Source organism: Methylomonas sp. Kb3 (genome assembly GCF_002834115.1).
In the GTDB taxonomy this organism is placed as follows: Bacteria; Pseudomonadota; Gammaproteobacteria; order Methylococcales; family Methylomonadaceae; genus Methylomonas; species Methylomonas defluvii.
Genome location: NZ_PIZT01000007.1, coordinates 1 through 115,343, shown reverse-complemented (window position 1 = coordinate 115,343; position 115,343 = coordinate 1). Strand labels below are relative to the sequence as shown.

Genomic DNA, 115,343 nt, shown 5'->3' with positions numbered 1-115,343 from the left:
ATGTTGGACATGTTCATGGCCTCGGTGGCACTGGCTGTCGGCGCCATCCCGGAAGGTCTGCCCGCGGCGCTGACGATTACGCTGGCTATCGGCGTCTCGCGTATGGCCAAACGCAACGCCATCATCCGCAAACTGCCGGCGGTGGAAACCCTGGGCAGCACCACGGTGATTTGCTCCGACAAGACCGGCACCTTGACGCAAAACCAAATGACCGTGCAATTCGTGCAGGCAGGCAGTGAAATATTCGAGGTCAGCGGCAGCGGCTACACGCCGGACGGTGAATTTACAAACCATAACCAAGCGGTCGACCCGTCCCTTAAACCAGCACTATTGGAATGTTTAAAAGCCGGCCTGCTGTGCAACGACGCCCGATTAATCGCCGACACCGACAACTGGCGTATCGAAGGCGACCCTACCGAGGCCGCCTTGCTGGTAGCCGCCCACAAAGCCGGTCTGCATCAAGCCAGCGTCAGCGGCGACCATCCGCGCCTGGACGCCATTCCGTTCGAATCCGCGTACCAATTCATGGCCACTCTGCATCACAACCTGGCCGAAGACGCCCGGCATATTTATTTAAAAGGCTCGCTGGAAAGCCTGTTACAGCGCTGCGACAAGGCCTTTTCCGCCGATATGCGATTGGTTCCGCTGGATAAAAACGGGCTTAACCAACAAGCCGAAGCCTTTGGCCGCACAAGGCTTGAGAGTCCTGGCTTTTGCGCGCGCTGAGCATGATGACGATGCGGTTGAACATCGCGAAGTGGGTGGCGGCCTGACCTTTTTGGGCTTGCAAGCCATGATCGATCCACCCCGCCCCGAAGCTGCCCGAGCCATTGCCGCCTGTTATAAGGCCGGCATCTCGGTGAAGATGATCACTGGCGACCATCCCGTCACCGCGCTGGCCATCGCTAAGCAGCTCAACATGCGCCATACCGAACGTGTGATCAGCGGCGCCGACTTGCAACACTACAGCGAAGCTGACTATCGCAAACACGTCAAAGACTGCGATGTCTTTGCCCGCATCGCGCCGGAGCAAAAGTTGCAATTGGTGCAAGCCTTGCAGGCCAACGGTCACGTGGTAGCCATGACCGGCGACGGCGTCAACGATGCCCCGGCACTACGGCAAGCCAACATCGGCGTGGCGATGGGCATGGGCGGCACCGAAGTCGCCAAAGAAGCGGCGGCCATGGTGCTGACTGACGATCATTTCGCCACCATCGAAGCCGCCGTCGAAGAAGGCCGCGGCGTGTTCGACAATCTGGTCAAATTCATCGCCTGGACCTTACCGACCAATCTCGGTGAGGGCCTGGTGATTACCGCCGCGGTGTTCGCCAATGTGGCGTTGCCGATTACCCCCCTGCAAATTCTCTGGATCAATATGACCACCGCAGTACTGCTGGGTTTAATGTTGGCTTTCGAACCCAAGGAACCGGGTCTGATGCTCCATAAGCCACGCAATCCCAAGCAAGCTATCCTGACCAAACGCCTAATGTTTCGTATCTGTCTGGTCGGCCTGTTGTTGCTGGCCGGCGCGTTCGGCTTGTTTGAATGGGAACTATCGCAAAACGCAACCCTAGCTAAGGCCCGCACAGTCGCCGTCAATGTGTTTGTGTTTGGCGAATTGTTTTACCTATTCAACTGTCGCTCGCTAAATTACTCGATGTTCCGAGTCGGCGTTTTTTCCAATTTATGGCTGATTTTTGGTGTCGTCAGCATGATTTTGCTGCAACTGCTGTTTACCTATTGGCCAACGATGCAGGCCTTATTCGGCAGCGAGGCAATCGGTCGGGAGGAGTGGCTGTTGATTTTGGGGGTTAGCTCAGTTATTTACGTAGCGATAGGCCTGGAAAAACTAGTCGTCCGGCGCTTTAACCGCCGGCGTTGATTGCGCGAAGGCATTCAGTGCAACTAATAGCGTCTCCAAGCTTTTCAGGGACTGCTTTTCCGCGACCTCTGGCGCTTCCAGCTGCGCTTTAACAATCGCGCCGTCTATCGCCACCGCAGCCGCATTCGCCAGCTGCTGCCGGTTTGGGCCATCCGGCAACAGTTCGGCAATTACCCGCACCATATCTTGTTTATGCTGGTAGCAAATTTCCAGCACATCGGGCAACACGCCGCCCAATTCGGCGACGGTATTGATAAACGCGCAGCCGCGATAAATAGGCTTGCGAAACCATTCTGCCATAGTCGCCACCAGCGGCATCAATCCCGCACCCGCTTGCCCGCCGTGACGCTGTAAGGCATCGTTAAACCAGGCCATCCACAGGTCGTGCCGGTAAGCCAAAAACGCCCGAATCAAATCATTCTTGCTGGGGAAATACCGGTAAAACGTCACCTTCGTCACGCCGGACTCGGCAATTACTTTGTCGATGCCGGTGGCGCGGATGCCGTCGCGATAAAACAAATCATGCGCGGCCAGTAATATCCGCTCGCGAGGCGGGCGGTCCGACAGAATGGTGGTGGAATCAGAGATCATGTTTCGATTGTAGACAAGTCTGTCTACAATTGCTACCATCGCCACAAGTAGACAAACCTGTCTACTTACTTTCTCACCCTAGTCAGGAGCTTAACGATGGACAGCAAACCGCCTTTACCGCCCTTTACCGCCGACACTGCCACGCAAAAAGTCCGCATGGCAGAAGATGCCTGGAATAGCCGCGATCCGGATCGCGTCGTGCAGGTGTATACCGAAGACAGCCGCTGGCGCAATCGCGCCGAGTTTCCGGTAGGTCGCGGGCAAATTCGTGAGTTTTTACAGCGCAAATGGGCCAAGGAATTGGATTATCGACTAATCAAAGAATTATGGGCTTTTGCCGACAACCGTATCGCGGTGCGCTTCGCTTACGAGTGGCATGACGATGCCGGCAACTGGTTTCGCAGCTACGGCAACGAAAATTGGGAGTTTAACGAATACGGATTAATGCAGCGTCGCTTTGCCAGCATCAACGATTTGCTGATTAAGGCCGATGATCGTTTATTCCATTGGCCGCTGGGCCGGCGACCCGACGAGCATCCGGGACTGAGCGAATTGGGACTGTAAAACCAGTAAATTCAGACGCCCATAAAGCAAAAGGGGCGGATAAATCCGCCCCTGTCGGTCTAGCCTTCGCTCGTTAACGCTTAGTGGCTAACTTCGACTTTGCCACCTTTTTTCTGGCCGATGGCCGCCAGCGTTTCGGTGAACCAGTCGGTATCGATATTGAACGGCTTGCCGCCTTTGATGCGTGGAAACTCGATAGCGCGCAATATGTTGCCGTTATCTTCGTCGTGCCCCATCACGCCGGATTCGCGGCGGAACGCGCATTCCACGGCCAGGTCAGCGCAAGATTTGATCAGACGCATATCATCAACATTGGCTGCTGCGGCGCGGGCGAAATAACCGGATTTCTGCACCAGGGTTTTTTCCGCACCGATCATTTGCGCGAATTGCTCGCCAAACCATTTGCCCGGATTGACTGCATCCAGCTTGATGTGGCCGAACGCATCACGCGGCACTTCTTGGCCTTTAGCTTGCAGTTCGGCCACGATAGCTTCCACACCGGCGCCTTCGGACACGAAGATATTCACGCAATCGACTTTGTCCATCACCGCGCGTAAACGCGCCGCTTCGGCTTCCAGATCGATAGCCATTTCCGGAACGAATACCGCATGCACTTCATACGATTCACGAGACAAGCCCAGCTCAGGCAGCCACTCGGCGCGATCCAGCAATTTGCGATATTCCTGCGCGGTCGCGGCGGTCAGCCAGCCACAGTTACGGCCCATCACTTCGTGGACGATCAGCATGCGTGGATTGGAATTGTTCTCGGCCACCACGTTCATGAAGTAACGTGCGCCTTGTTCGGCGGCAGTCCAGGCACCCAGGGATTGTTTGATCGGGAATACGTCGTTATCAACGGTTTTTGGCAAACCGATCACGGTCAGACCGTAGTTGTTTTTCGCCAGAAATGCCGCCAAATCGGCCGCCGCAGTATTGGTATCGTCACCGCCGATAGTGTGCAGAATATCGACGCCGTCTTTAATTAACTGGTCGGCAGCGACTTTTTGCGGATCTTCGCCTTCTTTGACCAAGCCGCGTTTCACGCAGTCTTTAATATTGGTTAGCTTGACGCGACTGTTGCCGATCACTGAACCGCCGAAACGTTGCAGTAAGCCGGCTTTTTTGCGGACTTCATCGGTCACGACATAGGAGTCACCCAGCAGCAGGCCTTTGTAGCCGCCGCGGTAGCAAATAATTTCGATGCTGGGATCAATTTCTGTGTAGCGTTCAATCAGGCTGCCGATAGCGGAGTTCAGGCAAGGCGCCAAACCGCCGGCCGTGAGGATTGCAACTTTTTTGGGTTTGTTCATGAGCGTTTCGAATAAAAAGTTAAGAAAAAAGTGATGGCTCGGCGTACCAACCATCAGCTATCGCCGCGTCTCAGCGCCGGCGTTGCGATCCTTTTTGCCGCAACACTCGCCAAAACGGTGCAAGCCGCGCGATTCTAACACAAGCTTTTCTTTTATCAGGCAACGTTCGATGATCGCTCAGCTCACCCAGCTTAACCGGCTGCGCCACAAACACTACCGCAGCAAAATCCAGTGGCGCGGAGGCCCGAATAAAAGCGGAGTAGGTTAGCGGCTCGACATCGGTCGTAGTGATACTAACTTTGGTTAATTCACCGCAATCGCTTAGCGAAAGCGACAAATAATCGCTGAGCCCGTGTTCAGCCTGTGTGAGCAACAAATCCTCAAGCGGCACCGCAAGTTTGCCTCGTTTGATACCTTGAATGTGTTGATATGAATTATCTGTCATCTGTTACCGCTCCGCACTGAACTAGCTAAATTGCGGTAGTAAGCTTATCGTCCTTGCGATTTATCGCCAGTGTACCAAGGTTCTAAACCAGCCTAGATCAAGCACTTAAGCGCTAAGCGGCCAGCAACCAATCCTCCACCAAGCGACAAAACGCATCCGGCGCCTCAACGTATAACCAATGGCCGGTATCTGGAATTTTCGCGATCTTTGCTTGCGGAAACACTGCATAAATCGCTTCTTCATCCAGATATTTGGAATTACCGCCACCGATGAATAACACCGACCGGACGAACCGGCGTTCGCCGACTTCCGGAAAGCCGACTATGTGATGGGCATTTTTTTGAATAATATCCAGATTGATCCGCCAGTAGTAATTGCCGTCTTTCAGTAGCAGATTTTGCAGCAAAAACTGTCGGTAGGCCAGATCCGGAACCGCTTCGGCTAGCGCCTCTTCGGCCTGCTTTCGGTTGCCGATGCTATTGACTGGCAAACGGCTCAGAGCGTCTACAAGATCGTCGAAGCTATGCTGATAACTGACCGGCGCGATGTCCGCAACGATTAAACCAGCCACCCGCTGCGGATGATGCAAGGCAAACCACATCACCGCCTTGCCACCCATGCTGTGCCCGAGCAGATGCGCGCTGTGAATACCGTGGCTATCCATAAAAGCCAACAAGTCGGCGGCCATGCTGGGGTAATCCAACACCTCGGCATGCGGCGAACTGCCGTGGTTGCGCATATCCAACACATAAACATGCCGCTGCTCCGCTAGGCGTTTGGCCACCGAACGCCAGTTACGCGAGGCGGCCAGAAAACCATGCACAATCAGTAATGGCGTGTCGCCGGGTTCGCCGAAACTATCGTAAGCCAGTTCGATGGTCGTCATCGTCACTGCGCTCAAGCAAAACCGAAGATTGCGCCCAATATCCCACCGAATACGCCGCCCCACACCACCAGCCAACCCAAATGTTGCTTGATGATGGATTGCACCATTTCCTTGACCAATTGCGGCGTTAATTCGCTCAAACGCCTGTCGATCACCATTTCGATTTTGCCGGTCAAATCCTCGCCAATCTTGTGCGCATTCAATCCTTGCTGTAAAGCGTGTTTAAACCGTTCGGACTCCACCATTTCCGAGAGGGTGTGCTGCATTTTCTCGGTGAAGGGTTGTTTTAGCGGCAATAGCGCCTCTTCGCCGCCCATCATCAACAACATGCCACCAAACGAAGAAGCCATAATGGACGATACCAAGCCTTCGTAAACCTTGTCGTAATCGACAGCGTTTAACAAGGGCTGCAAATTCAACACCTTACCGCCCTGCTGCTCCTCTCGTTCGATGAACTGTTCGATATTTTCCACCGTGAAAAATTGCTGCATCATCAAGGCCTTGATCGATGCTTTAAACTCTTCGAAACGCGCCGGGATAATCCCCGAGCCATACAAAAACGGCACCTTTTCGAACAGCATATGAATAGCCAACCAATTGGTAATTGCCCCGGAAAATGCAAAAAAACCAATTGCTTTCAGCGTTTCCGGATAAAACGAGCTGACATAGCCGGCAGCGATAATCAGCAGGGAGATAAAGTTAGTTAAAAAGCTTTGATTCAGTAATTTTTTCATTATTTTGTTAAGTAACATGCGAACAGCAAATTTTGCCAAACACTGTTGCCGTAGGCCAGCATAAATATGGGACTAAATATGAACAATACTATTTCTCCGAACCATAACGGTGAACCCGGCAACCAAATTCTATTTGCAACCGGGATGTGTCCGTTGGGCTGGCTGCTAGTGGCGGTTAAACCAACCGGCGTTTGCGCAATCGCCTTGGGCGATGCTCCGGACAATTTAACAAAAGCCTTCCAGGATAAATATCCTGAAGCGGAGTTTACAGACGGCTCCCCCGAATTCGAACGCATTTTCGCCGCATTGCGACAATTTATCGACATACCGGAGCAAGGACTGGCGCTGACATTGGATACAGGCGGAACGCCGTTCCAACAGCGCGTTTGGCAGGCATTACGGGAAATCCCTGTTGGTGCCACCGCTAGTTACAGCGAGATTGCCCGGCGCATAGGTTCGCCGAATTCGGCGCGTGCGGTGGCAAGCGCTTGCGCCGCCAATCCTTTGGCCATAGCCATACCATGCCACCGGGTATTAAGGATTGACGGAAAATTATCGGGTTATCGCTGGGGTTTGGAACGCAAAGCTGCGTTATTACGCCGGGAGTTGCTTTACAAAAAGCAACTAATCGAAATCGGATGATAAAACCATAATCCGCAAATTGGCAGCCCGCGCCGATGAAAACCCATTTATTCAAGGCCCGCTAAATGGCTTGGCAACGTTCCGCAATCATTCTGCCGATGGGAAGTGCTGAAGTCGCAGCCGGCGAAGGTGCATTGCAGACGTGCAGCATGCGCTCGGTCTGCTTAAACAGAAAATCGTGGACGGCCTGGCCTTCATTGGTAACAACCTGAGCACGGATACCCGCCCGGAACGGCAATAAATCTTCAACGCTTAACGACGGGCAATATTTGCGGCATTTCCGAAGGTAAGCCCGTTTGCTCAACGACGTCACCAACTCTTGCCGCGCGTGGTGGCGGTAGCGATAAATCAATTTCCAGAACCCAGGAAATCCTAAAAAATCTGCGCAATCTCGCCGGGAAAACGATAACTTGGGATAGCCTTCGCGGGCGAAACCAATCACCGCGTTTGGCCCCACAGTCACGCTCCCGTCTATCATACGGGTCAAGTGAATACCCAGGAACGGCAGCGCCGGGTCGGGCGCCGGATAAATGAGGTGGTTGACGACCGCGTTTTTGGCTTGAGGCAATTGAAAATATTCGCCGCGAAAGGGCACGATACGAAAATCAACATCCAGGCCTGCCAAGCGAGCCAACCGGTCGGCTTGCAAACCGCCGCAGACGATCAATTGGCCTGCGCGAAAGAGCTCTCCGCCGCCCCCGACCTCAACGTAGTGGGTACTCTCCTCAATGCGATCCACCTGCAAACCGTAACGCACCACCGCACCGCCTTGCGACACTTGTTCGGCCATTTTACGGCATACCAAGCCGTAATCGACAATAGCCGTTTCCCGGCTATACAAGGCAGCAATCCCACGAATATTTGGCTCACTGCGGGCAAGCTCAGCTCCGTCGAGGCGTTCCAATTGCAATCCGTTAGCAATCGCGCGGTCGTACAGTGTATTGATCCGTTCGTGCTCCACGCTGTCAGTCGCCACGATCAGCTTGCCGCATTCGTCGTAGGGAATCCCATGCGCGCGGCAAAAATCCTTGGTCGCCACCAACCCCTCCCTACACAGACGCGCCTTCAGGCTCCCCGGCTCATAATAAATACCTGCATGTATGACGCCGCTGTTGTGACCGGTCTGATGTCGACCGGGCATCTCCTCTTTTTCCAACAACACAATGCGAGCGTCTGGATGGCGTTCCTGCAGCGTCAGTGCAGTTGCGAAACCGACGATACCCCCGCCGATAATGCAAAAATCAGAAAACGTCGTCATGTTGCCCCTTCAAATAATGCTGATCGAGAACTGAGCAAGCCTCGGCAAGCGAATATATCGCCACAGTCGGTCGGGCGTCGTTGGCATCCTCTCCCAGCAACAGCGTCACGCCAACTCCCGCCGCTTTTGCGGCAACGATATCGGAATGTTTGTCGCCCAAAAGCAGGGAACGGGACAGATCCAAACCAAGTTCGTCGCGAGCCCGCAACATCATCCCCGGATTGGGTTTGCGTTCGAAAGACTCACGTTTGTAGTCGCCAACACCGTGCTCGGGATGAAACGGACAAAAATACACCGCTGCCAACGGCGCACCTTCCGCCGCGAAGCGCTCACTCATCCAGGCCGTAAGCGCGTGAAATTGCGCTTCCGTATAAAAGCCCCGTCCGATGCCGGCCTGATTGGTCACCACCACCAACACCAAGCCCAAGCGGGTTGCCAGACGGCATAGGTCGAAAATGCCGTCAACAAATTCAAAATCTTCGATACGGTGGACGTAATTCTTTTCGACGTTGATAACGCCGTCGCGATCCAGGAACAATGCAGGTTTTGCGTAAGTTTTCGTCATAGAACGGCTAACACGTCAAACAAACGGTTTCAGCAAACCGTGAGCGGCCAGTTGCCTGCCCAAAAACCATATCCATAACGATAAGCGCCAGCGCAACGGCAAACCTTTATCCAAAAAAATAAAACGTGTGATATAGCTTGCGACACCCAGCATTCCATGAGGCACTGAACTCGGAACACAATCATCCAAAGCGGCCGGCACCGTTTCCTTCTGACTCACTTCAGATAATGCCCTGGCACCATTTGCCCGCATGGTGATTAGCGACAAGAAATCGCCATCATCTGCAAACCTTCCTCGCTGCCGGTAGGTATCATCCATGGGCGCCTTTCCTGCCCGATAATGCATATGCTCGAATATAAGCTCAGGTAAATAGCGAATACGTTTAAGGCCCAGTTTCTCCAAACGCTTAAAAATGTCCATAAGGTGATAATCGATGAAGGCACCTTTATAAATCATTGGAAAAGGCTCTCTTAAAATCTCGCAAGTTTTTCGGGAAAGGATTGGGAATGTGCAAAGATTTCCTTTCTTAAATAAATCGTTTCCATAGGCCAGATAGATACGATCCGGAATACTGTCATGTAATTGGCGTATTATGCTGTCCCAACCACGAGTGCGAATAATCATATCGTCGTTGGCAAGAACGATAATATCTCCACGCGCCATTTCATAACAGGCGGTATTGTATGCGCCCATGGTTGCCCGAGGTCCTATAATACGTTTAATGGTCAATCCTGGGCATTCCATCGAGTGGCTAGCAAAATCATCCTCGTCCAGGTAAACAATAACTTCCACATATTCCGGATACTCGCTATTCTCGAGAACGCTTTTTAAAAAATCGTTGGCGCGTTGCAAGCGGCCGCGGCTAGGTAATAGGAGGGAAATCAGCGCATTTTTCATAACGCCTCGATACCATCTAAACTTACAAGAAATCCAGCCGATCTTGAATAAGCCATTAAACAAAATTTAAAGTTGACGATCAGATATTCCTCGCTCTCGAATTAGAGATTTGATATTCCGTTTTTCCATAAACTAAGGTAGTTTTAGCACGCAACAATATTGGCACCAAAAAAATTTGCCCTTCGGCAACATAAACTGAATCATAACAGCCTTAGTTAGACAACACGAGTTGGAATTTCGAATTGTAACTGGATCCTGTACACGACCAGACTTGAAGACAGATCGCACTTTTTATAGCCAATACTCAATAAAAACAACCAGATCGATCCCCAACGTCAAATATGGACAAATCAAAAACCGAGAGATTGTAAAAACTCTACCTGCCTTTGCGAAGCCGTTGATGGAACGCAACCTGTTGGATTGCAATCGGTTTCGACAGTTTCGATACTCTTATTGCGAAGGCTTTTTCGAGGCACCCTCGGGATTGTGGCTACGGACTGAATCAGGCCGCAAGAAAAGCGAGGATATCCTTGACAACATATACCTTCCGTAGACGCCTACAATCGTCAAGAGTAGAACAATCGTTAAAAGATAATTGATCCAAATCGTCGCAGCGGTCCATCGGGAGCCTCCGGTAAAGCGGAATGTCACCTCATGGTACCCGGGAGTCAATTCTAAGGCCTTAAAGGCAATATTGGCCGGAAGAATTGGCGCGGGATGACCATCGATCTGGGCGTGCCAGCCTGGATGCAGGCTGTCCAAATAAATCAGGAATCTGTTTGAACCAGCAGGTATCTCAATATTGGCTATCAGTTGGTTGGCACTGAAACGGCGAATTGTAATTACGTCCGTAGAAATGGCCGATGATGAAGTTGGCATCGCGTCGGACCAACCTGGATGACTAGTCTGGACGACCGGCGTTTCGTACAGAGTCGCCGCAGTATTGATGATATGTCTCACCTGGGCGTCGTTATCTGTGAGAACCGGCGTACGAGCTAAATAGAGTTTTGGCGTTTCACAGCCAATTGCAGCCATTAGCGCAGTATCGTTAACGACGCTTCCAAGTGTGAAATATTCCTGCGGAGACTGCCCGTCCGTTACGGCAAGACGTGTCCGAATAAGCGAATCAAATGGCGTACTTATCATATCCACACGGTGAACCGGAAAACACAGATCGAGCGACAAGCTTCCGTATCCCAAGCTGTTGCGAGCCCCCCATACCTCCATCGGAGATAACTGGTGAATGATGTCCTGCTCGATTTCTCTTCGGCGCATCGAGCTATAAAGCAAGGGACGCACATCGTAGGCGTGACGGAGAGACTGCCAATGCCTGAACCAATTTGGCGTCATGGCCGGGGCTCGCCACTCCAGCATGAACTTATAACTCATCATTTCCAGCAAAACGCAAACCAGAAGACCGGGACCCAGTATGTCGCGCGTAACGAGCTTAGTCCCAAGCCCAAATGCTACCAGGACAAATAATACAACGATAGCCCACTGCCAATAATGAAAGACGAAAGGTATATCCAGGCTGGAATCGCTCGCGTAGGCATACTGCCATCCATGCTCAGCATCGACCATGACAAAAACCGCACCCAATGCAATAGTGAGCGAGGTAAGGAACAATGTGTTACGGCCACGTGCGGACCTATTTTCCAGATAATGATCAATACCAAATCCCGAAGCAACGATAAGCAGAATCTTCGCGACCGGCGTGACAAATCCGATGTGGCGAAATTTATCCATCGTGGGGAAAAACCTATAGGCAATTTCCGCCACCCCCCCAGAAGCTCCCAGAGAAAATAGCAGCACCAACCCCACTAAAAGCACGAACACCCCAAAGGCCTTTGTCCTTGCGTGTATCAGGGCAAACGTCACGAACAGTATGGTGAAGAGACCGCAGTAGGCAACAAAAGCAAAACGAACCGGTGCCGCATAGATGAACTCCATAAATTTCACGGGTGATACATATCCCCCATAAGTCAAGAAGATATCCAGCCCGACAGACCCGTTGGCCTGCCGCAGGGAAGTGAAGCTTTGCATGCCGTCGATTACATGCCGGGCAAATTGAACGTTCATAAAAGCGATGAACAGCGCTACGCAGACGATTACCTGCCCTCCTGGATTCGGAATCGCGAAGCGTAGAAGTGACGGCATTTGAGGCCGGAATAGAAGCAGCCAGATACAGACGAATGCGCCCAGCGTGGCCGCAATGAATATCTGCGTATAAAAAAGCCCGCCTAGAGTCATCACAATCAGCGCGAACGCTAAATGTTCCAAGCCTTCACCACGTAGATACCGGGCAGTGTGATACAACAACAATGGATACAGATAAATCAGGTGGAAGTTCCAATGAATCTGCGTCCCCCAAGAAACTGACAGCACACCAGTGATGCCAATGATGATAGGGCTGATGCGGTGCCTATGGAAAAGTGAGGACAGCTGGTAGAGGCCATAGATCAGCAAAGTTTCTTCGAGATAAAGTCCGAACCGAAACAGTAATAGCGTGTCAGTGACGGAAAAGAGTTTTCCCAAAAAAACGGCAGCATAAAAAGCCGGCGTGAACGTGAATGCATAGGCAAAATCCGCCGTGACACCCTGACTGGTAAATGGTAACCAAAGTGGAAACTCATCCGAGAGTAAAAATTCGCGATAGACCGTACCAAACATCTGGAAGTTAATCATCGTGTCGTGGGCCAATGGCAGATTGGCTGCTGCAAGAGTCCAGAATAGACAGGCATGCAGACTCAGAATGATGACTAGGTCAGAAGGAAAGTAGTTGCCTGTAAAATGTTTAGGAGCAGTTTCAGTCATGCCTTACTACCGTTTCCACCTGACCATTGAAAAAATAGCTGTAGCAATAATTTCATTTGCGCGTTCGGTCGTATGGGCGAAATCCAGAAACACCTCGCCTTGTTTATTATCAAGAACACTTCTCAAATCTACCGATATAATTCCGTCGGCATTCAATGCGTCACTCTGGTTAGCAAACTTGTCAATGCTGTGCGTATACACAAACTCCATTCCTGGAGGGGTCAACAAGAAGTTATCAATAAGAAATTGCTCGTGTTTAGTGCGAGATTTAAGAGAAAAGATGGACGGTTGAAGAAAATGATAAAAATCAGCGCCCGAGGCTTTGCTGTATTGATGCGCTAAGCGAATATTATTGGCAAAATTCTCGCTCGCCTTAATCGCCCTTGCGTTTACCTCTTCGGCATTGCGCGTATGTAGAGGGGGCGACTGCTGTTTGATATATTTGAGAAGTTCGGCAAAGTATATTAATTTTAATTTCTCTAAAACCGGCAATATTCGTGATTCAAGGACACCCGGTTTTTCTGAATTCCGTAGAGTGTTTATATTGAGACCATATTCATAATCGTTGTATACTTTATATATAATATCGCAGCCACCATCGAAAAATATTACAATATCACCTTCTTTTAGCGTCGTTTCGTGTAAGAAAAAAAGTTGCTGCTCGGAGTTCATGGATGAGACACCGTAATTCACGACTTTATATTGAGTCGTAATTTCGTTGATCTTGCGCTGCACTATGCTCGGGATAGTGTATTCGTCCGGTACTTCCTGCGAATATATTGTGGACGCACCATAAATGTATACAGTATTTTTCGCGTCTTCCGGGACAAACGCCGTCCGGCGGTGCCCGTCAATCACATTGATATACTTACCTTCAAAATTTACTAATCTACGGACTTTATCATCAAATTTTCCTTTTTCTCCGTTAGAGGATTCATGCATGAATTCCGCGCTAAAGTAAGGCGAATCAGAATATGCCGGTGGTTTTTTTGCCCTGAAAACCCACCGGGAATCATATGCCGGTAGTTTTTTTATGATGAGCTGACTACATATTTCTATTAAATAACTCGTAACTATAAGAGTCACAAGGACAATGATCAAATTGGATATTCTGTCGAATTTCACCGCCATCAACACGTCCTCTTGTAAGGTTTGTTATTGTTCTTTAAAGGGCTTGACTCCAATCATGCCTATAAGCAGCATCCTCAAACTTATCGGTTGATTCGGAGTTTCCAGTCTCTGTGCTTAACACCCGGTTTTGGGTCGTAGGCGGCTTATGGGTAAGCCTTGTTTCGTGCAATTCGTCAGAAATCGAAATAGATAAAAGCCGCTGTATTTCCTTGACTTATTGTGATCGCCACAAGCCAACAGAAAGCCAGCGCAATCCATATAAATTCAGGCTGAGCGTAATGAACCGCAATTTTGATCCGCCTGATGTCGTCAAACCGGTGTAGCGCGAAGAACACTAAGATCAACAACAACGGAAAAACATTATTATTGGCGAACGAATCAATCCCGCCCCAACCACCGATAAAGGGGGCCGCCCAGATGTCTAGCGCTTTTGCAATAGTCGGGCTACGAAAGAAGACCGCTGCAAAAGCGAAAAAATGAAATGTCAGCAACACCCCAATCCAATCGGGCATTTTGCCGGATGGCAATCTGCGTAAGGCGGGCCGCAACAAATAATTAACCGATATACCGATGCCGTGCAGCAAGCCCCAGATCAAAAAGGTCCAATTCGCACCATGCCATAAACCGCTTAATAGCATGGTGATCAATATATTACGGACGGCCTTGAACCGTCCGCGCCGGTAGCCGCCGAGCGGCTGGAAAAGATAGTCACGAAACCAAAATGACAGCGTAATATGCCACCGGCCCCATAAGTCGCTGAGTGAACGCGCGGCGTAAGGCCGACGGAAGTTATTAGGTAGACGGATCCCGATGGCGAGCGCAAGTCCAATCGCCATGTCGGTATATCCGCTGAAGTCGCAATATAATTGAACCGAGAATCCGTAAATCGCCAGCAGCGCGTCCAGAGCCCCAAGCGTTCCATTTTGGTTATAAACATCATTAACCGCAAAACCGACCTGATCGGCAAACACCAGCTTTTTGACCAAGCCAAGCGAAAAAATCGCCAGCGGCACGGCGAACCGGCGTAGTGTCGCCATGCGCTGCCGTTCGAGTTGCGGCAGCAATTCAGCAGGGCGCAGAATCGGCCCGGCGATTAGATGCGGAAAGAATAAGACATAGGCGAGCACTGCCGATGCGGATGACGTTGCCGGAAACTTGCCTTTGTAGATATCGATGACATAGGCCGTGAGGGTAAACGTGACGAAAGACAAACCAAGCGGCAGCGGCAGATTGAGCAAATTGTCTTGCATACCAACGAACGGTCCGATCAGCTCCCTAAAGAAAAAATCCGTGTACTTGTAGAAAACCAGCGGCAAAAATAAACCGATGACGCACGCAACCGCCCGGCGTTTGCGTGCGACTGGATTGACCGCGCCATTCATCCAAATGACGCCGAGGTAGGCGATTGCCGTCAAAAAGTAAGGCAGCCATATGTATTCGATTCGCCACCATCCATAAAAAATCGTACTGCCAAGAATGATCAGGTAAATTCTAAATTGCTTGGGGATGATAAAGTGGAGCAGGAAGTAAACGGAAAAAAATACAAAAAATATCGGCGAACTAAATAGCATTCCTTGTCCTGTTTAATTATTGACAGAGGCGTTACCTGATTGGGAAAGCATGGGCAGGATCGCCTCGGCCATTAATCGGTGGCCGAGTGCGTTAGGGTGCGGATCGGTAGGCATCGCCCAGATGTCTTTCGGAGGCACACCTTTCATTGTGGGCAGCTGGTCGCAATAAGTGTATCCATACTCAGCCGATACTTGCTTCATGATGTTATGGACAAACCCGAATTTGTAGTCAACTAAGTTGTATGTGATGGGCGTCATGGCCAGATATATCCGAATATTATTCGCTTTGGCATACTCCGAAAGTTGCCTGAGCTTTTCTTTCATTTTGAGCATGCCGGGCGCCTCTGGCTGATAGACGTCGCGATAGTACTGTACCATTGATTGTTCTCCGTTCTTATCGAAGAACCGGTGATAGACGCCCCATAAGATCACCGCCAGTTGACTGTGACGTAACAACAAATTATCTCCGCCAGCAGGCAGGTCTTCAGCGTCGCGCAGACAATAATGCACGACGATATCGGTCGGATGCAGGCCGGTAAGCTCATCAAAAAAACGGGAAACGTAGCGCTCTGTGTTGTAGTTGCCGACGCCGGCGTTAAGCACCTGTACGGGCTGTTTGTCGATAGCGCTTAACGCCGTCTCAAGTCTGGCTTCAAGGGTGTCCTGTTCAGAAACTCCCCAGCCAAATGTGATGGAGGCACCGAGAAAGAGAATTCTTCGTCCGCCTGGCGGCAAAGCAGAAAGCGGGGCACCGCGCAACCCATGCTCGTTGAGGCGAATTTCGACATTCTGCAATATCGCCGATTTTGACCTGACATGATCGAAGTCAAGCATAGGCTCAGGGCGGCGGGTTTTTAGTTCCTTGCCGTAGCGCCACATCTCGATATCGTAGTTGGTCATTGAACTGTTTTTTATGCGCAGGAGGCCTTCTGCGAGACCGAGAGCAATTGCCGACGACAGGCAGAGCAAAATTATCGATAGGAATTTTTTATTAGTTTGTGGCATGGCAACCTTAGCGAAAGTTTGATCTATGAAATTCCAATCACTTGACTTTGGAGTGCCGTCGTTATTTTTGGCGGCTGGCCAACTGGTGTGTATTGGGAAAATCTATTTCTCAAACAAGACAAGGAGGAGAGACTTGTTTTCATTGGCAGTTTTTAATTCAAAAATCAGTTGCTATTCAAGTAATGCGTTGGTTTTCTAATAATCAAGCCGTGGTTAATCCGGCTCAAGAGTGGTGCTGTAATTTGTTTTCAGACGGTTATCCTGTTTTTCTTTGTAGAGAATGTAGTTCTCAATGACCAGTAATTCGATCTCGGAGCCCATGAAACAACGAAACGCATCCTTCGGGCTGCAAACGATGGGTTCCCCTCGAATGTTGAAGCTGGTGTTAATGAGTACAGGGCATCCAGTGCGGGCTTTGAATGCGGAGAGGAGTTCATGAAACCTCGGATTGGTTTCGCGATCTACGGATTGGATTCTTGCGGAATAGTCTACATGGGTCACTGCGGGTATTTCGGAGCGCGGTATATTTAGTTTATCGATCCCGAACAGCGCCGATTCCTGTTCCGTTACTTCCGTTCGCTTGTCTTTGGCTACATTGGCGACGAAAAGCATATATGGGCTGTCGCAATCGAGTTCAAACCACTCAGCCATATCCTCACGCAATATTGCCGGCGCAAAAGGACGAAAGCTTTCGCGATACTTTACTTTTAGGTTTAATGTTTTCTGCATCGCCGGATTACGCGGATCGCCAAGGATGGAGCGAGCCCCCAGCGCTCGAGGGCCAAATTCCATGCGCCCCTGAAACCATCCAACGGCTTTTCCCGCTACCAAAGCATCTACGGTGGCCGTAATCAAATCGGCGTCGCTTAGCCTTTCGAAGCGCGCGCCGGCGCTGGAGAGCTGTTGTTCAATCTCCCCATTATTGTAACTCGGCCCCAGATAAGTGCCGGACATTGCATCTTTTCCATTTGTCCGGCGCGGTTTGTCGCAATGCGTGTAATAAGCAGCCAACGCGGCGCCAACCGCACCTCCGGCGTCACCCGCGGCCGGTTGAATCCAAATGTTTTCGAATTTACCATCGCGCAAGATTCTGCCGTTAGCCACACAATTAAGTGCGACGCCGCCGGCAAGGCAAAGATTTTTACGGCCGGTTTCATTGAATAGGGCTCGCGTCAAGCGAAGCACTATTTCTTCCGTAACCCATTGAATAGATGCGGCAATATCCATGTGCTTCTGGGTCAAAGGCTGCTCGGGCTTTCGCGGCGGATCGCCAAAAAGCGCGTCGAACTTTTTGTTGGTCATCTTGAGGCCAGTGCAATAATCAAAATATTGCATATCCAGCCGAAAACTCCCGTCGGCTTTTAGATCAAGGAGTTTACTCAGGATAACGTCGACATATTTTGTTTCGCCGTAGGGCGCCAGTCCCATTACCTTGTATTCGCCAGAGTTGACTTTAAAGCCAAGATAATAGGTAAATGCCGAATATAAAAGGCCAATCGAATGAGGGAAATGAATTTCCTTCACTGCCTCTAAACGGTTGCCGCATCCGATTGCTACTGAAGTCGTTGTCCATTCGCCGACGCCATCCATAGTTAATACAACGGCTTCCTCGTATGGTGAGGCAAAAAAAGCGGAGGCGGCGTGGCTTTGGTGATGTTCGGCGAATAGCAAACGACTTTCTATATTCGAATCCGCACCCAGGTTTTTCAACTCATCCCGCAGTAATAGCTTTTGAAACAGCTTTTCTTTGAGCCAAATCGGCATTGCCGTTAAAAATGATTGAAAACCACGTGGAGCAAAAGCAATATAGGTTTCAAGAAGTCGTTCGAATTTTAAAAAAGGCTTGTCGTAAAATACAACATACTCAATTTGATCCAGATTTTTACCGGCCGCGTTCAGGCAATATTCAATTGCATTTTTAGGAAAAGCTGCATCATGTTTTTTGCGGGTAAACCGCTCTTCTTGCGCCGCGGCGATTATCTGACCGTCTACAATCACACAGGCCGCGCTATCGTGATAAAACGCCGAGATACCTAATATATTCACGCTTTCTTCGGCAAACTTCAAAATATGGCGTAGATAAATGGCGCGATCGCGGAGCCTTGGCTTAAAACGACCAGACCGCCGACCAAGGCTAGTACGAATATGATCGGTAATAGCCAATATTTCTTTCGCATGGAGAGGAAGACCCAAAGTTCTCGTAAGATATTCAGCATTACTAATTCCACATTAGAATTGATTGTTCATATTTTGTTGTTTAACCACAATAAGCGGTCGATTTTGCCAATATGTTGGCGCTTTGCGATCAAATCTCAGCTTGAGTAAATCTCTTTTGAGGAGGCGCATTAATAGCCCAACAGGCAGAATAGTCAATAAGAAAACGGCTCCCATTATGACGGGATTAATTAAATAAGATAAAATGAGACCCAGACGGTACCAAAGATTATTAAGAGGACGTAGTGGCGCCATCCAAAAATAAGCCAGGAACAGAAAAATGGCGGCAAGGGATAGCCCCGTCAGCCACCAATAATCATAAAAGTCACGGACTCGATATAGCCTTACAAAGGCTATCATTAAAAATACGATAGAAAAAGTTATTCCAAATCCGCGTTCAGTTGGTTTTTCTGCATTCTCTTCTTGGCGCGAGTTTTCAAGCACGTAGCCTGATCGTTTATAAGTGGATTTTCTCATAGATTTTAACTACTAGCGGCACTGGCCGATACGGCGTTTAAACATTGGTAAAAATGGCCGATAAACTGGCGAACAACGCTATCACATTGCTCAACGCCTCACCCAAATGCCACGAATCGATACTGATCAACACCCCAATCCCGCGGCATGACGACAACCGAAGCGATGATCGTCAAACTTTTTCCTGTTTATTATTTGATTTCCCTGATAGGCAATATAAAAAAGTACGCCAGAAACAAGAAAATTGAATACGACACTCAAATCATGGATGAACTAAAGAGCAGCCAATGCAAAACCGGATGAATTTTACTCGTTAGCCTGTTGCATTAGGGAACCTCTGATTAATTCGTTAACATGAATTTCTGCGCCAATTAAATCTAATGGCTTGCACATTGATTTTTCTTGAAAAACTGAATTAATCAGAAGCTCCTTAGAATAATACAACCTGTTTCTTTACGGTATGTTTTGTTATCTATTCAGACTAGGATGATAAAACAATGCATCTCGCAATATGGATTTTAATAAAACAAGAGCGCTCTTATATTTTCCTAGCACCCCGGGATGGGCTCGACTTCCTTGCACGCCTATTCTAGGGGGCTCAGAAGAAGAAATTTCCGTTATCTTCAAACCGTACCTAGCACCACGGGTTAATAACATTATTTCCGAAAAATCACTCTTGAATTTATCTATTTCCAATGTATATAGATGAGCCTTTTTGAATGCTTTGTACATCACGAGCCCATCTGTGTATTTTGTTGAGAAAAGTATATTAATAAGACTGGTAAAAAACTTATTAGCAATTCCCGATACGAAATCATCATCTTCCGAAATTGCATCACCTTTGTATCTCGATGCTACAACTATATCATAACCGGCGTTTATCTTTTCAATCAGCCTTGGAATATCTTCTGGAATCGAGTTACCGTCCGGCGAAAACGGAATAATGACATCACCTCTAGCCAATTCAAACGCTTCCCAAAAAGCCGCTTTAACTCCTTTTGATTTTTGGTGAACCACATTATATCCTTTAGAAACAAGGTATTCTTTTGAGCCATCATCAGAACTACCATCAAGAATCAATATCTCGTCGCACCAACTTTTGTCTATCCGCGGCATTATAACTTTCAATGCATCTATTTCATTTTTTACAGGAATAAAAAGCGTTGTTATAAATTTTAATTTCGAATTATCCATTTTATTTTTCAAATAAACAGCCGCATTATAAATGCAGCTTGATGCTCTATTCTTTTCTTAGCCTTTAATAAAAATCCAGCAAGAACACGCCGTCAAATTATTTTTAAATCTATAACTCAATATAATATCGACTTACATCATAAAAGCCCAGCAATAACTAACCGGTATATTAATAGCCACTCTAGGAAACCTCTGATTAATGCAGTTTATCAAGAAAAATCGATGCGTAAGCCATTGATTAATATACAGTGAATCAATGTTACGAATTAAATAGCCCTCCTTGAAAAAGCCAAAATTTTTCACGGAGGGCCGTCCTCACACGAACGATAAAAATTGCTCTGATGAAAATGCGCCCCATAGCCGAAACAGCGACTGCCCAAAATGACGCCAAAAAATCCTCAACCGCCTGAGGATCAAACGGATGTTGTGGCCTGCACCGCACAGGATGGCATGCAACGCATCGCCCATTTCGCCTTTCAGGTAGTTGCGCCCCAATAGTCCGTCGTTCTGTAGGTGGCCGATGATCGGTTCGATGGCGTTGCGGCGTTTCAGGGCACGTTTGAGTCGTCGGGTATCCACGCCGCGTTTTTGCCGGGCTTTGTAAATCGTGACCCCGGGTACCTCGACGCCCGGATAACCCAAGTCCACACCCGCTTCTTTGGCGCTAGCAGGCATAGCAATCAAGTAGCGGCAGAAATGAATAATGACACTAGCAAGCAAGGCAAAACCGCTACGCGGAGCGCCTAAAACTAGCGGCTTAAATGAATTCATACTCAATTCATTACCATATGAGTGTTCTATTACAGTCAAACTCAAAACACATTCAAATTTTGGTATTTTGCACGAATGATCCCTCCAAGCTTTTTAAAGATTTTAGTTGACGCAGCTGGCGTTAAATGATTATTGTCAGCTGTAATCAAGCTATTTCCGATAATAAAGCTGCAAGTAGATAAATCATCGACGACATCACATAACTGTTCTTGAATATCGAAGTAGTCAACATTTTCTTCATTTGCAATTTTTTGAATTGCCCGGCGCAAATCGACAGTATTAGAAAGTAATCCGTCTCGCGCAATAGACTGAATCTCATACTCGGTGGACTTCTCATTTGCCTCTCGAGCAACTATATCAATTAGCTTCTCTTTAAATATAAATGGCTGCCCAACTACTAAAACTGGCTTACCAATTGCCTTCATGTATCTAATAGTTTCCCGGAAATTATTATAATCCGGGCCAAGCGACGCAAATATCGTCAAATCGATAGCGTTTTTTTCAATAAAGTCAAACATAAATTGATTAGATTGAAGGCAGTAATCCATCCCCCAATTAACACCAGGCCTACAATTTGACGGTGTTGCTTGAAGAAGATTAAATCGCTCTCTAGGCAAATTCTCATTCAACCCCATCCAACTATAACTTGCTACAGAATCTCCCATCAGCAATATATTGATCTTACCATTAACAGGCCTAATACATTCTGCTTGATCAAAGTTTTTAAAATTTGTGAACGAGCAACCTGGCGCCCGAGGTTTCAAGGTACTTAACGAATCTTTTGTTCCTGATAATAAGTACGAGACATTTTTAGGGAAACGCCATCGCCAACCATCATGAGAGTAAACATGCAATGCTGGAGCTCCAACAATTACTAAAGACAATGAAACAGCAGACCAGAATTTACGTCGCCCGGAGGAAGTGCTTTGAAAATCGATCCTTCTAAAAGGCGTTTCAATAAATTTGTATAGTAAAGCGGCGATAGCTATCGATAAAATCAATACAGCGATCTTATCAAGAAAGCTCCATGACTCCGGTTTTATATATTTATAAAATACAATTGTCGGCCAGTGAATAAGGTATACTGAATAACTGATTAGACCCAAGCCAGAAACTAACGGATGCCTCAAAAGCGCACCGAAAAGTCTAGATGTTTTTGCGCCATATATTATTAATGCGGTTCCAAAACACGGGAGTAGCGCAAAAGTGCAAGTATAAGCATGCTCATCTTTATGCTGCGTAACCGCATACATAATTATTAAAAATCCAATAAATACAGCAGCCTCTTTTACCCAATCAGAACGATTTTGACTGTATTCAACACCTAATAAAGCAGCTCCTAGTGAAAATTCAAATATACGAAATGGCATAAGAAAAAATGCCGAGGATTCAACGTTGGAAAACGATACGGACAAATATAATCCGAGTTTATTTTGAATTTCAAAAAGATTATTGACATAAGCGATATTTAACAAAACACTGAAAGCGGAAATCAAAAAAAATGCTTGAGTTAAATGCGCTCTTGGGACTCTGCGAAACAAAAATAAAACAATTATCGGCCAAATCAAGTAAAACTGTAGCTCGACGCTAAGAGACCAAGTATGCAACGCGGGCTTTAGATAAGCCGCTTTGTCGAAATAGCCAGATTGACTCCAAAATAATATATTTGACAATCCGACCAAAGCATAAAAAATAGAACCGCCAAGATGTTCAAAATCGTCCGGTCTAAACGATATCTCCGCTATAAAAAATGATAAAAAAAGAGTAAACGCCAACGCCGGAAATATGCGTTTAGTTCGTCTAATCAAAAACAACCCATAGTCAATATTTTTTACACGGGACTGATACAACTCATCCAACAACAATCCGGTTATTAGGTAGCCACTTATTACAAAAAATATATCAACACCGACAAAACCGCCCTTAAAGCCAGCGATATCAAGATGAAATAAAACAACTAATATGACTGCGATGGCACGGATACCATCAATTTCTTTGTAATAAGTACTATTTTGCGCGCCCGCAGTGTGCAAAAGCGAACTATTCAAATTTAAGCCCTCGCAAAGTCAAAAAACCAACATTGCCGCAATTAGAAATAATTTCTAACTTTAAATACCGAACCAATGTTGGCGTTTTAATTTTTTAACGCTCCACACTTCTGCATTTTCGTTATGGAACCTCTGAATAATAGCTGTTTTGAAATACATCAGTTTTAATAGCCGGTCAAAACTCAAAAACTGACTGATGATTAATCTAAAACAGTCCGATTTGTGCTAGCAATGCGCCTTATTTGGCAATTGACGCAATCAGGCTACGACGTTAGTAGGCATCCCCACGCGGACATTGGCAATCGCTACCAGAAAGGCCAACGGGCCTGATAACCCGCATCGCCGTGGACAAACTGTTCCTCGCCGTGCAACAACGAGGCTGCTTCCGCGATGTCGCTGACGTTGCCCGAGGTGACTTTGAAGGTATGCACCAAGCCGGTTTCGCTATCGACAACAATGTGGAATTTAACCATTGAATGCCTTTCTTGCAGGCATGCATTTCTGGATCGTGCGCTTTGTCCTGATTTCTAGTCGAGGTCGGTGCCGGAACTGCAAAATCATGCTTTCATCCAGCACGGCTTCCAGACGGATACCGCAAAAACGCCGCAGCGATTCAATCTCATACAGCGCCTCTTCCACTTGTTCCCCATGGGTATGCCGGATCGGAGTAGTTATAGAGAATCTGTGCGACGTGAACATGCAACATGGTATTCAACGGAAACGGTTTGCGCCCACGTCCTTTACCTGAAGCGTAATGCGGTTCGATCTTCGCTAGCATGACGGCCCACGGCAATAAAGCTTCGAGCTAACCGAGAAACTTCTCGTGCCGGGTGACTTTGCCTTTGTTAGCGTATTCGGCATCGGCAAAACTGAGTTGTCGGTAAGGGTCCATGCGCGTCGCCGCGAAAACCAGGTGAATGCCAAATTATATCCCTGGTGTGCAATTAATCAGAGGTTCCTTAACGGAATAAATAGCGCCACGAGACTTTAGTTGTTTCAGAACTCTCTTGAAACCTCTGCCGGCAAGAAAAATATCATTTTTTAGGAAGCTGATACGCCATCTTATAATCCATCAATATTTATCTTTTGTATAAATAGTTCATGCCTATTAATCAGGTGTCCAAGCGCTCCAATAAACTCCAATACTCTATCAAATCATGTGGAAACCGATGCTTCGCGAGAAAAGATTGCCGCATGCCTTCATATTGCGTCAAACAATCTTGATAGGCCTGGGGCCAATTATTCACCACCCGCCTTAATTCATCTTCCCAGCCAGTTTCATGCAATTGAATACAGCATTCAGCAATGCAGGATCGGTCTTGCGTTCCAATCGAAACCGTTGCTCGGCCGCAACGCAACGCGGCAATGATACGCATCAGTGAAAGCCAACGCCAATTGGGTCGCTGGGGAATATTCAACACGATGCGCGCGGATTCATTAAGTCGGTCACGCCCCTTTCTCGGTAAAAAGTTCGAGGTTTGCGCTAACACAAAACGTTCGGCAATCGCCCGTAGCGTTTGATCCCGAAACGCAGTAAGTGCGCCGGAAAAAACGACTTCATGCGTCGGGTTTTGACCCGTCAAATCAACACGCACTAATTCGGGAAACGGAAGCGTTCTGACTGTAAGACCGGGAAACATTCTCTCAGACCCTACTAACTCAGGCAGGTCCCCCAACACAAAAATAGCCCGAAAATAAGGTACGCAATCCATGAGATTCTTGATTCTCGCCACCTGAGTTGCAGGATGCATGTAGTCATTATTGCTCCATAATCGGTCGCCATGGATAAACAATTCGTTTCCAACCAGATCAAGGTGCTCGGTCATAATAACCGCCACTCGCTTGCCAGTGCGTTCGCAATAATCAATGAGTGTCCTGCTGGTCATTTCCGAAAAATTCTCGATGACTACATTTAGCGCACTATCCTTTGGGGTGCGCCCCATAGTCACGGAATAACCATGTTGCTGCATTATCAGAAAAAAGAACTCGATCTGATCAGTTACGCCTTGTAAAGGATGGTTATATAACCAAAGGTGAATCGACCGACTCTTGGAATGCCCGGTCATGACAAACTGCGCTCTACAGCCATTCTTACATCCTCAAGCGAGTCGCCGGTATAGAGCTGGCTATAGCCGTTTGTATTTACACGATTCATATCAAATGCCCCTTCGGCTTGCATGATTGCAAAAAAAGAATTTCCAACACGGATCAAATTGAAGCCGCAAACCCCTTCTTCAACCAACTCAATGCTTTCTTGCGATACAGTCGATAACTCTTCAACTTTACGCAGAATGTCCTTAAGACTTGTTCCTTTAATGCAAACTTCGTAATCTCCAGCATCTGCGCGCTGCTTGTTGAATTCTCCTCCATTCTTGGAGATGGCATAAAACTGATGATTGCAACGTATAATATTCAGCCCATTCATATCTTGTGCAACAAGTTCAATATTGGCTTCCGGCTGGGCTATTTTTTGCTCCGTAACTATTTCGCCAAAGAATTGCCTCCATGCTCGATATAAACGCCTTAACAACTTAAGAAATTTGGATGAGAGCGCGTAAACAAGGGGAAACGGCATTAATTTGTTGGCTACGACTTCAATAAACCGTTTTGTATTGCGGCGCTCGGCCTCCGTAACTGGGACTCTGAGATAACATCCGCCTAGCCCTTTTATTTCCGTTGAAAACGCTAGAGGGATGGGCAATGACTGCTCGACATACTCAGTGATTGGAGACCAGTCATGCAACCCCACCGCTTGATCGCCAGGAGAGGCAATAAAACACCCTCCCATTTCGGTGACGCATCCTTGACCGGTATGCAATCTCGCTACCGGTTGCGGCGGACTCGTGAAAACCCTGCCCCAATCGTTGTCGTCAATTAAAAGATGATGCTTCGCTGGCGATAAATCTGTTGCCCCATTCGACACAAGATTATCTTTAAGAAAATCCTGATATAAACCATATACGTCAGACCAAAAGGCTTCGCTGAATAGGCGCCCTGAAAACTCCATACGAGCTTTTCTGCACACGTTGGCAGACAATTCTGCGTATTTTTTTGGATTTTGGAACAGTTCTGTTATGCGCCTTAAGAGTTGTTCAACAAGGGCGTCTTCCAAATCTGGATTTCGAGCATATTGATCAATCATTACTCCGCATTCAGGATCCCGTCGCCAATTATTGTCAAATACCCCAGATAAAACTATTCCATCCTTCCCATCCACGACATAGCGGCTGGTCCCAATGGTATCGGAGACAACCGGCACAGCGCCCGCCCCCATAGCCTGCATGATCGAAACCGAATGCAAGGAAGCGCTCGGAAGCAGCAGAAAATGCGCGGCGCACATTAGTTTCTCCAGTTCATGCGCTGTCAGATAATCCTCAATCCATATAATGCTATGACCTTCGTGACAGCCCAACCAATCTAAATCAACACCATATTGTCGCAACATCGCATCCGAGGGGCGTCCGCAACGCATAAACAATCGCTTATTCTCCGGATCGCGACAAAAGGCTTGCCAAAAACGCAAGACAATATGCCCGCCGCGCAAGAAAAAATTTGCGGGATTCTGATTGGCCGAATTGACAAACAGGAATCTGGTTGACGATAGAGGGCCTTTGGATAATTGATTATTTTCTTCCGCCCCCTCCATTAAACCAATGCGCGACAAATGAAGCTTGGCATCGATGATAGGCGACGCAAAAAAACGGCTCAAATCCGTGATCGTCTCAGGTAAATGGGAAAAAACTCCAAGACACAGCGGATTTTCAAATATTCGCTTGTAATGCGCTCGTACCTGTTCTTGCGATTCCATGCTACCGGTTCCTTGATGCGCGAATGGAAAAAAAACCGGCGCGAACGATTCGCAGTGAAATACAAAAGGGCGACACAGACTCGGAAACGGTGCAGTGTGATGAACTTCAATCTCACCGGGCAATAATCGGGTTAATGCCTGATTGGCGGACCAATAGTGCGCAAAGTAATCCTTCTCGATAGGCGATAAGGAAACGTTTTCCAACTTGACAGCCTCTTTCGCAACTTCGGCGAGTAAGGATTCTCTGAACGCCTCGTCGCCGCGCAAAGATTGCGATAACTCGATGTTATCCCATGCCGCGATATTCAACCAGTCGGGCTTCTCTTCGAACAACGCCCGGTAGAGGGGATGAAAGCCATTCAGCGGAATATAGTGTGTCAGGCTCCAGGGAATTGCGACATTCAGTATCTGTTCGCTCATCAAGGTTTTCTCCGAAACAGACGCGATAGGAAACTCGCATTACGAATGTTGAGCTTATTATTCAAGTCCATAATTCGTTCTTCTTGTTTGTGTAGTTCACCTTGCAAGCCTGCGTGCTGTTGAATAATGCTAGTTAACGTATTCTGCAAACTTTTGACCACGGAGTCCTCAATTTGCAGGCTCAATCCCTGTAGAGAACCTTCGATTTTTTCTCCGTATAAACGGGACATATCATAAACATGCTGTTGAATGATGCTAGTTAGCGTATGTTGCAAACCTTTGACCACGGAGTCTTCAATCTGCAGACTCAAAGCCTGTAGAGAACCTTCGATTTTTTCCCCGTATAAACGGGCCATATCATAAACATTCTGCAACTGTAACTGTTCCGATTGCGTTTGGATTGAACGCGCACAGTCGTCGAGCTGAGCTTGCAAACCGGCGATATTTCCGTTGACATTATTCGTCAGGCGAACCGCCGTCGAGATACCATCTATATCATCCATCAGAGTGTCGACATCCCTTGCCATTAGAATAGCGTCCGGCGTGTAAAGGGTCAGCAAGGTCTGTAAATTTTGCGCTAAATTGATCGTGCCAACAGACTGACGCAAAGCGAAATAACGTCCCTTCCAGGCCACCAAATTGAAGCCTTTGTAAGCATCAAAGAGACAAGGCTCTTCGGATTCCATCCAGTAGGCCAGGGAAACGTTGTGCGCCGTGTTGGAATGCAACTCAAGCCCCGTATGGTTAAGCTGCGCCAATTGCCGATCATAAGCCTTACGGCCAATCAACAATACGGACTTTAATTCGGCAAGCGTCGTTGCCGAAGGCAAGCGCGCAAGCTGCTGGGGCGCGCATTCATCCAGAGCAATAACACCCGCCGAAAGGGGGACGGCATAAAAACGGCGGGCATAGCGGACAAGATTGCAGCCCATGAAGTCTTGTTCCACGGTCAAAGGCATCTCGTTGAAGTCTTTGGACGAATACCGCAACGGACGCGACTGAAATTCAGCCACCCGGCTAGGAATCAACGAATCACCCCTTACCGTGTAGCCGAAGCCGGAAAGAACATCAGCGCATCGATCAGCCAATTCGTCGATCAGATTTGAAGGCAATTGCGAAAGATAGCCACCTATACGACCTTCACGAAAGGTCGCCGAATTCTGATTGAAGACCTGAGCAGCAATGTCTTTGGTAATACCGTCCGCCTGAAGTTTTAACTGTATGGCCCAAATCGATTTAAGTTGAGCGCGCGCCGAACCGCCGCCGGCTCCCCCCACCAGTTCCTCGAAAGCGACCGGGATGACATTCGGAAAATTCAGCCATGGCAAAAAACCTCCCACACGCTGCCGTAAGGAACCCAACAACCATTCGTCGTCTACCAATTGGCGCACCCGATGTTCAAAATCCTCACCGGAAAAATAGCCTGCGAAAACCGTTTTACCTTCGCGATGGTAGTAATGCGCCTCAGAGACCAGAATATCCAACGGGTGCCGGTAAACAAAGAGCACAGGGGATTGAGTAACCGGATGGTGCCGATTGCCAAATGGCGCTCGGCGCACCGAGTCGATAAAGAAATCGCGAGCAACCGTATGTGAGTTACTGTATTCGATACAATACCAAGTGCCTGGCTTGGGAAAATCAGGTATTTGAATACCAGCGGCATATCCCAACGCTCGAGCAAACTCGTAGGCCAAATGCGTTCCGGCCTTGGGGATAGAAACTATAAACAAGGGTTTGCGACTCATGTGCCAATCACTTTTCGGCGCAAAAATCCGTACCTGTTGCAGATCCAAACATGCCAACAACAGATCCCCAAGTTGCTCGCCGCGAGTTTCCGTAAACAACAACACGCGAGCTTGTTTTAGAACTTCCATTGGCGGAATATCCGCGTGCGCAATAACCGATACGCCTTCGTTAGCAGCATCCCGCACGATGGTATCCGCAAGCTCGCCGTGACCCACAAGATAAACAGGCCCGTTTAATGGCGGATTGTCGCGCAAGGCTTCTGCAAAGGCTCGCGCAGTCGGCTCGAGAAATCTAAGTTCGCTGCTGTTTCCTTTCATTTATTCACCATCAAAATGAGTTCGGAAAAAGAATCTGCAATTCCCGTAAAAGCAATGCCGGAGAGGTTCGGCAGGCTAAAATCGACAGGCCCCAACGCCTGTGGAACCGCATAATACTTGCCTTGAAAAAGTACGATATTTGTCGTTCCCACGCTATCCAGCAACAGAGGCTCAGAGTATTTCTCCTTCTTACCGGCGTAGGAGCACTGGCCAGCATTGACCGCAGCGGTCATAGCGGATACAAACGAGGCCAGCTCCGCATCATTATCGTAAAGTCTTGATACGACTGGCGTTATCGAATCTATCATGGCCGAATCTAAATCGTCATTATGCACCGCGTCGATCCAGATTGAGGCTGCTTCATTGAAAATGCCGCACGCCTCCTCCGCCACATCCGACACTTCCATGACCAAGCTTTCGTCGCGGCACGAGGACCGCTCAATGGCCGTATGGGTTCGCCAAGGATATTGGCGAAAACCAAAACGAGAAAAATCGATGTTGGACTTGTTGAAAGCAAATCCAAACAAATCTTCGTCACCGTAATCACGAAATACCTCGCCCCGTCGAATATAGTCTTCGAGCATTTGCTGAAATGGCGTATACGCACTTTCGTCTAAAGGCGACATGGGGCCGTAACCGTAGCGAACCGCATACGTTTCGATCCCGTGGTCGCGCAAAATATCGAGATGGGTATTGGTTATCCAGTCCTTCCAGCCCTCAACGATGCCATGCCCCCGACGTAGATTGTGCTTGTGGGCGCCGGTTAGATTCACGTGGTCGAGTTTTGCCCATAAGGCTTGCGCCTGAGGTACGCTTGTGCCGCAACCCAATTCATCCGCAATACCGAGAATGGTCTTGACCGGACTATCAATCAAGTCTTCCCAGCGCATCAAATAGTAGTGGTGATCTTGCTGAGTGAATTCTTCAAGGTAAGCCTTAAAAGGCGGCAGTAGCGCTTCGAAAAAGTTAAGATCGCTAAGCTTGTAAAGAGCAAGGCGTTGTCTTAGAAAGTCGTTATCCTCCTGACAGGGAACAAAACGTTGGATATATTCACTGGCCAGCGCATTGATCGAAAAACAGGCAGATGTTAGCGTTCCCGCGGGATGACGCATTGATGCAAAACGCAAGCCCTTCGGGACATCAAGCGCGCTCAACCAAGCCGCCGGCCCAACATGCGAATGGACAACCTCGTAATAATTGAGAATCTCTCGGGGATGAGAAGTAATTAATGTGAAATCCCCGCCACCACGCAGGCCGATATATTTTCGAAATCGAGCATCGCGAAACTCGGAACCGGCCAACCATTTAGGTCCTCCGGCCAATTGTCGAAAGTTGTAATTGTAAATGAGATCGTGCGACAGACCGCGGCGCATGAACACATCTTCTATTCGCCGGGAAATCTGGAATCCGGCAGTGTCGCACAGCGCTTTGATGCTAAGCGTACGTCTATCCCGTGCCGGACCGACAAGTTCAGCAATCACGCTGATGAGTAAAGAGAAACCGCTACGGGGATAACCTACCACCAACGGTCGTGGAGCTATCATTAAACTACCTGCTCATCCGGAATCTCTACAGCCACTAATTCAGGTACGACCTGAAGGTCAACAAAACCGACCGACTGCGGTGTATCCGAAAATTTCAATCGTGCCACCGAGCGTCGCACATCGACAAAACTATCTTGCCCATCGACAAATTCGTTACAACCGAGATTGAGAAAATATTCGCCCCCGGTAAGATGCGCTTGCCAATGGAATCTTAACACCACATAGCCGTCAGCTTCGATTTGAGCGGGAGGATGTCCCATCATTGCCAGGTTAGTGCCAAAAACATAAGTGCCTTCTAGCGAGACGATGGCAAAACCAACCGAGAGTTGCACGAACTCGTTGCCGACTAATTTGACAATCAACTCGCAATTGGCATGCGAGGCAATCTCGGGAGGATTCAATTCACCATCGACCACCAGATCGAAATCGACAATCCGGGCCTTACCCGAGCCCATTCGGGTTTCGTGGCGGTTATAGGTAGGTTTTAAAGGGATTTTATCGGTTTTGTCCGCCCTTTCCTTTTTGGGCATCTCCGACATTCCCTTGACCATTTCCTTCTTTCGTTTACCGTTGTTCTTCGATATGTTTTGAGCCTCTCCGAACAACAACTTTTGGTAGTGATTGACAGCACCAGCGATCGGGCCGATGTGTACCAACTCTCCCCGATCCAAAACGACGCCACGGTTGCAAATCCTTAACAGGGTGTCCGTACTGTGCGAGACAACCAAAATAGTCTTGCCTTGCTCCATGAAGTTTCGGATGCGTTGGAAACAACGGTGTTGGAATTTGGAATCACCAACGCTCAGCGCCTCGTCGACGACAAGGATTTCGGGGTCTATATGAATCGCGGCCGCAAATGCAACCCGGACAAACATTCCAGAAGAATAAAGCTTAACCGGCTGATCAAAGAATTCGCCGATGTCGGCAAATGCTTCGATATCGTCGATACGCTCTTGCATTTCCTGTTTCGAAAAACCTTGAATGGCACCATTTAAAATGACATTTTCACGCCCGGTGAATTCGGGATTGAAACCAGCTCCCAACTCCAGTAATGCGGAAATTCTGCCGCTCGACTTAACCTCTCCTCCGGTAGCCTGCATCACTGCGCAGATGATTTGCAATAACGTCGACTTGCCTGAACCGTTACGCCCCAAAATACCGAAGATTTCCCCGCGATGCACATCGAAACTAATATTCCTCAGCGCCCAAAATTCTTTGTGGTACTGCTTACGGAATGGATGAATAGCCTCAATTAACCGTTGCTTCGGAGAAGAAAACAATCTGAATTTCTTACTAACGTTGCAAACTGATATTGCGGGCAACGACTCCATTAAGCCCCCTCCATTTCAGTTAAATAACGCTTATTAATCACATTATGCTCCATTATATTCAAAGCATATCGGCAAACTCAGGCTTAAGCCGCCGAAAAATATAAGCACCGCAAAATAGAATCGAAATTGTCACAATCCAAAAAAAAGCAGTATCAGCTAAATTTGGTAATTTCGGCTCCGGAAATATAAGTAAGCCACGATACCCTTCAACAATATAGTAAATTGGATTATAAGATAATAGATGGCGATAATTTTCCGGCAACAGTTCCATTGACCACACAATCGGCGTTAACCAAAACAGAACATTCAATATCACGGATAGGGCTTGCGCTATGTCCCGGTAAAACACTTGTAGCGCGGAAAACAACCAACCCAGACCGAGTAGCAATGTGGCGTTGCACAGCATGAAATAGACCACCAACAAACGCACCGGCGAAAATGCAATGTCATACCAAACTTGCATTCCTATCACAAAGATCATGAAGATCATATGCGGCACAATACCTGCCGTGATGAATACGAAGGGGAGTATTTCGGTCGGAAAAACGGTTTTCTTAATCAGATGAGCGTTACCGGTCACCGATCCGGTAATGGTGATCAAAGTTTCATTGAAATAAAACCAAACCATCAGTCCGGTGATAAACCACATAATGAAAGGCGAACCGGCGGGCGCGGCCGCTTTAAAACCTACCGAGAACACAAAATAAAACACCGCCACCGTAGAGGCTGGCTGGATGATAGACCATAATGCCCCACCCATAGTCCCAACGTATCTGCTTTGCAAATCACGCAAGGCAAGTGCGCCAATTAGTGAACGATACTTCATAATATTACTGACAATATCCAACATGGAATCAAGGCGGAGATTAGATTACCGGGCAAATTAGTTTGGGCGGCGAATTGAACTCAATCTAGCTGATAGCACATTTAAAAAGCCGTAGCGGAGCAACAAATCAAAAATGTCTTCAAACATTGAAATCATGCGTCATCAACCATTTGTAAACCAGCACCAACGAACTGGCGTCTTCGATTTCACCCTCGGCAATCATTTGTAATACCTTGGATCGGTCGAAAAATTGAAGCTCGCCGTGGCCGAACTCCGGTTCGACCTTGGCGGTTGCACCGGCATCGACCGAAGCGGCAAACAGCCGAGAGCGAGCCTGGATAACGCCTGCTTCCGGCGACAACGCTCCCATATCCCTCAAACCACCGTCGAATAGAGCCAACCCCGTCTCTTCCATCAGCTCGCGTTCCGCTGAGGCGGCGGGGCTTTCGCCGGGCTCCCCATGCCCCTTGACCACTTCCCAAGACCAGCGCTGCAAGGGATGTCTTAACACTCGGATCAAGCCAATACAGTGCCTTGCAACCGGAAGTACAGCAACACCAGCGACAGAGCCCTCGACTAAGCAGCGAGGTACGACGCTCAGATAGCGCGGCACTTCGTTGCCGTGAGAATCAACGACGTGATCGGCATAAACCCGAAATAACGCATTTTCGAATACCTCTTGCCGCCCCAAAAGTTCGATCCGAAAGTTTTCGTCCTTTACGTTATTTTCGTGTTGCATGCCGGCGCTGATGTTTAGTTTGGTGTTAGATCAAACGTTGCCGTACATCGAGTTCTTGATCATCGTGAAACCTTTGATCAATTCAGCAATACCAGCATCAAGGCTGACAGAAGTTTTATAGCCGGTTGCCTCAATTTTTGCATTGGAGACGATGTAGTTGCGCTGATCGGGATCTTTACCGACCGGTGCGTCGATAAACACGAAGTCGGGTATCTGTTTTTTGATTGTTTCGCACAATTCCTTTTTAGACACATTGGCTTCGGAGAGCCCCACATTGTAAATCTGGCCCTTCATCGCGTCATAATTGGCAATCGCATGCTGGAAAGCCCTTGAAACGTCACGCACATGTACGTAATTGCGTTTGAAATAACCTTCGAACAGCACGACAAAACGGTCGTTGACAGCGCGATAGGTAAAGTCGTTAACCAGCAAATCAACGCGCATCCTTGGCGACATGCCAAATACGGTCGCCAAACGGAAGCTGATTGCGTTTTCGCGCTGCATCAATTCCTGTTCGATTTTGACCTTTTCGATTGCATATTGCGAAATCGGACGCAGCGGCGACTCCTCGGTACAAAAGTTGTTTTCATCGCCGGTGCCGTAAGCGCTGTTCGTGGTCGGCATCAACACGATTTGATCCTTGGCCAACAACTTCAGCATCAGCGTGATCGCGTCGTGGTTGGTAGTGGTTGCGCCGATTGGATCCAGATTGCACAGTGGCGCCCCCACCAGCGCAGCCAACGGAATCACAATATCGGCATTTTTGAGCAATGGTGCGACATTTTTTTCCAAGCGGATGTCACCCTTTACGACCGAGAAATTCGGGTGGTGGCAGACGTGGTTCAAACTACTTTGCTTGAACATGAAGTTGTCGAGCACCGTAACTTTATGTCCCGCCGCCAGCAAGTCGGGTACCATGGTAGAACCCAGATAGCCGGCACCGCCGGTCACTAAAATGTTGTAACTCATAACTCTCCTTTCGGTTCGAAAAAATTCATTCGCCAAAGATTGCCGCTTCGACGCACTCGCACAGCGTATGCGCCAGAACTATGTGCAATTCCTGAATAGTGCTGGTCGCAGTTCCCGGAACGACTACTGCATACATTGCAAGTTCGCGCGCCTTGCCGCCATCGCGGCCGCAAAATACAATGCTGGGTATCGACATAGCGCGGCATTGCGCCAGCGCTTGCAAGATGTTCGGCGACTGGCCCGACGTGCTGATACCTAAAAAGACGTCGTTGCCGCAGGCTTTACCGGCCAGCTGCCTGGAAAATACGTGTTCAAATCCGTAGTCGTTGCCGATTGCGGTCAGGATGGAACTATCGACAGTCAGGGCTTCTGCGGGCAAGGCGTCACGTTCCCGCGCCAGTTTACTGACAAACTCCGCCGCCAAATGCTGAGCATCGGCCGCCGAGCCGCCGTTACCGGCGATATAAATGCGGCCACCGTTGCGATAACAGGCAATGACGGCTTCCACCGCTGCGCCGAATTCGGTTAAAGCCTCGGTATCCGCCAATAGACTGATCTTGGCATCAATCGAGGCTTGAACATTGATCCTGATGCGCGAAACTATATCCACGCCGCCTCCTGGTTCAACACTTGCGCGGCGCGTGCGTAATCGTCTGGAATGCCAATGTCGATGAAAGTGCCCGGAAACTCGATACCGGTTAAACGCCGACCGGCCGTCAAAGCCGCCGGAAAAATATCGTCTTCGAGAGACCATTTGGCGTTTGGCGTAAATTGTTCTTCCAACAATGCGCTACGGCGCAGGCAGTACACGCCGCCGTTGGCCAAACTGCCGATACCGCCCTTACCTGACTGCAAGGACTCGATGCGCCCGTCGTCCGCTACTTCCAGCGCCATATAGCGGCCTTCTTCGTTGGAACGAAACAACGAAAAACAGCAATCTGCGTCGTTACGTTGTGCGAAACACTTTAACTGCTCCAAATCCACAGCGAAGAAAGTATCGCCGTTGAGCAACAGAAAACGTTCGCCGGCCGAGATGTTGCGTGCGGCTAACAGCCCCCCCCCACCGGTACCCAGAGGAGTTTGTTCGAGCACGTATTCGATCATCGCACCACGATAATTCTCACCGAAGTAATCAATGATGGCATCGCACCGGTAGCCAACCGATAGAATGAAACGCTCCACACCCTGGGTACGCCAATACTCGAATAAAAATTCGAGAAACGGCCGACCATTAATTGGGGCCATCGGTTTCGGCAAATCGGGTACCGCGTCACGCAAACGAGTGCCCAAGCCGCCTGCCAGAACAATTGCCGTGGTCACGATGTCGCCGTCAAACCGCGTTGAGCAACGCGCACAGTTCGTCGACTTCGGCAGAGTTCAAGTCGGGGAAATTGCCGATGTAAAAACCGTAAAAATGAACGTGTTCGGTATTCGGATATTCCAGATGATGGCCTTCCGGCACGATGCCGCGCAAATACGGCTGACGGATCTGGTTGCCGCCGCCGGCGCTACCTCGGCGGAATTCGATGCCGGATTCGCGCATTTTTTTCATCACTCGTTGAACCAAATTATCGTCGGCCTCTTTGAGGATCAGATTAAAAGCGTAATTGCTCGACCCCTCAAGTTTGAAATCGGTGCGGTATTTGGACGCATCAATTTTATCGAGAAAGCGCAGCAAATTTTCGGTACGCCGTTGTACGATCATATCGAGGCGTTTGAGTTGGCTACGGCCCATTATGCCGCCGATTTCGGTATTACGGGTGTTATAGGCCGGATAGGCAAAAATAAAATCCGGGTTGAGCTGCGGATTGTCGTCGATGTAGCGTGCCTTCAAATCATTGTCGGTCGCCTCGCGCACCATGCCGTGCGAACGCAACATGCGCACTTGCTGGTAGACCTCGGGGTCGTTGGTGCAAACCATGCCGCCCTCAATGGTGCTCATGTGGTGGGCGTAGTAATAGGAAAAATTGGAAATCCAGCCGATACTACCCAGCAATTTACCGTTATGGCGGGCGCCGTGCGATTCGCAGACATCTTCGATCAACGGAATGTGGCGGCGTTCGAGTTCCGCGACCAGTTCGTCGGTCAGGCCATCGAAACCTTGGACGTGAGTCAGAAATACGGCGCGAGTTTTGTCGGTAATCTTACTCAGAATTTGTTGCGTATCCATCGCCAGCGTCGCCGGATTGATGTCGGCAAATATCGGGGTAAAGCCGTTCTGCAACACCGATGCGACATCGGATACCCAGGCCAGCGGCGGCACGATGACTTCGCCGCCTTCGGGGTGGCGTATTTTCAACACCGCCATGGTCAGCAGGTTAGCCGAAGCACCGGAATTCAGGAAAACACTGTATTTCACGCCCAGCCACTCCGACCACTCGGCCTCGAACGCGCGCACGTTCGCACCATGAGTCAAAATCGGATCGTCTTGTTTGAGATGTTCGATCACTGCGTCGAGATCTTCGCGCAGAATGTTGTTGCGCATCAGGGGGAATTTCATGTTGTCGAATACCCGGTTAATGAGAAAGTGATTGAATAAAGGCCGCAACGCGCCGTTGCACGGCTTCCGGCCCTATGCCGACTTGTTCGTGCAATTCGGCCCGTGTACCCAGTTCAAAACGGTAGCCGCCATTGACCCCCAGATTGAGCAGCGTCAAAGGCAGGTTCCGTCGAGCCAGAAAATCGAATAGCATGGCATCAACCCCACCGCGGCCACTGAAGCCTTCTTCCAAACTGACCAAGCCTTGATAGCCAGCGAGTTCGACAGCTAAGCTATCCTCATCGAAACGCGCAATGTCCACCAAATCGATGACACCGACATCGTGCTCGGGGTCTTGCTGAGCCGCCACCTTCAGCGCGGTATGCAACATGTAGCCGGTCGCCAGCAAACATATGCGCCGCCCTCGACGGTGAACGTGAAAACCCAATCGCAAATCCGGTGCCGTTTGTTCGTAGATTACCGGCAATACCTGAGCGTCAAAGCGCAAATATTTGGGGCCGGTAGCCGATACGCAGCGCTCGAACAATGCTCCAGCGGTTACATGGTCTGCGGGGGAAAACACCTGAAAATTCGGCATCGCGCGCATAAGGGTCAAGTCTTCGTAGCACTGGTGCGTCGGCCCGGAAACCACGTAACTATACCCGGCGCCGACACCGATCAAATTAACGTTAATCGGCCGCACCTCCGACAACAATGCCAAGCTGACACGAATCTGTTCGTAACAGCGCATGGTTATGAACGGCGCGATCGCGTAAGCAAACACGGTAAACCCTTCGAGCGCGAGACCAGCAGACACGTTGATCAAATTTTGCTCGGCGATGCCGACGTTGACAAACCGGGAGGGGAAATCGGCGCGTATTTTATCCAGTATCGGCGAACCAAAATCCGCACTGACGAAAAATATTTTTGCATCCTGCTCCATCGCTTGCCAAATCCGATCAAGCAGAACGTCGCGCATCGGTAGCGGCTTGGTCGTCATGGCAATTGCTCCAGTAGACTGTCAATTAATTCCGGCTTGGGATTAAGAATGTGGGACAAAGGCGCATTCTCCAAACCCGGCACACCGCGACCTTTCAAGGTTTTGGCGATCAGTGCTTTCGGTTTACCAGCCGTCGTCGCCTTCATCTCCAACAAACCAGCCTGCACAGCCAACACATCGTGACCATCGACTCGGCGGCAATCCCAGCCAAACGCGGTTAAGCGCTCGCTTAGCGAATGGTGGCTGACGATGTCATCGGTATAGCCGAGCATGCTGATACCGTTGTCGTCGATGACGAGATTCAGATTGTCGAGCCTGTGCTGAGAGGCAAACATCGCTGCCTCCCAATTGGCGCCTTCGTGCAATTCGCCGTCGCCCGACACAACGAACACTTGTCGATCACTGTCGAGCCGCTTCAAGCCCAGAGCCATACCGGTGGCTACGCCCAGACCATGACCGAGCGAACCGTTGACGGTCTCATAACCGGGAATCACCGGATCGGGAATACCGCCCAAAAAACCGCCGCTATGGCAAACTCGCAACAATTCATCTTTGGAAAAAAAACCGAGATCGGCCAAAATCGGATACATGCAAATTGAACCGTGGCCCTTACTGATCACGCAACGGTCACGATGCGCCGCCAATGGCTGAGAGGCATCGAAACGCAAGACGCCTCCGTAATACAAGGCGACGAAAATTTCAACGGCTGATAGCGACGAAGCCAACCGAGTCTCGGGCGCGCGACGGTGGATCGCTAGCGTCTCTCTCCAGACCCAATGGGCCTTGGCGCGTAAATCAAGGGGTTGGGAATTCAAAGCAGCGCCTCCGTTTCGGCGTTGGTTCTAGAACGGGGCGAACCGTTGGCCACCCCGGCATAAAGGCCAAGACATAAAAACTGGTGCATCACAATTAAAGTCCGTTGGGTTGGTAGAGAACCACTCGGCTGCCGGAGTCTTCGAAATTGAACGGCACGTGAATCAAATTGTTGAGCCGTTCGCGAATCACGGCCTGTTTCTCCGGTTTAGCAAACAACAATAAGAAACCACCACCACCCGCTCCCAAAATTTTGCCGCCGATGGCGCCGGCGTCCATGGCCGCATTGTATATTTCGTCGATCTCTGGGGTGGACACCCGTTCGGACAAGCTACGTTTGTAATGCCAACTGGCATCCAACAGCTTACCAAAGGATTCGATGGGTTCGCGGCCGTCCTGCAACAATGCAATAGCCTCGTCAACCATTGCCCGCATCAACTTCAGCTCTTTTTCACGATTTTTCAAATTGTCGATTTTCGACTTCGCGACCTCGGAGGCGATACGCGAGAAGCCGGTAAAGCACAGCATCAAATGTTGACGGAGCTCTTGTTGGCGCTGTTGCGGCAGAATCAACGGTGCAACGTCGAAGGTATCATTGGTATGAAACTCAATCCGGTTGAAGCCACCGAAGGCCGCGGACACTTGATCCTGGGAGCCGACATTCTCACCAATCAAGTTTTGTTCGATGTGAATCGCATCGCTAGCCAATTCATCCTTGTTGGTCATTCGCCCTTGCAAGGCTTGCAAGGCGTTCAATAAGCCCACGGTAAACGACGAACTGGAACCCAAGCCGGAACGAGCAGGCAGGTCGCCATCGTGATGAATTTCCAGGCCTTCTGCAACATTTGCCCAGTTAAGCACCGCGCGCACCGCGGGATGTTGAATTTCGTCGTTATGTTTGACGTTTTCGATCAAGGAATAGACGATGCGGTGCTTATGGTCGAAAAACGGCGGCAAGCGACGGCAACTGATGTAGCAATATTTATCGATGGAGGTCGACAGCACGGCGCCGCCATGCTCGCGATACCAACCCGGGTAATCGGTGCCCCCCCCAAAAAACGAAGTCCTGAACGGGGTTCTGGTGATAATCAAGTGCTCAATCTCCCAACAATTTTCGCTTAAGGCGGATGCTAGCCATGTCCTCGATATTCTTGCGCTCCTGCACACCAAAACGGCGCTCGGCAAGCCCGAGATAAGCGGGATTTGAAAAGTAGGTTTGCCATGCCTGATCACGGAAACGCAACACATCCTCCGAACGCAAATACTTAGTCGGCAACGGTTCGCATTCATACGACAGGAAGGCAAAGCCTTCGTAAGTCTCGGGCAGTTTCCAGCCGTTGCGTTTGGCAATATGGTACATAGGACTGCCCGGCAAGGCCTGACAAGGATACATGTTGGCCATCTCGGTATTGAGCTCGATGGCAAGATCGAGCGTTTGCTGCATCGTTTCCAGCGTATCATCCGGGAAGCCGAAGATATAGTTGCTGATAATGCTGATGCCGGCATCGCCAATCGTGTCGCACACGTCACGGATATTGACTTCCTTGAACGACCCCTTGGAAACTTCTTGGCGCACCATTTGATTACCCGCCTCGATGCCCAACGCCAGCCAATTTACGCCGGCGCGTTTAAATAAATCGAGCGCATCACGCCTGACGGTATCGACGCGGGAATAAGTCCACATGTTAAAGTCGAAACCTCTATCGACCACGTTTTGCAGTATCGGCTCGTAATACTTACGATTGAGGAAGAACATTTCGTCGCTGATGCGTAGTGTGCGAACGCCAAGCGTCGCCAGTTTCTCCATTTCGCGAATTACCCAGGCTGGCGACCAGAAACGCATGCCGCGGGAGTGCGAGGCATCAATGCCGGCGCCGTTATCGGACCGATTGACAATGTTGATCATGCAGAAATCGCAACCGAAATTGCAACCTAGCGAGGTGTAAATAGCCGCGAACGGTGTGCGTTTGTCGTGGCTGAACTCGGCATGCCAGAAATGCGCCCGATAAAGATCGAGTGGTTTTTCGCGGTAAGGCAGCAAATCCCAGGCATAACCCGGCAGGTCTTCGTCCATTCGTTCCTGCGGCACCACGGACTGAGGCGGGTTGAGCACGGGCAAAGCCGAAGAGCTTTGTTTATAGCCGATGCCCTTGACATGCGCCAAGTCGCTCTTGAGATTGCCTTTCAACAGGTTGTGCAATGCGTAAACACCTTCGTTGAGCAACACAATATCGACGCACTCATGAGCCAAAACGTCCAGAGGCAAAGCGCTCGTATGCGACCCAACAAAGGCAATCGGCGTTTGGTTACCAGCAGCATCCTTAAACGCGCTAGCCAAGGCCAATGCGCCGATCATACTGGTTGTTCCGGAATTGGGGTTTTGCCCGTAAACAACAAACACTACCAAACGGGGGTTGAGCTCATCAATGCGCTGAACCGATTGTTCAAGCGTCAAACGCTCAGCGTCGCAATCCATTAAGGCTACATCAAATCCCTTGCTTCGGCATGACTCCGCCAGTAAAAGTGCCCATGTAGGGGGCTCGATAGCTGAATAGGTTTTAGCGAGATCCTGATAAGCCTTAGTAGACGAATCGGGGTTTATGAACAATACATCCATCTAGTATTTAATTATTATGTGAGACTAAGGTCTGTTGCGACTCATTTAGGTAACCGAAAAAACATAATCTAAAGCAATTCTGCTTATGTAATTGCGCTTCAATTTCTACGGCATCAATTGTTAAACGTTGTAAAAAAGCCTTTTCAGGGAAGACCGACTTGTACACGATAAAACACCTTTCCACTACCTGCCGAAGCGGTCGTAACGTTATGTATTACGGTGCATCCACCCGCTTCTCTTTAAAGTTGATAACTCAATCTATTTAATTATTCGGTTCGACATCAAGTCAATAATAGCATCATTGACTAACTTCTGACACCAGTTGATTTAAGGGCCCGTTAAAAACACAATTCAGTCAGAAAATCACCCTCAAAACACAGCCTAATCATTAAAGTTTACTCATCGACAACAAAAAATCAATAACTTGTCGACAATGTTTTGTAGTAACCATACTTATGGATACTCAACGTCGAAAATAATTTCAACCGCCTGCTGAAAAGGCGATTATCATGAAGATAAAAGTTACGTATTTGACCAGAAAATCCCCATGAGCCAAGCCTAATAAATACAAAATACTTTATCTCTTAATATTTTATTTATTCCACACATTATTAAGAGCTTAAAATGTTTTTTGTAAAAAAGCAATCTACGTTGCCAACCAATTTAATAAGAGCCATGACTTACTTCACTAGATACAACCATGATCGATCAGCCTTGAATCGTCAAAATTAACCAAGCATATTTGTACAACGAGCCTAGACTACATGAACTCAATCTCGCCCGCTTCCACCTACACCCCGGCAAGAGACAGTTTTAAGTTCGAAGGCTTCTGGCGATTAAAACAGAAAAAATGACCGTATTAAAATCCATTCTAACCGAATTGTTCGAGGCCTTACTCAGGCTATCAATAACCTGAGGATCTCACTAGTGAAAACAGCCTGCTGATGCAACACCCCCAAAGCCAAACGCCATCGTGCTCGCGAGATCGAGCATAGTACGCAAATCGTGCCTAGCTTCAGAATGACGTAAGCGATTGGCGCAGCGTACCATCATGCCCGACAATGGCATCGAACAATCAAGCCCCCAACCAGGACAACTGGCATTTTCTCGCCTATCCACGAGAGTTTTTACGTTCGATCCGCCGACAATCCGGCACATTGTATTGCTCAGCATTATGTCGGCAGACTCGGAATTGCAAGCTGCGATGCCACCACTCCCCTTATCGGGCGTGTTTGACGCGGAAGGCATTTTACAGCGACTCACAACCTCCTTTCCAGCCTGACGCCAAACTGGGATTTCGAAACCGCTATAGTGTTTTTTGTTGGCCGATCGCGGTGCAGACCCATGCCGTTCCGAGACCGGGAAAGTCACTCGCTGCAATTACACTTCGCCGATCATTTGCTGGTAATGATTGCCGTATACCCCCTAAGCTACCCGACTTTTCCGAAATCGCCGACGCTCGACAGCAATTGCCACACATGCTTCCAGCGTTTTCGGCCCGGCACAACCTATTGGCGATGCATGGCAAACCTAGACTTTCCGCCTCCCCGCGACGAGCCTGCACAGCCACAAGACCTGATTATCCTACTTTCAGTCATCCCCAGTCGCACTTCGCGTTGACGGCCAAGCACTTGGCAATACCTGCCAAATAGACCACAACCATCACCTGCGTTTCCGGCACCAGCAAAACCACCCGGATCAACTCACTCATCAGGCTGAAGCACCGAATAGCAGCACCATTTGGATTGACTAGGCGCACTGGCTGCACTTCCGGGGTGGCGAAAAAGCATTGCTTATATTCCAAAGGAAATACTGATTCAGGCCAGCACCTTCCGCGACAATCTGCTCTAGAGCAACACTGCACCGACCGACGATGAAATCTGGAGCATGCTCGAGCGATCCGCCTTGTCCTGACTTATCGAAAAGCTATCGCTTGGCCTGAATACCTCCATTGGCGAACGAGGCATCAAGCCTTCCGACGGGGAGCCGCAGCGCCTGGCGCTGACTCGCGCCCCGCACAGGCGCATGGCAATACTGATAGCCAGCCACCAACATGAAGAGCTGGGCCGGTTTGATCGACGGCACGGCAAATATGGCGGACGGCAAGATCGAAGCCTAGCGCCCAGCTCCGTGCCATAGCTTAAACACGACACTGTAGGCCCGCTCCGCCCCACCTCTGCGCAACGACTGACGTCGGCTTACATCGTCTGGGTATAGCTGAGCATATCGGTGTTATTGGCGGGGCGGGAGGCGCCGAAAGTCTTCGGCGACTATTTCTATTCGGAACGCTGGACTTTCCACCTTGCTGCTGTGCGCCAAAACCTCCACGAACCCGGCATTGACGCAGAGCCACTTGCTGACCGTTTCGTTGGCAATCGTGCTCGACACAGCCCTTGCACTACCACTTACTGAGGCCGCCCCCCCCTATCCCTACAGATATTCGCGCGCCTTAAGAACGCCGGGGATTTTTACAGAGAGGTCCACCTGTAGATATACTGCAAAACCTTCAGCACCGCACCGGTCACCAGCACCGCACTAAACACCGCCCCCAGCGCAAACAGCGTATTTTTTTCCTGAGGCGGAATGATGGTATGCCGGGCAATGTTGCTCAGCGACTGTCAACGGGGCGCGTAGTACCCTTGGGAGTTTTCGACCACAGAACAAGCCTCGGCTTTGTCTAGCTCGAACTGGCCGCCCGCCAATTCAAAACCCGGAAAAAGAAGGCTAATTTCAAACTAAGAACCAGACGACTTCAATGGGAAATTTTCATCGCTTGACTTTTGCAGCAAAACAGCAGCCAAGGAAAATCCGGTCATACCACGCCTGACGGCCTCAAATTCCAGACGCGCATAATAAGCGCATGAAATAGCCGTTCTCATTTGTTGTCTTTTTTCATTAGTCGCCGAAGCACGCGACGCAGGAATAGAGAGCAATCATTGTAAATGATGACTTTCTTTTGACACTTTATCACTCACAGCAACTGCCTTTGAATGATAAGTTATTGAATTTATTGGGGTGAACGATGGGGCTCGAACCCACGACAACCGGAATCACAATCCGGGACTCTACCAACTGAGCTACGCTCACCATAATGATGATTTTTTGCGATGGCACGCTTGGCAGGACTCGAACCTGCGACCCTCGGCTTAGAAGGCCGATGCTCTATCCAGCTGAGCTACAAGCGCAAATCTTGGTCGGGGTAGAGAGATTCGAACTCCCGACATTCTGCTCCCAAAGCAGACGCGCTACCAGACTGCGCTATACCCCGAATTGACCTTCTTATTATCCCGAAGAGCAGAAGCGCTCCAGAAAGATGACTATGATAAAGACATTGATTGCTTACGTCAACAGATTTTTTCACACTGATCTGATAAACCGATTTTGAGCCTCAAATAGTTGGTACAAAAAATCCCAAAAAAGCTTTTAAACTCCCAATAATATGTGCGGCACCGGCAGAGTATTAAGCAACAACACACTCCAACCCATCCACTTTTTGGAAACCACGCGGCAATGCTGTGCCACGATTCGCACGATTGCCAGTGTATTGAGCAATATCCATGGCTTTCAGGGTGACATGCCGCTTGCCTGAGACGATTTTCAACTCGCTGCTCGCCGACAACGCCGTTACCGCGACCACAGCATCCTTACCGGAAACCAAGTCTCCGCCAGGAATCTGAATTAGTTTATTACCCTTGCCTTTCGCCAACTCGGGCAGATCCAACGCTGGAAATATCAACAATCTACCCTGCAAGGTCGCAACCGCCAGCAAGTCGTGACCAGTTGGAATCGGCGCCGGCGTTAAAACTTTGGCGCCAGTTGGCAAGCTCAACAACGCCTTCCCAGCTTTATTTTTACTTTGCAGCTCTTTTAGCTGCACTCGAAAACCGTAACCGGCATTACTGGCAATCAATAGCCAATCGTCGGCTTGCCCAGTAAATACATCGGTAAACAAACTACCTGGCGGCGGATTAAGCCGACCGGTCAGCGGCTCACCCTGACTTCGCGCAGAGGGCAAATCATGAGTCGTAATGGTATAGACTCGGCCCGTGGAGTCCAATACATACGCCGATTGCGTGGTCCGGCCTTTCGCTGACGATAAATACGCATCGCCGGCGCGATAGCTCAAACTTTCGACTTCTATGTCATAGCCTTTGGCCGCCCTGATCCAGCCTTTTTGCGACAAGATAATCGTCACCGGTTCATTCGCGATAAGCTCAGTGGTATCCAGGGCCTGAGCCGCATCCCGCGCAACGATGGGTGAACGCCGATCATCGCCGTATTTTTCCGCATCGCGTTCGATTTCCTTGCGGATCAGTCGATTCAACAAGCGTTCAGAGCCCAAGGTTTTTTCCAAAGCCTGGCGTTCCTGCTCCAATTCGTCCTGTTCGCCCCGAATCTTCATTTCCTCGAGCTTGGCCAAGTGCCGCAATTTCAGCTCAAGGATCGCTTCCGCTTGCAGATCGCTGAGGCCAAACCGCGTCATCAGAACCGGCTTAGGATGGTCTTCGCTTCTAATAATCGCAATCACTTCGTCGATATTCAAATAGGCAATTAGCAAACCTTCCAGAATATGCAAACGTGCCAGCACTTTATCCAAACGATATTGCAGACGACGACGCACAGTTTCGGTTCTAAAGCTGATCCATTCAGTCAAAATCATCCGTAGATTTTTGACCTGCGGCTTACCGTTCAAGCCGATCATATTCATATTGACCCGATAATTCTTTTCCAGGTCAGTGGTGGCGAATAAATGCGACATTACCGCATCGACATCGATGCGCTTGGTCTTGGGAATCACTAATAGGCGCGTGGGATTTTCGTGATCGGATTCGTCGCGCAAATCCTCGATCATCGGCAACTTTTTCGCCAGCATTTGCGCGGCAATTTGCTCCAGCAACTTGGCACCGGACACCTGGTGCGGCAAAGCCGTGATGACGATATTGCCATCTTCCAGCTCGTATTTGGCACGCATCTTTACCGAGCCGTTGCCGGTCGCATACATTTTTTGAATATCGACACTAGCCGTCACTATCTCGGCATCCGTTGGATAATCCGGTCCTTTGATATGCGTCAGCAAATTTTCGAGTGGCGTTTCCGGATCGTCCAGTAATTGCAGACAGGCATTGGCGACTTCGCGCAGATTATGCGGCGGAATATCGGTTGCCATCCCCACGGCGATACCCATAGTGCCGTTCAGCAGCACATTCGGCAAGCGGGCCGGCATGAGGCTGGGCTCTTTTAAGGTGCCGTCGAAATTGTCGGTCCAGTCCACCGTGCCCTGCCCCAATTCGCTAAGCAAGGTTTGCGCGTAAGCGGTCAGCCGTGACTCGGTGTACCGCATGGCGGCAAAAGATTTTGGATCATCCGGCGAACCCCAGTTGCCCTGGCCATCAATCAAGGGATAACGGTAAGAAAAGTCCTGAGCCATCAACACCATGGCTTCGTAACAAGCCGAATCGCCATGCGGATGGTATTTACCCAGCACGTCACCGACGGTACGGGCCGATTTTTTGTATTTGGCCAACGCCGTTAGTCCCAACTCGGACATCGCGTACACGATACGGCGCTGTACTGGCTTTAGGCCGTCACCGATGTGCGGTAAAGCCCGATCCAAAATTACATACATGGAATAATCCAGATAAGCTTTTTCGGTGAATTCTTTTAGCGGGAGTTGTTCGAAGTTTTCCTGTACACCCATGGTTTTGCGAGTAATCCTGTGTTGAAAGCCGCCGAACCGCGACGAAATAGAGGGCGGCTAAAATACCACAGTCGTAGCATGATGGGGTGCTGGACATTGGCCTTCTCTGGGTGGATTCGATGAATCAACCCAGAGAAGGCCAAATTCGTTGCGTGCTGATCAAGAATTCTAGCCACTCCAAGCCGGCATCACGTGACACCGACAAACTTGCCAGCTATCCAAATCATATACGCTTTGCCATGCGTAGTTAACCTTTCGGGGAAGAGGTTATGCCCGGGCACGGCACGCTAGGCCAACTAATGACTACCACCATCCGTCGGAACAAGCTCGCCGCTAACGTACAATAATTAAAGTACAACTCGTTCCGGCACTTGTTCGCCTAACACCAAGGCGATGCTCCGCAAGCCATGGAGCTTGCAGAACATAATGATAATCATCGACTAGCGCTAACGATGACGCCCTAGGTGACTCCACTCCAATCCGCAACATTCTCCAGCCTGCGTGCCATCCCCGTGCACCGAGGCATCACGGGCCGCAACTCCGGTGTCGGCAAAGTCGGTAAACAAGCCATCCACACCCAAATCAAAGTAATAGGTCATTTCCTGCTGCGGATCAGCAAAGCCGTAGCCACTGGCGTCATTGCGGAACGTCCAGGTGTGCACCAGCAAGCCTTTGTCGTGGGCCATTTCCACTACGCCGGTACTGCCTTCGACAATCCTGTCGTTAATGTTTATTTTGCCGTCGCCATTGCGGTCAAAATCGACGGCTACGGTTTTTACCAAATACGGCTTCCAAGGACCAATCGCATCCGCGTAGGATTTAACAAAATCCAGACCGTCGCTGCTGAGCAAATCGGCAAATGTACGTTGATCGCCTTTTACTACAAAGTCATAAGGCTGCTTGTAAGGTGCAACCAGAGATACTGAGCCGTCCGCGTTGACGTCGTCCGCATCGATCAGTTGTACCAATTTGATGTCGGTCTTACGGCTTAAATATTGCAGATTGCTGACTTCGAAAGACTGGATAAACACCGGTGCGCAAGCACTGTTGCCGTATTCCTTATGCAGTTTTTTCAACAATTTGTCTTCGAAGAAATGCTTGCCAAACAGCGGCTTACCCTTAGCATTCTGCAGTTCGGCGTGATAAGTCGAATGTTTGATTTCAGGGTAGATACCAATGCGGCGGCCGGTCTTTTCGCTTTGCTGCTTGGCCAGCGCGATCACTTCGTTTAAGGTCGGGATTTCAAACTCGCCGTCATATGAATTATCCCTTCCTCGGGTTTGGATGGCGCGCAGGGTTTTGATTTCTTTCAAGCTAAAGTCGCTGGCAAACCAATCGGTCACTGCAAAGCCATCGACCATACGGGTGGTTTTGCGATCAGCAAACTCCGGATGATTGGCCACATCGGTGGTGCCGCCTATCATCGGTTCGTGGCGGGCAATCATTTGGCCGTCCTTGGTCAGCACCAGGTCGGGTTCGATAAAATCCGCACCCAATTCAATCGCCAGTGCATAGCCTGCCAGCGTATGTTCGGGACGATAGCCGGACGCGCCGCGATGGCCGATGACCAGCGGGCCGGCACTGGCGTGTTCGTGATGTTCACTGTGCGGCTGCGCCTGAGCACTGTTTTGGATACCGATAGCAGCCAGCATGGCTATAGTCAATAACGTGGGTTTCAACATGAATAGAGTCCTTATTTTGCTTGAAGTTAAATGGCTTAACCAGAGAAATTGCCGGGCGGCAAATACCGTCCCGGCCACTTGGCTTTAGTCGTGATCGCGATCGTGATGATCGTGCTCGCGTTCACGTTCGGCTTCCGCCGCCAGGGTTTTGCTGAAGACCACAGCGCCGTCGATGTCCTTAAAATCCACCGTCATAGCGCGGCTTTTTTTGTCGATATTCACTTCGCCAAAAAATTGCAGGCCGGCGTAAGGCGACAGATTGGCTTGGCCGGCTGGCGGCGCTTTCGAGAAAACCACTTGCGGACCGAATGTGCCGTCGGTGCTGTTGGGCCCGAAGGAACCAGCATTTAACGGACCGGCGACGAACTCCCAGAACGGCGCGAAGTCTTTGGATGCCGCTTTGGCAGGATCGTAATAATGCGCGGCGGCATAATGAACATCGGCAGTCAGCCAAACCAGGTTGTTGATTTGCTCATGCTTGATAAAACTCAACAAACGAGCGATTTCCAGTTCCCGCCCGGCCGCCGGCCCATCATTGCCGTTTGCTACAGCTTCCCAACGCGCTTGGCCTTGAGCCGTGTTACCGTCGCCGATATTCAAACCAATCGGCATGTCGGCGGAGATGACTTTCCAGGTAGCTTTAGAGTGTTTCAACTCGTCCTGCAACCAAGCCATTTGCTCGGCACCGAGAAAGGCGGTTTCGGCATTTTCTTGAGTTTGCAGATTGGCGGTGTTAGGGCCGCGATAGCTGCGCATATCCAGTACGAACACGTCCAATAGTTTGCCGTAGGAAATTTTGCGATAAATCCGCTCGGATTCTTCCGCGTCGTGCGGGCGCAACGGCGCATACTCCAAGAAGGCTTTGGTGGCGTGGGCAATCAACGTCGGTACATTCTTTTCGGTGTAGCGCGGATCGACGCTTAGGTCTTTGGAATCCGACCAGTTATTCACCACTTCATGATCGTCCCACTGCCAGATTTGCGGCACTTCGGCATTGAAACGGCGGACGTTTTCGTCTAGCAGATTGTATTTGTAGCGGCCACGGAACTCGTCCAAGGTTTCCGCAACTTTGCTCACTTCCGGCGTGACCAAGTTAGTCCAAATCTGGCCGTTCTCGGCCAGTTTGCTCTCCGGAATAGGCCCGTCCGAATACACGTTGTCGCCGCTTTGAATGAAAAACTGCGGCTGGACTTGGCGCATCGCTTCGTAAATCTTCATACCGCCAAAGCTCTCGTTGATACCCCAGCCTTGACCAGCGGTGTCGCCGCCCCAAACAAAACGAATATCGTCGCGCTTACCGATAGTATGGAAATGGCCAACCTCCGCTGCGCTTTTGCCGCGAGCGTTGGTTAAATCTTCAAACCAGACTTTCACATACACGCCTTTGCCATCCGCTAATCCAGTCAAGTCCTGGCGGGCGGTAAAGTCGGTTTCTGCCGATGCATACGGGCCACGGACACTAATCGCGTCCTTGAACTGCGGGTTATAAGCATATTGCAGCATCATCCGCGCCGGCCGATCCGCGCGGCTCCAAACGATGGCCCGACCCGGAGCTAAATCCCCGATCTGGATGCCTTGCTCCATTTGCGGCACATCAACGGTTTCCGCAAATACCGGCGCGTTCAGCGCTGACAAGCCGGCTATTGCCAATGCCAGTTTGGCGGGTTTTAAGAATGGCGGCCTGGGTTTTAGTAATTGCATTGCGACTGCTCCTAAGCGTTGTGAAGAGGCCGGGATTATAGGCAGCAGCAAATGACAATCTGATTAAGGTCCGCAGAGAAAGAATCGGAAGATTTGCAGCCGACTCCGGCGACAGAGAAGCTTTCCGTTTGCTAGGCACCACGCGGGCGCAACCCACCGCGTTTTGTGACGTGCTTCGCATTTAGGCACGGTTGTTGCTAAGCAACATTTTGTCTTTCGCTTTTTATTTCAATTAGTTACGATTGGTCTATTATTGATACTCCGTTAAAGCTCGGCGCTTGGTTCACGGGTGGATTAACAATTGCTTAGCTGCCAATAACGGCACACGTAAGCAGCCCGGCAAGTTGTTTTACCTAGCGCGCATACCAACATGCCATTCAAGCCGACATGACTAAACAGTCATCGGTGTATGCCAGCTATAGCATTAATAACTATAACAATAGCAAGCAAGAGGAAGGAATCATGATCAAACCCGGCAGTACGCGGCGTGGAGCCAAGTCCAAACAACTGAATCGTTTATTGACGATTCCAGTATCCCATATCAGCGAATTAGTACGTTGGATGCTCGACTACGGCGGGGTGCCGTACCGGGAAGAAGGTAGCGTGCCGATGCTGCATTTACCCGCCTTCTTGTTGGCGGGAGCCGATGCTAAGGCCATGCCGGTGCTGATCACCAGCGAAGCAACCTTATGTACCATGCACGAATCGCTGCAATACATCGACGCCCGTTTGCCCGCCGAACTGCGGCTGTATCCGCGCGACGAGAAAGGCAAGGCGGAAACCGAACGCTTGCTGGCCTTGCTGGTGGACAAATTAGGCTTGGCGACACGCAATTACGGCTATGCGATGTTGCTGCCACACAAAGAAACCGTGCTGTCGTTCTGGCAGCAGCGGGTGCCTGCCTGGCAAAAATGGTTAGCCGAGCGCGCTTATCCAATATTGGCTCAAGCCATGGAAAAATCCCTACCTGCCGATCCCGGACAAATCGCCCCCTGCAAACAACAAATCGAAGCGATCTTTGCGGAGCTGGACACTCTGCTGGCCGATGGCAGAAGCTATTTGCTGGGCAACCAGCCCAGCATCGCCGATTATTGCCTGGCAGCACTGTCTGCACCAGTGCTGTTGCCGGCCCAATTCGGCGGCGTACAGCCTAGCAAAGCAGAATTACCGGCCGCATACCAGGCTTTTGTCGAGCAATTGGCCGCCACCCCCACCGGCGCCCTCGCCTTGAAAATGTACCGCGAGCACCGGCCCGCGCCGGCACCCATCCTAGATCATCACCCCACGTCCACTACCCCGCAAAATATCGTCAGCTATTACCTGGCGCGTGGCGTCGCGATGCTGACCGGCGCCACGTTGCAACGTTGGCTATTCGGATTGTTACGAAAACATAAACCGGTACTGGTCCTGGGCAAACGCGCTTTGGTGACTCGTGACAGCGATGTCCGCGAAACGCTGGCTCGAGATACCGAGTTTACGATTGCCGAGATCAACGCACCCAATATGCAACGCCTGAACGGGCCATTCTTTTTAGGGATGGATCGTTCCGAAGCCTACAGCAATGAGCAAGGCGCGCTACGCCGGGTCATCAAGCCAGGCGAAGACCAATTGATCCGTCGCATCGTCCGCCAGCATTGCGACGACATGATTCAGGCTGCGTTGCCGGTAGGCCGCATCGACATGGTGTCGCAATTAACCCGACCAGTGGCGCGGCGTTTTATACGCGATTACCTCGGCGTGCCAGGACCAGACGAAGTGACGATGATGCGTTGGATGCGCTCACTGTTTCACGACCTGTTTTTAAATCTCAGTAATCAGCGCAGCATACAAATCACCGCCGAGCAGTCTTTCCAAGAAATGGGGCCGTACCTGTTAAATCTGATCGCGGAACGCCGGCAGCGCATCAAGCAAGGCGAGCAATTTGAAGATTTTCTATCGCGTCTCATCAAAATGGGCATGGATGGCGAGCACGATCTGGACGACGACGGTATCCGCCGCAACATCTCCGGCTTGATTGTTGGTGCTTTGGATACCACCTCGATGGCTACTACCTTGATTGTCGAGCAATTGCTTAGCAAGCCCGATGTATTGCAACGTGCCAAACAGGTGGTCGATGACGAAGACAAGCTATTGCATTTGTGCTTCGACGTGTTCCGTTTCAACACCATGGCGGCGGCCATGCGCCGGCATTGTAAAAACGGCGCGGAGATTGCCGGCGTGAAGATTCCGCCCGGCACCGAAGTCTTCGCCTTTACCGCCTCGGCGATGTTCGACGACAGCGCCTGGCCGGAGCCTTTCAGCGTGCGTGACGATCGCGCGTTGGATCGGTATATGCATTTTGGCGACGGCATGCACCGCTGTTTTGGTGAATATATCAATCGTATCCAGATTCCAACTTTGGTAGCCAGTTTGCTACGTTTGAACAACTTAAAAATAAATAGCGGCATTTTGTACGACGGACCGTTTCCCGATCAATTTGTCCTGAGCTTTGATCGGTAACTTTTTACCAGCACGATAATAATTTCAAGAGGACGTGTGTATGCAACAAAACCCCATGACCGTTATCACGGAAATATTGCCGGACCAGCTGCAAAAGCTGGAAGCGTATCTGGCGCCGATAGGCACGGATATTAAAAACAATCCGGTGATTAAATTTTCCAATTATCAACAGCTGCACTATTGCACTTTTTTCGTCATTCCCGGCAAACATCCCTCCGAGGTCGATACCGGCGAGCCCGCCCTGCTAGCGTTTGAAGCCAATATCGACGGCGAGGTGAAGCAATTTATCAACGACCTGATTGCTGGCAATCCGGAGTTTGTGAATACCGTTTATAGCTGCTGCAAGGACTATCCGAGCAACAACGCCAGCCAACTGGCTGAGTATTTGTTAAAGAACGACTATGGCGCCAATGCCTTTTACGTCGCCCACCCCGGCCAGACCCGTAATGCGATTTACGAGCAACAACAAATCCGTCAACGCATCGAAGCCTATATCGACGCCAATCGCGCGGAACTGGCGGCCAAGCAACCGGCCGAAATTCACGCCGACATCGTCAAGCATCTAGGCGCCATCAACAAACCCACCCCGCAACCGTTTTTAAACAGCGCCGGACAAATGATCTTCAACGGCTTATTAGCAGCGCTGGGGATTTTATTGGTAGGCGGTTTTTTCGGGATATTCGGGCCGCTGGTGGAGTTTTTGGCGGTACTGGCGCTGATAGCCGGCGTCGCATTCGCCGTGCTGTTGCGCTGGAACGAAATGCGCGATAAGCAGGACGACAAACCCTGGGCAGTCTCCGAACAGATGCAAGCCATCCAGCGCGTGGAAGACCGGCAATTACAAAACCATCTGACCAGCGTTATCGAAATCAAACCCGGCTGGTTTCGGTTGACCACCCTGAAAATAGTGCTGGCCGGCATCAATTTGGTAGCCAAACTGGTGGCCACCAAAGGCGACCTCAGCGGCATCGTCACTATCCATTTTGCCCGCTGGGTGATTCTGCCCGGCAATAAACGCCTGTTGTTCATGAGCAATTACGACGGTAGCTGGGAAAACTACCTGGGCGAATTCATCGACCACGCCAGCGTCGGCTTGACCGCCGTTTGGAGCAACACGCAATTAGGCAAGGACCGGGGCTTTCCGGATACCCAATGGCTGGCCTTGCGCGGCGGCTCCCGCGACGAGCAGCGCTTCAAAAATTTCGCCAGAAACAGCCAGCTTGCCGAGTTGGTTTGGTATAGCGCCTACATCGATTTGTCCGTGAAAAATGTCGCCAATAACCGGGCGATACACGAAGGCTTGTTTTCCACGACCAATCTGGCTGCTTGGCTGAGATGCTTATAAAAGGACTCCCACAATGACCACCATCGATAAATTAGACGACGTACAAGGCATCGTATTTAGCGGCTATAACAAACATATGGCCCACTGTAGTTATTACCTGTTAAAAATCGACGATGCCGGCAAAACGAAACCTTGGCTGAAAAATCTGGTCGATCAAAACCAAATCAGCCATGGCGCGGACAAACCGACCGATGAAACTGAAAACCGTATCAACCTGGCGATCAGTTATTCCGGTTTCGAACAGCTCAACCTGGATAAAGACAGCCTTTACAGCTTCGAACTGTCCTTCCGGGAAGGCATGGATTCCGAACATCGTTCCGCGCTGCTGGGCGACCGCGGCATCAACGATCCCAGCGCCTGGGATTGGGGCAGCGGCCAAAAACGGGTGGACCTGTTGTTTATGCTGTTCTCCAAAAACGACGCCATCCACAACGCCAGCCAGAAATATCATGAAAAAGCCTTTAAAGGCGCCGGCTTGAGCATCGTGCAACGCCTGGATGCCGGCGAGAAAAAACAGGACGCCAACGGCTTTACCTTGGAGCATTTCGGTTTTGCCGACGGCATTTCCGACCCCGTCGTAGACGGCTTCCCGACCACCAGCGGCACCGGCGAAATCGCTACCGGCGAGTTTTTGCTGGGTTATCCCAACCAATACGACGGCAAACTCACCAAAATGCCGCAATTGGGTAGTGCCGGTGAAGCGTTCGGTAAAAATGGTACTTATCTGGTGTTGCGGCAATTGAAACAGGATGTCGGCGCGTTCTGGCAATTCATGGAGGACGAAGCCGCGCGGCAAGGTATCACTGCCGATTATCTAGCCGCCAAATTCGTCGGCCGCTGGAAAAGCGGCGCGGTGGTGGAGCCTAATCAGGACAGCGATCCGAATAAGGTTGATAACAGCTTCAATTTCACCAAAGACCCGCACGGCACCGGCTGTCCGCTGGGTTCGCACATTCGTAGGGCCAATCCCAGAGCAGTCGGCTTGGGTGCCACCGCAGAAGAAGCCTTGAAAGTCGCCAACCGCCACCGCATCCTGCGCCGCGGCCGCAGCTACGGCAACTTCCTGGAAACTCCGGCTAAAGACGACGGCAAAGAGCGCGGTCTTTTGTTCATCTGCTTAAACGCCAATATCGAACGCCAGTTCGAATTTGTGCAACACACCTGGATCAACAGCGTGAAATTCGCCGGTTTGTACGACGAAGACGATCCATTGATTGGTAGCGGCGTAGTGGAAAATCGCAACTTTACGATTCAGGATGAACCATTGCGGCGGCGGGTTTGCGGATTTCAGCAATTTGTGACGACACGAGGCGGCAGTTATTTCTTTTTACCTAGTTTGAGTGCGCTGGGCTTGCTGGCTAGTTCCTGATTGGGCATTTTGCAGTAAGCTCTGCTATTGAATTCGCTTGGCGAAAGGAGTCTTTCGCCAAGCTGCGGCAAGCATGCCAACGCCTTGCAAACATTCCCTTCATCGCTAACTTTGCGTGCAGCGCACCTAAAGTCTCGGCGCAATTAGCCATTTAATCTTTTCAGTTTGCTTCATGGCAAACTCCTTCTGCTTCTTCTATGCTTAAAATCAATTATTAACGGCCGGGAGGAGTTGATGAGCATCAAGAATTGGCCCACAGACGAGCGACCCCGTGAAAAACTCTTGCAGCGTGGCGCTACCGCGCTGACGGACGCCGAGCTACTGGCGATTTTTCTGCGTACCGGCACACCCGGCAAGTCGGCGGTGGATATGGCCCGCGATTTGTTGAGCGAATACGGCTCCTTGCAGGCGCTGCTCGGCGCCGATCAACAACGCTTTTGCCGGAGCAACGGTTTAGGCGATGCAAAATACGCCCAATTACAAGCCGTACTGGAAATGGCCCGCCGCCATTTCGCCGAGATATTGCAACGCGGCAGCGCCTTGACCAGCCCGGACATCACGCGCGCCTATCTCAGCGCCCAATTGCGTAGCTACAGTTTCGAAGTGTTCGCCTGCCTGTTTCTGGACAACCAGCATCGGGTGATTCAATGGGAAGAGCTGTTTCGCGGCACCATCGACGGTGCCAGCGTCTATCCGCGCGAAGTGGCAAAAAGGGCCTTATTTCATCATGCGGCAGCGGTCATATTTGCTCACAATCATCCGTCCGGCATCAACGAACCCAGCCAAGCCGACCGGCAAATTACCGACAAACTCAAACAGGCCTTGGGCCTGTTCGACATCCGCGTACTGGACCATTTCATCGTCGGCGACGGCCAGCCCTTTTCGTTTGCCGAACATGGCTTGCTTTAGCTCTTGACCGCCGCTACTGGCTATCTTGACCGATAGTTGGCTTATATTGGCTTAACACCCGCTCCGCCAAGCGTGAAAACGGCATGCTCTGGATCCACACCGAACCGGTGCCTGTCAGCGTCGCCAGAAACAAGCCCTCACCGCCGAACAGCATGCTTTTCAAGCCGCCACTCATGCCAATGTTGTAATCGATGTCGCCGCTGAACGCCACCAGACAGCCGGTATCCAGACGCAAGGTTTCGTTACGCAATTCCTTACGGATCACCGTGCCGCCGGCGTGGATAAAGGCCATGCCGTCACCGCGCAGACGTTGCAGAATAAAACCTTCGCCACCGAAAAAGCCGCTACCCAGACGTTTGTTGAAAGCGATATCCACTTGGGTGCCGTAAGCCGCCGCTAAAAACGCCGATTTCTGGCAAATCACTTCTTCACCCAATTCAGCCATATTCAATGCCGCGATTGAGCCCGGAAAAGGCGCGGCAAAGGCCACCCGGCGTTTTTGCGCACCGTGATTGGTGAAATGGGTCAAAAATACCGACTCGCCGGTGAGCATGCGTTTGCCGATACCAAACAGCTTATCCATCACCCCACCGGAACCGTCGCCCATCTTGGCTTCGAAGTCTATATCCTGCTCCAGATACGTCATCGCCCCCGCTTCGGCGATCACGGTTTCTTTGGGGTCGAGCTCGACTTCGACCATTTGGATGTCATGACCGATAATCTGATAATCGACTTGATGGCAACGCATAGGTATCTCCTCTTATTTAGTTGAAAAATTAAACGCTTGCTAAGCAGACTCAACCGGGCTGAAAAAATTCATAGCAGCCGCGGCCCTGCTGTTTGGCAAGATACATGGCCTGATCGGCGTGACTGAGTAAGCAATCCGGCGTACCCACATCCAGCGGACATAAGGTAATACCGCTACTGACGCCAATTTTCGCGGTTTGCCCGCCGATATAGTAGGGCTGGGAAATCGCCTGATGAACACGCAGCAAGGCTTGCTCACACTGCGGTTTGGATTCCAGACCGCCCATCAATAAGGCAAATTCGTCACCGCCTAATCGGCACACCGTGTCGTCCTCGCGCAAATTGGCCTTTATCCGCTTAGCCACCTCGATCAGCAATGTATCGCCAGCCTCGTGGCCGAACTGGTCGTTGACCTGTTTGAACCCGTCCAGATCCATATACACGACGCCCAATAAGGTACTATCGCGTTTACAGCGCGCCAAGGCCTGACAAAATCTATCGTTGAACAAGATACGGTTAGGCAATTGCGTCAACGGATCGTGATGCGCCAAGCGTTCCAGTTCCTGCTGCTGAAGTTTGGCTTGGGTAATGTCGGAAAACAAACCGACATAATTCAGAATTTCGCCGGTGCGGTTGCGCATGGCCGAGATCGTCAGCAATTCGACATATAACTCGCCGCTTTTCTTGCGATTCCATATCTCGCCTTGCCAGCAACCCTCGGTTTGCAGGGTTTGCCACAAGTCTTTATAGAATTGCGCATCGTGTTTTCCCGACTGCAAAATACTATGATTGCGGCCGATCACTTCCTCGCGGGCATAGCCGGTTATCGCGCAAAAAGTCGGGTTGGCATCGATAATATTGCCGGCCGCATCGGTGATGGTGATGCCTTCATGCGCATCGCTAAACACCCGGGCCGCCAATTGCAATTTATCTTCGGCGCGCTTGCGCTCGGTAATATTGGTCAAAATGCAATGAATAACGGCTGGTCGGGCCTTATCGCCCTGCAAGCGGCCGTCCAGAATCACGGTCAACATATGACCCAATTTTGTCAGCAGCGACAATTCGCATTCCAGCAAACCGTAGTGATTCAGCAGGTGCAGTTTTAGCCGAAAATCCTGTCCGGTTTCCGGCGAAATGAACTCAAACAGTTTGCGGCCTATCAGTTCATCAATGTCGTAGTCCAGCAGCGCACACAATTGCGGATTGACATCCAACAAATTACCTTGCCTATCCATTGCCAGATAGGCCACCGGCGAGTTTTCGAACAAGCTGCGGAACCGGCTTTCGCTTTGCCGTAACGACTCGGTCAATTGCAGGGCAATCGCCGCGTTTCGGCGTGCATTGATATAGGCCCAGGTAATAAAAAACAGCAGAAAGCTGATCAGCACCAACGCCAATACTTCAACCCAGGGCGGCTCGAACCTGGCGGTCTTGCTGAAGGCTGGCATGGCACTGTAACGCAAGGTCCAAAAATGTCCGCCCAAATCCAGGCGCTGTATGCGAGTCATGGCACCGGCATCGGTTTTAAACGCTGCCGGCACCAAGCTGGCCTGACTATCGAAAAGCAGGCCCTCGGCACTGAGATCGTCCTGATCAAAAATTTCCAGGCGCAAGGCCAATAAATCCTGTCCCAGGATAGCTTTCAGCAAGTCATTCATGCGATAAGGAATGTATACCCAGCCCAGTAGCGCGGAACGGCGCTGCTCTAAGGTTTGTGGGATGCTGCCGTTGCGATACACCGGAAAATACGCCAACATCCCGGCTTGTAAATCGGCCTTGGTTTCCTGGATTAGAACCAACTTACCGGTATAGGCCAACTCGCCGTTGTCCCGCGCGCGCTCCATCGCTTTGCGCCGAATCGGTTCAGAGTACATATCGTAACCAAAGGCGCGGAGATTGCGGCCGCTGAACGGCTCCAAGTAGATAATGCTGGAATATTCGCTGCGCGGTTCTAACGGATTAACTACATAGTCAGGAAAGCCCTGGCGGCGAATATCGGCAATATGCTGTTCAAGCTGTCCGGCTGGAATCCAGACCGTATAGCCCACGCCTTGCACCCCCGGATGGCTGCGATCCAACTCCAGCATTTCAACAAAAGCACGCCAGTCCTCGCGGGTAACCTCGTCGCTGGCGGCGAATAAGCCGGCGGCGCTGCGTAGCGTTTGGCCATGCAAAGCCATGCGTTTGCTGATGTCGCTGGTAAGGCGTTGGGTTTCAAAATCGAAATATTCCTGTAAACGCTGCTGATAACGCCAATTCAGATCTTGCCAAGCCACAAACAAGGCAGACAGCGAAATCAGCAAAATCAGGAGAGCCGGATAGTAATGCCGGTAGCGCGCCAATAACTTTTGTGGAGCAGGGCTAGTAGTCATGCTTTCCCCTGTTGATATCGGAATATTCCGTTTCAGACCGTCGGCCAAGCTTGCGCCACAATCTAGGCTTAAAAGTATAGCGTGGTCGTTGCGATTAGTATCCGGCGTAATTTCAGGATCAAACCTTCGGTAATCACTGCTTGAAGATAATCCCTTGAGCGCTTCGGCATAGCTCAATCATGGCCCGGCGTTTCTCTAACTTGCCAGCGGTTTGGGCAGAGTATTAGAGGCCGAGGGGTGACGACTGGGAGAAGACAATTGTTTACACGGGCCCGGTGCGAACCCTGTTTAGGCAGTTGGGCTCCCGCAGAAGCGGGAGTGCCTGTATTTTAAGAACCTGCTTAATGCGCCAGTAAATTGACCAAAATCTGTTGGTAAATTCGGCTTAAAACTTCCAGCTCGTCCAGGCCAATGTGCTCGTTGACCTTATGAATACTGGCATTCAAAGGCCCCAGCTCAATCACTTGTGCGCCAGTCGGGGCGATGAAACGGCCGTCGGAGGTGCCGCCGCCGGTATCGTCCAAAGTTTGGAAGCCGCAGACGCTTTCAATCGCGGCATGCGTGGCGTCGATTAATTCGCCTTGCGAGGTCAGGAATGGGTTGCCGGACAAGCGCCATTGCAGATCGTATTTAAAGCCGTGTTTGTCCAAAATTGCCTGGGTACGGGCCTTGATGGTCGCTTCGTCCAGCTCCGTGCAAAACCGCAGATTGAACTGCACTTCCACCTGGCCGGGAATGATGTTTTCCGCACCCGTGCCGCCGTTGATGTTCGACACCTGCAAGCGAGTCGGCGGAAAGAATTGGTTGCCGTGATCCCACACTTCCTCGGTCAACTCTTTTAAAGCCGGTGCAAACGTATGAATCGGATTTTCCGCCAATTCCGGATAAGCCACGTGGCCTTGGATACCCAGCACCGTCAGTTTGGCGCACAAGGAACCGCGCCGACCGACGCGAATCACGTCGCCGATTTTCTTGTCGCTGGACGGCTCGCCGACCAAGCACCAGTCGATCTTTTCGCCGCGCTGCTCCAGCACTTCGACCACCTTGACCACACCGTGGGTGGCTATGCCCTCCTCATCGCTGGTCATCATGATCGCTATCGAGCCTTTATGTTCGGCATACTCGGCCAGGAAACGCTCGACGGCTGTGACAAACGCGGCAATGCCGCCCTTCATATCCGCCGCACCGCGGCCGTATAGCTTACCGTCGCGGATGGTTGGCTCGAACGGCGGCGAATCCCACGCCGCCAGCGGCCCGGTCGGCACAACATCGGTGTGCCCTAAAAACACGAACAGCGGCGCCTGTTGCCCTTTTCGCAACCACAGGTTTTGGGTATCGGCAAAATTCAGGCGCTCGTCAACAAAGCCAAGCTTGGTCAAGCGCTGCGCCAGCAAATCCTGGCAACCGGCGTCGTGGGGGGTCACTGATTCGCGACGAATCAACGCTTCTAGCAAAGAAAGGGTTTCACTCATTATTCGGTAGGATACTGATCGGGATTGAAGCCGACGATCAGTTGCTGTCCATCATCCAGAATCGGGCGCTTGATCAGGGTCGGCACAGCCAGCATGAGTTGCACGGCCTTGTCGGGCGTTAAATCGGATTTTTGGTCATCGTCCAACTGACGCCAGCTGGTGCTGCGTTGGTTAAGCACGGCATCCAGGCCCAGCGCATCGACAAAGCGTTGCAGCAAAGCCGCATCCAGGCCATCGATTCGATAGTCGTGGAAGCGGTAGGCAATGTGCCGCGCCTCCAGCCAAGTGCGCGCCTTTTTAACGCTATCGCAGTTCTTGATGCCGTACATTACCAACATGGATTATTAGCCTTCTTCGCCGGCCAACAATTCTTCCAGGCTAGGCAAGGTTTTATCGGCGTGGGCACGCGCTTTGTAAACGTCCACAAACTCCATGAAAGCCTGCTCCAAATCGTCCAGCACTTCTTCCTCATCGGCTACCTCGTCTTCCGGAATTTCATCGGATTCCAGGTAGTCTTTTTGAATAGCGATCTCGCCGTTCAGAGATAACAGGGCGAGGATTAGGGCATTATTGGAAATATTTTCTGGCATGGTGTGCTCGCAGGTTAGGATTGAAGAGAAAAACGGGGCCGGCAACTGGCGGCGATTAAATCAACTGCGCGTAGGCAGCGTATCGAAAGGGTTCGCATTCATGCTGTGTTGCCTCCTTGAAACTTATGCCCGCATTGTAACGCATAGCCGCTCATCCTTGCCATGCGTTAAAACTCCCTCGCGCGCCGTCATACTTTCCCTGATCGGCTATTTTCCGCCGGGCATACTCCCGTTTCGATTCTCAGGACCAGCTTACCAGCTACATTTGCAATTACATCGGTTGGTTCGGAAAACTCCTCTCTAGGTCTTCATAGCCGTAAAAACCCGAGCGGCAGACCGCCTCCGGTCGATCTATCTGCTTAAAGCCGTTTTAACTGTATCCGCGTTCTAAACACCGGCAGCCAGCTTCTGCTTGAAAAATGCAGGCAAGGGACGTTTTGCGGCGTGATAGTCACTTGCCAATCCTCATCTCGAAAAAACCTAAGCTTGAGGTTGGCATCGTCCAACACCCACACCTCGTCCAGCCAGAAAGAGCCGTAGGGCACGCCAAACGAACGCACCGCCAGCACGTTGAACTGGCAATCCAGCAAGATTATCTCTGTGGCTTCTTCAAAGGGGCAATCCCAATCGCAAATTAACAGGTATTCATGCGCGGGAGTTTGAAATTGATGCAAAAGCCGATAGCCGGGCACATAAGACGAGCTCGGCAAGCCATTTATCAGTAATTGGGTCTGCAATGGCCAATCTTGATATTCGCCGGCGTGACTTTTCAAGGAAAAAATATCGGTTGTTTGCATCGTCTCGACCTGGATAAAACAAGGTTACAGCTTAATTTTATTACAGTCGAAAATTCGACAATCCTGAGCCTATCGGCAGCGACCGGTTACAGAAACATCATCAAGGCAACCTGAAATCCCCCATATTCCCTGCCCCGTTGTTTACAATAGCCCTCAAGGCACTTATTTTTGAGACCCATGACCGCAGACTTGCAACTTATGCCGCATCGCGGCCCCTGCAAACTCACTCAAATATAGCCATACCCAATACCGTAAAACCATTCCAGCACAGGATACATTTTCCCTCATGAAATTCACCGACACAGGCACCCTAGTCAATTGGCAGTTAGACGACATTCATATTATCCACCCCTTACACGACAAAGCCGACGGCGGTTCGCGCGGCGGTGTGTACCTGTGCATACCCAATTTTGAAGAATTATCGCCGCCTTTCGCGCTTAAACACGGCGAATACCGCATAACGCCTTGCGAGACTGATCTACCTCACCAAAAAAACCTCACGGCGCCTGACGAAACTAACTGGGGCAGCATCGAGGTAATTACCGATTGGCAGGAGCAGACGGAAGCAAACAGCAAAACCCTGACCGTCAGCACCCGCATTCGCGCGGTGTCGGAAACCGCCTTGGTACGCCCCGGCTTTCACCCCTATTTTTCGATTTCGCCCAACAGTTTTATCGATATTGCGGACACGCAGATCGAAGTTGCAACGCTCCCGCACGATAGCTTGAGAGTACATCACGCCAACTCGCCAGCGGCGCCGATCCAGTTAAGCACAGCAGATTACGTGGTCACAATGACTTGCGACATCTCGCCATTGTCGGCAAGCCTGGCATTGGCGTTTGGCATTTGGAGCGACAAAAAAGCCGAGTATGTCTGTATCGAGCCTATCATCGGCAAACAACCCGGCCCGGACGGCCTGCCGACGCCGCTGACCTTGCAACAGGATGAGGAGTTGGTAATGGTGTTTACGATTCGGGCGGAGAGAGTGAGATTTGCGGGTTAGTTATTGAATTTGTAGGTACGAAGCGGACAGACCTTCTCCCCATATTCCGCTTCGTTCGATCAAGGCTACATGGTCAATCGGCGAAACAGTGGCGGCATCCAAAAAAAAGTTCCGAACAACAACACCGACGCAGGCAATGGGACCGGGGTCTGTTGAATATTGATGGAATAAGAAAACACCCCAGTAATTGTTTGGCTTGCACTTAAGTTATCAAAGCGAAAATTATCGGCCAAAAGATAAGTTCCAGCAGTTAACCTGAGTTGATCGAAGTTGACAAAATTCCAGGAAGACGGATTGGCAAAACCTGCTTGCGACTCGAAGATTTGGCTAGTGATGTGCTGAGAACCGAATACGAAAGAACAGCTGTCAGCTAAACCGGCTTGCGGAGTGCAAGCGGAAGTTCCGGCCGGTAACGAACTGAGATCCCAAACCCAAGCTTGGGCTTCATTCGCCGCAAGCCCTATAAAGGAATAGTTAAAATCTATGATGGCTTGCCGACCTTCTTGAACGACAAACCGGAAACCATCGAAGTTACCTTCGTCAGACCAGCCATGGGTGCCCTTAAAGATATTGTTCGTATCCTGCAAGGTAAACAATTGGCCGGAATTGAAATCACCTATGCTGCTTTCCGCATATTCGTTACTTGCGTTGGCGGCTAAAGACATCGACACCAAAGCGAGCGACGAGATAACTAAACCTACAATCATTCTAGTTTTTTTGAGCATCTCTCAATCCTTCCGTTTTTGACCGTGGCTGGGTTTCACTTCCGCGCTACCCAGCTTACCGTTCTGACGCTAAATTCAATCCCGCAACAACTCATTAATCCCGGTTTTGCTGCGAGTTTTCTCGTCCACTTGCTTGATAATCACCGCGCAATACAGGCTGTGGCTACCATCTTTGCTGGGCAAGTTGCCGGAGACGACCACGGAACCGGCTGGAATGCGACCGTAGCTGATTTCGCCGGTCATGCGGTTGAAGATTTTGGTGCTTTGGCCGATGTAGACGCCCATCGATACCACACAGTTGTCTTCGACGATCACGCCTTCCACGATTTCCGAGCGGGCGCCGATGAAGCAGTTGTCACCGATGATGGTGGGGTTGGCTTGCAGAGGCTCCAATACGCCACCGATGCCGACGCCGCCGGACAAATGCACGTTTTTACCGATTTGCGCGCAGGAACCGACCGTTACCCAGGTGTCGACCATGGTGCCGCTATCGACGTAAGCGCCGATGTTGACGTATGACGGCATCAGGATCGCGCCCGGCGCTATGTAAGAACCGTAACGGGCTACTGCGTTGGGCACCACGCGGACGCCGGCTTGAGCAAAGTCGGCTTCGCTGTACTGGCCGAATTTGGTCGGCACCTTGTCGTAATAGCGCACGTCGCCGCTTTCGATGACTTTGTTTTCATTGATGCGAAACGACAGCAGCACCGCTTTTTTCAGCCATTGATTGGTGACCCAATCGCCGTCTTTTTTCTCGGCGACGCGAGCTTCGCCTTTATCAAGCATATTCAAGGCTTCGGCAACCGCGTTACGCACTTCGGTTGAGACGGTGGACGAGCTGATTTCGGCGCGGTTTTCAAAGGCGTCGTTGATGATGTTTTCCAGGTTTGACATGGCTTCACTTCTTGGAATGGTTTTAAAAAAGGGTCTGGGTTTCTTCCCCCTTTGTAAAAGGGGGATCGAGGGGGATTTATCTAAAAATCTCCCCTAGCCCCTCTTTTTCAAAGAGGGGAAATTCCTACGGCTTGTTTTCATTGAGAAATGCTTTAATCCGTTGCGCGGCTTCTACACACTCTTCAATAGGCGCGACCAGGGCTATCCGCACATGATTGGCGCCGGGATTGATGCCGCCGCTCTCGCGAGAAAGGTAACTACCAGGCAACACCGTAATGTTTTGCTGGGCAAACAACTCACGCGCAAACTCCGTATCCGAGATTGGCGTCTTGAGCCAAGTGTAAAAGCTGGCCGGCGGCCGGCTGATCTCGCACACATCCTGCAAAATTTCGATAAATGCGCTGAATTTGTCTCGGTACAACTGGCGGTTATGCTTGACGTGCTCTTCGTCGTTCCAGGCGGCGATGCTGGCGTGCTGGGTCGGCACCGGCATCGGGCAGCCGTGGTAGGTGCGGTATTTAAAATACTGTTTCAACACCTCGGCGTCGCCGGCGACAAAGCCGGAACGCAAACCCGGCGCATTGGAACGCTTGGACAGACTTTGGAAAATCACGCAGCGTTTGAAATCGGTAATGCCGGCCTGATAAGCGCTTTGCAGCAAGCCTTGCGGCGGATGGGCCTCGTCGTCGTACAGTTCGGTGTAGCATTCGTCCGAGGCAATCACAAAATCGTACTTTTCGGCAAAAGCCAATAATTTCAGATGATCGGCTGGTGTCAGCACCGTGCCGGTTGGATTGCCCGGCGAGCAAATAAACATCAGTTGGCAGCGTTGCCAAATCGCCTCCGGCACGCTGTCGAAATCCGGCAAATAACCATCGGCTTCCACGGTATTCAGATAATACGGCTCGGCGCCAGCCAACAAGGCCGCGCCTTCGTAGATCTGATAAAACGGATTGGGCATGATTACCACCGGCTTCTCTGCCGGATCAATCACCGCCTGCACCAAGGAGAACAAAGCCTCGCGAGTGCCGTTGACCGGCAATACCTGGGTTTCGGCATCCACACCGCCGGTCGGAATCCCAAACCTGCGGCAGGTCCAGTCGGCAATGGCCTGGCGCAACTCAGGCAAACCTTTGGTGGTGGGATATTGGGTCAAACCGTGCAAGTGCCTTAGCAAGGCCTCCTGGATAAAATGCGGGGTGGCGTGTTTCGGTTCGCCAATCGACAAAGCAATATGCGCTTTGTCGGCCGGCGGCGTAATGCCTTGTTTCAGCGTAGCCAGTTTTTCAAACGGATACGGATGTAATTGCGATAAATGCGGATTCATTATTTGCTGCAATGCGGTTGTCTGCCATTGTTTCGGGCTTGTTGCTGCATCTGCAACGCTTGATTCATATGCTGATTCAAGTTCTCGATGCGGCTACCGTGCGATGGATGGGTGGACATAAATTCGATAGGTTGGCCGCCCTGCGCAGCCTTATCCATTTTCAACCACAAATTCACGCTCTGCCGCGGATCAAATCCCGCTTTGGCCATTAAATCCAAACCGATGGTATCGGCTTCGGTTTCATGCACCCGGCTGAACGGCAGAATGACACCGTATTGGGCACCAACGCCTAATAAGCCCAGCGCAGTTTGCCCCAATGCGGTTTGCGGCTGCGACACGGCTTGCACCATCGATAATCCGGTGCTGACCGCGGTTTCCTGCGACAAACGCTCATTACTGTGGCGCGCCAGGACGTGGCCTACCTCGTGACCTATCACCGCCGCCAGTTGATCTTGATTGTCGACCAGATTGATCAGACCGGTATGTACACCAATTTTGTTGCCAGGCAATGCAAACGCATTCAGGGTTTCATCTTCAAACACCACCACTTCCCATTGCCCGCCGGTTTGTTGGGTAATGGCTTGCGCCACACAGCTAGCAAATTGACTGTAGCGTGGGTTTTGCGTAATAGGGTTTTTGCTTTTCATGTCGCTGAAGGATTGCAAGCCCATTTGATCGACCTGATTATCGGACATGTAGATAAACTGGGAGCGGCCGGTAGGGCTAGTAGCGCAAGCAGTTAGCGCTAAGAAAACAGCCGTGGAAAGCAGGAATTTTTTCAACATGGCGACAACATCCGCAAGCAAAAGAAGCGACATTTTAACGTAACTTGTGAGCCGGAGTTAAAAGCTTTTTGGCCGATCAAGCCTTATTCCGACTCCGGATTGAACCCAGGCTATTTACAGAACAGCTCTTGAAAATACCTGGATCAGACGCTGTCGAAGAAATAAAAATCGCCGGGATTAGGCGTTTTCCAGCATGTGTAAAAGTTGCTGCAAGCAAAACAGCGTTGCCTGCTGGCGTATCGACTGCCGGTCGCCGCTGAATTGTTTCTGCAAACAAGCGCCTTTAGCGCCGCGCATTTGCCAGGCGATAAATACGGTTCCGACCGGCTTTACCGGCGTGCCGCCGTCCGGCCCGGCAATACCGGTGACGGCCAAAGCCAGATCGGCCAGGCTATTGGTCAAAGTGCCCGCCACCATTTCCAAAGCAGTCTCCTCGCTAACCGCCCCCACTCTCGCCAAAGTCTCCGGTTTGACACCCAGCATATCGATCTTGGCATCGTTGCTGTAGGTGACAAAACCCCGATCAAACCATCCGGAACTGCCCGGCACATCGGTAATTGCCTTGGCAATACCGCCTCCGGTGCAGGATTCCGCCAAAGCCAGACGTAGACTCAGGGTGTTTAGTCGATTGCCGAGCGCTTCGGCGAGTAAATAGCTTGGATCGTGCATGGCAGTCCGGTTAGCTGATACGGCATCAAGCCGAAAAGGGATTTTGTTGCAGCGAAAAGGTCATCGCTGCAACAGACGGGCGAATTTACTTAGGCAATTTGGCGATTTCCGAGACTTTTTCGAAATCGGCGCCGACGCTGATGATAAAGCTGGTCACTTGCTCGATGCTCATGTCCGATTTAACCACTTTCGATTCGTGAACAATCACCGCAAACCCTGAAGTAGGATTAGGCGAAGTCGGCACAAACAACACATAACGGTCGTCGGTCTTGTTGGTTACGTAGGCAGGTACCCAAATGCCCTCCTTTGGATATTCGATGTACACCACTTCGCGCGGCTCTTGCAATTGATGGCCGGCAATCATGTTCACCAGTTTCTTGGTCACCCGGTAAATCGTACTTAACAGCGGGATGCGCTCGATCAGGTGTTCGAACATCGCGATGATGGAAAACCGGCCCAGGCTGACCCGACTCCCCACATAGGTAATGGTCGCGAAACTGGCGGCAAACAACAGAAATGTCACCAGATAATTATCGGAATAACCGTAAACGAATTGAAACAAATCGGTAAGTCGGTCTTTCACGAACAACACGATTTGTACAATCACCATAACCGGTATAAACGCCAGAATGCCGATCAGGGTGTGGTTAAGGATTTTCTTCATGATGCGCCTACCTTTATTAATTATAGTTGTTAGGAAACTAGGTTTTAGCAGAGTTACGCCGGTTAAGGAAGTCTCGATGCATGCATTGCCTCCGAAACACCCCTAGCCGCACTCAAGGTAATATTTTATAAAGGCCGCGCGTGGCAATCGCCATCAGCGGCAGCATTACTCCCGTCAGGCACAGCAGCGCGCTCAAGGTCGTCAGACTGGCGCTGGCATCCCAAATAGTCAAAGAACTATTTAAAGAGATATTGGACGGCGCCAAGAACGGAAACAAGGACACTCCCATGGTTAAAATCACCATCACCACCATCACGGCACTAGCCAGCAACGCCCAATACGCTCTATCCAGACGGGACAACACCAACGCGGCTATGCCGCAGACAAAGGCTAGAGCGGGCAAGGCCCATAAGGCCGGTTCGTGCTCGTAATTGTCCAGCCACAAACCGTCGCCGCGTTTCACAAATTTGGTCAATGGGTTGGAAACCCCATTCGGCATAATCTCGGTGCTGACGTGATAACCCTCCAGATGAGTAATCCAACCGCCGGCCAACGCAAACAACACCAAAAACGCCAGACCGCTGGACATGACCAGCGCCTTACTGCGCTGGTATAGCTCGTCTTGGCTATGCGTTTGCAGATAAATCGCGCCATGCACTGCCAATAAGGCTACACAGGTAGCACCAACCAAGGACACAAACGGACTGAACAGCCCGGAAAAACTGCCCAGAAAAGCAATGTGCATATCACTGGCTAAATGAAACGGCACGCCTTTCAACAGATTGCCGGCCATCACCCCCAACAGCGCCGCCGGCAACAAGCCACTGATAAACAAGGCCTTATCCCATTTTTTCAGACTATCCTCGCGCGTCACGCTAGCTCTGAAATACCAGCCCAAAGGCCGCACGAATAGCGATAACACCATCAACAATAGCAAAGGTTGGAAGCTGGCAAACGTCGCCGCATACACTGTCGGCCAACCGACAAACAATACACTGATCGTTACCAATAGCCAGACTTGATTCCCGGCGCTGGTTGGCGCCAACCTGGCGACCAGCTCGGCGCGCTGCGCTTCGGAAATATGCAAAAAGGGTAACAACAGACTGACACCGATCTCGATACCGCTGCTCAGCACAAAACCGATCACGAACAAGCCCAACACGCCCCAACAGATCAAGCGCAGCATTTCATAATCAAGCAACATAACTCGGCTCCTGGTTAATCGGCAACACTGTGGCGCAGCCCTGCCCGATAAACTTTAAAGTTAACATGACGGCCAACGCCAGCAGGCCGGCATAGGTCAAACCGTAAGCCGCCAGACTGACTGCCAGATCGGCGACAGCCAATGTGGATACCCCTTGCCAGATGGGCAGCATATCGGCCACCAGCCAAGGCTGCCGGCCGAACTCCGAGATAAACCAGCCGCTGGCACTCGCCAACCACGGCAACGGCAAGGCATAAACACTGGCCTTGAACAACCAGGCATGCCGCCAACCGACGATATTGACCGCGTTTGCCGCTACAAACAGCAGCGCCAGCAAGGCACCGGCCGCAATCATCAGTCTATATCCCCAATACAAACGCCCGCTAGCCGGCACGCTGGCGCTAACGGCTTGTTCTATCTGCGCCGGACTGGCATCGGTCACGCTTTCCCGCCAACGCTTCAGCAATAAGCCGTAACCCAAATCCACTTTGGCGGCGGCAAACGCCGCCAGCAGTTCCGGCTCTGTTTTGTCGTCGCGCAATTCTTGCAAGATTGTGTAAGCTTTTATGCCATTGCCGATGCGCTGGCGATTTTGTGCCAAAGTCGCATCATTGGGCAGACCGTTAATGGCCGCCAATTTGTTATGCTGCATCGCGCCGGCACCATAAACACTGGCATCGCCTATCGCCATCGTAGCGATCACACTCGCCAAACCCAAAGCAGCAGCCATCCGGTAAGAACGTTGCGCCAATTCGGTTTCGCGCTGCTTCAGTAAATAGTAAGCACTGATAGCCAACACAAAACCAGCCGCCACCACATAACCGGCCAGCAAACTATGCGCAAATTTCGCCCAAGCCAGCGGATTGCTCAGCACCAACGATACATCGAGCAACTCCAGGCGCAGCGTTTGGGTGTTCAATTCCGCACCCACGGGATTTTGCATCCAGCCGCTGGCGATCAGAAAGCCGAAAAAACTCAAGTGACAGCCAATCGCGATTAGCCAAGTTACCGCCAAATGTGTGCCTTTACCCAGGCGCTGCCAGCCAAATAAAAACCAGCCCAGGCCGTTGGCAGCTATAAACAAACCGGCAAACCCCAACAATAAAGGCAAGGCAAACACATCGCCGACATAATGCGCAAAATACGACCAATGAGTGCCGAATTGACTCGCCATCACCAAAGAAGAAGCCATATTCAAGCCAAAACCAATCGCGAACAACTTGCCCCAGAACTGGGTGATACGTTGATAAACGCCCTGCCCGCTGAATACAAACCAGGATTCCATAGCCGCCAACAAGAGCGATAAACCCAGCGTCAAAGGTACGAATAGAAAATATTGCACTGCATGCAGCGCAAACTGCGCCCGCGATAACTCAACAACCGCTTCGGAAATCATCCCCACTCCTCGGTCAAGCTCAAAAATGCGGGCAATTATAGAGTTATCCACTTGTTTGTCTGCGATTTTTCTCGACCGATTCGCATTAAAACCCGCGTGAAAAACTGGAGAATACAGACGACTGATATACACTTTTCAACTTACAAGCACACATTCCAAAACCTCATGGGCTTTACTCCGCGCCACATCGTTGGACTGAAAATAGTCGCTATAGCCCTGCTCTACGCCATGCTGGCCAAACTGGTATTGGCTTTTTTTTCCGACAACGGCAATGTCACGCTGGTTTGGTTTCCAGCCGGCCTGGGGATGGCCACTTTTCTGTTGGGCGGCAAGCGCTATTGGCCGGGCGTATTCATCGGCGCGTTTCTGGCCGGCATGCTGGTCGGCGACTCCTGGTTAATCTCCGCCTGCATCGCTACCGGCAATATCCTGGAATCCTGGCTTGGCGCCTGGCTACTGCTCGGCAACCCAGGCTTTTCTCTATCGCTACGGCACCCGCGGGATTTTGCCTGGCTGACTTTGACAGGCATCATCGCCGCCTGTTTCAGCGCACTGATCGGCCCCATGACCTTGTTTTTAAGCAAGTATCTGCCTGCCGAAGCCCTGCTGCCCAGTATGCGGCACTGGTGGATGGCCGATGTATTGGGAATCGCCTTGGTCACGCCTTTAATTCTGATCTGGCGACACTGGCCGAAAGACTGGTTCGCCCCCAAACGCTTACTGGAAACGCTGGCCTTCATAGCAACGAGTTTTTTGAGCGGCCAGGCGGTGTTTTTAAGCTGGTTTCCCAACCTGCTGAACGCTTACGGCGAAACTTATTGGGCCTTCCTGTTTGTGGTTTGGGCGGCTGTCAGATTCGGCCGTCACGGCGTGCTGCTTTTGGTGACCATGAGCGCCATTCAATCCCTGTGGGGATTGCAACATCAGTTGGGCGCATTCGCCACCATACACCTGCAAAGCGGCCTGCTAAACATCTGGTTTTACCTGTTCATCCTGGCTAGCGTGGGCATACCGTTGGCCCTGACTTTATTCCATCAACAACAAATCAACCAGGCCTTGCAACAAAGTGAAGCCCGCTTGAGTTTTGCATTGGAAACCATCGATACCGGCGCCTGGGATCTGGATTTGCAAGATTATTCGGTGCAACGCACGGCCATACACGATCAAATTTTCGGCTACAGCCAACTGCTGCCGCATTGGACCTATCATACATTTCTCGGCCATGTCACACCGGAACATCGAGATATGGTCAATGCCGGTTTCCAAACTGCCTGCACCCAACACAGCAATTGGAATTTCGAATGCCGCATCCGCCGCATCGACGGCGCAATCCGCTGGATTCGCGGCTCCGGTTGCCACCAAATCGGCAATAGCCCGCGCATGACCGGTATTCTGCAAGACATCACGGCACACAAATTGGCTGAAGAAGATCGGCAACTAGGGATGTTGTTTTACCAAAATTGCAGCGAAGCGATGATGATCACCGAAGCGGATGCCACCATCGTCTCGATTAACCCGGCATTCAGTCGCATTACCGGTTACTCCGCCGAAGAAATAATCGGCAAGAACGCCCGGATTCTGGGCTCCGGCCGGCATGACGATAGTTTTTTTCAATCCATGTGGCAAATCATCAATAGCAAAGGAAAATGGCAGGGCGAAATCTGGAATCGACGTAAAAACGGCGAACTTTATGTCGAGCAGCTCAACATCAACACCATTTTCGACCGCAACGGACTACCGCTAAAGCGTATTGGCCTGTTTTTCGACATCACCCAACGTAAGCTTGGTGAAGAACAACTGTGGAAACAGGTTAATTTAGATCCGCTCACGGGTGTTGGCAATCGCCGCCTGTTTTACGACAGACTGGAGCAAGACATTAAAAAAGCGCAGCGCGGCGGCTGGTTTTTGGCATTGCTGGTGGTGGACATCGAGCACTTCAAAGACATTAACGAGCGCTTTGGTTATGCGCAAGGCGACAGCATCTTGCAGGAAGCCGCGCAGCGCGTGCTAGCGAATGTGCGGGAAACCGATTTGGTGGCGCGAATGGATGGTGCGGAATTTGCGGTCATCCTTACCGAGCTGGAAAAAACCGACAGCACTGAGCGCGTCGCGCAATTAATTATCGAAAAACTCGCCGAACCGTTTACGCTGGAACACGATACAGCCCAACTCAATTGCCGTATCGGTATCGCCATCTGCCCTGACCATGCCGACAATACCGAAGCGCTGAAACAAGCCGCTATGAATGCCTCCAAAAAAGCCGCCTCACAAACTTACCGATTCGCCAATCCGCCGACCGCGTTTTAACCGCGATTCAGCCAAGCCTCAACACAGGCGCTGCCGCGGAAACACGCAGCGGAATTTACTGCCTCTGCCCAGTTGGCTTTCAATGTCCAGCTTGGCATCGTGCCTGACCAACACATGCTTGACGATGGCCAGCCCCAAACCGGTGCCGGGGATTTTTTGATTGCGTTTCACTTCGGCGCGGTAAAAGCGTTCGGTAATCCGGGGAATGTCCACACTGGAGATGCCGTCGCCAAAATCTTCCACTTCAAAATAAACGCTGCCGTCGGGCTTGCCCCGCCAACTCACTTTAACCGGCGAGCTAGGCTGCGAATATTTCATGGCATTGACCAACAGATTGCTGAAAGCGCTACGCAACTCCTCCATATCGCCACGCACATTGGCTCGGCTATCCAACACCAGCTCGACCCGGCGCTCGTCCTTTTCCAACAAATCGCTTTCCTGGCAAACCTGCACGAGCAAATCAGGAATATTCACGCATTCGAATTTCTTGGTTTTGCTCTCCAGGCGCGCCAGTAGCAGTAGATCATCGATCAAAGCTTGCATGCGCTCGGTCTGTGCCGCCATGTTTTGGAATGAGCGCGTGTAAGGACTGCTACCGTCGTCAAGTTCCTGCAAGGTCTCCAGATAACCACGCAACACGGTAATCGGCGTGCGTAATTCGTGCGAGACATTGGCCACAAAGTCGGTACGCATCCGTTCGATATTCTTTAGATGGGTGACATCCTGCGCCATCAACAAACGTAAGCCGGCACCGTAAGGGAAGATACCGATTTGCAAAATCATGTTTTCGTTGATCGGCGAAGGAATACAAACCTTGTTGTGGTAATCCTGATCCTTCAGGTACTGAATAAACAACGGGTGCCGGACCAAGTTAGGAATCCGCTGCCCGTTATCGGAACGTTTCAGGCCCAGATAGTCATAGGCCACTTTGTTGCTCCACTCGATTTCGCCGTAGCTGCCTAGTACCACAATGGCGTCAGGCAAGGCGCTGGTCGATTTGCGAAACCCATCCAGCATTTTGCCCAACTTCTTCTTCTGGCGTTTTTGGCTTTTGCGAATTTTATAAAAGTGGTAGTAGATATCGCCCCAGATCCCTTTAAAATCGGGGCGCTCTCCGCGGCCGCCCTGGCTTAACCAACGCTCAAGGCGGCTCACGTTGATCGATTGCTTAATGTAGAGAAAAAGGGTGATTGCCAATAAGAAATAGCTGAGGTGCCCGACAAAAAAACTCAGCAGTAAAGCCGGTATCAGTAAAGCAATAGCAATATTTATTTCCCGCTGCCAACGCTGCATGAATAATCAGTCTGCCATCGAAAAGCGGTAACCGAATCCGCGTACGGTCTGGATCAGTTCCTCGCGGCCATATTCGGCCAGAATTTTGCGCAAGCGGCGAATATGCACATCCACGGTACGCTCCTCTATGTACACGCTACGCCCCCAGACCTGATCCAGCAAATGGGTTCGGCTGTAGACCTTGTCGGGATTGGTCATAAAAAACTGCATCAATCTAAACTCGGTAGGACTGACTTCCAGACTGCGGCCGGCGATAGTCAGTTTGTGTTGCTCGGCATCCAAAGTGAGATCGCCGACGCTGAGCTGTCCGGATTCCGACAACTTCCCGCTGCGACGCATCACGGCCTTGATCCGGGCGATCAGTTCTTTCGGTGAAAAAGGCTTGGTCACATAATCGTCCGCACCAATTTCCAAGCCGCGAATTTTGTCTTCTTCCTCGCCGCGCGCAGTGAGCAAAATAATAGGCAATTCCTTGTAACCCGGCTCGTTTTTCAAGCGTCTGGCCAATTCCACGCCGCTGATGCCCGGCAGCATCCAGTCCAGAATAATCAAATCCACCATATTATCGGCCAAACTCTCCCGGGCCTGCTCGGCACTGCCAACGGCGATCACCGTCAAATTGGCCTGTTCCAGCACCATGACCAGCATCTCCCTGATCGCTTCTTCGTCTTCCACGACCAGGATTTTCAAGTTCGACATAAGCATGTTTAGTCTAAAGGGTCCAAGGATTAGGCTAATTTAGCAGCGCTATATTACCGTTTTGTGACAAAAAAAGCCGACCAATCCCCGAGCTATCGTCCCTTACCAGGGTCCGGCATCGGCCCCGCCGTCACGCCACTATCGCCAACCGGCGCGGCAAAGGCGTCCGACACTAAAGTACTTATATTGCCGCCGCTCAGCGCTTCCAGAAACGCTACAAGATCAGCGATTTCCCGATCAGACAAGCCCAGCGGCTTGAGCAAGGGCGACAAATTTTCGTTGGCTACGCCGCCTTGATTATAAAACTTCACCACCTCGGCCAAGTTCGGCAAGGAACCGTTATGCATATAAGGCGCGCTGAGCGCGACGTTGCGCAGCGACGGGGTTTTGTAAGCCCAGCGGTCGGCGGGATTCTGGCTGATTTCGTAATAGCCCAAGTCGCCGGGTTTCTCGGTATTTACACCTTTCAGATGCTCGCTATCCACATCCACAAACACGCCCGGCGCCACTTGCACCCGTTGTTTTTCCGGCGACTTTTGCATGGATTCGGCATAGCCAACGCCAGTGTTATGGCGTTTTTGATCGGTAAACAAGGCAGACTTGTCGCCAATCACGTGACAACTGCTGCAAGCGGCTTTACCGGTAAACAAAGCAAACCCCCTTTGCGCCGCCTCGCTAATCGCCGTTTTTTGTTTCCCAAAATACCAGCGGTCGAATGGCGAATCGGCGGCATTTAACGTGCGCTGATAACTAGCCAAGGCCTGACCGATGGTTTCCATGGTCGGCCCTTTGTTAAAGGCTTTTTCAAACAGCCCGCGATAATCGGCGCTGGCTTTTAGTTTATCCACCACATAGCCAATCGACGGATTCGCCATCTCGTTATGCGCCAGCAATGGGCCCCAAGCTTGTTGTTCCAGACTGTTTTCCCGGCCGTCGTGAAATAGCAATTGCGCATAGCCGACGTTATACAAAGACGGGCTATTGCGCCTAACGCTACGCCCTTCAATACCCACCGCCGTGGTCATTTCGTTATTACTAAAGCCTTGTTCCGGGATGTGGCAGATGGCACAGGAAAAGGTATTGTTCAGGGAGAGCCGCCGGTCGAAGAACAGCTTGCGACCCAATTCGATTTTGGCGTTGGTCAGCTGATTGTCTTTCGGCACCGGAAACTTCGGCAAGCCGAGTGGCGGCTTTAGAGCAAAGTCGATCAACTTTGCCGGCTGCCCCCGGCGCTGTGCCAGTGCCAGTGAACGGGTTTGGTAATCGGCTTGCTGATAATTTTGCTTATTGTCACCGGGCTGGAACAACATGTCGGCCCGTGCCGGTAGTGGCAAGGTTTGTGGTTTAGCATCGGCCAGCAAGGTTTTGACATCGTTGATCAGCGTGTCGGCATGCAGAAAATCCACGCTATAAATATTGCGGACGTTTTTGTCCTTATCGATCAAATACACCCGCAACAAATGCGAAAACGTGCCGGTAAACTGGCCTTTGTCGTCGTAGACTTTTTGCACGTTTTGCTGGTAACCGTCGAGGATGGGCTGCAATTTGGCTTCGTCTTTAGTAGTCAGAAATTGCCAGTCGAAATCGCCGGTTTTAAAACCCTCGCCGTAATGGCGCATCATTTCCGGCGTGTCTTGGGCAGGGTTAAAGCTCAAAGTCAATAACCTGAGTTTGTCCGCCAATTCCGGCTGTTTTTGCAATTGCCTGCTGATCTTGTGCAACACCTGGGTCGCCAGCGGGCAGCCGTTGACATCGCTGCAGGCGGCGTAGATGAAACTGAGTAATACCAGTTTGTCGCCCATTAAGTCGTGGAGGTGTTTGGGCTGGTTGTTGGTGGTTATTACTTCGCCATCAGCAGCTTTTGTGATGATGGGTAGGTTGTAGGTGCCGGGTTTTGCGGGTTCAAAAGGTAGTGCGGTGTAGCCGGGGGCTAAGGGGTTTGGTTTTTGTTCTTCGGCGAAAACTGCTGCGTTTGTCAGTAAACAGAGGATAGGGAGTAAATAAGGGAGTTTCATGAGATTGCTGCTCCTATCGTTCCCACGCTCCAGCGTGGGAACGCAGCTGCGGACGCTCCGGCGTCGGCTTTAGGAAAAAGTAGACTGGGGCGATCAGGGAGCTTCATGGATGCTGTTTACTCTTGGGATTTGGTGTCGCTGGCGCGACAGCTTGATTTAATGTCGGGTCTCGGCCCGACAGCCGAGGTACTTTTCTTTGCTTGTCCAAAGAAAAGTACCCAAAAGAAAAGACACCCGAATGCTGCTTGTTTNTTTGAACGGGGTTGCCGAAAGGGGCTTCCTGCCCCTTCGGCAACGCGCCGCATCCATGCGGCGCCCCTCCGGGCTGGTCCGTTCAAAAGCTCCGGTGCTCGGCGCGGCATACGGGAGGAAAACCATCCCGAAACTTGAAGGACACTTTATTTTTACGTAAATAAAGTAGCCTCAATGCAGTGAAACGGAATCGAGGAGAAGATAACTTCGATTATCCTCGATTCCACTACGTTTCATCGAGGCTACTTGCTACTTATTCTTGCGCGGATCATCGGCCGAATTCGTATAAGTAATACCCCATGGCCCAGTAGCGATTAATTCGACGATTGTTTCCTCATCAGTGGTCCACACATAATGAGTGTGTCCGGCCGGCAATACAAAGCCTGAACCTACATTCAGAATCTCACCTTTTTTGGTGTCAAATGTTTCACCCATGCCATTGCCTAATTTGCCACGGAGAACGGTAATTACCTCTGTGAACGGGTGTATGTGCGGTGGGATTGGATAATTGGCTGGAAATTTCAGCAGAGCGATAAAAACTCCCGCTTTGTTTGGGTCCCCTAATACAATGGCGCTTTTGGCACCTTTAGGGAGTATCGGTTCGTCATTCCACTTAACTGTATCCGGAACAAAAGATTCCGTGGTAACGGCGCTCATCCGTTCAATTTTGTCCTGAGCTAGTGCGAAATCCGCGAAAGAAATAAGTATTAAAGCTATCAAATAAAATCTCATCTGGTTTCTCCATTTTCTATATTGTTAAGCTCATAGCTCTGATTAGGGCGCGTGTAGGGCGTCAATAGGCGTAGCCGTATTGCGCCGTATGTTGGCTTTAAATCATTCGGCGCATTACGCTATCGCTAATGCGCCCTAAAAACACTTCGTAAATAATAAGCCGTCGGATTTGGCATGGGTTCCCCCCGCATGCCGCGCCGAGCACCGGAGCTTTTATCGAGAATAGCCCGAAGGGGTGCGACAGGGAGAGCCTGCCCCGCTTTTTCGGGCATGCCGCACGTCGGCGGAGGGGCTGGGAAGCCCCTTCTGCCGACCCTCGATAAAAGCTTCGGAGCGCAGGATCAAAGCGGCGTCCGGGTGGCTTTTTCTTTGGATACTTTCTTTTGGCCAAGCAAAAGAAAGTATCGCGGCTGTCGGTCCGCGAACCGACATTAAATCAAACCGTCGCGATAGCGACACAAACACAACAACCCCGAATGACCACCGAGCAAACAACTACTTAGGCGAACCACCATACAAAGCATACGCCCCAAACCGCATTTGATGCGCCCTACCCAGCTTCTCTTTTGTAAAATCAATCGAGAACTGCTCGGTCAACTTGCTACCATCCCAACTATAGGCTTTGAAGAATTGCTCGTTGTCCGCGCCTTTCTTGTCCCAATTGGCCAGCAGCGACGAGGTGTAATACAAGCGTTTGCCGTCCCAGCTGGAGGACACCATATTCACTTGCGCGCCGATTTTTTGCTCAAACACTTGTTTGGGGTGGAACGGATCGCTGATGTCGAAGCGGCGGGTCATACCATCCATAAAGGTATTGACCCACAGGGTTTTGTCGTCGCTGGAGATGGAAATGTCCACCGGCAACGGGATTTTGGCCGGTTCGCCGATGTCCGCGACATCCTTGGCTTGCCATTCGCCCTTGTCGTCTTGGTGTATCAACCAAATTTTTGAGGTCAGCGCGGTGCTGGTGAAGCAGTAGTTGTGATCTTCCGCCCAAGCGCAACGGATTTCCAACGGCGCACCGGGAACATCGAAAACTTTTTTCGGTTGGCGACTGTGTAAGTCCCATTGCACGACAGTGTTGCCAAAGCGTTTCATCGCTTCCGGGTCGGCCAGCATTTTGCCAAAGTCCATCATGTAGTTAGACCAGCCGGTGAACGACGAGGTCAGCATCAGGTTTTTGCGTGGCAATACCCGCACGTCGTAGTTATAGCCGTCGGCGTATTTGCCGGATTTGATCGCGCCTTCCAGGTTGCTGTCGGTCGGCAGCCAGTAGGTGGCAATGTAATCGCCGGCGTTGCTGTATTCCACAATCGCGGTGCGGCCGCCGTGGTCTTTGTTATTGGACAAGCCGGTGATGATCATCCGGCCTGGCAAGGCGTACAAGCTGTGCGGGCCAACCACGCCGCCGCTTTTGGCAACGAAATCAGTGATGGTTTTGCTCAACTTCGGCTTGGCCGGGTCGGTTGCCACATCGAAAATAAAGATTTTGTTGGTATCCAGACCACCGGCCCACAGAAATTTACGGTCGTCGGTAAAGTCGGAATGGTGAGCTTCGTTGCGGCCACCCACCGACAGGCTGCCAATCACTTTGCCGTATTGTTTGGATTTCGGATTGACGTCGACGGTGACCAGCTTGTCCTGCTCGTCGCCGACGCCTTCAGCGCCCAAGGTCCAGATGTAAACGAAATCCTCCTGGCCGGTGATTTTCGCCATATACGGCGATGCGCAGGTTTCGTCGGCGCTGGCCGACAGGCTGGCGGTGCCTAGCAATAGCGCGGCGGTAAAGGTGCTTAGTTTAAATGTCATGATTGTTATCCCCGTTAATTGTCGTTGTTATCGTTCCCACGCTCCAGCGTGGGAATGCATGTTGAACCGCTCCTGCGGTTCGGGACGCAGGAGCGTCCCTAGCTCGGTTCCCATTTATGCCAGGCGGGTACGCCGGAGCGTGGGAACCATAAACTCAGCTTAGTCGCCCGTGGTCGGGTCGATGATGCTGGTAATTTGCTCGATGCGATTGGCCGGGAACCCGCCTTGCTCGGCATGCTCACGAATGGCTTGTTCGCTGTCGGCGATGTAGACGCAATAGACTTTATCGCCGGTCACATAGCTATGCAGCCATTGGATGCGCGGCCCCATCTCGCGCAACACGCCGCAGGATTTTTGCGAAATGCCTTGCAACTCGGCTTGCGTCAGCTGGCCGGCGCCGGGAATGTCGCGTTCGATAATGTATTTGGGCATGATGATCTCCTAATAAATGACCGGTCGTCTAATTTGCCGGCGTTAAAAAATGCTGCCGGGGGGACAGCGGTTGTTTCGATTCGTAGGCTGGCGCCCTCTGCGGTCTGTCGCGAACAATGCGCTTTACTGTGTTCAGCACATCCTAGAATCTTAAGACCCTAAGTACCAAGTTCATGCTGCCGGTTAGTAAGAAATTCTAATTGGCGAGAAAAATCCAATCTATAAAAATTATTCGCATTTCTAGCAATTTCGTTAGCACAAACAAAAGTAAGCCTTAAACTATATATGTCCCTACTTATAATATATTCCTCATGATCATTACGGCGCAATTTCTCATGACGCATAAATCTTTCCAAATAATCATTTGAGTGAATATTTCGTGAAAAATTTCTGTAGGCAACATTGTAGTCGTCTTCATTACCTGAAAATGCTGCCCGTTGTTCAATGGTCATCCCTGTAAATCCGTTTCTTTTAATCTTTTCCAATTCGCCAGGAGGGTACTTCTTTGAAACAACTTTCTCCGCATCTAAGATATTATCTCGATCTTCTTTGGACATCCCACCAAAACTAGAAGCTCTTGCCTGTTTGGCCTTCTCAAGAATCATGCTGTCCAATACCCGCTCGTATCTGTCTTTTGGATCATCAAATCTGATTGTCAGAAAGCAACAAAAGGTTATTCTTAATTCGAAAAGTATCCGAACCATAGCTTGTGCTTCTTCAGGCAGATTATTCTCATAGAGAACGTTTATAGCGTGTAAAAATTTAACAGCTTTATTTACAAAGCCACCAAAAACTATCGCGAATAAATCGTGACTGCTAGATGCAAGCTTGTTGTCAATTTGCTCAATAACCTGGTAAAGGTCATGATTTAAGACTTTCCATTTTTCGATTTTTTCAGTCTTTGATTGCATAAATCAAATTCCAATCGAATCTAAAACTAGAACAATAAATTGGCATTGCTCTTACACCCTAAAATAATCATCCAACAAATCCCGACAAACCGCCTGCAAGGGCTCCACCGATTGCTCAACTTTCATCCGCAACAACGCGCCCTGCCAGCCGTTCAGCATCAAATCCGCCATGCTTTTCGCCGAGCGGTCCAGTCTTACTGAACCTTGTTTTTGTCCGCGCTCCAGGGCAGTTTGTTGTAACGCGCTATACCTGCCGACCGCATCCAATAAGGCATCCCGGCATAAGGGACTGGTATCGCCAATCTCGCCCATCAAGTTTCCCAGCAGGCAACCGCCCTTGAAACCCGTTTGCGCCACCTCGGCAATCAATCCCAAGTAGTAAGCCTTCAAAGCCGCCAAGCCGTCCGTTTCCGAATTTTGCAAATGGCCGGATAAGCGCAGGATAAACGGCTCGATGTAATGATGTATTGCTTCGGCGGCGAAGCGTTCTTTGCTCTCGAAATAGGCGTAAAACGAGCCCTTGGGTATTTGCACGGTATCCAAAATCTCTTTCAAGCCGGTGGCGTGGTAGCCTTTTTCCAGCAGCAAGCTGACGCCCTGCTCCAGGAGCTTGTCTTTTTTGAGCTGTTTGGGTGCCAATTTCGCCATGGGCTGCATTATGCGACCGGTCGTCTTATTTTGTAAATAAGTTTTTTCTAATTAAAAAAATAACCGCCTGTTATTTGTAGGTCAAGATGCGCGGCAGCGTTCCCTGACAATTTAAGCTTGTCACGTAGCCGCATTCGCGGCAACGTGACCTACCGGAGATGGTTTGCCACACGGCAACCGAAAACAAGCAAGCGCCAGACCTCAACAAATTAGCCCCTTTCAGCAAGCCAACTAGCGATTTTTCCGCCCTAATATGCTATTTTGAACGCTCTGTTATTTTTCCCTACCCAACCAGCAACATGAGCATAAAATCAGACAAATGGATACGCCGCATGTCCGAGCAACACGGCATGATAGAGCCCTTCCAGGCCGGGCAAGTCCGTGAATCCGCGCAAGGCCGCATCATTTCTTACGGCACCTCCAGTTACGGCTACGACGTACGTTGCTCCAACGAATTTAAAATCTTCACCAACATCAATTCCACCATCGTCGATCCCAAAGACTTTGACGAAGGCAGCTTCGTGGATGTGAAATCCGATGTCTGCATTATTCCGCCCAATTCGTTTGCGCTTGCACGTACCGTGGAGTTTTTCCGAATTCCGCGCGATGTGCTCGTCATCTGTTTGGGCAAATCTACCTACGCCCGCTGCGGCATTATCGTCAATGTCACGCCGCTGGAACCGGAGTGGGAAGGCCATGTGACTTTAGAGTTTTCCAACACCACCCCGCTGCCGGCTAAAATCTATGCCAACGAAGGCGTCGCGCAGATGCTGTTTTTCGGCGGCGACGAAGTCTGCGAAACCTCTTATCGAGATCGCGGCGGCAAGTATCAAGGCCAAACCGGAGTTACCTTGCCCAAGGCTTGAGTGCCCAATTCCTTAAACGCCACATCACAATCCATTAAATACATGATGCCGACCAGTCAAACCGAGACGCTCGACCAGTATTATCAGCAAGTTCAAGACATTATCCTGAAACGCCAGGATTGGATAAGTGGTCTGCTACCGGCCAGTACCGCCGTCACCACCCACGGTAATTACACCGACGCCTGGGTGCGGGATAATGTCTATAGCATCTTAGCGGCCTGGGGCCTGGGGCTGGCATACCGCAAAGTGGAGGGCCAGCAGGAACGCACCTATTTACTGGAACAAAGCGTCGTCAAACTGATGCGCGGCCTGCTGACGGCGATGATGCGGCAAGCGGCTAAAGTCGAAAAATTCAAGCACAGCCAGGACCCGCTGGATGCGCTGCACGCCAAATACAAAACCACCAGTGGTGAAGTGGTGGTGGGCGATAGCGAATGGGGCCATTTGCAACTGGACGCCACTTCGTTATTTTTGTTGATGCTGGCGCAAATGACCGCCTCGGGCTTGCGGATTGTGTTCAGCATAGACGAAGTCAATTTCGTGCAAAACCTGGTGCATTACGTCAGCCGGGCCTATCGCACCCCAGACTACGGCATCTGGGAGCGCGGCAATAAGATGAATCACGGTCTGGCGGAATTGAACGCCAGCTCGATAGGTATGGCCAAAGCCGCACTGGAAGCGATGTCCGGCTGCAATTTGTTTGGTAAGGACGGCGGCCAAACCGCGATTATTCACGTCATCAGCGACGACATTGCCCGCACCCGAATTACTTTGGAAGCCTTGCTGCCGCGCGAATCTATCTCCAAGGAAGTCGATTCAGCGGTGCTCAGCGTCACTGGTTTTCCGGCCTTCGCGGTGGACAATAAAGCGCTACGCGAACGCACAGAAGGCTTGATAGTCGACAAGCTGCAAGGCCGCTACGGCTGTAAACGCTTCTTGCTGGACGGCCATCAAACCGTTCTCGAAGATCATCAGCGCCTGCATTACGAACCGAACGAATTGAAGCAATTCATGGACATCGAATGCGAATGGCCGCTGTTTTTCTGCTACTTATTACTGAATAAACTGTTTGCCGGTGATACTGAAGGGGTTGGTGATTATCGCCGCCGCCTGGAAGACTTGCTGGTGGAGCAGAACGGTCAATGGCTGTTGCCGGAACTTTACATCGTGCCGGAAAACGCCATCGCCGCCGAAAAACGCCATCCGCACAGCCAAACGCGCGTTCCCAATGAAAATGTCCCGCTGGTTTGGGCGCAAAGCTTGTATATTTTGGGCGGACTGTTGCAAGACGGTTTGATTGACCTGGATGACATTGACCCGCTGGGCCGTTACAAGGCCACCCGTCTGTACCCGAACTCCACATTGCAGATTGCCCTGCTGGCCGAAGACGAACAGGTGCAAGACGAATTGCGCGGGCGCGGCATCCCCTCGCAAACTTTAACTGAAATCGCGCCGATCCAAGTGCGAGACGCCAGCGAATTAGCCGTTGCTTACACCCAAGTAGGGCGCAACGACCGCATCGGACTCACTGGCCGACCCCTAAGACAATTACGCACGCTAGCCACTTCCAAGCTTTACGTGCTGGCGGGCGAGCCTTTATTGTTTTTACCGCAATTCATGAACCAAAAAGGTTTTTATATTGCCATGGACAACCAGTTGCTGATTCAACGGCTGCGTACTGAACTGGCCTACATTATCCGCCACTGGGACAATCCCGCTCAGCCCTTGTTGGTCATCAACATCAAGCACAACATGCTCGGCAACGAAGACCGCCAAGTATTGTTGGGTTTTATCGAGCAACTCAGCCAAGGCAATGTGCAAGGCACACCGGTGAAACTGGGACGATTGACTGATTTTGTGCAAACGGCCAGCCACGAAAAAATCGGCTACCTGCACGACTTCAGCTTTTCCGAAGCCAGTTGGGAAGAAGTGGAACGCCCCTTCGCTAATTTGCTGGCCCACGACGACCAAGCGCCGCAAGCGCTGGATAGCTTCGTATTGACCGAGTGGGAAATTGGTGACGACGGCCAATTAGTTAAGCAGTTGCGAGATAATCCCAACCTCTATGCCCAGCTGGAAGCCCTCACCTTACTCTGCCAACGTCACGGGCTTGATTACGACACCGGCTTACGCAACGATGATAACCAGCCGGGACGGGTGCGCGACTTGCTGGAAGAAGTCTATGTCCGCGCCGGCGACCGCCACGCCTGGAATGTGGTACGTCGCTGCGCCAGCTTACTGGGCAAATACGATATTAACCTGGAGCAAGCCGCCACGGAAATTTTGGTGCGCCAACACGGTCTGACCGTGGGCCGCGCTTACAGCGGCAAAGCCACCTTGCGCCGCCCCACCGACTCCTGGCAAATCCTGGATACTATCCGCACCTTTAACCCCAACGATAGTAGCCAGCAGATCATCGTGCAGGAACTGATTATCTACCTGGGTATGCTGATCAAGTTAAAGCCGGAATTGTTCGCCGACATGCACACCATTCGCGTCGGCCACATTCTGCAATTGATCATTGCCAGACAAAAACGCCTGAGCAGCACCTCTCTGGACCAGGCGTTTAGCGATATTTTGTCGCTGCCGCCACATCAGGTGGCGGACCTATTGCAGGAAACCCTGGAAGATTACAACAACAGCGAAAACCAGCTGGGGCAAGTCGAAACCTTGCATTGCGAAGGCCCGCAGCGTGATCTGACCGCCGCGCGCTTTCCGGAATCCATGAATCCGAAAGACCGCGGCGACGCCGACGACTGGTATGCCTGGCGTGAACAGCAAGGCAGCGTCGGCCGGGAAAACGAAGCCTTCTTCGCTGGCGTATGGGACTTGCTGCATCACTGCAAGGGTTTGATGGTCGGCGAAAAATACAACAGCAAGCGCCGGATCGACAGCGAAATCATGCTGGCACAAATGACCGCCGGCGAACAAAGCTTTAGATTACATATCAACCATATTCTGAATAAAATTCAGGCGCCGGTGTATCGGCAATTGAGCGTGGAAGCCCTGCGCGCGCTGGCCTCCATTGTCCGCGATTATCCCGACCTGTACATTGACGACACCTTGGTCACGGATATTTTGATCGGCCATGCGGTCAGAATTAGCTGGCTGCAACAACACCCGCACTACCGCGACCACTACGAAGAATGCGTGTCGCTGGCTTGGCAAGCGTTTTACCAACTGCCGCCGCATGCGCTGGCCAACGCGATACTCGATGCCTTGATCCACTTGCTCAACAACGCCACCCCAACCTCATGAGGACGCATATGATTCTAGCCGGCGACATCGGCGGAACCAAAACGGTTCTGGCCTTACTCGACAGACAAGCCGACGGCACGCTGAGCTGTTTGCAGGAACAAACTTTTGCCAGCGGCGAGTTTCAAACGTTTGAGGAAATTCTGGATCTGTTTCTGAGCGACACCCCAACGGTGACATCGGCTTGTTTCGGCATAGCCGGCCCGGTCGTCAATCAACGCTGCCAGACCACCAACCTGCCCTGGCTATTGGATGGCGAACAACTTAAAGCTCGACTGGGCACCGAGCGCGTGAAATTGCTGAACGATCTGGAAGCCATGGCAATCGGCATGCTGCACCTACAGGAACAGGACTTCGTCGAGCTCAATCCCACCGCCGAGCCGCAAACCGGCAATATTGCGGTGATCGCCGCCGGCACCGGTTTGGGCGAAGCGATGCTGCATTGGGACGGCGAACAGTATCACCCCATCGCCACAGAGGGCGGTCATTGCGATTTTGCGCCGCAAAACCCGCAACAAGATCAACTGCTGACTTTCCTGCGCGGCCGTTATCCTGCGCATGTCAGCTGCGAACGGATATTGTCCGGTATCGGCTTCAGTAATATCTACGACTTTCTGGTCCAAGCCCGCTTCGCCCCGCCGTGCCCGGCGGTGCCTGCACCCGCCAATGCCAGCGGCGTTGATCGCAATGCGCTGATTTCGCGCTTGGGCGTGAACGACGAAGATCCCTTGTGCCGCGAAACCGTGCGCTTGTTTGCGGAACTTTACGGCGCCGAAGCGGGTAACTTGGCCTTAAAAGCATTTGCTACCGGCGGCGTATTCATCGGCGGCGGCATTGGCCCGAAAATCAGATCGGTGCTGGAATCCGGGGAATTTATCCAGGCTTTTGTCGCCAAAGGCCGGTTTCAGCCCATGCTCGCCAAGCTATCGGTCAAACTGGCTTTGAATCCGCGCACACCTTTGCTAGGAGCAATGCACTACTTTGCCGCGCAATAAGCATTTCGTATCAAGCTATAGAAATAGGTACGGCAGCGTCGGAATCGGCTAGGCTTATAAATCAACCTTTTAAATAAGCCTTTGCTAGATTTACTTGCTAGCAGTGTAGCCGAGTCATGGTCCAACCCAAGCAGAAACAAGCCAGTTTGCAAAAATCGCTATCAATCCTTCAAGCCGCGCTCGACTCCAGCACCGACGCTATATTGGTAGTCGATCTGTTCGGCAAGATCGCCACTTTCAACCCGCAATTCATGCGGATTTGGGGCATCCCGCCAGGTTCTTTAAAGATCGGCGACGATGAGAAATCCCTGAGCTACGCCCTGAAACTGCTAAAAGACCGAACCGCCTTCCTAAACCGAATCGAAGAGATTTATAAATACCCTAAGCAACGTTACGCCAGCGAACTGGAGTTTAAAGACGGCCGCTTTATCGAAAGCTATTGCCAACCACAATATCTGGACGGACAACCGGCGGGCCGGGTTTGGAGTTTCCGGGACATCACCGAGCAAAAAACCTCGCGCAGGCGCTTAGCCCAATTAAGCTTTGGCATGGATCAAATGCATGACAGCGCTTATTTGATTACCGAAAATGCCAGCTTCATTTATATCAACAACCAATCCTGCAAGGCTTTGGGCTATAGCCATCAAGAGCTGTTGCGCTTGAGCGTATTCGATGTAGACCCTTGCTTTCCGCGCCAAGTCTGGGCCGCGCACTGGGCGGAGCTGAAAATTAAGCGCTCGAACAAGTTGGAAACCATCCACAAAACCAAGGATGGCAGGCTGTTTCCGGTGGAAGTCGTGGCCAATTATTTTGAATACGCCAATGTCGGTTATAACTTGGCTATCGCTCGGGACATTAGCGAACGTAAGCGTATCGAAGAAGCCCTGCAACAGGCCGCACTGATTTATCAAAACAGCAGCGAAGCCATGTTGTTGGCAGACTCGGATGATCGCATCCTGACAGTCAACGCCGCCTTCACCACCATTACCGGCTACCAATCCGATGAAGTAGTCGGTAAGCACATTGGCATTTTAAACAGCAGCATCCACAGCGAAGCTATGTGGCAAGCCATTCAAAGCAAGGGCAGCTGGCAGGGCGAAATCTGGGACAAACGTAAGAACGGCGAGTTATACGCCAAGTGGTTAACCGTCAATACCATCTTTGATGCTCAACAGACCATGCAGCGACGGGTGGCTTTGTTTTCCGATATTACCGAAAAGAAAAAAACCGAAGGCGTGATCTGGCAACAAGCCAATTTCGACCCATTAACCCAATTGCCGAATCGGCGCATGTTTTACGACCGGCTGAGTCAGGAGATCAAAAAAGCCCACCGGGAACACAAGCGTCTGGCGCTGTTGTTTATCGACCTGGACTTATTCAAGGAAGTGAACGACACACTGGGACACGACATGGGCGACGAGCTGCTGCAAATTGCCGCCCAACGGATTTTGACCAGCGTGCGGGAAACCGACACGGTAGCCCGCCTGGGCGGCGACGAGTTTACTGTGATTCTGAGCGATGTCGGCGACCCCGACAACGCCGAGCGTATAGCCGGCAAGCTGTTGCACAAAATGACGGAATGTTTTCAGTTGGGTAACGAAATTGCTTATATTTCCACCAGTATCGGCATCGCTTTTTTCCCGGATGACGCCGACAACCTGAAATCGCTGTTAAAGCATGCGGACCAGGCGATGTATGCCGCCAAGCGCCAGGGCCGAAACCAATATTGTTTTTTCATCCCTACCATGCAGGAATCCGCACAAGCGCGGCTGCGGCTCAGTAACGACCTACGACAGGCTCTGGCCGGGCAGCAGTTTTATTTGTGCTACCAACCCATCGTCGAACTGGCTACTAATACTGTACGCAAAGCGGAAGCGCTGATCCGCTGGCAACATCCAACACGCGGCCTGATCAACCCGGCGGACTTTATTCCGATTGCCGAAGAAACCGGTTTGATCAGCAGCATCGGAAATTGGATTTTTCAGGAAGCCGCCGAGCAAACCAGTCGCTGGCGGCAATCGATACACGAAAAATTCCAGATCAGCATCAATAAGTCGCCGGTGCAATTTCGGAATGAGCGCGAAAGCCATCGCGATTGGCTGGATAGGCTGGAGGCACTGAGTCTTTCCGGGCAAAGCGTCGTCATCGAAATTACCGAAGGCCTGTTACTGGATGCCAATAGCAGCGTGGCCGAGCAACTGTTGTCGTTCCGCGACGCCGGCATTCAGGTGTCGCTGGATGATTTCGGCACCGGCTATTCCTCGTTGTCTTATCTGAAAAAATTCGACATCGATTATCTGAAAATAGATCAGAGCTTCGTCCGCAATCTGGCAGTTGGCTCCGACGACATGGCCTTATGCGAGGCAATCATCGTGATGGCTCACAAATTGGGCATAAAAGTGATTGCCGAAGGCATAGAAACCTCAAGCCAACGGGATTTGCTTACTGCGGCAGGTTGCGATTTTGGACAGGGTTATTTGTTCGCCAAACCGTTACGGGCCCAGGAATTTGAGCAATTGTTTGCCGATTGCAAGCTTTGAAAGATCGGCAGCGGAGGGAGTAAGGGAAGTATGCCAAGCAGGCATGAACATCGAAAACAGTTTAGTTGGGAGCCACCGAGAAAACACGTCTTCCGGTGGCAGCCGTTAATCAATCCGGATTGGATTAATTAGATGCGTCCTTAGTGAGCGGCGCTGTAAACTTTCATCATTTCTTTGTAAAGGTCCAGAGTCGCTTTCAAGCTGGCTACGGCGTTGGCATCACCTTTTTCGATCTCATCGCGGGCAACCTTCAGTTTGTCGCCAGCTCTTTGACGCAAACGCTCGGTTTGCTCATAACGGAACTCTTTTTGCGACTGGCGAACGTCGCCCAGTGCTTTCAAAGTACCTTCTTTGTCGCCTTTTTCCAACAAGCTTACAGCTTCTTCTACTTTGGCAACGGTAGCTTCACCGGCTGCACGTACTTTGGCGTCGCCAGCGCTGTTTGCATTAGCGGATGTGGAAACCAATGCTGCGGCGATCACCAAAAATGAAGCCAAGGTTTTTTTTACTGTGTTCATACAAATCCTATCAATTGATAACTAAGTGTTTTTTTAAACCACATTAAAATTACAAATTTATGACTGTATATTTTAATCCGGTTGCTTGCTCAAAGCCTTTTCATCCTACCATAGATTCTGAAAATAGCAGCAAAACCGGGAAAAATAGCCTAATTACCACAAATATTAAGAGGTATAATTTATTGCGACGCCAAGCCGGCAATATGTTTGATAAAGCCGGCTTCATTGACGAAGGTAATATCGTACATTCTAGTCAACCCCAACACCTGCTCATCACTAACACCCAAGACCAGTAACAGAAAGTTTTCCTTGGCAATATCCAGCCTGCGCCGCATTTTGCAGTACTTGTCGATAAACGAACGAAATTCTCCGGATTTACACTCTATAAACACCGGTATCCGCCCATTAATTAGAAAAAATACATCCACTTCATATTTATCTTCATTGGCAAACTGAATATTAAAGCTTCTTAAGCAAGAGAAAAGCCCTTTGCTTTCGTAGAAATGTTTCAGCAATTTCATAAACACATACCACTCCAACCATTCACCATTAAAAAATCCGACAATGGCCGACATACTCTGTAACGTCAGATGGACTCTCTTTTCATTTTTATTATAAAAATACTTGGCGACAAACGAGAATTCGTAAAGGTTTTTACAAAAGCCGGTAATGGTTTTAATTTGATTTTGACTGTAATCGCTTAAATTCAAAACAACCGATGCGTAGTTATTTCTTTGGGCTTTCCTAATTCTATCCAGTACATCCTGCAAAACCGGAAAGTTATCGCCCAATTCAACCGCCACTTCATCATAAAAACCTTGCGTATCCAAGGCGTTATGATTCACTTCGACCTGGATATTTTTACGTTCGAACCAGCTGATGATGGGTTTGTACTGCATACTGTTAGTCATCACAGCAGTGTTGTGCAAATCCACCTCTTCGTCTTTAGGCAAGCGAATATCGGATGGCGCCATTTCCGTTACAGGATTACTCGCCTGCTCCAACTCCCGGTATTTAGCCAGTAGCACCCCGTATTTATCGATCAGTTTCTTCACAAAAACCACGGTATCGTGAATTGCCGATGCTTGTTCGCAAACCGGACACTTAACCGTTTTGCCCACATGCTCGTTCGGCACTTCACGTAAATAGGCACAATTGTTACAGCGCAGAATTGCCATATGGCGTCCTTGAATATTTATTACGGTAATGAATGTACTTGGCTAAATTCAAAATAACCACGCAATCAGCTTGCACTAAAAACAGGCGTTAGCTCACTGAAGAGCCGCATCTTGACGCTAACAATCCACCCTGAATCTAACGGATAACGCCGGCCGCTGTGTCACAAATCACCCCATCGGTCTGGCAATTGTAGACATGCCTGCACAGACCTCAACCTGAAAATACGGCAAAAAACCCTATCTAACTGATATAAAACAAAAAACCAGATGCACGGGTTATTTTTGAATCTGGATCAAAATTTGCTGAGAAGTTTAAAACGGCTGCACAAGCCTTATCCCGCACTCTCGATCACAGGTGATTTATGAGCAAAATCGGCATTTTTTTCGGAACGGATACCGGCAGCACCCGGCTAGTGGCAAAAAAAATTTTCAGTCTGTTAGGCGATGAGCTGGCCGACAAGCCCAAAAATATCAATCGAGTAAAACCCGAAGAATTATTGCAGTACGACGCGCTGATTTTGGGCACGCCCAGTTATGGCATAGGCGACTTGCCGGGCCTGGGAGCCGGATGCCAGGAACGCAGCTGGCAAGAGTTCGTGCCTTCCCTGGACGGCGCCGATCTCTCCGGCAAACGCATCGCACTATTCGGCTTGGGCCATCAAGAACGCTACGCTTCGCGTTTCGCCAGCTCGCTGATCCAGCTTTACCGGGTGTTTTACGACTACGGTGCCGAAATGATCGGCCGCTGGAGTACCGAAGGCTACACTTTCGAACATTCCGACTCGATAATCGACAACCAATTCGTCGGCCTAGTGCTGGATCAACGCGGTCAACCGCATTTGACCGACGAGCGCATTCGAATCTGGCTGGCGCAAATCACGCCACAGCTACTGCCGGTCTTAGCGGAGGCCGCCTAAATGGTGGCCTCATCCCTAGCAGAGCACGATTCCGTGGATCTAACCCCGTTAGCCGACTGCTCGACTTGTACTTACCGGGATAGCTTATTGGCTGCCGGCACTTGCAAACCGGGCGACCGCTGTGTGGTCGCCGAAAGCGGCCGGCAAATCGACCGTTTTTTTAAAGTTCATCCGGGCTTCGCGCCGAATTACGCCAATGATCCGTTCTGGGAACGCCGGGCAATCGCCGCCCGCTATCTCCCCACCAATCATTTGCGCCCGTTACTGACCGATCCGGACGAAGCGGTGCGCCGGGTATTGGCCTACCGCATCCCCGTTGACTGGCTACTGGAGCTGAGTCAGGACAGCGACAGAGAAGTCCGGGTCACCGTAGCTGATCGTCTGCCCGAAACGCAACTTGAACTGATGGCCAACGACCCGGATTATTTGGTGCGAACCTACGTGGCCAAGCGCTTGCCCGCCGGGCGGCTGTTCCGCCTGGTCGCCGACCCGGACAATGAGGTGCGCCGCACCGTCGCCGAACGCATACCCAGTGTCAGTTTGGGCTTGATGGCCGAAGATCACGAAGTCAACATCCGCCGCATCGTCGCGCAGCGCATGGACGTCGACGATCTGGTCATGATGAGTAAAGACGAAGACTGGACCGTACGTTACGAGGTGGCCTTGCGCGCCGAGCCGGAACTGCTGAAACAGATGCTCGATGATGCCGACGAAGAAGTCAGCTTTACCGCCCGCGAGCGCTGGGAAGCCCTAACCATGGAGACGGCGCATGCAGCAAACTGAACACATCGTCGGCCTGACTTATGCGGATCGATTGCGCATGGCGACCGAATCTCGCCATCAAGCGCTGCAGGAACAACTGGGTTCTGAATTGGCGGCCCTGACCTCGCTGATGGGGCCGATGAGCGACAGGCCGGAATGGCCGGCCGGCGCAGCCTGGCTGGCGGCACGGCATGGCCAGAACGCCTGCGTGATCTCGGATGGTTTATCCGATCCCTGGGTAGAGCGCGACCGCCCGGAAACCGGCCTGGGCCTGGAAGTGTTTATCGCAAGCCCGGATTCCGGCACCGCCACCGATGCGCCGCTCAGCAAACTCGCCGACACCTGGTTATTTCCTTTAACCGCCGAAGTCAGCCACACCCTGGCCGGCTTTCCGCGTTTGAGCGAACGGCTGTTGAACGGCGAGCTATTATCGATGGAATTCGCAATCGACCATATCAAGGACGGCCGTGGGCAAATCGGCGCACTGCTGGGCGCTAACAGCGAACCCGGCAAAACCCTAACGCTAGCGGGCGGCGAGATAAAACTGGTTGCCATCACCTTGCTGACCGGCAGCGAATTGAAGTATCTGCGCGGCAAAGGCGAACTAGCCCGACACGAATTAGCCGACAAACTGAAAACCGCCGGTGTCGGCCATCTGTCCTTACTCCACCGCCCTTCTCTGGTCTGATCTGTATGCCTCTTACGCCCGAAATAGATGCCTGGCTACTGGAAAATGGCTTTCAATTAGGCCTCAACCCACACGGCAAACACCCATTGATTCTGTCCGCCCAACAAGGCCGGAGCGACGTGCTGGCCTTTCTGTTGGAGCAAGGTGCAGATCTTACGGCGCTGGACGCTTACGGCAACAACGCGCTGTGGGCCGCATGTTTCGCCGAAGCCGGCGATTGCATCGGCTTGTTACTGGAAGCCGGCATCGATATTAACTATCAAAACCCGAGCGGCGCCAGCGCGCTGACTTATGCATCATCCAGTGGCAAGCACGCGGTGGTCAAGCAATTACTGGAAGCCGGCGCCGATCCGCTACTGACTACTCAGGACGATTTCAGCGCGCTGGATCTAGCCGCCAATCGCCAATGTTTGCAGTTGTTACGCAGTGCGATGAAAGCCGTGCAGGCATAGCGGAACCGGACATTATTCACTTTTACCCTAAATAGTGGCACTCTCGCGAAGGCGGGAGACCAGCAGCTACGCTGGAGTGGTTGCGCCGTCTCACAGCCTTCCAGCCTTACCTGCGCGTATCGGGATCGCATGCGCTAACAGCGCTACACCCACATGCTTAGCCACCAATCTAAACCCTAAGCCGGAGTCCGCCTATTGCCGCAAGCCCAGCTCGGGCATAGAATGCGGCCTTTCTCAACATACTCCGAGGACGCACCATGTCAGACTCTTATTGGTTTAGAACCGGCGAAGCCACCGTATTTTCCAGCGAAGGGCAAGGCACCGACGCCATGCCGGAAATTCTGATTGGCGACGTCAAAGGCCCGGCCGGCCATGCTTTTGCCAATCTGATGGGCCAAACCGCCGGCCACACGCGCATGTTTGCGATCCGCGCCACCAACCAACAAGTGCGTCCGGCCACCATCATGGTGCCGAAAGTCACGATCAAATCCTCGGCTTATGTCAATTTATTGGGCGGTCCGGTACAGTCGGCGGTCGCCGACGCAGTCATCGATAGCGTCGCCGACGGCGTCATTCCGCGCCTGCAAGCCAACGAGTTGTGCATCATCGCCATGATCTGGATAGACCCCTCCTGCGCGGAAAACCCGGATTTGGACCGCAAGGATTTGTACCGCACCAACTATGAAGCCATGAAGCTGGCAATTTCCCGAGCGATGAGCAACTCGCCCAGCATCGACGAATTGATCGCCAACCGCCACAAAATCTTCCACGAAATGTACGACCCGGAAACTGGCGAATCACAGTGGTAGGCTTGTAAAGCAAATCGTCAGGGAGCCGCGATAGCGGCAACCTGACTGACTGCTTAATTCATCATAGAAGCGTATTGTCCAAGCATCATCGCATTCACAGGCAAATCCGCCCGCTCTGCAGCCTAATCCCTTTGCCACCTCCAGCAAGCAGTGTTATTATCCCGCGCCGTATCCGCCCGCACCGCAGCGAGCGATTCGCGTCAACGGAGACGCAAGAGGCTGGTTTTCAAGGTTATACGTTCGCCCTCCGCTTTGTTAAAATCCGCCGATTTTTTGCCCTCGCGGCCTGCCCAGTTTGCTAGGGTGTAATATCCATGCCGCTCGTTCCAATTCCGCAGAGTTTGACCACATGCCAACCCAACCGCTCGAAACGCTGTTCCGCTCAGAAGTTCTCTCCATGTCGGCCTACCATGTCGCCGATGCCAGTAACTTCATCAAACTCGATGCCATGGAAAATCCTTATAGCTGGCCGGAAGACATTCAAACACGCTGGCTGGAATCACTGAAATCCTGCCCGATCAACCGCTACCCGGACCCGGAAGCCAAGACCCTGGCGGCCGCATTGCGCCGAGCGAACGGCATACCGGAGCAAGCGGCCTTGCTGCTCGGCAACGGCTCGGACGAGATCATTCAAATATTGCTGATGGCTCTGAGCGCCGATGCCACTGTGTTGGCACCGGAACCCGGATTTGTGATGTACAAGCAAGTGGCGCAAAGCCTGGGCCTGCGTTACCTTGGCGTGCCGTTGCAGGCAGACTGTTTTGAACTGGACATGCCGGCCATGCGCGCGGCGATTGCCGAATCGCGACCCTCCCTGATTTTTATCGCCTATCCCAACAACCCCACCGGCAACTTATTCGATGCCGACGCCATCAAGGAAATACTCAGCCTTGCACCGGGCTTGGTCGTAGTCGACGAAGCGTATGCGCCGTTTGCCGACGCCAGTTTTATCGGCGAGCTAGGACATTATCCTAATTTACTGGTGATGCGTACCGTTTCCAAACTGGGGCTGGCCGGCTTACGCCTGGGGTTTCTGGCCGGCGATGCGGCCATTGTGGAGCAGCTGCATAAAGTCCGCTTACCCTACAATATCAATAGCTTGACCCAAATCACGGTGGGCTTTGCGTTGGATCATGGCGAGTTTCTGTTAGAGCAAACCCAAACGCTGCGAGCGGAGCGCGCTTCAGTTCTTCAAGCCTTAGACGAGACACCCGGCGTCCACGCATACCCCAGCGCCGCTAACTTCATATTGTTCCGCACCCTCAACAACGCCGCAGACGATGTATTTGCTTCTTTGAAGTCGCAAGGCGTGTTGATCAAGAATCTGTCCCCGCAAGGCGGGCTGTTACACAATTGCCTGCGCGTCACCATCGGGAAACCGGAAGAAAATCAAGCCTTTCTAAACGCGCTGGCAGTTGCTTTAAAGTGATAATTCTCAGCATCCGCAAACGCCTGAAACCCTTGAATAGCGCTGTCGCAAGAACAATTTCAATAATCACGGACAGTAGGGTATATTTGCTAAAAATTATAATAATCGATGTATCGCGATATACATCACATCATCAGGAGTGTTACTTATGAACCACGAAGGCGTCGATCATTCCAAACGCCAGTTTCTGACCTCGGCACTGTCGGTGGTTGGTGCAGTGGGTGCCGGCTATTTGGCCGTCCCTTTTCTCTCGCAAATGCAGCCCAGCGCCAAGGCCATGGCAGCAGGCGCGCCCGTCGATGTCGATATCAGCAAGATGGAACCCGGCCAGCTAATTCGTGTAGCTTGGCGAGGGAAGCCGGTGTGGGTCTTGAACCGGACGCCGGAGGTTATATCCACTCTGGCGACGCTGGACAGCAAACTGGCTGACCCGGTATCCAACGAATCCATGCAGCCGGAGAACAGCAAAAATCCGCTGCGCTCCATTAAACCGGAAATTTTTGTCGCGGTCGGCCTATGCACGCACTTAGGCTGCTCTCCTACGTTTCGCCCGGAAATTGCCCCTAATGATTTAGGCCCGGACTGGAAAGGTGGTTTCTTTTGCCCGTGTCACGGCTCCTGGTTCGATCTGGCCGGTCGTGTGTATCGCGGCGTTCCCGCCCCTACCAATCTTGAAATACCGCCTTATCGATATGAAACAGACAATCTGATTGTCGTGGGCGAAGACAGCGAGGCAGACAAAGCATGAAGCGTAAAATGAATCAATGCAGCGAATGGCTGCTGGAGCGCTTTCCACTCTCCGATTTGTGGAATGAACACATGGCGCACTACTACGCGCCCAAAAACTTTAACATCTGGTATTTCTTTGGGTCTCTGGCTCTGTTCGTGCTCGTCAACCAGTTCATCACCGGCATTTTGCTGACCATGAACTACAAGCCGGACGCCAAACTGGCTTTCGATTCGGTCGAATACATCATGCGCGACGTCAACTGGGGTTGGCTGGTGCGTTACATGCATTCCACCGGCGCCTCGGCGTTCTTCATCGTCGTCTATCTGCACATGTTCCGCGGCCTGATCTACGGCTCGTTCAAGCAACCGCGCGAACTGATCTGGATTTTCGGCATGCTGATCTTCGTCTGTTTGATGGCCGAAGCGTTTATGGGTTACCTGCTGCCTTGGGGCCAAATGTCTTACTGGGGCGCCCAGGTAATTATCTCCTTGTTTAGCGCGATTCCAGTGATCGGCGACGAGCTATCGCTGTGGGTACGCGGCGATTATGTGGTCTCCGACGCCACCTTGAACCGCTTTTTTGCGTTTCACGTCATCGCTGTGCCGCTGGTATTGCTGATCCTGGTATTCCTGCACATCGTGGCTTTGCACGAAGTGGGTTCCAACAACCCCGACGGCGTTGAAATCAAGCAATCAAAGGACCCTTGGGGACATCCTGTCGACGGCATTCCCTTCCATCCGTACTACACGGTCAAGGACATCGTCGGCGTCGGCGTGTTCATGTTCTTCTTCGCCACGGTGATTTTCTACATGCCGGAATTAGGCGGCTACTTTCTGGAGCATGCCAACTTTATCCCGGCTGACCCATTGAAAACCCCGGAACATATCGCCCCGGTCTGGTATTTCACCCCGTTCTACGCCATTTTGCGCGCGGTACCGGATAAGTTTGCCGGCGTGATTGCGATGGGCGGCGCGATTGTGGTGCTGTTCATGCTGCCTTGGCTGGATCGTAGCCCGGTCAAGTCTATCCGTTACCGTGGCGGCATCTTCAAAAAAGCCGTGGCATTGTTTGTAGTGGCGTTTATCGGCTTGGGTTATTTGGGTACCCAGCCTGCTACGCCAGGCGCCACGACGGTTGCGCGGATATTGACCGCCGTTTACTTCGGATTTTTCCTGTTGATGCCTTTATATACCCGCTGGGAAAAAACCAAACCGGTACCGAATCGCCTGACCAACCAGCCTAGCCTGGAGGATCGCATTCCCGCTCTGCTGGCCTTAGTCGATGAAGTCGTTGAGGTACAGCAAGTTCCCGACAATATGGGGGGCACTATCGCTAAGAAAAGGCCGAACTGGTCCGGCATCTCAGCCGTGCTGATTCGTTTTGCAAAAAACCTAAAAAAGAGCCTGGATTAAGCCATGAAAAAAATACTCTACACTCTTTTGTTTTTGCTGCCTTTCAACGTGCTGGCCAGTGGCGGCGTCAAACTGGATAGCGCCGACATCGACTTGAGCGACAACCTGTCGATGGAGCGCGGCGCGAAGTATTACGTCACTTATTGTTTGGGCTGTCATTCGGCAAAACACATCCGCTACAAACGTATCGCGATCGATTTGAAACTAGATGAAGCGGAAGTTCTGAAAGTGGTGGCGCCTTTCGGGGCCGGCATTTACGATCAGATGCATTCAGCCATGAACGCGCACGACGCGGAAAAATGGTTCGGCACCACACCGCCGGATTTATCGCTGATCGCCCGTTCGCGCGGTGCCGACTGGCTATATACCTACCTGCGCAGCTTCTATGCGGAACCGGGAAAACCTTTAGGCGTTAACAACGCGGTATTCCCTGATGTCGGTATGCCCAACGTGTTCTGGCAACTGCAAGGTACGCAGTCGGCAATTACGCAGAAAATCGACGGCCATGACGTGATTACTGGTCTGAAACTGGATCAACCCGGCCAAATGACACCCCAGGAATTCGACAAAATGGTCAACGATCTGGTCAACTTCCTGGTTTACGTCGGTGAACCGGTACAGTTGGAAAGACAACAAATGGGTAAATACGTGCTGTTCTTTATCCTGATGTTTATCGCTCTAGCTTATCTGCTGAAAAAAGAGTACTGGAAAGACGTACACTAATCACAGCTTAAGCGCGTTATATCAAACCGGTATCGGCTAAGCTGATACCGGTTTTTTTATGACCAAGGGTTTAACAAGCAATCGATTTGTAAATCCGGTTAAAATCTCGGTTAAACTCCCAGTATAGCCATGCGCTAAGCTCTAACGCTGGAAACAACTCTATCCTTGACCGTCGAAAGCTAATATGAAAAAAACTACGCCTACCTCCGAAACACCAGTCTCTACCGCTGAAAAGCCCGCTCCAGCGAAAGCGACTAAAAAATCCCCTGCCAAATCCGTTGCCGTTAAAACAGCACAAGAAGCCTCCGCCGCACCGGGCAAAACCAAAGCTAAACCCAAAGCAACTACAACGCCTAAAGCCGTAAAAACAACGGCTGAAGCACCGGCTGCCCCGGAAAATATCGAAAAAGCCCCGGCGCCCACTGTTAAAGCAGCCGCGAAAAAAGCTAATCCAAAGCCCAAAGCCGCCAAAGTAGAGCCTACTGTGGAAGCAGAGCCAAGTGAAACCGCGCCAGTCGTAATTTCCATGCACGAACGCATAGGTTTGACCGCTGGGGTTATCTGGCATCATTTAGCTGAAAACGGCGCGACACCGGTTGCCAAATTAGTTTATGTACTGCCGGAGGAAGAGGCCATCATTCAAAGAAGTATCGGTTGGTTGGCTCAGGAGGACAAAATCACGCTGTCGGCCAGAGGGGGAGACCAAGTCGAAACCATAGTGCTGAAGGGCTAGCGTTTTACTGCTGAGAAAATCGTTCATCACGCGACACTTAGCCGCTTGCGTTGAAAATAACGATTGTTGGGGCATAAAGACCTCTTGCGGTAAACGGCAAGCAACAGAGGGTCAATTGCGAGAACCATCCAAACCTCAGCAACTACAGAATAAGCGCTCTATTAATCTATTCGGAGAATACCTAATGAAAAACATTATTTTGGCAATAGTAGCTTTATTTTTCTTGAACCAAACGGCGTATGCAGCCGACGCAGCGTGCGAAGCCAAGGCTACTGAAAAAAAGCTGGCTGGCGCCGCCAAAAATAGCTTTCTTAAAAAATGCGAGAAAGACGCCAAAATCACTGCCGCTAAAGCCGGCTGCGATGCAAAAGCTGCCGAGAAAAACTTGAAAGGCGCTGCGAAGAATAGCTTCACCAAGAAATGCGTCACTGACGCAAGCAAATAACACTTTCGATAAAACGCCCAGTCCGCCCCGTTGGAACGCTGGTAACGGCTTTCTACTTCCGTTTCCCAGCGCGGCAATAACATCCGAAAATGCCTGATTTTTGCAGAATGACCGGTTTCAGTCTCACTGGACCTTACGCAACGGCTATTAACCACACTTCTAAATAAGCTCGCTCCCGTAAAGCCGGGAGCCCAGTTGCTAAATTGGATTCCCGCTTATGCGGGAATGACGGCCAACGGAAATATAAGAGCCAGGTTAAAAATAGCCTCTTCGAAAAACCCGTTTTTCGTCGCTCCTGATCCACAGCAACCCACCAGTAGCAAATTTTTCCGGCAACCTGAAAAAATTATTTGTTCTACATTTGTTTTCATTGTATGCTTTTACAAAACAAATGCAGAACAAATATGACACTTACCCGTAAGCAACAAGAAATTTTCGACTTCCTGCTACAAAATCAGGAGCTATTCAGTCATCCGCCGACACTGGAAGAATTGTGCGTGGCGATGGGTTTGAAATCGCGCGGTTCATTGCACAGCCAGATCAAGGCACTGATCGACGCCAATTTGATTGAAGCACCGGAGCGCAAGCAACGCGGCATTCGCCTGACCGAACACGCCAAATCGCTGGTCAACAAAACCGTGGCATCCGGCATGCTGCCTTTTGTCGGCACCATAGCCGCCGGCAGACCGATAGAAGCCATCGAAAACATTTCTTATATGGCTGTGCCGGAAGAATTGAAAACCGAGAACCCTTGTTATGTCCTGAAAGTAAAGGGTGATTCGATGCAGGAAGAAGGCATCTTCGACGGCGACTGGGTCATCATCGAACAACGCAGCCATGCCCGTAACGGCGAAATCGTCGTTGCATTGGTTGAAAAAGCCGAAGCGACTTTGAAATTTATCGAGCAGTACCCACACGAAACCCTGCTAATCCCCGCCAATTCCTCGATGCAGACCATGCGTTACCGGCCCGAGCAATTGGAAATACAAGGGGTATTAGTCGGACAAATGCGTAGCTATACCAACCACCACTAGGAGGAGATTATGCTTCATCAATCCGTTCATATGCGCGATCAAAAAGCCAATCAAACAGCCATGCTGAACAGAGCGGACCGACAGGCCGCCATCAACATGATCGAGGAAATTACGCTGGTTGTGGTGCTGTGGGGCGTGTTTTTACTGGCTACCGGCTGATGTTAGTAACCCTAACCTGCTTGGCATGGTCACCTGGCATCCGGCACTATGTATAAACTGAGTTTTTATGTGCCGGTCAGCCATGCCGAACAGCTAAAACAAGCGTTGTTCGAGCAAGGCGCCGGGCGTATCGGCGATTACGACAGTTGTGCCTGGCAAGTGCTGGGCGAGGGCCAATTCCGGCCTCTCGCCGGTAGCCACCCTTATCTGGGCAGTATCGGTGAAATTCAGCAGGTCGCCGAATATAAGATAGAAATGGTCTGCGCCGATGATTTAATTAAAACGGTGGTGCAAACCTTGCTGGCTTGCCATCCTTATCAGCAGCCAGCCTACGAGGTTTATAAGATCCTCAGCGTCGCAGACTTATCCTAGCCTGTTCAAAACGGCTTTAAGCTCTATGAACAAGCTGATTCCATGGGGAATACGATAGCTGGTCCAAACGAAATCTATCGATTGCCACTCGCTTGCAAAATGGCCCATCGTCCGTTTTTATGTTTTGATAGCCCCATCATTCCCACAATAGGAAATCCAGTTTTTTGAATTTCCCGGCTTCCCGCTTTCGTTGTAACGACAAAGCAAAGATGTTTGGGACATTCGTTGGAATTTCCTTAATGTCCCTCACTTTCCTCATCCCCCTCTTTCTTGGTGATTTCTTCCAAAGCAAGACTGCCAGCCAAAGAACTGGGCTTTTTGGTCGCCGACCCCAAACCTTCGCTCAAATTGATTTTCAGTTTTAAATTGTTCGGCGAATCCGAGTTGCGCAAGGCCTCTTCCAAGGTGATCACCCCGCCTTTGTAGAGCTTGAGTAAATGGCTGTCAAAAGTCTGCATGCCGATATTTTCGGATTTTTCCATCGCTTCCTTAATGGCGTGAATATCGCCTTTATGGATCAAATCGCTGACCAATTTAGTACCCAGCAAAATTTCGATAGCCGCCACCCGCTTACCTTCCACGGTGGGTACCAGGCGTTGGGAAATAAACGCTTGCAGATTCAAGGACAAGTCCATCAACAACTGCGGACGGCGCTCTTCCGGGAAAAAGTTGATGATCCGGTCCAAGGCCTGATTGGCGTTATTGGCGTGTAACGTGGACAAGCACAAATGCCCGGTTTCGGCAAAAGCCAAAGCGTGTTCCATGGTCTCCTGACTGCGAATTTCGCCGATCAGAATCACATCCGGCGCCTGCCGCAAAGTGTTTTTCAATGCATCCTCATAACTGAGGGTATCGACACCGACTTCGCGTTGATTGACCAAGGATTTTTTATGCGGATGCACAAACTCGATAGGATCTTCGATGGTAATGATATGCCCGGATGAGTTGCTATTGCGATAATCTATCAAGGCCGCCAAGGACGTCGATTTACCGGAACCGGTGCCGCCAACGAACAAAATCAGCCCGCGCTTTTCCATGATTTTATCTTTGAGGATTTGCGGCAAGCCCAAGGCGTCGGCACTGGGAATATCGACCTTGATGTTGCGAATTACCAAGGCATGGCAATTGCGCTGTTTAAAAATATTCACCCGAAACCGTCCGATTCCTTCTTCGGTGATCGCCAGATTCATTTCCGGCACCTGTTCGAAGGCGGCGCGTTGCTCGGCGTCCATGATACCGTCAGCAATTTCCTTGATGCGTTCACGGCTAAGTTTGACGTTTTCCAACGGTTTTAAGCTGCCTTGGAACTTGGCCGCCGGTGGAGCGCCCGCCGTCAGGTAAAGGTCCGAACCATCGTGTTGGACGAGGATTTTTAGATAGTCTTTAAATTCCATGCGGGCGGCTCTCGAATTGATAATGCCCAAAGTGTAGGCCAATCCGCCCACAAGTGAAGCCGGGACGCTATTCGCTCGCTTACCCAAAAATGTCTGTTAATTTCTTCGCCGAAAAATGTCGTAGCTCGTTTATGCTTGCCTTCCCAAACCATTACTAATTCGTCGAGATGCCAAACCGCCGACTCAACTTGAGTAATTTTGCCCATGAAACCGACTTGCTTTACGGGATCATAGACAGCATTAAAGAAGCCGTCATTGTTTTCGACACGACGTACACAATCGTCTGCGTCAACCGCGCCGCTGAACTTATGCTGGGGATTGGCTCAACAGCCGATTGGGAGAATCGACATTACCTGTTTACCGCCGACGGCAACACGCCTTTTCCCGTTGCGCTTTTACCGTGTTTCCAGCCTGTTGACCCAGGCATGACGGAAGAGGCTATCGAATTAATTGTAAAGCGCGCAGACGGCAGCGCAGTCCGCGTCAACGTTAGCGGTCGAGGCCTAGCAGACCGACATGGCACTATATCGGCGTGGTTAACGATACTTTCGGACATTCCGGTGCCCAATAACCCGGAGAAACATGCCGAAATTTTAGACTACCAACATAACTTGGGCTCCGTCCTCAACCATATGCCGGCGATGATCGGCTACTGGGACAAAAATCTTATCAACAAATTTGGCAACAAAGCCTATGAAGAATGGTTCGGCTTTACTTCGGAAAACTTGCTCGGCAAACATATTCGCGAAGTCATCGGCGATCATCTATACACGTTGAATAAGCCGTTTATCGATGCCGTTCTGAAAGGAGAACCGCAGTATTTTGAGCGTACCATCGTCAATTTCGCGGGGGCAACTCGCCATACGCAAGCCGCCTATTTGCCGGATGGCGCAGCAGGTCAAGTGAAAGGATTTTTCGTCTTGGTGACCGACATTACCGCATTGAAGTCTGCACAAAAACGGGTTAGCGAATCGGAAGCCCGTCTGCGTGCCATGTACGATAGCTTACCGTTCTTGGCCTGGATGAAGGACAGAAACGGGAAATATATTCAAGCCAACAAACATTGGCTAAACGCCGTGGGCATCGACCATCTGCACGATTCAAAAGATGTGACTGATTTCGATATCTGGCCGGAAGGCCTGGCCGAGCATTACCGCGCGGTTGACCAAGAAGTGATGCTGACTCGGCAACAAATATCGCTGACCGAGAGAGCCTTCGACGCTGGACGGGAAACCTGGACCGAAACGATCAAAGCCCCCATCGTCGACGATAAAGACGATGTGCTGGGCACCATCGGTCTGGCACGCGATATAACCGAAAGCCGTAGCGCGGAGGAGCGACTCCGCAATTACAACGAACGCTTGAGCTTGGCCACCAAAGCCGCCGCAATCGGCATTTGCGAGTGGGATCTGGCGTTGGGCGTCGGCGATTGGGATGAACGCATGTACGAAATGTTCGGCATTCCTGTGGGAACGCCCATAGACTACCAAATCTGGTCTGCCTTGGTGGTGGTTGAAGACTTACCGCGCACCGAAGCCACCCTACGCAAGCTGATTCGAGACCAGCAGGAAAAGCATTGGGAATTTAGGATTCGCCGGCAAAGCGACGGCGCCTTACGCTTCATTCAGGCTTCAGCCATCATAGCCGGCGATCCCAAGAGCGGCGGGCAAAAAATCGTGGGGGTTAACAGAGATGTCAGCAATTTTAAGTTGATCGAAAATGCCTTGCGCGAAAGCGAAGCGCATCTGGCTCACGCCCAAGCCCAGGCGCATTTGGGCAGTTGGTCATTAAACCTTAGAGAGCATTCTCTGAAATGGTCTGACGAAAATTACCGCATTTTCGGTATGCCTTTGGGCACACCGATAAGCTACGAGCGCTTCTTGAAATGTGTGCATCCGGCTGACCGACATTACGTACGCCACGCCTGGGAAGCGGCCATGCGTGGCGCGCCTTACGACATCCAACACCGTATCGTGGCGAACGGTAAAATAAAATGGCTGAGGGAACGCGCCGATCTGGTATTTGCCGGGGATGGCAGTTTCGTGCGCGGCATAGGCACATCGCAGGACATCACCGAGCTGAAAATAATAGAAAAAGACCTGGAATCGTCCCGCTTGCAATTACGGCAACTGGCCGCTCGTCGGGAAAAGGCCCGTGAAGAAGAACGCAAGCACATGGCCCGTGAAGTTCACGACGAGCTGGGACAAATGTTGACTGCCCTGCGCATGGAAATGTCGCTGCTACGCATGAAATTCGCCATCAACAACCGGGAGCTGGCCGAACAAATCCGCAACATTATGGAGTTACTGGACCAAACCATCCAGGTTACCCGCGACGTGGCAACCTCCCTACGTCCCTCGGCGATAGAAATGGGAATCGTGCCGGCTTTGGAGTGGCTGGTAAGGAAATTCGCGGAACAATCCGGGATTCAGTGCGATCTGTTGTATCCGGAAGATGATTTCGATATGGACGAGGAATGCGCAATCGTGATTTTTCGCATCGCCCAAGAATCGCTGACCAATGTGCTGCGGCATGCGGCAGCCAGCAAGGTAAAAATTGCCGTCAATTTGGATAAGGACCACTATTGCCTGAAAATTGACGATAATGGTCGTGGTTTCGACACCCATGCGCCCACTAAGACCAAGTCTTTTGGCCTGATCGGCATACGTGAACGCTCCTTGATGTTGGGCGGAGAAACCAGTATTTCCAGTGCCCCGGGCCAAGGTACCTCTATCCAGGTACGTATCCCGGCTAACCCTAAAAGACCAGAACTATGATCCGATTAATTATTGCCGACGACCATGCCATTGTGCGGGGCGGTCTGAAACAACTATTCGCACTCTCCACCGATATTACCGTCGTCGGCGAAGCCGAAAATAGCCAGCAACTGTTGAGTTTTCTCGATGAAAACGCCGTTGATCTGGTGCTACTGGATCTGACCATGCCCGATCTTGGCGGCGTGGAGATGATCAGCCGGATTCGCAGCCAATATCCGGCATTGCCCATCCTGATTTTGAGTATGCACAACGAATTGCAAATCGTCTCGCGTGCATTAAAAACCGGTGCGAATGGCTATCTAACCAAGGATAACGACCCGGAAACCTTACTGACAGCCATCCGCCGAGTCGCCGGTGACGGCCGATTTATCGACCCTAAACTCGCCGAAAAAATGGTATTTGAATTCGAGAGCTCCGAGCCAAGCAAACCGCATGAAAAACTATCCGAACGCGAGTTTCAAATCTTGCAGTTACTGGCTAAAGGCCAAAGCCTGAACGACATCGGCAGGGACCTGGCAATCAGCAACAAGACTGTCAGTACATACAAAGCCCGGCTGTTTGAAAAATTGCACATCAGCAATAACGCCGAATTGATCCGCTACTATGATGCACACCGCCTGAACATGTAGTCCTATGCCCGCATAAGCCGGAAATAGCCTACAAAAAATTACATTTTTACCTGCCTGAAATTTCGGATTAACTGATATTCAGCCGCTCTACATTTAAATATGATGCAGGCTCCAGAATTTTGAATGCATCGGGGTTCATCTATGCAAGTATCGGTAACAGGTGAATGGTTTGAGGTGACTATCCGTAACACGTTGGAGTTTGCAAAATGCCATGAATTACTGGCGTCGTGCAAGGCTCACACCAAAGTCAATACGCGCGCCGGCGCCAGGATAACACTCGAGAATATCCCTACATTCAATATGTGCGGCATCGCCACCATCTCGCTAATCTGCGATTGGATGCAGGCCGGCGTCGAGCTGAATCTGCAAGGCTGTGGCGGCGACGTACATCAGATTTTCGATACCGGCATATTCGATAAATACTTCAGCAAACACACCCCCTACATTCGCACCACCCACCATGTGCCAGGAGCGCACAAAGCCGCGTTTAGCCAAGGATTGCCCGATACGCAAAACCCGCCCACGGTTACGTCCGGACCAAACCGTGCTGGAAAATTAGCGTGAAAACACCATTTTTCGACTTTTTCAGTGCGGGCGGACTGATGCCGCACGGGTTTTGCCTAAAGTGGACGCCCGGCCTGCTGTGGTCGTATGTGATTTCCGATGCCTTAATCGCTCTGGCCTATTTCGCGATTGCCGTCATTCTGGCTTATGTCGTATCACAGCGCCGAGACCTGAAATTTCGCGGCATCTATTTGATGTTCAGCTCATTTATTCTGGCCTGCGGGGCATCGCACTTGATGTCCATCTTCCTGATCTGGCAACCCTTGTATTGGTTGGATACCGCCATAAAAGCCTTGACGGCGACCATCTCCCTGGCAGCGGCAATATTGCTGGTCAAATTAGTACCGCATGCATTGAAACTACCGAGCAATCGGCAACTGGCAGCCGAAATTGCCGTGCGCACGCAGGCGCAACAGGATCTACAGGAAAGCGAAAGCAAGCTAAAAGCCCTCAGCCAGCAACTCATCAGCCTGATAGAAGCCATTCCCGACGCTATTCTGTTCAAAGACGGCGACGGCCGCTTGTTATTCGCCAATGAGCACGCGCAACAGTTATTCCGATTTGACGGTATGGATTGGCAGGGCAAGACCTATCTGGAACTGGCCGATCAACAGCCGGACACACTGGACAAGCATATAAAACTATTTTCGGATGAAGAAGCGGTATGGAAGGCCGGACACTTGATCATGTTCGAAGATCATATTCTCAACGACGAGGGCCGCTTGATCGAAATAGAGGTACGCAAAACGCCGATTTACCAAGAAAACGGCCAACGCAAAGGCATGGTGGTGATTAGCCGGGACATCAGCAACATCCGCTGGGCGGAGAGCCAATTGCGCATCGCCGAGCGCGCTATCGAGTCTCAGGAAGGGATCATGATTACCGATGAAAATAATATCATCCTGCGCGTCAACAACGCCTTCACCCGGCTGACCGGCTATCAGCCGGACGAAGTCATCGGCAACAAACCCTCGATTTTAAAATCCGGCCGCCACGGCCAAGAGTTTTACCGGGAAATGTGGGCCGCTCTGAAGCGCGAAAAATTCTGGCAAGGCGAGGTGTGGGACAGGCGTAAAAACGGCGACGTGTACCCGAAGTGGCTGACAATCAGCGTAGTAACCGGCGCGGACGGCCACACTTGCAACTACGTGGCGGCCTTTACCGACATTAGCCAGCACAAGGAAGCGCAAGCCGCCATTCACCGCCTGGCTTATTACGACCCGCTCACCGACCTGCCCAATCGCCGCCTGTTGCAAGACCGGCTACAGCAAGCCTTACACAATAGCCGTTGCGTGGGCAAACATGGCGCGGTGTTGATGATTGATGTCGATAATTTCAAAACGATTAACGATACCCAGGGCCACCAAATCGGCGATCAGCTACTAATAGAAATTGCCTCGCGCCTAAAGTCCTGCGTCCGTCAAGGCGATACCGTTGCCCGGCTGGGCGGCGACGAATTTATCGTGCTGCTGGAAAATCTGGGCAGCGCGCAAGCCGAGGCAACCGCGAATGCCGAAGACGTTGCACACAAAATATTGTGCGCCATCAATACCGGCATGTTGTTAAACGGTAAGGAACATCTCGGCTCCATCAGTATCGGCATTGCCATATTCGACGAACACAACAACTCGTTCGACGACACGCTGAGGCGCGCCGACGCGGCGCTGTACCAGGCCAAGGATGCCGGCCGCAACACGCTGCGCTTCTTCGATCCACAGATGCAGGCCTTATTGGAATCGCGCGTACTGCTGGAGTTCGATTTACGCCATGCCCAGGCCCAAGATCAGCTAAGCCTGCATTACCAACCCCAGGTCGATAAAAACGCCCAGATTTTTGGCGCAGAAGTGCTATTACGCTGGAAACATCCGCAAAAAGGCATGATTTCGCCGGCCGAGTTTATCCCGCTAGCCGAAGAATCCGGCTTGATTCTGCCCATCGGCGAATGGGTGTTGCAATGCGCCTGCGAGCAACTCAAGGCCTGGGAACAGAATCCGCTCACCCAGCATTTACAGCTTGCCGTCAATGTAAGCGCCAGACAGTTCCGTCAAGCCGATTTCGTCGAATCGATCTGCCGAATTCTTAACAACTCGGGCGCCAACTCGGCAAAACTCAAACTGGAATTGACCGAAAGCATGGTATTGCACGATGTCGAAGATGCCATCGAAAAAATGCAAACGCTGAAATCATTGGGCGTACGTTTTTCGATGGACGACTTCGGCACCGGATATTCCTCACTGAGTTATCTAAAGAAGTTGCCGCTTAGCCAACTCAAAATCGATCAAAGCTTTGTGCGCGACCTTATCGTTGATCCTAACGATGCGGTCATTGCCCAAACCATTATCGGCATGGGCCACAACCTGGGCCTGAATGTGATTGCGGAAGGGGTGGAAACCCAGGATCAACGCATCTGCCTGGAGCGTATAGGCTGCGATGCCTTTCAAGGCTACCTGTTCGGCAAACCCATGCCCTTACCTGAATTCGAACGTGTAATACACAGCTTGAACCGGGCGATTCGACCGGAAAACATCCGCAACGGCAGCTAAATGGCCGTCATTTTAAGCCCTCATTGATTTTCTACACGACTTGGCGACATGGCATGTTTGATCATCCATCTGCCGTTTCACTCACTCTTATAACAATAAATTTAACGGGGGAAATCTTATGTTCTTAATGAACTGGCATTCGGTGGGAGTCAAAGTGGTAGCAATAACCACGGGCATACTCTTCGTCCTGAGCTTGGGCTTGTTGTTGATGTTTGCCAACATCGAAAAACAAAAACTGATAGACCGCAAGATTGAATCGTCCCGACAATTGCTGCTGCTTTCCGAATCGATTCGTGACAATGTAGCCAAAAATTGGGAAAGCGGCCTTTATTCGCCGGAGTACCTCCGGCAGTTGGTGCAAGGCAAGGATGAAGCCAGCCGCCGGTCGTTGATTATCGCGACCGTCCCCACCGCCAATGCCTGGGACGTGATAGAAGCCAAAGCCAAGGAAGGCGGTTTTCGTTTTAAAGCGCCGGCACTGAATCCGCGCAATCCGCCCAGAAACATGCCGGACCAACTGGAACAACAGGTTTTGGACAAATTCAAAAAAGACCCGGCGCTAACCGAATACAGCATGGTCGACGAAGAGAAACAAGAAATTCGCTATTTCAGACCGGTGAAAATGACCAAACAATGCGAGCTTTGTCACGGCGACCCGCAAACCTCGCAAGCCTTATGGGGCAACGGCAAGGGCCAGGATTTACTCGGTTATGCCATGGAAAACCGCCGGACCGGCGACTTGCACGGCGCATTCGAAATCATCACTCCCTTCAGCAACGCCTTTAGCGAGTTAAAACAAACCGTGTTTTATGCTGTCGGCTTTTTGGGGTTGACGCTTTTAATCATCGGTATCACCGGTTATCTGGTGATGAGCAAAATCATCATCGGCCCACTGACTGCATTGGCGCTGAACCTGCAAGCCATTTGCAGCGGAGACGGCGATTTGCGCGCCAGGCTCAGCGCGTCGGGTAAATCCGAGTTTGCCTGGGTGGCCTCCAGTTTTAATGCCTTCGTGAAGAAAATCGCCAAAACCGTTGAAGAAATCAGCGTGACCAGCGACCGACTGGCTCAGGCCGCCAACAAACTGGCAACCATCACCCAATCCACCCAACAAGGCGTAGAGCGGCAATTGCAAGAAACCACGCTGGTGGCCAATGCGATGAAACAAATGACATCGACTGTACAAGAGGTTGCCAAAAACGCGGTCAAAGCATCCGAAGCCGCCGAAAATGCGGACCGGGAAGCCACGTCAGGCAAAAATATCGTCACGCAAGCAGTTGGCGGTATTAACGAATTAGCCACCGAAGTGGAAAATGCCGCCAATGTGATTCACGATCTGGAAACCGACAGCAACAGCATAGGCGAAGTATTAAGCGTGATTCAGGGCATCGCCGAGCAAACCAATTTATTGGCGTTGAATGCAGCCATTGAAGCGGCCCGCGCCGGCGAGCAAGGCCGCGGCTTTGCAGTGGTGGCGGATGAAGTCCGCACCTTGGCCAGCCGCACGCAAAACTCGACGCTGGAAATCCGCCAAACCATAGAAAGGTTGCAAGGCCGGGCGAAACAAGCGGTTTCGGTGATGGAAAACGGCAGAAAACGCGCCGCCTCCAGTGTTGAGCAAGCCGCTTCGGCAGGTGATTCGATCAATACCATCAGCGAGAGAATATTTACCATCAACGACATGAATAATCAGATCGCCACCGCCGCAGAGCAACAGACAGCGGTCGCGGAAGAAATTAACCGTAATGTCAGCAATATCAGCTATGTGTCCCAGGAAACCTCCAGCGGCGCCAAACATACCGCCGATGCCTGCCATGAGTTGCTTGAGCTGGCCAATCAATTACGCCAGACGGTTGGCCATTTTAGAATTTAAAGCCATCGCTTCGCCGGCCGTCAGCGGCCGGCGAATCACCGACCCACCAAGGCAAACCCCTGATTTTTTGGTGGATTTTCCCGCCGAAAGTTGCCCAATTAATTGTTTGCCCACGTCGCTGACGGCCGCATATTGCTGAAATCCACAGTATAATGCGGCGTTTTTCCTGCTAGACATATGAGTTATGAGTCAACAAAGAAAAGCGGTGGCGCTGATTTCCGGCGGTCTGGACTCCATGCTGGCTACCCAAGCCATCCTTGAGCAAGGTATCCACGTCGAGGGCATCAATTTTTTCACCGGCTTTTGCGTGGAAGGCCACACCCATGCGATACGCAAGCAAGACGCCGACAAGGTCAAGCGCAACAACTCGCTGTGGGTGGCCGAGCAGTTGGGTATCAAACTGCATATCATCGATGTTATCGAAGAATACAAAAACGTCCTTCTAAACCCCAAGCACGGTTACGGTGCCAACCTAAACCCTTGCCTGGATTGCAAGATTTTCATGGTCAACAAGGCCAAACAGTGGATGGTGGAAAACGGCTTCGATTTCATCATCACCGGCGAAGTGGTCGGCCAACGCCCCATGTCGCAGCGCAAACAAACCATGCCTATTGTCGCCGCTCAATCGGGTGCCGACGATTTATTGGTCAGGCCTTTATCAGCGCAAAATTTGCCTGCCACCTTACCGGAGCGCGAAGGCTGGATCAGCCGGGAAAAACTATTCGGCTTTAGCGGTCGGTCACGCAAACCGCAGATGACGTTGGCTAAAGAGTATGGTTTTACCGACTATGCCCAACCGGCCGGCGGCTGCTGTTTTTTGACCGACGAAGCTTATTCTTTAAAGTTGGTCGATCTATGGAAGGCGCGCGGCGAACGCGATTACGATCTGGACGATGTGATGCTGCTGAAAGTGGGTAGGCATATTCGCCCCAAACCGCATTTTAAAGTCATCATTGCTCGCGAGGACGGCGAGGCCCGTTTCATGAGCGGTTATAAAAAAGAGTTTGTCAGTATGAACTGCGCCAGCCATCGCGGCCCGCTAGCCTTAATCGACGGCACGCCCAGCGAAGATGACCTGATTCAAGCCGCGCAGATTACCGCGCGCTACGGCCAGGGCCGCGAAGCCGAGCAGGTGGAAGTGACCATCCGCGACCGGGAAGGCAACGAACGCAATGTGTTCGTTAAGCCTTTGCTCGCCGACGACATTCCACAGGAGTGGTTCGTATGAGTGAACATGTTTTGAACGCCCGCCGCTTGCTCTGCCCCTTGCCGGTGATCCGCACTCAGGACAAGGTCAAGACCTTGCAAGCCGGCGACGTGCTGACTGTGGAATGTACCGATCCGGGCGTGATGCAGGATATTCCGGCTTGGTGTCGGATTAATGGGCATAAGGTTTTGGACACTCGTACGGGTGATGGGGAGTATGTGATTGTTTTGGAAGTGGGCTGAGTTGATTGGTTGTGTCGCTGTCGCGACGGGTTGATTTGATGTCGGTTTCACGAAAAACGTCCTTGTTTTTCGCCCTTCGGGTGCTAACGCATGCAAATCGGCTATCCTGCCGATTTGTCGGCCCGACAGCCGAGTAACTTTTCTTTGTTTGGCCAAAGAAAAGTCACCAAAAGAAACGCCACCCGGACGCCGCTTTGATCCTGCGCGCCGAAGCTTTCGACGGGGATCGACAGAAGGGGCTTCCTGCCCCTCTGTCGATGTACGGCATCCATGCCGCACCCCTACGGGCTATTCCCGCCGAAAACCCCGGTGCTCGGCGCGGCATACGGGAGGAAAACCGTCGCGCTAGCAACAAACGGTTTTACAGAAATCATTTAATCACTTTTTAGGCAAAACAATATGTCGGGAACCAATTTCATATTCACCGGAGAAATCATAGAAAGTGGCACGGTAATCGTGCAAGGGGCTTTAGCTGTCTTTGTAACTGAATATGAGATTTCGCTGAGCAAACACACTGCTGGAATGCATCGTGGAAAGACGCTTATTGTTGCGCCGTTTAGTCCCAAAATGTTTTGGAGCCCAGCCTTGGAAAACGGATATCAAATCAACATGCAAGGAAGTTCGCTTGGAGGTTATTCCAATGGTCCTTTAGGTCATCCCGGCGATGGCGAGTTTGAAATTTACACGGTCCTTACGGCCTCCATTTCTGGTAAGTATCGCAAGGAAGGACTAGATATTGAAATTGAAGTAAATACAAGTCGTGGCAGAGAGGTTTGCTACATCGCAAAGGAAACATCGGAAGAAAAACTACAGCCACTAAACGTAAGGGCCAAATTTCTTGTACCCAAGGATAAATTAAAAGAGTTTTTAGGGTTCAATGACAGCAATGGCAAGTATTTTATGGACCAATTTGATGCTATTAACTAACTCTTCGTTGCATTACGCTATCGCCAATGCACCCTACGGGGAATAGTCAACAGGCTTTGGAACATTCATTACTTGCTAAATTCCGGGATGGTTTTGTCCCGTATGCCGCGCCGAGCACCGGAGCTTTTGAACGGATCAACGCGGTAAGTTGCAATCCGTAGGGCGTCAATAGGCGAAGCCGTATTGCGCCGCATGTTGGCATTCGACTATTCGGTGCATTACGCTATCGCTAACGCACCCTACGAGGCTTAAATAAAAGGCTTTGGGGCATGAATTACTTGCCAAATTCTGGGATGGTTTTTCCCGTATGCCGCGCCGAGCACCGGAGCTTTTGAGCGGAACAACGCGGTAAGGTGCAATCCGTAGGGCGTCAATAGGCGAAGCCGTATTGCGCCGAATGTTGATCTTCGATTATTCGGTGCATTACGCTATCGCTAATGCACCCTACGAGGGATAAACAAAACTCTTTGGTTTGCACTAAATTCCGAGCCCAGTAGAGTGGGCACGGCTGTTTGTGCCCACGCAGATTTATGGTTATCGATTTAACACGGTGGGCAAAAAAGCGTTGCCCACCCTTGTATGATGAATTTTAACAACCGATAGCCCAGAAAAACCG

The 115,343-nt window shown here is 51.0% G+C and carries 101 protein-coding genes, 3 tRNA genes and 1 pseudogene (1 of these 105 running past the window's edge); 37 read left to right on the top strand and 68 right to left on the bottom strand.

The window, feature by feature from the left end:
• On the top strand, positions 1 to 726 hold the 3' portion of the coding sequence (locus CWO84_RS24850; protein WP_240617975.1) for an HAD-IC family P-type ATPase. It extends 813 nt beyond the left edge of the window; only the last 726 of its 1,539 coding nucleotides appear in the window; its start codon lies beyond the left edge, outside the window; it ends in the stop codon at positions 724 to 726.
• Positions 683 to 1,882 (top strand): HAD-IC family P-type ATPase, encoded by a 1,200-nt coding sequence (locus CWO84_RS24845; protein ID WP_240617974.1) that lies wholly within the window; start codon positions 683 to 685, stop codon positions 1,880 to 1,882. The genes CWO84_RS24850 and CWO84_RS24845 overlap by 44 nt, the downstream gene beginning before the upstream one ends.
• On the opposite strand, the gene CWO84_RS05905 is transcribed toward CWO84_RS24845, so the two are convergent.
• On the bottom strand, positions 1,850 to 2,473 hold the full coding sequence (locus tag CWO84_RS05905; RefSeq protein WP_101052041.1) for a TetR/AcrR family transcriptional regulator: 624 nt from the start codon (positions 2,471 to 2,473) through the stop codon (positions 1,850 to 1,852). The genes CWO84_RS24845 and CWO84_RS05905 overlap by 33 nt on opposite strands.
• A 96-nt stretch (positions 2,474 to 2,569) precedes the next feature.
• Between CWO84_RS05905 and CWO84_RS05900 the strand changes: the two genes are divergently transcribed.
• Positions 2,570 to 3,037, top strand: coding sequence for a nuclear transport factor 2 family protein (locus CWO84_RS05900; protein WP_101052040.1), 468 nt, complete (start codon positions 2,570 to 2,572; stop codon positions 3,035 to 3,037).
• Between the two features lie 80 nt (positions 3,038 to 3,117).
• Here CWO84_RS05900 and CWO84_RS05895 read toward each other — a convergent pair whose 3' ends face one another.
• The 4 genes from CWO84_RS05895 to CWO84_RS05880 all read right to left on the bottom strand — a co-directional run bounded on the left by CWO84_RS05895 (position 3,118) and on the right by CWO84_RS05880 (position 6,412).
• Positions 3,118 to 4,347: a pyrophosphate--fructose-6-phosphate 1-phosphotransferase gene (locus tag CWO84_RS05895; protein ID WP_101052103.1), complete on the bottom strand. Its 1,230-nt coding sequence runs from the start codon at positions 4,345 to 4,347 to the stop codon at positions 3,118 to 3,120.
• Positions 4,348 to 4,417: 70 nt separating this feature from the next.
• A complete protein-coding gene (locus CWO84_RS05890) occupies positions 4,418 to 4,792 on the bottom strand; it encodes a hypothetical protein (RefSeq protein WP_101052039.1) in 375 nt (124 codons plus the stop codon).
• A 112-nt stretch (positions 4,793 to 4,904) separates the two neighbouring features.
• On the bottom strand, positions 4,905 to 5,678 hold the full coding sequence (locus tag CWO84_RS05885) for an alpha/beta fold hydrolase (RefSeq protein WP_101052038.1): 774 nt from the start codon (positions 5,676 to 5,678) through the stop codon (positions 4,905 to 4,907).
• Positions 5,679 to 5,689: 11 nt separating this feature from the next.
• On the bottom strand, positions 5,690 to 6,412 hold the full coding sequence (locus CWO84_RS05880) for a DUF445 domain-containing protein (RefSeq protein ID WP_205800349.1): 723 nt from the start codon (positions 6,410 to 6,412) through the stop codon (positions 5,690 to 5,692).
• 78 nt (positions 6,413 to 6,490) lie between these two features.
• Between CWO84_RS05880 and CWO84_RS05875 the strand changes: the two genes are divergently transcribed.
• Positions 6,491 to 7,054 (top strand): methylated-DNA--[protein]-cysteine S-methyltransferase, encoded by a 564-nt coding sequence (locus CWO84_RS05875; RefSeq protein ID WP_101052037.1) that lies wholly within the window; start codon positions 6,491 to 6,493, stop codon positions 7,052 to 7,054.
• A 61-nt stretch (positions 7,055 to 7,115) separates the two neighbouring features.
• Here the strand turns inward: CWO84_RS05875 and lhgO are convergent, their stop codons facing one another.
• From lhgO to CWO84_RS05830, 10 genes are all read right to left on the bottom strand, one after another.
• Positions 7,116 to 8,312, bottom strand: a complete 1,197-nt coding sequence (lhgO, locus tag CWO84_RS05870) for an L-2-hydroxyglutarate oxidase (RefSeq protein WP_101052036.1) — start codon at positions 8,310 to 8,312, stop codon at positions 7,116 to 7,118.
• Positions 8,296 to 8,877 (bottom strand): HAD family hydrolase, encoded by a 582-nt coding sequence (locus CWO84_RS05865; RefSeq protein WP_101052035.1) that lies wholly within the window; start codon positions 8,875 to 8,877, stop codon positions 8,296 to 8,298. The genes lhgO and CWO84_RS05865 overlap by 17 nt, the downstream gene beginning before the upstream one ends.
• 15 nt (positions 8,878 to 8,892) lie before the next feature.
• Positions 8,893 to 9,774, bottom strand: coding sequence for a hypothetical protein (locus tag CWO84_RS05860; protein WP_101052034.1), 882 nt, complete (start codon positions 9,772 to 9,774; stop codon positions 8,893 to 8,895).
• A 450-nt stretch (positions 9,775 to 10,224) separates the two neighbouring features.
• Positions 10,225 to 12,588, bottom strand: coding sequence for a hypothetical protein (locus tag CWO84_RS05855; RefSeq protein WP_101052033.1), 2,364 nt, complete (start codon positions 12,586 to 12,588; stop codon positions 10,225 to 10,227).
• 6 nt (positions 12,589 to 12,594) lie between these two features.
• Positions 12,595 to 13,719, bottom strand: coding sequence for a hypothetical protein (locus CWO84_RS05850; protein WP_101052032.1), 1,125 nt, complete (start codon positions 13,717 to 13,719; stop codon positions 12,595 to 12,597).
• A 173-nt stretch (positions 13,720 to 13,892) separates the two neighbouring features.
• A complete protein-coding gene (locus CWO84_RS05845) occupies positions 13,893 to 15,290 on the bottom strand; it encodes an MBOAT family O-acyltransferase (RefSeq protein ID WP_101052031.1) in 1,398 nt (465 codons plus the stop codon).
• A 12-nt stretch (positions 15,291 to 15,302) separates the two neighbouring features.
• A complete protein-coding gene (locus tag CWO84_RS05840; protein ID WP_101052030.1) occupies positions 15,303 to 16,295 on the bottom strand; it encodes a GDSL-type esterase/lipase family protein in 993 nt (330 codons plus the stop codon).
• Between the two features lie 213 nt (positions 16,296 to 16,508).
• Positions 16,509 to 18,341, bottom strand: a complete 1,833-nt coding sequence (locus CWO84_RS05835) for a carbamoyltransferase (protein WP_033156153.1) — start codon at positions 18,339 to 18,341, stop codon at positions 16,509 to 16,511.
• Between the two features lie 17 nt (positions 18,342 to 18,358).
• Positions 18,359 to 18,472, bottom strand: coding sequence for a DUF5989 family protein (locus CWO84_RS24840; RefSeq protein ID WP_230410266.1), 114 nt, complete (start codon positions 18,470 to 18,472; stop codon positions 18,359 to 18,361).
• Positions 18,473 to 18,524: 52 nt separating this feature from the next.
• Entirely contained in the window at positions 18,525 to 18,986 is a 462-nt protein-coding gene (locus CWO84_RS05830) for a hypothetical protein (RefSeq protein WP_101052029.1), read from the bottom strand.
• A gap of 53 nt (positions 18,987 to 19,039) precedes the next feature.
• Between CWO84_RS05830 and CWO84_RS05825 the strand changes: the two genes are divergently transcribed.
• Complete coding sequence (locus tag CWO84_RS05825) at positions 19,040 to 19,234, top strand: hypothetical protein (RefSeq protein ID WP_101052028.1); 195 nt, start codon at positions 19,040 to 19,042, stop codon at positions 19,232 to 19,234.
• A 220-nt stretch (positions 19,235 to 19,454) separates the two neighbouring features.
• Here the strand turns inward: CWO84_RS05825 and CWO84_RS05820 are convergent, their stop codons facing one another.
• The 27 genes and pseudogenes from CWO84_RS05820 to CWO84_RS05695 form a co-directional block, all read right to left on the bottom strand.
• Entirely contained in the window at positions 19,455 to 20,180 is a 726-nt protein-coding gene (locus CWO84_RS05820; protein WP_101052027.1) for a glycosyltransferase family 2 protein, read from the bottom strand.
• Between the two features lie 315 nt (positions 20,181 to 20,495).
• Positions 20,496 to 20,828, bottom strand: a pseudogene (locus tag CWO84_RS05815) (hypothetical protein); the annotation flags it as partial.
• A gap of 164 nt (positions 20,829 to 20,992) precedes the next feature.
• Complete coding sequence (locus tag CWO84_RS05810; RefSeq protein ID WP_101052026.1) at positions 20,993 to 22,999, bottom strand: acyltransferase family protein; 2,007 nt, start codon at positions 22,997 to 22,999, stop codon at positions 20,993 to 20,995.
• 305 nt (positions 23,000 to 23,304) lie between these two features.
• Positions 23,305 to 23,472: a transposase gene (locus CWO84_RS24835; protein ID WP_240617973.1), complete on the bottom strand. Its 168-nt coding sequence runs from the start codon at positions 23,470 to 23,472 to the stop codon at positions 23,305 to 23,307.
• Positions 23,465 to 23,698: a transposase gene (locus tag CWO84_RS24830; RefSeq protein ID WP_240617972.1), complete on the bottom strand. Its 234-nt coding sequence runs from the start codon at positions 23,696 to 23,698 to the stop codon at positions 23,465 to 23,467. Before CWO84_RS24830 ends, CWO84_RS24835 begins: the two co-directional genes overlap by 8 nt.
• Positions 23,699 to 24,111: 413 nt before the next feature.
• A complete protein-coding gene (locus tag CWO84_RS05800) occupies positions 24,112 to 25,065 on the bottom strand; it encodes a hypothetical protein (protein WP_033155991.1) in 954 nt (317 codons plus the stop codon).
• A complete protein-coding gene (locus CWO84_RS05795) occupies positions 25,062 to 27,227 on the bottom strand; it encodes a hypothetical protein (RefSeq protein ID WP_101052025.1) in 2,166 nt (721 codons plus the stop codon). The genes CWO84_RS05800 and CWO84_RS05795 overlap by 4 nt, the downstream gene beginning before the upstream one ends.
• Positions 27,227 to 29,290, bottom strand: a complete 2,064-nt coding sequence (locus CWO84_RS05790) for a hypothetical protein (protein WP_101052024.1) — start codon at positions 29,288 to 29,290, stop codon at positions 27,227 to 27,229. Before CWO84_RS05790 ends, CWO84_RS05795 begins: the two co-directional genes overlap by 1 nt.
• Positions 29,287 to 30,771: a hypothetical protein gene (locus CWO84_RS05785; protein ID WP_133120651.1), complete on the bottom strand. Its 1,485-nt coding sequence runs from the start codon at positions 30,769 to 30,771 to the stop codon at positions 29,287 to 29,289. Before CWO84_RS05785 ends, CWO84_RS05790 begins: the two co-directional genes overlap by 4 nt.
• Before the next feature lie 62 nt (positions 30,772 to 30,833).
• The gene (locus tag CWO84_RS05780; RefSeq protein WP_101052023.1) at positions 30,834 to 32,165 is read right to left on the bottom strand and encodes an ABC transporter ATP-binding protein; all 1,332 of its coding nucleotides are present in this window, start codon (positions 32,163 to 32,165) and stop codon (positions 30,834 to 30,836) included.
• A 58-nt stretch (positions 32,166 to 32,223) separates the two neighbouring features.
• The gene (locus CWO84_RS05775; protein ID WP_033155986.1) at positions 32,224 to 33,015 is read right to left on the bottom strand and encodes an ABC transporter permease; all 792 of its coding nucleotides are present in this window, start codon (positions 33,013 to 33,015) and stop codon (positions 32,224 to 32,226) included.
• A 115-nt stretch (positions 33,016 to 33,130) separates the two neighbouring features.
• Positions 33,131 to 33,730 (bottom strand): NUDIX hydrolase, encoded by a 600-nt coding sequence (locus CWO84_RS05770; protein WP_101052022.1) that lies wholly within the window; start codon positions 33,728 to 33,730, stop codon positions 33,131 to 33,133.
• Between the two features lie 30 nt (positions 33,731 to 33,760).
• Positions 33,761 to 34,699 (bottom strand): NAD-dependent epimerase/dehydratase, encoded by a 939-nt coding sequence (locus CWO84_RS05765; protein ID WP_033155985.1) that lies wholly within the window; start codon positions 34,697 to 34,699, stop codon positions 33,761 to 33,763.
• Positions 34,700 to 34,724: 25 nt separating this feature from the next.
• Positions 34,725 to 35,309: an SIS domain-containing protein gene (locus CWO84_RS05760; protein ID WP_033155984.1), complete on the bottom strand. Its 585-nt coding sequence runs from the start codon at positions 35,307 to 35,309 to the stop codon at positions 34,725 to 34,727.
• Positions 35,300 to 36,019 carry a sugar phosphate nucleotidyltransferase gene (locus CWO84_RS05755; RefSeq protein ID WP_205800347.1) on the bottom strand — a complete coding sequence of 240 codons (720 nt, stop codon included), beginning with the start codon at positions 36,017 to 36,019 and terminating at the stop codon, positions 35,300 to 35,302. The genes CWO84_RS05760 and CWO84_RS05755 overlap by 10 nt, the downstream gene beginning before the upstream one ends.
• 10 nt (positions 36,020 to 36,029) lie before the next feature.
• Entirely contained in the window at positions 36,030 to 37,199 is a 1,170-nt protein-coding gene (locus CWO84_RS05750) for a DegT/DnrJ/EryC1/StrS aminotransferase family protein (protein ID WP_205800346.1), read from the bottom strand.
• Positions 37,200 to 37,215: 16 nt separating this feature from the next.
• On the bottom strand, positions 37,216 to 38,178 hold the full coding sequence (locus tag CWO84_RS05745; RefSeq protein WP_101052019.1) for a transketolase C-terminal domain-containing protein: 963 nt from the start codon (positions 38,176 to 38,178) through the stop codon (positions 37,216 to 37,218).
• Positions 38,175 to 38,993 carry a transketolase gene (locus CWO84_RS05740; protein WP_101052018.1) on the bottom strand — a complete coding sequence of 273 codons (819 nt, stop codon included), beginning with the start codon at positions 38,991 to 38,993 and terminating at the stop codon, positions 38,175 to 38,177. The genes CWO84_RS05745 and CWO84_RS05740 overlap by 4 nt, the downstream gene beginning before the upstream one ends.
• A gap of 94 nt (positions 38,994 to 39,087) precedes the next feature.
• Positions 39,088 to 40,083 carry a kinase gene (locus tag CWO84_RS05735; protein ID WP_101052017.1) on the bottom strand — a complete coding sequence of 332 codons (996 nt, stop codon included), beginning with the start codon at positions 40,081 to 40,083 and terminating at the stop codon, positions 39,088 to 39,090.
• Between the two features lie 4 nt (positions 40,084 to 40,087).
• Complete coding sequence (locus tag CWO84_RS05730; RefSeq protein WP_101052016.1) at positions 40,088 to 41,608, bottom strand: radical SAM protein; 1,521 nt, start codon at positions 41,606 to 41,608, stop codon at positions 40,088 to 40,090.
• Between the two features lie 1,594 nt (positions 41,609 to 43,202).
• The gene (locus CWO84_RS05725; RefSeq protein WP_101052015.1) at positions 43,203 to 43,412 is read right to left on the bottom strand and encodes a hypothetical protein; all 210 of its coding nucleotides are present in this window, start codon (positions 43,410 to 43,412) and stop codon (positions 43,203 to 43,205) included.
• Positions 43,413 to 44,619: 1,207 nt separating this feature from the next.
• A tRNA-His gene (locus tag CWO84_RS05720) sits at positions 44,620 to 44,695 on the bottom strand.
• Between the two features lie 21 nt (positions 44,696 to 44,716).
• A tRNA-Arg gene (locus CWO84_RS05715) sits at positions 44,717 to 44,793 on the bottom strand.
• A 6-nt stretch (positions 44,794 to 44,799) separates the two neighbouring features.
• Positions 44,800 to 44,876, bottom strand: a tRNA-Pro gene (locus CWO84_RS05710).
• 192 nt (positions 44,877 to 45,068) lie between these two features.
• Positions 45,069 to 47,306, bottom strand: coding sequence for a DNA topoisomerase IV subunit A (gene parC, locus CWO84_RS05705; protein ID WP_101052014.1), 2,238 nt, complete (start codon positions 47,304 to 47,306; stop codon positions 45,069 to 45,071).
• A 446-nt stretch (positions 47,307 to 47,752) separates the two neighbouring features.
• Positions 47,753 to 48,988 (bottom strand): glycerophosphodiester phosphodiesterase, encoded by a 1,236-nt coding sequence (locus tag CWO84_RS05700; protein ID WP_240617971.1) that lies wholly within the window; start codon positions 48,986 to 48,988, stop codon positions 47,753 to 47,755.
• An 84-nt stretch (positions 48,989 to 49,072) separates the two neighbouring features.
• A complete protein-coding gene (locus CWO84_RS05695) occupies positions 49,073 to 50,689 on the bottom strand; it encodes an alkaline phosphatase D family protein (RefSeq protein WP_101052013.1) in 1,617 nt (538 codons plus the stop codon).
• A gap of 387 nt (positions 50,690 to 51,076) precedes the next feature.
• On the opposite strand from CWO84_RS05695, the gene CWO84_RS05690 reads away from it, so the two are divergent.
• The 4 genes from CWO84_RS05690 to radC all read left to right on the top strand — a co-directional run bounded on the left by CWO84_RS05690 (position 51,077) and on the right by radC (position 56,811).
• Entirely contained in the window at positions 51,077 to 53,188 is a 2,112-nt protein-coding gene (locus CWO84_RS05690) for a cytochrome P450 (protein WP_101052012.1), read from the top strand.
• Positions 53,189 to 53,228: 40 nt separating this feature from the next.
• On the top strand, positions 53,229 to 54,533 hold the full coding sequence (locus CWO84_RS05685; protein WP_051669770.1) for a hypothetical protein: 1,305 nt from the start codon (positions 53,229 to 53,231) through the stop codon (positions 54,531 to 54,533).
• Positions 54,534 to 54,546: 13 nt separating this feature from the next.
• Complete coding sequence (locus tag CWO84_RS05680; protein WP_051669768.1) at positions 54,547 to 55,902, top strand: Dyp-type peroxidase; 1,356 nt, start codon at positions 54,547 to 54,549, stop codon at positions 55,900 to 55,902.
• Positions 55,903 to 56,136: 234 nt separating this feature from the next.
• Entirely contained in the window at positions 56,137 to 56,811 is a 675-nt protein-coding gene (radC, locus tag CWO84_RS05675; protein ID WP_033155889.1) for a DNA repair protein RadC, read from the top strand.
• A gap of 13 nt (positions 56,812 to 56,824) precedes the next feature.
• Here the strand turns inward: radC and CWO84_RS05670 are convergent, their stop codons facing one another.
• The 6 genes from CWO84_RS05670 to CWO84_RS05645 form a co-directional block, all read right to left on the bottom strand.
• On the bottom strand, positions 56,825 to 57,559 hold the full coding sequence (locus CWO84_RS05670) for a TIGR00266 family protein (protein ID WP_033155888.1): 735 nt from the start codon (positions 57,557 to 57,559) through the stop codon (positions 56,825 to 56,827).
• 49 nt (positions 57,560 to 57,608) lie between these two features.
• The gene (locus CWO84_RS05665) at positions 57,609 to 59,930 is read right to left on the bottom strand and encodes a CHASE domain-containing protein (protein ID WP_101052011.1); all 2,322 of its coding nucleotides are present in this window, start codon (positions 59,928 to 59,930) and stop codon (positions 57,609 to 57,611) included.
• Between the two features lie 341 nt (positions 59,931 to 60,271).
• Positions 60,272 to 61,402: a succinyl-diaminopimelate desuccinylase gene (gene dapE / locus CWO84_RS05660; RefSeq protein WP_101052010.1), complete on the bottom strand. Its 1,131-nt coding sequence runs from the start codon at positions 61,400 to 61,402 to the stop codon at positions 60,272 to 60,274.
• Complete coding sequence (locus CWO84_RS05655; RefSeq protein WP_101052009.1) at positions 61,402 to 61,740, bottom strand: ArsC family reductase; 339 nt, start codon at positions 61,738 to 61,740, stop codon at positions 61,402 to 61,404. Before CWO84_RS05655 ends, dapE begins: the two co-directional genes overlap by 1 nt.
• 6 nt (positions 61,741 to 61,746) lie before the next feature.
• The gene (locus CWO84_RS05650; RefSeq protein ID WP_033155885.1) at positions 61,747 to 61,992 is read right to left on the bottom strand and encodes a hypothetical protein; all 246 of its coding nucleotides are present in this window, start codon (positions 61,990 to 61,992) and stop codon (positions 61,747 to 61,749) included.
• Positions 61,993 to 62,351: 359 nt separating this feature from the next.
• The gene (locus CWO84_RS05645; RefSeq protein WP_101052008.1) at positions 62,352 to 62,789 is read right to left on the bottom strand and encodes a hypothetical protein; all 438 of its coding nucleotides are present in this window, start codon (positions 62,787 to 62,789) and stop codon (positions 62,352 to 62,354) included.
• Positions 62,790 to 63,075: 286 nt separating this feature from the next.
• Between CWO84_RS05645 and CWO84_RS05640 the strand changes: the two genes are divergently transcribed.
• Positions 63,076 to 63,792 (top strand): hypothetical protein, encoded by a 717-nt coding sequence (locus CWO84_RS05640; protein WP_033155884.1) that lies wholly within the window; start codon positions 63,076 to 63,078, stop codon positions 63,790 to 63,792.
• Positions 63,793 to 63,857: 65 nt separating this feature from the next.
• Here CWO84_RS05640 and CWO84_RS05635 read toward each other — a convergent pair whose 3' ends face one another.
• The 8 genes from CWO84_RS05635 to CWO84_RS05600 all read right to left on the bottom strand — a co-directional run bounded on the left by CWO84_RS05635 (position 63,858) and on the right by CWO84_RS05600 (position 71,456).
• Complete coding sequence (locus CWO84_RS05635) at positions 63,858 to 64,517, bottom strand: hypothetical protein (protein ID WP_033155883.1); 660 nt, start codon at positions 64,515 to 64,517, stop codon at positions 63,858 to 63,860.
• A 75-nt stretch (positions 64,518 to 64,592) separates the two neighbouring features.
• Complete coding sequence (gene dapD, locus CWO84_RS05630) at positions 64,593 to 65,411, bottom strand: 2,3,4,5-tetrahydropyridine-2,6-dicarboxylate N-succinyltransferase (protein WP_033155882.1); 819 nt, start codon at positions 65,409 to 65,411, stop codon at positions 64,593 to 64,595.
• 124 nt (positions 65,412 to 65,535) lie between these two features.
• Positions 65,536 to 66,738: a succinyldiaminopimelate transaminase gene (gene dapC, locus CWO84_RS05625; RefSeq protein WP_101052006.1), complete on the bottom strand. Its 1,203-nt coding sequence runs from the start codon at positions 66,736 to 66,738 to the stop codon at positions 65,536 to 65,538.
• Positions 66,738 to 67,523, bottom strand: a complete 786-nt coding sequence (locus CWO84_RS05620; RefSeq protein ID WP_033156124.1) for a M48 family metallopeptidase — start codon at positions 67,521 to 67,523, stop codon at positions 66,738 to 66,740. Before CWO84_RS05620 ends, dapC begins: the two co-directional genes overlap by 1 nt.
• A gap of 177 nt (positions 67,524 to 67,700) precedes the next feature.
• Entirely contained in the window at positions 67,701 to 68,192 is a 492-nt protein-coding gene (locus tag CWO84_RS05615; protein ID WP_033155880.1) for a CinA family protein, read from the bottom strand.
• A gap of 85 nt (positions 68,193 to 68,277) precedes the next feature.
• Positions 68,278 to 68,856: a DUF502 domain-containing protein gene (locus CWO84_RS05610; RefSeq protein WP_033155879.1), complete on the bottom strand. Its 579-nt coding sequence runs from the start codon at positions 68,854 to 68,856 to the stop codon at positions 68,278 to 68,280.
• Between the two features lie 112 nt (positions 68,857 to 68,968).
• Positions 68,969 to 70,060: a cytochrome d ubiquinol oxidase subunit II gene (cydB, locus tag CWO84_RS05605; protein WP_101052005.1), complete on the bottom strand. Its 1,092-nt coding sequence runs from the start codon at positions 70,058 to 70,060 to the stop codon at positions 68,969 to 68,971.
• Complete coding sequence (locus CWO84_RS05600) at positions 70,050 to 71,456, bottom strand: cytochrome ubiquinol oxidase subunit I (protein WP_101052004.1); 1,407 nt, start codon at positions 71,454 to 71,456, stop codon at positions 70,050 to 70,052. The genes cydB and CWO84_RS05600 overlap by 11 nt, the downstream gene beginning before the upstream one ends.
• 165 nt (positions 71,457 to 71,621) lie before the next feature.
• Here CWO84_RS05600 and CWO84_RS05595 point away from each other — a divergent pair, with 165 nt between their 5' ends.
• Positions 71,622 to 73,763, top strand: coding sequence for a sensor domain-containing diguanylate cyclase (locus CWO84_RS05595; RefSeq protein WP_101052003.1), 2,142 nt, complete (start codon positions 71,622 to 71,624; stop codon positions 73,761 to 73,763).
• 18 nt (positions 73,764 to 73,781) lie between these two features.
• On the opposite strand, the gene phoR is transcribed toward CWO84_RS05595, so the two are convergent.
• The 8 genes from phoR to CWO84_RS05550 form a co-directional block, all read right to left on the bottom strand.
• Positions 73,782 to 75,056 (bottom strand): phosphate regulon sensor histidine kinase PhoR, encoded by a 1,275-nt coding sequence (phoR, locus tag CWO84_RS05590; protein ID WP_033155877.1) that lies wholly within the window; start codon positions 75,054 to 75,056, stop codon positions 73,782 to 73,784.
• 6 nt (positions 75,057 to 75,062) lie between these two features.
• The gene (gene phoB / locus CWO84_RS05585; RefSeq protein ID WP_033155876.1) at positions 75,063 to 75,755 is read right to left on the bottom strand and encodes a phosphate regulon transcriptional regulator PhoB; all 693 of its coding nucleotides are present in this window, start codon (positions 75,753 to 75,755) and stop codon (positions 75,063 to 75,065) included.
• Positions 75,756 to 75,847: 92 nt separating this feature from the next.
• Positions 75,848 to 77,770, bottom strand: coding sequence for a cytochrome c peroxidase (locus tag CWO84_RS05580; protein WP_051669758.1), 1,923 nt, complete (start codon positions 77,768 to 77,770; stop codon positions 75,848 to 75,850).
• 501 nt (positions 77,771 to 78,271) lie between these two features.
• A complete protein-coding gene (locus tag CWO84_RS05570; protein WP_033155875.1) occupies positions 78,272 to 78,754 on the bottom strand; it encodes a cupin domain-containing protein in 483 nt (160 codons plus the stop codon).
• A 495-nt stretch (positions 78,755 to 79,249) separates the two neighbouring features.
• Positions 79,250 to 80,563: a selenium-binding protein SBP56-related protein gene (locus tag CWO84_RS05565; protein ID WP_101052002.1), complete on the bottom strand. Its 1,314-nt coding sequence runs from the start codon at positions 80,561 to 80,563 to the stop codon at positions 79,250 to 79,252.
• Positions 80,564 to 80,722: 159 nt separating this feature from the next.
• The gene (locus CWO84_RS05560; protein ID WP_101052001.1) at positions 80,723 to 80,995 is read right to left on the bottom strand and encodes a DUF4242 domain-containing protein; all 273 of its coding nucleotides are present in this window, start codon (positions 80,993 to 80,995) and stop codon (positions 80,723 to 80,725) included.
• Between the two features lie 158 nt (positions 80,996 to 81,153).
• Positions 81,154 to 81,906: a DUF5677 domain-containing protein gene (locus CWO84_RS05555; protein ID WP_101052000.1), complete on the bottom strand. Its 753-nt coding sequence runs from the start codon at positions 81,904 to 81,906 to the stop codon at positions 81,154 to 81,156.
• 51 nt (positions 81,907 to 81,957) lie between these two features.
• Positions 81,958 to 82,554: a TetR/AcrR family transcriptional regulator gene (locus tag CWO84_RS05550; RefSeq protein ID WP_101052101.1), complete on the bottom strand. Its 597-nt coding sequence runs from the start codon at positions 82,552 to 82,554 to the stop codon at positions 81,958 to 81,960.
• Between the two features lie 299 nt (positions 82,555 to 82,853).
• Here CWO84_RS05550 and dcd point away from each other — a divergent pair, with 299 nt between their 5' ends.
• From dcd to CWO84_RS05530, 4 genes are all read left to right on the top strand, one after another.
• Positions 82,854 to 83,420: a dCTP deaminase gene (dcd, locus tag CWO84_RS05545; protein WP_062328840.1), complete on the top strand. Its 567-nt coding sequence runs from the start codon at positions 82,854 to 82,856 to the stop codon at positions 83,418 to 83,420.
• 42 nt (positions 83,421 to 83,462) lie between these two features.
• The gene (locus CWO84_RS05540; RefSeq protein WP_101052100.1) at positions 83,463 to 86,678 is read left to right on the top strand and encodes a glycoside hydrolase family 15 protein; all 3,216 of its coding nucleotides are present in this window, start codon (positions 83,463 to 83,465) and stop codon (positions 86,676 to 86,678) included.
• A gap of 8 nt (positions 86,679 to 86,686) precedes the next feature.
• Positions 86,687 to 87,670, top strand: a complete 984-nt coding sequence (gene glk / locus CWO84_RS05535; protein WP_101051999.1) for a glucokinase — start codon at positions 86,687 to 86,689, stop codon at positions 87,668 to 87,670.
• 116 nt (positions 87,671 to 87,786) lie between these two features.
• Entirely contained in the window at positions 87,787 to 90,210 is a 2,424-nt protein-coding gene (locus CWO84_RS05530) for an EAL domain-containing protein (RefSeq protein ID WP_101051998.1), read from the top strand.
• 140 nt (positions 90,211 to 90,350) lie between these two features.
• Here the strand turns inward: CWO84_RS05530 and CWO84_RS05525 are convergent, their stop codons facing one another.
• Together CWO84_RS05525 and CWO84_RS05520 are read right to left on the bottom strand one after the other, a co-directional pair.
• A complete protein-coding gene (locus CWO84_RS05525; protein WP_033155869.1) occupies positions 90,351 to 90,728 on the bottom strand; it encodes a hypothetical protein in 378 nt (125 codons plus the stop codon).
• A 179-nt stretch (positions 90,729 to 90,907) separates the two neighbouring features.
• The gene (locus tag CWO84_RS05520) at positions 90,908 to 91,906 is read right to left on the bottom strand and encodes a hypothetical protein (protein ID WP_101051997.1); all 999 of its coding nucleotides are present in this window, start codon (positions 91,904 to 91,906) and stop codon (positions 90,908 to 90,910) included.
• A 362-nt stretch (positions 91,907 to 92,268) separates the two neighbouring features.
• On the opposite strand from CWO84_RS05520, the gene CWO84_RS05515 reads away from it, so the two are divergent.
• From CWO84_RS05515 to CWO84_RS05475, 9 genes are all read left to right on the top strand, one after another.
• Positions 92,269 to 92,823: a flavodoxin gene (locus tag CWO84_RS05515; protein WP_101051996.1), complete on the top strand. Its 555-nt coding sequence runs from the start codon at positions 92,269 to 92,271 to the stop codon at positions 92,821 to 92,823.
• Positions 92,824 to 93,606 carry a 4Fe4S-binding leucine-rich repeat protein gene (locus CWO84_RS05510; RefSeq protein ID WP_101051995.1) on the top strand — a complete coding sequence of 261 codons (783 nt, stop codon included), beginning with the start codon at positions 92,824 to 92,826 and terminating at the stop codon, positions 93,604 to 93,606. It abuts the gene before it with no gap.
• Positions 93,593 to 94,273: a hypothetical protein gene (locus CWO84_RS05505; protein WP_101051994.1), complete on the top strand. Its 681-nt coding sequence runs from the start codon at positions 93,593 to 93,595 to the stop codon at positions 94,271 to 94,273. The genes CWO84_RS05510 and CWO84_RS05505 overlap by 14 nt, the downstream gene beginning before the upstream one ends.
• A gap of 5 nt (positions 94,274 to 94,278) precedes the next feature.
• Positions 94,279 to 94,725: an ankyrin repeat domain-containing protein gene (locus tag CWO84_RS05500; RefSeq protein WP_033155864.1), complete on the top strand. Its 447-nt coding sequence runs from the start codon at positions 94,279 to 94,281 to the stop codon at positions 94,723 to 94,725.
• A 257-nt stretch (positions 94,726 to 94,982) separates the two neighbouring features.
• On the top strand, positions 94,983 to 95,534 hold the full coding sequence (gene fae, locus CWO84_RS05495; RefSeq protein ID WP_033155863.1) for a formaldehyde-activating enzyme: 552 nt from the start codon (positions 94,983 to 94,985) through the stop codon (positions 95,532 to 95,534).
• A 349-nt stretch (positions 95,535 to 95,883) separates the two neighbouring features.
• Positions 95,884 to 96,963 carry a histidinol-phosphate transaminase gene (gene hisC, locus CWO84_RS05490; protein WP_033155862.1) on the top strand — a complete coding sequence of 360 codons (1,080 nt, stop codon included), beginning with the start codon at positions 95,884 to 95,886 and terminating at the stop codon, positions 96,961 to 96,963.
• 148 nt (positions 96,964 to 97,111) lie between these two features.
• Complete coding sequence (gene petA / locus CWO84_RS05485) at positions 97,112 to 97,711, top strand: ubiquinol-cytochrome c reductase iron-sulfur subunit (RefSeq protein ID WP_033155861.1); 600 nt, start codon at positions 97,112 to 97,114, stop codon at positions 97,709 to 97,711.
• Complete coding sequence (locus tag CWO84_RS05480) at positions 97,708 to 99,105, top strand: cytochrome bc complex cytochrome b subunit (protein ID WP_033155860.1); 1,398 nt, start codon at positions 97,708 to 97,710, stop codon at positions 99,103 to 99,105. Before petA ends, CWO84_RS05480 begins: the two co-directional genes overlap by 4 nt.
• Before the next feature lie 3 nt (positions 99,106 to 99,108).
• Complete coding sequence (locus tag CWO84_RS05475; protein ID WP_033155859.1) at positions 99,109 to 99,828, top strand: cytochrome c1; 720 nt, start codon at positions 99,109 to 99,111, stop codon at positions 99,826 to 99,828.
• A 159-nt stretch (positions 99,829 to 99,987) separates the two neighbouring features.
• Here CWO84_RS05475 and CWO84_RS24825 read toward each other — a convergent pair whose 3' ends face one another.
• On the bottom strand, positions 99,988 to 100,356 hold the full coding sequence (locus CWO84_RS24825; protein ID WP_240617970.1) for a hypothetical protein: 369 nt from the start codon (positions 100,354 to 100,356) through the stop codon (positions 99,988 to 99,990).
• On the opposite strand from CWO84_RS24825, the gene CWO84_RS24820 reads away from it, so the two are divergent.
• From CWO84_RS24820 to CWO84_RS05455, 5 genes are all read left to right on the top strand, one after another.
• A complete protein-coding gene (locus CWO84_RS24820) occupies positions 100,355 to 100,561 on the top strand; it encodes a winged helix-turn-helix domain-containing protein (RefSeq protein ID WP_036277477.1) in 207 nt (68 codons plus the stop codon). The genes CWO84_RS24825 and CWO84_RS24820 overlap by 2 nt on opposite strands.
• A gap of 184 nt (positions 100,562 to 100,745) precedes the next feature.
• Complete coding sequence (locus CWO84_RS05465) at positions 100,746 to 101,006, top strand: hypothetical protein (protein WP_026602324.1); 261 nt, start codon at positions 100,746 to 100,748, stop codon at positions 101,004 to 101,006.
• 404 nt (positions 101,007 to 101,410) lie between these two features.
• A complete protein-coding gene (lexA, locus tag CWO84_RS05460) occupies positions 101,411 to 102,040 on the top strand; it encodes a transcriptional repressor LexA (protein WP_033155856.1) in 630 nt (209 codons plus the stop codon).
• A gap of 9 nt (positions 102,041 to 102,049) precedes the next feature.
• Complete coding sequence (locus CWO84_RS24320) at positions 102,050 to 102,199, top strand: hypothetical protein (RefSeq protein ID WP_165385910.1); 150 nt, start codon at positions 102,050 to 102,052, stop codon at positions 102,197 to 102,199.
• Positions 102,200 to 102,247: 48 nt separating this feature from the next.
• A complete protein-coding gene (locus CWO84_RS05455) occupies positions 102,248 to 102,571 on the top strand; it encodes an NGG1p interacting factor 3 protein, NIF3 (RefSeq protein ID WP_026602326.1) in 324 nt (107 codons plus the stop codon).
• A gap of 236 nt (positions 102,572 to 102,807) precedes the next feature.
• Here the strand turns inward: CWO84_RS05455 and CWO84_RS05450 are convergent, their stop codons facing one another.
• Positions 102,808 to 103,965: a PilT/PilU family type 4a pilus ATPase gene (locus CWO84_RS05450; protein WP_033156117.1), complete on the bottom strand. Its 1,158-nt coding sequence runs from the start codon at positions 103,963 to 103,965 to the stop codon at positions 102,808 to 102,810.
• Between the two features lie 167 nt (positions 103,966 to 104,132).
• On the opposite strand from CWO84_RS05450, the gene CWO84_RS05445 reads away from it, so the two are divergent.
• From CWO84_RS05445 to CWO84_RS05410, 8 genes are all read left to right on the top strand, one after another.
• Entirely contained in the window at positions 104,133 to 106,742 is a 2,610-nt protein-coding gene (locus CWO84_RS05445; RefSeq protein ID WP_101051992.1) for a PAS domain S-box protein, read from the top strand.
• The gene (locus CWO84_RS05440) at positions 106,739 to 107,371 is read left to right on the top strand and encodes a response regulator transcription factor (RefSeq protein ID WP_101051991.1); all 633 of its coding nucleotides are present in this window, start codon (positions 106,739 to 106,741) and stop codon (positions 107,369 to 107,371) included. The genes CWO84_RS05445 and CWO84_RS05440 overlap by 4 nt, the downstream gene beginning before the upstream one ends.
• A 141-nt stretch (positions 107,372 to 107,512) precedes the next feature.
• Positions 107,513 to 107,935: a hypothetical protein gene (locus CWO84_RS24125; protein ID WP_129871332.1), complete on the top strand. Its 423-nt coding sequence runs from the start codon at positions 107,513 to 107,515 to the stop codon at positions 107,933 to 107,935.
• Entirely contained in the window at positions 107,932 to 110,478 is a 2,547-nt protein-coding gene (locus tag CWO84_RS05430) for a GGDEF and EAL domain-containing protein (RefSeq protein ID WP_101051990.1), read from the top strand. The genes CWO84_RS24125 and CWO84_RS05430 overlap by 4 nt, the downstream gene beginning before the upstream one ends.
• A gap of 118 nt (positions 110,479 to 110,596) precedes the next feature.
• Positions 110,597 to 112,351, top strand: coding sequence for a methyl-accepting chemotaxis protein (locus tag CWO84_RS05425; protein WP_033155853.1), 1,755 nt, complete (start codon positions 110,597 to 110,599; stop codon positions 112,349 to 112,351).
• A 184-nt stretch (positions 112,352 to 112,535) separates the two neighbouring features.
• On the top strand, positions 112,536 to 113,579 hold the full coding sequence (locus CWO84_RS05420; protein ID WP_033155852.1) for a tRNA (5-methylaminomethyl-2-thiouridylate)-methyltransferase: 1,044 nt from the start codon (positions 112,536 to 112,538) through the stop codon (positions 113,577 to 113,579).
• Positions 113,576 to 113,800 (top strand): sulfurtransferase TusA family protein, encoded by a 225-nt coding sequence (locus CWO84_RS05415; RefSeq protein ID WP_101051989.1) that lies wholly within the window; start codon positions 113,576 to 113,578, stop codon positions 113,798 to 113,800. The genes CWO84_RS05420 and CWO84_RS05415 overlap by 4 nt, the downstream gene beginning before the upstream one ends.
• Before the next feature lie 399 nt (positions 113,801 to 114,199).
• Positions 114,200 to 114,727 carry a hypothetical protein gene (locus CWO84_RS05410; RefSeq protein ID WP_101051988.1) on the top strand — a complete coding sequence of 176 codons (528 nt, stop codon included), beginning with the start codon at positions 114,200 to 114,202 and terminating at the stop codon, positions 114,725 to 114,727.
• The last annotated feature ends 616 nt before the right edge of the window (positions 114,728 to 115,343 follow it).

Excerpts from the sequence above, each read along its gene's own strand:
- CWO84_RS05410 (WP_101051988.1), top strand. The coding sequence starts at position 114,200 with ATGTCGGGAACCAATTTCATATTCACCGGAGAAATCATAGAAAGTGGC.
- dapD (WP_033155882.1), bottom strand. The coding sequence starts at position 65,411 with ATGTCAAACCTGGAAAACATCATCAACGACGCCTTTGAAAACCGCGCC.
- CWO84_RS05790 (WP_101052024.1), bottom strand. The coding sequence starts at position 29,290 with ATGAAAGGAAACAGCAGCGAACTTAGATTTCTCGAGCCGACTGCGCGA.
- CWO84_RS05480 (WP_033155860.1), top strand. The coding sequence starts at position 97,708 with ATGAAGCGTAAAATGAATCAATGCAGCGAATGGCTGCTGGAGCGCTTT.
- CWO84_RS05840 (WP_101052030.1), bottom strand. The coding sequence starts at position 16,295 with ATGCCACAAACTAATAAAAAATTCCTATCGATAATTTTGCTCTGCCTG.
- CWO84_RS24835 (WP_240617973.1), bottom strand. The coding sequence starts at position 23,472 with ATGGTTAAATTCCACATTGTTGTCGATAGCGAAACCGGCTTGGTGCAT.
- CWO84_RS05645 (WP_101052008.1), bottom strand. The coding sequence starts at position 62,789 with ATGCAAACAACCGATATTTTTTCCTTGAAAAGTCACGCCGGCGAATAT.
- CWO84_RS05515 (WP_101051996.1), top strand. The coding sequence starts at position 92,269 with ATGAGCAAAATCGGCATTTTTTTCGGAACGGATACCGGCAGCACCCGG.
- CWO84_RS05885 (WP_101052038.1), bottom strand. The coding sequence starts at position 5,678 with ATGACGACCATCGAACTGGCTTACGATAGTTTCGGCGAACCCGGCGAC.
- CWO84_RS05895 (WP_101052103.1), bottom strand. The coding sequence starts at position 4,347 with ATGAACAAACCCAAAAAAGTTGCAATCCTCACGGCCGGCGGTTTGGCG.
- CWO84_RS05680 (WP_051669768.1), top strand. The coding sequence starts at position 54,547 with ATGACCACCATCGATAAATTAGACGACGTACAAGGCATCGTATTTAGC.
- CWO84_RS05655 (WP_101052009.1), bottom strand. The coding sequence starts at position 61,740 with ATGTTGGTAATGTACGGCATCAAGAACTGCGATAGCGTTAAAAAGGCG.
- parC (WP_101052014.1), bottom strand. The coding sequence starts at position 47,306 with ATGGGTGTACAGGAAAACTTCGAACAACTCCCGCTAAAAGAATTCACC.
- CWO84_RS05610 (WP_033155879.1), bottom strand. The coding sequence starts at position 68,856 with ATGAAGAAAATCCTTAACCACACCCTGATCGGCATTCTGGCGTTTATA.
- CWO84_RS05580 (WP_051669758.1), bottom strand. The coding sequence starts at position 77,770 with ATGAAACTCCCTTATTTACTCCCTATCCTCTGTTTACTGACAAACGCA.
- CWO84_RS24820 (WP_036277477.1), top strand. The coding sequence starts at position 100,355 with ATGCACGAACGCATAGGTTTGACCGCTGGGGTTATCTGGCATCATTTA.
- CWO84_RS05420 (WP_033155852.1), top strand. The coding sequence starts at position 112,536 with ATGAGTCAACAAAGAAAAGCGGTGGCGCTGATTTCCGGCGGTCTGGAC.
- CWO84_RS05795 (WP_101052025.1), bottom strand. The coding sequence starts at position 27,227 with ATGAGCGAACAGATACTGAATGTCGCAATTCCCTGGAGCCTGACACAC.
- CWO84_RS05475 (WP_033155859.1), top strand. The coding sequence starts at position 99,109 with ATGAAAAAAATACTCTACACTCTTTTGTTTTTGCTGCCTTTCAACGTG.
- CWO84_RS05690 (WP_101052012.1), top strand. The coding sequence starts at position 51,077 with ATGACTAAACAGTCATCGGTGTATGCCAGCTATAGCATTAATAACTAT.
- CWO84_RS05770 (WP_101052022.1), bottom strand. The coding sequence starts at position 33,730 with ATGCAACACGAAAATAACGTAAAGGACGAAAACTTTCGGATCGAACTT.
- CWO84_RS05550 (WP_101052101.1), bottom strand. The coding sequence starts at position 82,554 with ATGGCGAAATTGGCACCCAAACAGCTCAAAAAAGACAAGCTCCTGGAG.
- CWO84_RS05620 (WP_033156124.1), bottom strand. The coding sequence starts at position 67,523 with ATGTTGAAAAAATTCCTGCTTTCCACGGCTGTTTTCTTAGCGCTAACT.
- CWO84_RS05455 (WP_026602326.1), top strand. The coding sequence starts at position 102,248 with ATGTATAAACTGAGTTTTTATGTGCCGGTCAGCCATGCCGAACAGCTA.
- CWO84_RS05615 (WP_033155880.1), bottom strand. The coding sequence starts at position 68,192 with ATGCACGATCCAAGCTATTTACTCGCCGAAGCGCTCGGCAATCGACTA.
- CWO84_RS05500 (WP_033155864.1), top strand. The coding sequence starts at position 94,279 with ATGCCTCTTACGCCCGAAATAGATGCCTGGCTACTGGAAAATGGCTTT.
- CWO84_RS05665 (WP_101052011.1), bottom strand. The coding sequence starts at position 59,930 with ATGACTACTAGCCCTGCTCCACAAAAGTTATTGGCGCGCTACCGGCAT.
- CWO84_RS05845 (WP_101052031.1), bottom strand. The coding sequence starts at position 15,290 with ATGCTATTTAGTTCGCCGATATTTTTTGTATTTTTTTCCGTTTACTTC.
- CWO84_RS05510 (WP_101051995.1), top strand. The coding sequence starts at position 92,824 with ATGGTGGCCTCATCCCTAGCAGAGCACGATTCCGTGGATCTAACCCCG.
- CWO84_RS05595 (WP_101052003.1), top strand. The coding sequence starts at position 71,622 with ATGGGCTTTACTCCGCGCCACATCGTTGGACTGAAAATAGTCGCTATA.
- CWO84_RS05450 (WP_033156117.1), bottom strand. The coding sequence starts at position 103,965 with ATGGAATTTAAAGACTATCTAAAAATCCTCGTCCAACACGATGGTTCG.
- CWO84_RS05730 (WP_101052016.1), bottom strand. The coding sequence starts at position 41,608 with ATGGATGTATTGTTCATAAACCCCGATTCGTCTACTAAGGCTTATCAG.
- CWO84_RS05865 (WP_101052035.1), bottom strand. The coding sequence starts at position 8,877 with ATGACGAAAACTTACGCAAAACCTGCATTGTTCCTGGATCGCGACGGC.
- CWO84_RS05635 (WP_033155883.1), bottom strand. The coding sequence starts at position 64,517 with ATGCTCAAAAAAACTAGAATGATTGTAGGTTTAGTTATCTCGTCGCTC.
- CWO84_RS05445 (WP_101051992.1), top strand. The coding sequence starts at position 104,133 with ATGCCAAACCGCCGACTCAACTTGAGTAATTTTGCCCATGAAACCGAC.
- CWO84_RS05830 (WP_101052029.1), bottom strand. The coding sequence starts at position 18,986 with ATGAGAAAATCCACTTATAAACGATCAGGCTACGTGCTTGAAAACTCG.
- CWO84_RS05875 (WP_101052037.1), top strand. The coding sequence starts at position 6,491 with ATGAACAATACTATTTCTCCGAACCATAACGGTGAACCCGGCAACCAA.
- CWO84_RS05765 (WP_033155985.1), bottom strand. The coding sequence starts at position 34,699 with ATGAGTTACAACATTTTAGTGACCGGCGGTGCCGGCTATCTGGGTTCT.
- glk (WP_101051999.1), top strand. The coding sequence starts at position 86,687 with ATGATTCTAGCCGGCGACATCGGCGGAACCAAAACGGTTCTGGCCTTA.
- CWO84_RS05850 (WP_101052032.1), bottom strand. The coding sequence starts at position 13,719 with ATGGCGGTGAAATTCGACAGAATATCCAATTTGATCATTGTCCTTGTG.
- CWO84_RS05745 (WP_101052019.1), bottom strand. The coding sequence starts at position 38,178 with ATGACGACCAAGCCGCTACCGATGCGCGACGTTCTGCTTGATCGGATT.
- CWO84_RS05700 (WP_240617971.1), bottom strand. The coding sequence starts at position 48,988 with ATGTTGAAACCCACGTTATTGACTATAGCCATGCTGGCTGCTATCGGT.
- CWO84_RS05440 (WP_101051991.1), top strand. The coding sequence starts at position 106,739 with ATGATCCGATTAATTATTGCCGACGACCATGCCATTGTGCGGGGCGGT.
- CWO84_RS05880 (WP_205800349.1), bottom strand. The coding sequence starts at position 6,412 with ATGAAAAAATTACTGAATCAAAGCTTTTTAACTAACTTTATCTCCCTG.
- CWO84_RS05685 (WP_051669770.1), top strand. The coding sequence starts at position 53,229 with ATGCAACAAAACCCCATGACCGTTATCACGGAAATATTGCCGGACCAG.
- dapC (WP_101052006.1), bottom strand. The coding sequence starts at position 66,738 with ATGAATCCGCATTTATCGCAATTACATCCGTATCCGTTTGAAAAACTG.
- phoR (WP_033155877.1), bottom strand. The coding sequence starts at position 75,056 with ATGCAGCGTTGGCAGCGGGAAATAAATATTGCTATTGCTTTACTGATA.
- CWO84_RS05750 (WP_205800346.1), bottom strand. The coding sequence starts at position 37,199 with ATGAAATTCCCCCTGATGCGCAACAACATTCTGCGCGAAGATCTCGAC.
- CWO84_RS05640 (WP_033155884.1), top strand. The coding sequence starts at position 63,076 with ATGAAATTCACCGACACAGGCACCCTAGTCAATTGGCAGTTAGACGAC.
- petA (WP_033155861.1), top strand. The coding sequence starts at position 97,112 with ATGAACCACGAAGGCGTCGATCATTCCAAACGCCAGTTTCTGACCTCG.
- CWO84_RS05530 (WP_101051998.1), top strand. The coding sequence starts at position 87,787 with ATGGTCCAACCCAAGCAGAAACAAGCCAGTTTGCAAAAATCGCTATCA.
- lexA (WP_033155856.1), top strand. The coding sequence starts at position 101,411 with ATGACACTTACCCGTAAGCAACAAGAAATTTTCGACTTCCTGCTACAA.
- CWO84_RS05555 (WP_101052000.1), bottom strand. The coding sequence starts at position 81,906 with ATGCAATCAAAGACTGAAAAAATCGAAAAATGGAAAGTCTTAAATCAT.
- CWO84_RS05695 (WP_101052013.1), bottom strand. The coding sequence starts at position 50,689 with ATGCAATTACTAAAACCCAGGCCGCCATTCTTAAAACCCGCCAAACTG.
- CWO84_RS24125 (WP_129871332.1), top strand. The coding sequence starts at position 107,513 with ATGCAAGTATCGGTAACAGGTGAATGGTTTGAGGTGACTATCCGTAAC.
- CWO84_RS05465 (WP_026602324.1), top strand. The coding sequence starts at position 100,746 with ATGAAAAACATTATTTTGGCAATAGTAGCTTTATTTTTCTTGAACCAA.
- CWO84_RS05540 (WP_101052100.1), top strand. The coding sequence starts at position 83,463 with ATGATGCCGACCAGTCAAACCGAGACGCTCGACCAGTATTATCAGCAA.
- fae (WP_033155863.1), top strand. The coding sequence starts at position 94,983 with ATGTCAGACTCTTATTGGTTTAGAACCGGCGAAGCCACCGTATTTTCC.
- CWO84_RS05900 (WP_101052040.1), top strand. The coding sequence starts at position 2,570 with ATGGACAGCAAACCGCCTTTACCGCCCTTTACCGCCGACACTGCCACG.
- CWO84_RS05425 (WP_033155853.1), top strand. The coding sequence starts at position 110,597 with ATGTTCTTAATGAACTGGCATTCGGTGGGAGTCAAAGTGGTAGCAATA.
- CWO84_RS05905 (WP_101052041.1), bottom strand. The coding sequence starts at position 2,473 with ATGATCTCTGATTCCACCACCATTCTGTCGGACCGCCCGCCTCGCGAG.
- CWO84_RS05525 (WP_033155869.1), bottom strand. The coding sequence starts at position 90,728 with ATGAACACAGTAAAAAAAACCTTGGCTTCATTTTTGGTGATCGCCGCA.
- lhgO (WP_101052036.1), bottom strand. The coding sequence starts at position 8,312 with ATGACGACGTTTTCTGATTTTTGCATTATCGGCGGGGGTATCGTCGGT.
- CWO84_RS05650 (WP_033155885.1), bottom strand. The coding sequence starts at position 61,992 with ATGCCAGAAAATATTTCCAATAATGCCCTAATCCTCGCCCTGTTATCT.
- CWO84_RS05800 (WP_033155991.1), bottom strand. The coding sequence starts at position 25,065 with ATGACCGGGCATTCCAAGAGTCGGTCGATTCACCTTTGGTTATATAAC.
- CWO84_RS05670 (WP_033155888.1), bottom strand. The coding sequence starts at position 57,559 with ATGCGTTGCCATCAAGTCGATTATCAGATTATCGGTCATGACATCCAA.
- CWO84_RS05505 (WP_101051994.1), top strand. The coding sequence starts at position 93,593 with ATGCAGCAAACTGAACACATCGTCGGCCTGACTTATGCGGATCGATTG.
- CWO84_RS24320 (WP_165385910.1), top strand. The coding sequence starts at position 102,050 with ATGCTTCATCAATCCGTTCATATGCGCGATCAAAAAGCCAATCAAACA.
- CWO84_RS05560 (WP_101052001.1), bottom strand. The coding sequence starts at position 80,995 with ATGCCCAAATACATTATCGAACGCGACATTCCCGGCGCCGGCCAGCTG.
- CWO84_RS05570 (WP_033155875.1), bottom strand. The coding sequence starts at position 78,754 with ATGAGATTTTATTTGATAGCTTTAATACTTATTTCTTTCGCGGATTTC.
- CWO84_RS24830 (WP_240617972.1), bottom strand. The coding sequence starts at position 23,698 with ATGTTCACGTCGCACAGATTCTCTATAACTACTCCGATCCGGCATACC.
- CWO84_RS05890 (WP_101052039.1), bottom strand. The coding sequence starts at position 4,792 with ATGACAGATAATTCATATCAACACATTCAAGGTATCAAACGAGGCAAA.
- CWO84_RS05860 (WP_101052034.1), bottom strand. The coding sequence starts at position 9,774 with ATGAAAAATGCGCTGATTTCCCTCCTATTACCTAGCCGCGGCCGCTTG.
- CWO84_RS05855 (WP_101052033.1), bottom strand. The coding sequence starts at position 12,588 with ATGACTGAAACTGCTCCTAAACATTTTACAGGCAACTACTTTCCTTCT.
- phoB (WP_033155876.1), bottom strand. The coding sequence starts at position 75,755 with ATGTCGAACTTGAAAATCCTGGTCGTGGAAGACGAAGAAGCGATCAGG.
- dapE (WP_101052010.1), bottom strand. The coding sequence starts at position 61,402 with ATGAGTGAAACCCTTTCTTTGCTAGAAGCGTTGATTCGTCGCGAATCA.
- CWO84_RS24840 (WP_230410266.1), bottom strand. The coding sequence starts at position 18,472 with ATGCGAAAGAAATATTGGCTATTACCGATCATATTCGTACTAGCCTTG.
- dcd (WP_062328840.1), top strand. The coding sequence starts at position 82,854 with ATGAGCATAAAATCAGACAAATGGATACGCCGCATGTCCGAGCAACAC.
- cydB (WP_101052005.1), bottom strand. The coding sequence starts at position 70,060 with ATGTTGCTTGATTATGAAATGCTGCGCTTGATCTGTTGGGGCGTGTTG.
- CWO84_RS05600 (WP_101052004.1), bottom strand. The coding sequence starts at position 71,456 with ATGATTTCCGAAGCGGTTGTTGAGTTATCGCGGGCGCAGTTTGCGCTG.
- CWO84_RS05565 (WP_101052002.1), bottom strand. The coding sequence starts at position 80,563 with ATGACATTTAAACTAAGCACCTTTACCGCCGCGCTATTGCTAGGCACC.
- CWO84_RS24825 (WP_240617970.1), bottom strand. The coding sequence starts at position 100,356 with ATGGAAATTACGACTGGCGCGGTTTCACTTGGCTCTGCTTCCACAGTA.
- CWO84_RS05520 (WP_101051997.1), bottom strand. The coding sequence starts at position 91,906 with ATGGCAATTCTGCGCTGTAACAATTGTGCCTATTTACGTGAAGTGCCG.
- CWO84_RS05780 (WP_101052023.1), bottom strand. The coding sequence starts at position 32,165 with ATGGAGTCGTTGCCCGCAATATCAGTTTGCAACGTTAGTAAGAAATTC.
- CWO84_RS05415 (WP_101051989.1), top strand. The coding sequence starts at position 113,576 with ATGAGTGAACATGTTTTGAACGCCCGCCGCTTGCTCTGCCCCTTGCCG.
- radC (WP_033155889.1), top strand. The coding sequence starts at position 56,137 with ATGAGCATCAAGAATTGGCCCACAGACGAGCGACCCCGTGAAAAACTC.
- CWO84_RS05775 (WP_033155986.1), bottom strand. The coding sequence starts at position 33,015 with ATGTTGGATATTGTCAGTAATATTATGAAGTATCGTTCACTAATTGGC.
- CWO84_RS05825 (WP_101052028.1), top strand. The coding sequence starts at position 19,040 with ATGGCCGATAAACTGGCGAACAACGCTATCACATTGCTCAACGCCTCA.
- hisC (WP_033155862.1), top strand. The coding sequence starts at position 95,884 with ATGCCAACCCAACCGCTCGAAACGCTGTTCCGCTCAGAAGTTCTCTCC.
- CWO84_RS05820 (WP_101052027.1), bottom strand. The coding sequence starts at position 20,180 with ATGGATAATTCGAAATTAAAATTTATAACAACGCTTTTTATTCCTGTA.